General features: G+C 47.8%; 90 protein-coding genes and 1 pseudogene (2 of these 91 only partly in view). 64 read left to right on the forward strand and 27 right to left on the reverse strand.

All coding sequences use genetic code 11. The annotated features are described in order from the left end of the window. The 10 genes from JNUCC31_RS28335 to JNUCC31_RS28380 form a co-directional block, all read left to right on the forward strand. Positions 1 to 211, forward strand: the 3' portion of a protein-coding gene (locus JNUCC31_RS28335; protein ID WP_192266670.1) for a winged helix-turn-helix transcriptional regulator. It extends 149 nt beyond the left edge of the window; only the last 211 of its 360 coding nucleotides appear in the window; the start codon falls outside the window, past its left edge; the stop codon is at positions 209 to 211. Between the two features lie 495 nt (positions 212 to 706). Next, positions 707 to 2,509, forward strand: a complete 1,803-nt coding sequence (gene pepF / locus JNUCC31_RS28340) for an oligoendopeptidase F (protein ID WP_192266671.1) — start codon at positions 707 to 709, stop codon at positions 2,507 to 2,509. Between the two features lie 107 nt (positions 2,510 to 2,616). Further along, the gene (locus JNUCC31_RS28345) at positions 2,617 to 3,132 is read left to right on the forward strand and encodes a DUF2500 domain-containing protein (protein WP_228469285.1); all 516 of its coding nucleotides are present in this window, start codon (positions 2,617 to 2,619) and stop codon (positions 3,130 to 3,132) included. 241 nt (positions 3,133 to 3,373) lie between these two features. Then, positions 3,374 to 4,867, forward strand: a complete 1,494-nt coding sequence (locus JNUCC31_RS28350) for a rhamnulokinase (protein ID WP_192266672.1) — start codon at positions 3,374 to 3,376, stop codon at positions 4,865 to 4,867. Between the two features lies 1 nt (position 4,868). Next, positions 4,869 to 5,630 (forward strand): DeoR/GlpR family DNA-binding transcription regulator, encoded by a 762-nt coding sequence (locus tag JNUCC31_RS28355; RefSeq protein WP_192266673.1) that lies wholly within the window; start codon positions 4,869 to 4,871, stop codon positions 5,628 to 5,630. A gap of 68 nt (positions 5,631 to 5,698) precedes the next feature. Beyond that, positions 5,699 to 6,427 (forward strand): (Fe-S)-binding protein, encoded by a 729-nt coding sequence (locus JNUCC31_RS28360; RefSeq protein WP_192266674.1) that lies wholly within the window; start codon positions 5,699 to 5,701, stop codon positions 6,425 to 6,427. Then, positions 6,424 to 7,938, forward strand: a complete 1,515-nt coding sequence (locus JNUCC31_RS28365; RefSeq protein WP_192266675.1) for a LutB/LldF family L-lactate oxidation iron-sulfur protein — start codon at positions 6,424 to 6,426, stop codon at positions 7,936 to 7,938. Before JNUCC31_RS28360 ends, JNUCC31_RS28365 begins: the two co-directional genes overlap by 4 nt. After that, positions 7,928 to 8,653: a LutC/YkgG family protein gene (locus JNUCC31_RS28370; protein ID WP_192266676.1), complete on the forward strand. Its 726-nt coding sequence runs from the start codon at positions 7,928 to 7,930 to the stop codon at positions 8,651 to 8,653. The genes JNUCC31_RS28365 and JNUCC31_RS28370 overlap by 11 nt, the downstream gene beginning before the upstream one ends. 242 nt (positions 8,654 to 8,895) lie before the next feature. Further along, positions 8,896 to 9,456, forward strand: coding sequence for a glutathione peroxidase (locus JNUCC31_RS28375; RefSeq protein ID WP_192266677.1), 561 nt, complete (start codon positions 8,896 to 8,898; stop codon positions 9,454 to 9,456). A 300-nt stretch (positions 9,457 to 9,756) separates the two neighbouring features. Further along, positions 9,757 to 12,930 carry a bifunctional cytochrome P450/NADPH--P450 reductase gene (locus JNUCC31_RS28380; protein ID WP_192266678.1) on the forward strand — a complete coding sequence of 1,058 codons (3,174 nt, stop codon included), beginning with the start codon at positions 9,757 to 9,759 and terminating at the stop codon, positions 12,928 to 12,930. 183 nt (positions 12,931 to 13,113) lie between these two features. On the opposite strand, the gene JNUCC31_RS28385 is transcribed toward JNUCC31_RS28380, so the two are convergent. Then, a complete protein-coding gene (locus tag JNUCC31_RS28385) occupies positions 13,114 to 13,512 on the reverse strand; it encodes a hypothetical protein (protein ID WP_192266679.1) in 399 nt (132 codons plus the stop codon). Between the two features lie 125 nt (positions 13,513 to 13,637). Here JNUCC31_RS28385 and JNUCC31_RS28390 point away from each other — a divergent pair, with 125 nt between their 5' ends. Then, on the forward strand, positions 13,638 to 13,982 hold the full coding sequence (locus JNUCC31_RS28390; RefSeq protein WP_192266680.1) for a hypothetical protein: 345 nt from the start codon (positions 13,638 to 13,640) through the stop codon (positions 13,980 to 13,982). A gap of 140 nt (positions 13,983 to 14,122) precedes the next feature. On the opposite strand, the gene JNUCC31_RS28395 is transcribed toward JNUCC31_RS28390, so the two are convergent. The 7 genes from JNUCC31_RS28395 to JNUCC31_RS28425 form a co-directional block, all read right to left on the reverse strand. Further along, on the reverse strand, positions 14,123 to 15,769 hold the full coding sequence (locus tag JNUCC31_RS28395) for an MGH1-like glycoside hydrolase domain-containing protein (protein WP_192266681.1): 1,647 nt from the start codon (positions 15,767 to 15,769) through the stop codon (positions 14,123 to 14,125). Positions 15,770 to 15,796: 27 nt separating this feature from the next. After that, on the reverse strand, positions 15,797 to 17,113 hold the full coding sequence (locus JNUCC31_RS28400) for an ABC transporter substrate-binding protein (protein WP_192266682.1): 1,317 nt from the start codon (positions 17,111 to 17,113) through the stop codon (positions 15,797 to 15,799). A gap of 78 nt (positions 17,114 to 17,191) precedes the next feature. Beyond that, positions 17,192 to 18,031, reverse strand: coding sequence for a carbohydrate ABC transporter permease (locus JNUCC31_RS28405; protein WP_192266683.1), 840 nt, complete (start codon positions 18,029 to 18,031; stop codon positions 17,192 to 17,194). A 5-nt stretch (positions 18,032 to 18,036) separates the two neighbouring features. Beyond that, on the reverse strand, positions 18,037 to 18,951 hold the full coding sequence (locus JNUCC31_RS28410; RefSeq protein ID WP_192273388.1) for a carbohydrate ABC transporter permease: 915 nt from the start codon (positions 18,949 to 18,951) through the stop codon (positions 18,037 to 18,039). Positions 18,952 to 19,074: 123 nt separating this feature from the next. Further along, positions 19,075 to 20,640, reverse strand: a complete 1,566-nt coding sequence (locus tag JNUCC31_RS28415) for a response regulator (RefSeq protein ID WP_228469286.1) — start codon at positions 20,638 to 20,640, stop codon at positions 19,075 to 19,077. After that, positions 20,612 to 22,429 (reverse strand): cache domain-containing sensor histidine kinase, encoded by a 1,818-nt coding sequence (locus JNUCC31_RS28420; protein ID WP_192266684.1) that lies wholly within the window; start codon positions 22,427 to 22,429, stop codon positions 20,612 to 20,614. Before JNUCC31_RS28420 ends, JNUCC31_RS28415 begins: the two co-directional genes overlap by 29 nt. A gap of 108 nt (positions 22,430 to 22,537) precedes the next feature. Then, positions 22,538 to 23,827, reverse strand: a complete 1,290-nt coding sequence (locus JNUCC31_RS28425; RefSeq protein WP_192266685.1) for a Gfo/Idh/MocA family oxidoreductase — start codon at positions 23,825 to 23,827, stop codon at positions 22,538 to 22,540. A gap of 124 nt (positions 23,828 to 23,951) precedes the next feature. Here JNUCC31_RS28425 and JNUCC31_RS28430 point away from each other — a divergent pair, with 124 nt between their 5' ends. Continuing rightward, positions 23,952 to 24,836 carry an AraC family transcriptional regulator gene (locus JNUCC31_RS28430; RefSeq protein WP_192266686.1) on the forward strand — a complete coding sequence of 295 codons (885 nt, stop codon included), beginning with the start codon at positions 23,952 to 23,954 and terminating at the stop codon, positions 24,834 to 24,836. A gap of 70 nt (positions 24,837 to 24,906) precedes the next feature. On the opposite strand, the gene JNUCC31_RS28435 is transcribed toward JNUCC31_RS28430, so the two are convergent. Further along, entirely contained in the window at positions 24,907 to 25,341 is a 435-nt protein-coding gene (locus JNUCC31_RS28435) for a hypothetical protein (RefSeq protein WP_192266687.1), read from the reverse strand. A gap of 124 nt (positions 25,342 to 25,465) precedes the next feature. Here JNUCC31_RS28435 and JNUCC31_RS33605 point away from each other — a divergent pair, with 124 nt between their 5' ends. From JNUCC31_RS33605 to JNUCC31_RS28445, 3 genes and pseudogenes are all read left to right on the forward strand, one after another. After that, positions 25,466 to 25,657: a hypothetical protein gene (locus JNUCC31_RS33605; RefSeq protein WP_228469287.1), complete on the forward strand. Its 192-nt coding sequence runs from the start codon at positions 25,466 to 25,468 to the stop codon at positions 25,655 to 25,657. Between the two features lie 73 nt (positions 25,658 to 25,730). Then, positions 25,731 to 26,178: pseudogene (locus JNUCC31_RS28440) on the forward strand (RidA family protein). Between the two features lie 5 nt (positions 26,179 to 26,183). Next, entirely contained in the window at positions 26,184 to 26,774 is a 591-nt protein-coding gene (locus JNUCC31_RS28445; RefSeq protein WP_192266688.1) for a GNAT family N-acetyltransferase, read from the forward strand. 199 nt (positions 26,775 to 26,973) lie between these two features. Here JNUCC31_RS28445 and JNUCC31_RS28450 read toward each other — a convergent pair whose 3' ends face one another. Both JNUCC31_RS28450 and JNUCC31_RS28455 read right to left on the reverse strand, forming a co-directional pair. After that, on the reverse strand, positions 26,974 to 28,821 hold the full coding sequence (locus JNUCC31_RS28450) for an IucA/IucC family protein (RefSeq protein WP_192266689.1): 1,848 nt from the start codon (positions 28,819 to 28,821) through the stop codon (positions 26,974 to 26,976). Between the two features lie 24 nt (positions 28,822 to 28,845). Beyond that, positions 28,846 to 30,147 carry an MFS transporter gene (locus JNUCC31_RS28455; RefSeq protein ID WP_192266690.1) on the reverse strand — a complete coding sequence of 434 codons (1,302 nt, stop codon included), beginning with the start codon at positions 30,145 to 30,147 and terminating at the stop codon, positions 28,846 to 28,848. 232 nt (positions 30,148 to 30,379) lie between these two features. Between JNUCC31_RS28455 and sbnA the strand changes: the two genes are divergently transcribed. From sbnA to JNUCC31_RS28540, 17 genes are all read left to right on the forward strand, one after another. Further along, positions 30,380 to 31,387, forward strand: a complete 1,008-nt coding sequence (gene sbnA / locus JNUCC31_RS28460; protein WP_323374349.1) for a 2,3-diaminopropionate biosynthesis protein SbnA — start codon at positions 30,380 to 30,382, stop codon at positions 31,385 to 31,387. Between the two features lie 26 nt (positions 31,388 to 31,413). Next, entirely contained in the window at positions 31,414 to 32,433 is a 1,020-nt protein-coding gene (gene sbnB / locus JNUCC31_RS28465; RefSeq protein WP_192266691.1) for a 2,3-diaminopropionate biosynthesis protein SbnB, read from the forward strand. After that, positions 32,424 to 33,647, forward strand: coding sequence for a type III PLP-dependent enzyme (locus tag JNUCC31_RS28470; RefSeq protein ID WP_192266692.1), 1,224 nt, complete (start codon positions 32,424 to 32,426; stop codon positions 33,645 to 33,647). Before sbnB ends, JNUCC31_RS28470 begins: the two co-directional genes overlap by 10 nt. A gap of 42 nt (positions 33,648 to 33,689) precedes the next feature. Beyond that, positions 33,690 to 35,582 carry an IucA/IucC family protein gene (locus tag JNUCC31_RS28475; protein WP_192266693.1) on the forward strand — a complete coding sequence of 631 codons (1,893 nt, stop codon included), beginning with the start codon at positions 33,690 to 33,692 and terminating at the stop codon, positions 35,580 to 35,582. After that, positions 35,554 to 37,674 carry an IucA/IucC family protein gene (locus JNUCC31_RS28480; RefSeq protein ID WP_228469288.1) on the forward strand — a complete coding sequence of 707 codons (2,121 nt, stop codon included), beginning with the start codon at positions 35,554 to 35,556 and terminating at the stop codon, positions 37,672 to 37,674. The genes JNUCC31_RS28475 and JNUCC31_RS28480 overlap by 29 nt, the downstream gene beginning before the upstream one ends. 107 nt (positions 37,675 to 37,781) lie before the next feature. After that, a complete protein-coding gene (locus tag JNUCC31_RS28485; RefSeq protein ID WP_192266695.1) occupies positions 37,782 to 38,780 on the forward strand; it encodes an ABC transporter substrate-binding protein in 999 nt (332 codons plus the stop codon). 329 nt (positions 38,781 to 39,109) lie between these two features. Further along, positions 39,110 to 40,111 carry a FecCD family ABC transporter permease gene (locus JNUCC31_RS28490; protein ID WP_192266696.1) on the forward strand — a complete coding sequence of 334 codons (1,002 nt, stop codon included), beginning with the start codon at positions 39,110 to 39,112 and terminating at the stop codon, positions 40,109 to 40,111. Next, complete coding sequence (locus JNUCC31_RS28495; RefSeq protein WP_192266697.1) at positions 40,108 to 41,115, forward strand: FecCD family ABC transporter permease; 1,008 nt, start codon at positions 40,108 to 40,110, stop codon at positions 41,113 to 41,115. The genes JNUCC31_RS28490 and JNUCC31_RS28495 overlap by 4 nt, the downstream gene beginning before the upstream one ends. A 57-nt stretch (positions 41,116 to 41,172) precedes the next feature. Further along, on the forward strand, positions 41,173 to 42,759 hold the full coding sequence (locus JNUCC31_RS28500) for a helix-turn-helix domain-containing protein (protein ID WP_228469289.1): 1,587 nt from the start codon (positions 41,173 to 41,175) through the stop codon (positions 42,757 to 42,759). A gap of 77 nt (positions 42,760 to 42,836) precedes the next feature. Then, entirely contained in the window at positions 42,837 to 43,646 is an 810-nt protein-coding gene (locus JNUCC31_RS28505; RefSeq protein ID WP_192266699.1) for a phosphotransferase family protein, read from the forward strand. Positions 43,647 to 43,693: 47 nt separating this feature from the next. Further along, a complete protein-coding gene (locus JNUCC31_RS28510; protein WP_192266700.1) occupies positions 43,694 to 45,997 on the forward strand; it encodes a class I SAM-dependent methyltransferase in 2,304 nt (767 codons plus the stop codon). Beyond that, positions 45,994 to 46,590 (forward strand): histidine phosphatase family protein, encoded by a 597-nt coding sequence (locus JNUCC31_RS28515; protein WP_192266701.1) that lies wholly within the window; start codon positions 45,994 to 45,996, stop codon positions 46,588 to 46,590. Before JNUCC31_RS28510 ends, JNUCC31_RS28515 begins: the two co-directional genes overlap by 4 nt. A 32-nt stretch (positions 46,591 to 46,622) precedes the next feature. Continuing rightward, entirely contained in the window at positions 46,623 to 47,573 is a 951-nt protein-coding gene (locus JNUCC31_RS28520) for a class I SAM-dependent methyltransferase (RefSeq protein ID WP_192266702.1), read from the forward strand. A 24-nt stretch (positions 47,574 to 47,597) separates the two neighbouring features. Next, positions 47,598 to 48,290: a 3'-5' exonuclease gene (locus JNUCC31_RS28525; RefSeq protein ID WP_192266703.1), complete on the forward strand. Its 693-nt coding sequence runs from the start codon at positions 47,598 to 47,600 to the stop codon at positions 48,288 to 48,290. Next, positions 48,283 to 48,657: a hypothetical protein gene (locus tag JNUCC31_RS28530; protein ID WP_192266704.1), complete on the forward strand. Its 375-nt coding sequence runs from the start codon at positions 48,283 to 48,285 to the stop codon at positions 48,655 to 48,657. Before JNUCC31_RS28525 ends, JNUCC31_RS28530 begins: the two co-directional genes overlap by 8 nt. A 180-nt stretch (positions 48,658 to 48,837) precedes the next feature. Continuing rightward, positions 48,838 to 49,836 carry an ABC transporter substrate-binding protein gene (locus JNUCC31_RS28535; RefSeq protein ID WP_192266705.1) on the forward strand — a complete coding sequence of 333 codons (999 nt, stop codon included), beginning with the start codon at positions 48,838 to 48,840 and terminating at the stop codon, positions 49,834 to 49,836. Positions 49,837 to 50,122: 286 nt separating this feature from the next. Continuing rightward, a complete protein-coding gene (locus JNUCC31_RS28540; RefSeq protein ID WP_192266706.1) occupies positions 50,123 to 51,601 on the forward strand; it encodes an AraC family transcriptional regulator in 1,479 nt (492 codons plus the stop codon). Positions 51,602 to 51,812: 211 nt separating this feature from the next. Here the strand turns inward: JNUCC31_RS28540 and JNUCC31_RS28545 are convergent, their stop codons facing one another. After that, positions 51,813 to 52,244: a hypothetical protein gene (locus tag JNUCC31_RS28545; RefSeq protein ID WP_192266707.1), complete on the reverse strand. Its 432-nt coding sequence runs from the start codon at positions 52,242 to 52,244 to the stop codon at positions 51,813 to 51,815. Positions 52,245 to 52,555: 311 nt separating this feature from the next. After that, entirely contained in the window at positions 52,556 to 52,933 is a 378-nt protein-coding gene (locus JNUCC31_RS28550) for a VOC family protein (protein ID WP_192266708.1), read from the reverse strand. Between the two features lie 252 nt (positions 52,934 to 53,185). On the opposite strand from JNUCC31_RS28550, the gene JNUCC31_RS28555 reads away from it, so the two are divergent. The 6 genes from JNUCC31_RS28555 to infC all read left to right on the forward strand — a co-directional run bounded on the left by JNUCC31_RS28555 (position 53,186) and on the right by infC (position 61,402). Further along, complete coding sequence (locus JNUCC31_RS28555; protein WP_192266709.1) at positions 53,186 to 55,459, forward strand: putative PEP-binding protein; 2,274 nt, start codon at positions 53,186 to 53,188, stop codon at positions 55,457 to 55,459. Positions 55,460 to 55,563: 104 nt separating this feature from the next. Next, on the forward strand, positions 55,564 to 57,501 hold the full coding sequence (locus JNUCC31_RS28560; RefSeq protein WP_192266710.1) for an LTA synthase family protein: 1,938 nt from the start codon (positions 55,564 to 55,566) through the stop codon (positions 57,499 to 57,501). A gap of 182 nt (positions 57,502 to 57,683) precedes the next feature. Next, the gene (locus JNUCC31_RS28565; protein WP_192266711.1) at positions 57,684 to 58,691 is read left to right on the forward strand and encodes an LLM class flavin-dependent oxidoreductase; all 1,008 of its coding nucleotides are present in this window, start codon (positions 57,684 to 57,686) and stop codon (positions 58,689 to 58,691) included. A 113-nt stretch (positions 58,692 to 58,804) separates the two neighbouring features. Then, positions 58,805 to 59,536, forward strand: a complete 732-nt coding sequence (locus JNUCC31_RS28570; RefSeq protein ID WP_323374401.1) for a metallophosphoesterase family protein — start codon at positions 58,805 to 58,807, stop codon at positions 59,534 to 59,536. Between the two features lie 314 nt (positions 59,537 to 59,850). Beyond that, positions 59,851 to 60,783: a manganese-dependent inorganic pyrophosphatase gene (locus JNUCC31_RS28575; protein ID WP_192266712.1), complete on the forward strand. Its 933-nt coding sequence runs from the start codon at positions 59,851 to 59,853 to the stop codon at positions 60,781 to 60,783. A gap of 127 nt (positions 60,784 to 60,910) precedes the next feature. Continuing rightward, the gene (gene infC / locus JNUCC31_RS28580) at positions 60,911 to 61,402 is read left to right on the forward strand and encodes a translation initiation factor IF-3 (RefSeq protein WP_192266713.1); all 492 of its coding nucleotides are present in this window, start codon (positions 60,911 to 60,913) and stop codon (positions 61,400 to 61,402) included. Positions 61,403 to 61,525: 123 nt separating this feature from the next. On the opposite strand, the gene JNUCC31_RS28585 is transcribed toward infC, so the two are convergent. Next, complete coding sequence (locus JNUCC31_RS28585) at positions 61,526 to 62,353, reverse strand: protein-glutamine gamma-glutamyltransferase (RefSeq protein WP_192266714.1); 828 nt, start codon at positions 62,351 to 62,353, stop codon at positions 61,526 to 61,528. 285 nt (positions 62,354 to 62,638) lie between these two features. On the opposite strand from JNUCC31_RS28585, the gene JNUCC31_RS28590 reads away from it, so the two are divergent. Further along, positions 62,639 to 65,386 carry a PAS domain S-box protein gene (locus JNUCC31_RS28590; protein WP_192266715.1) on the forward strand — a complete coding sequence of 916 codons (2,748 nt, stop codon included), beginning with the start codon at positions 62,639 to 62,641 and terminating at the stop codon, positions 65,384 to 65,386. 99 nt (positions 65,387 to 65,485) lie between these two features. Here the strand turns inward: JNUCC31_RS28590 and JNUCC31_RS28595 are convergent, their stop codons facing one another. Beyond that, positions 65,486 to 65,698 (reverse strand): cation:proton antiporter regulatory subunit, encoded by a 213-nt coding sequence (locus JNUCC31_RS28595; RefSeq protein WP_062324587.1) that lies wholly within the window; start codon positions 65,696 to 65,698, stop codon positions 65,486 to 65,488. Between the two features lie 143 nt (positions 65,699 to 65,841). After that, on the reverse strand, positions 65,842 to 66,582 hold the full coding sequence (locus JNUCC31_RS28600; protein WP_192266716.1) for a hypothetical protein: 741 nt from the start codon (positions 66,580 to 66,582) through the stop codon (positions 65,842 to 65,844). 771 nt (positions 66,583 to 67,353) lie between these two features. Between JNUCC31_RS28600 and JNUCC31_RS28605 the strand changes: the two genes are divergently transcribed. The 14 genes from JNUCC31_RS28605 (at position 67,354) to JNUCC31_RS28670 (ending at position 86,721) form a co-directional block, all read left to right on the forward strand. Then, positions 67,354 to 69,048 carry a M3 family oligoendopeptidase gene (locus JNUCC31_RS28605; protein WP_192266717.1) on the forward strand — a complete coding sequence of 565 codons (1,695 nt, stop codon included), beginning with the start codon at positions 67,354 to 67,356 and terminating at the stop codon, positions 69,046 to 69,048. 131 nt (positions 69,049 to 69,179) lie between these two features. Then, positions 69,180 to 70,040: a GNAT family N-acetyltransferase gene (locus tag JNUCC31_RS28610; protein ID WP_192266718.1), complete on the forward strand. Its 861-nt coding sequence runs from the start codon at positions 69,180 to 69,182 to the stop codon at positions 70,038 to 70,040. A 539-nt stretch (positions 70,041 to 70,579) separates the two neighbouring features. Beyond that, on the forward strand, positions 70,580 to 71,731 hold the full coding sequence (locus JNUCC31_RS28615; RefSeq protein ID WP_192266719.1) for an iron-containing alcohol dehydrogenase: 1,152 nt from the start codon (positions 70,580 to 70,582) through the stop codon (positions 71,729 to 71,731). 491 nt (positions 71,732 to 72,222) lie between these two features. Then, positions 72,223 to 73,392, forward strand: a complete 1,170-nt coding sequence (locus tag JNUCC31_RS28620) for a glucose-1-phosphate adenylyltransferase (protein WP_323374402.1) — start codon at positions 72,223 to 72,225, stop codon at positions 73,390 to 73,392. 27 nt (positions 73,393 to 73,419) lie between these two features. Further along, the gene (gene glgD, locus JNUCC31_RS28625) at positions 73,420 to 74,523 is read left to right on the forward strand and encodes a glucose-1-phosphate adenylyltransferase subunit GlgD (protein WP_192266721.1); all 1,104 of its coding nucleotides are present in this window, start codon (positions 73,420 to 73,422) and stop codon (positions 74,521 to 74,523) included. 398 nt (positions 74,524 to 74,921) lie between these two features. Beyond that, positions 74,922 to 77,354 (forward strand): glycogen/starch/alpha-glucan phosphorylase, encoded by a 2,433-nt coding sequence (locus tag JNUCC31_RS28630; protein WP_192266722.1) that lies wholly within the window; start codon positions 74,922 to 74,924, stop codon positions 77,352 to 77,354. A 275-nt stretch (positions 77,355 to 77,629) separates the two neighbouring features. Further along, positions 77,630 to 78,094 (forward strand): VanZ family protein, encoded by a 465-nt coding sequence (locus tag JNUCC31_RS28635; protein ID WP_192266723.1) that lies wholly within the window; start codon positions 77,630 to 77,632, stop codon positions 78,092 to 78,094. 128 nt (positions 78,095 to 78,222) lie between these two features. After that, positions 78,223 to 79,914: a glycoside hydrolase family 13 protein gene (locus tag JNUCC31_RS28640; RefSeq protein ID WP_192266724.1), complete on the forward strand. Its 1,692-nt coding sequence runs from the start codon at positions 78,223 to 78,225 to the stop codon at positions 79,912 to 79,914. Positions 79,915 to 80,000: 86 nt separating this feature from the next. Then, positions 80,001 to 80,693 carry a metal-dependent hydrolase gene (locus tag JNUCC31_RS28645; RefSeq protein ID WP_192266725.1) on the forward strand — a complete coding sequence of 231 codons (693 nt, stop codon included), beginning with the start codon at positions 80,001 to 80,003 and terminating at the stop codon, positions 80,691 to 80,693. Between the two features lie 556 nt (positions 80,694 to 81,249). Then, on the forward strand, positions 81,250 to 82,971 hold the full coding sequence (treC, locus tag JNUCC31_RS28650) for an alpha,alpha-phosphotrehalase (protein ID WP_192266726.1): 1,722 nt from the start codon (positions 81,250 to 81,252) through the stop codon (positions 82,969 to 82,971). Between the two features lie 29 nt (positions 82,972 to 83,000). Beyond that, entirely contained in the window at positions 83,001 to 85,016 is a 2,016-nt protein-coding gene (treP, locus tag JNUCC31_RS28655; RefSeq protein WP_192266727.1) for a PTS system trehalose-specific EIIBC component, read from the forward strand. Positions 85,017 to 85,292: 276 nt separating this feature from the next. Further along, entirely contained in the window at positions 85,293 to 86,147 is an 855-nt protein-coding gene (locus tag JNUCC31_RS28660) for a chemotaxis protein (RefSeq protein ID WP_192266728.1), read from the forward strand. Positions 86,148 to 86,177: 30 nt separating this feature from the next. After that, positions 86,178 to 86,441: a YkgJ family cysteine cluster protein gene (locus tag JNUCC31_RS28665; protein WP_192266729.1), complete on the forward strand. Its 264-nt coding sequence runs from the start codon at positions 86,178 to 86,180 to the stop codon at positions 86,439 to 86,441. A 73-nt stretch (positions 86,442 to 86,514) separates the two neighbouring features. Next, positions 86,515 to 86,721, forward strand: a complete 207-nt coding sequence (locus JNUCC31_RS28670) for a hypothetical protein (protein WP_192266730.1) — start codon at positions 86,515 to 86,517, stop codon at positions 86,719 to 86,721. Between the two features lie 80 nt (positions 86,722 to 86,801). Here JNUCC31_RS28670 and JNUCC31_RS28675 read toward each other — a convergent pair whose 3' ends face one another. After that, positions 86,802 to 88,133: an MFS transporter gene (locus JNUCC31_RS28675; protein ID WP_192266731.1), complete on the reverse strand. Its 1,332-nt coding sequence runs from the start codon at positions 88,131 to 88,133 to the stop codon at positions 86,802 to 86,804. Positions 88,134 to 88,210: 77 nt separating this feature from the next. Then, a complete protein-coding gene (locus JNUCC31_RS28680; RefSeq protein ID WP_192266732.1) occupies positions 88,211 to 88,912 on the reverse strand; it encodes an O-methyltransferase in 702 nt (233 codons plus the stop codon). A 140-nt stretch (positions 88,913 to 89,052) separates the two neighbouring features. Here JNUCC31_RS28680 and JNUCC31_RS28685 point away from each other — a divergent pair, with 140 nt between their 5' ends. Beyond that, positions 89,053 to 89,949, forward strand: coding sequence for a LysR family transcriptional regulator (locus JNUCC31_RS28685; RefSeq protein WP_192266733.1), 897 nt, complete (start codon positions 89,053 to 89,055; stop codon positions 89,947 to 89,949). 21 nt (positions 89,950 to 89,970) lie between these two features. On the opposite strand, the gene JNUCC31_RS28690 is transcribed toward JNUCC31_RS28685, so the two are convergent. Together JNUCC31_RS28690 and JNUCC31_RS28695 are read right to left on the reverse strand one after the other, a co-directional pair. Continuing rightward, complete coding sequence (locus tag JNUCC31_RS28690; protein WP_228469290.1) at positions 89,971 to 90,717, reverse strand: YoaK family protein; 747 nt, start codon at positions 90,715 to 90,717, stop codon at positions 89,971 to 89,973. Positions 90,718 to 90,829: 112 nt separating this feature from the next. After that, positions 90,830 to 91,573, reverse strand: coding sequence for an alpha/beta hydrolase family protein (locus JNUCC31_RS28695; protein WP_228469291.1), 744 nt, complete (start codon positions 91,571 to 91,573; stop codon positions 90,830 to 90,832). 370 nt (positions 91,574 to 91,943) lie between these two features. Here JNUCC31_RS28695 and JNUCC31_RS28700 point away from each other — a divergent pair, with 370 nt between their 5' ends. The 8 genes from JNUCC31_RS28700 (at position 91,944) to JNUCC31_RS28735 (ending at position 102,559) form a co-directional block, all read left to right on the forward strand. Next, a complete protein-coding gene (locus JNUCC31_RS28700) occupies positions 91,944 to 92,690 on the forward strand; it encodes a GTP pyrophosphokinase (RefSeq protein ID WP_192273398.1) in 747 nt (248 codons plus the stop codon). Between the two features lie 5 nt (positions 92,691 to 92,695). Next, entirely contained in the window at positions 92,696 to 93,931 is a 1,236-nt protein-coding gene (locus JNUCC31_RS28705; RefSeq protein ID WP_192266735.1) for a multidrug effflux MFS transporter, read from the forward strand. 562 nt (positions 93,932 to 94,493) lie between these two features. After that, a complete protein-coding gene (locus JNUCC31_RS28710) occupies positions 94,494 to 95,489 on the forward strand; it encodes an iron-hydroxamate ABC transporter substrate-binding protein (RefSeq protein WP_228469292.1) in 996 nt (331 codons plus the stop codon). A gap of 160 nt (positions 95,490 to 95,649) precedes the next feature. Further along, positions 95,650 to 96,270 (forward strand): flavin reductase family protein, encoded by a 621-nt coding sequence (locus JNUCC31_RS28715; RefSeq protein WP_192266736.1) that lies wholly within the window; start codon positions 95,650 to 95,652, stop codon positions 96,268 to 96,270. Between the two features lie 215 nt (positions 96,271 to 96,485). After that, entirely contained in the window at positions 96,486 to 97,640 is a 1,155-nt protein-coding gene (locus tag JNUCC31_RS28720) for a type III polyketide synthase (RefSeq protein ID WP_192266737.1), read from the forward strand. A 53-nt stretch (positions 97,641 to 97,693) separates the two neighbouring features. Next, complete coding sequence (locus JNUCC31_RS28725; protein WP_192266738.1) at positions 97,694 to 99,994, forward strand: MMPL family transporter; 2,301 nt, start codon at positions 97,694 to 97,696, stop codon at positions 99,992 to 99,994. 231 nt (positions 99,995 to 100,225) lie between these two features. Beyond that, positions 100,226 to 101,245, forward strand: coding sequence for an alpha/beta hydrolase family protein (locus tag JNUCC31_RS28730; protein ID WP_192266739.1), 1,020 nt, complete (start codon positions 100,226 to 100,228; stop codon positions 101,243 to 101,245). A 141-nt stretch (positions 101,246 to 101,386) separates the two neighbouring features. Further along, a complete protein-coding gene (locus JNUCC31_RS28735) occupies positions 101,387 to 102,559 on the forward strand; it encodes a rhamnogalacturonan acetylesterase (RefSeq protein WP_192266740.1) in 1,173 nt (390 codons plus the stop codon). Between the two features lie 139 nt (positions 102,560 to 102,698). Here the strand turns inward: JNUCC31_RS28735 and mnhG are convergent, their stop codons facing one another. Genes mnhG through JNUCC31_RS28765 form a run of 6 tightly spaced genes read right to left on the reverse strand, consistent with a single transcriptional unit; the run spans position 102,699 to position 108,607 of the window. Then, the gene (mnhG, locus tag JNUCC31_RS28740) at positions 102,699 to 103,091 is read right to left on the reverse strand and encodes a monovalent cation/H(+) antiporter subunit G (RefSeq protein ID WP_192266741.1); all 393 of its coding nucleotides are present in this window, start codon (positions 103,089 to 103,091) and stop codon (positions 102,699 to 102,701) included. Then, entirely contained in the window at positions 103,075 to 103,359 is a 285-nt protein-coding gene (locus JNUCC31_RS28745; RefSeq protein ID WP_053782045.1) for a Na(+)/H(+) antiporter subunit F1, read from the reverse strand. The genes mnhG and JNUCC31_RS28745 overlap by 17 nt, the downstream gene beginning before the upstream one ends. Beyond that, entirely contained in the window at positions 103,359 to 103,835 is a 477-nt protein-coding gene (locus JNUCC31_RS28750) for a Na+/H+ antiporter subunit E (RefSeq protein WP_192266742.1), read from the reverse strand. The genes JNUCC31_RS28745 and JNUCC31_RS28750 overlap by 1 nt, the downstream gene beginning before the upstream one ends. A 6-nt stretch (positions 103,836 to 103,841) precedes the next feature. Then, positions 103,842 to 105,320, reverse strand: a complete 1,479-nt coding sequence (locus tag JNUCC31_RS28755; protein WP_192266743.1) for a Na+/H+ antiporter subunit D — start codon at positions 105,318 to 105,320, stop codon at positions 103,842 to 103,844. Then, positions 105,313 to 105,651, reverse strand: coding sequence for a Na(+)/H(+) antiporter subunit C (locus JNUCC31_RS28760; protein ID WP_192266744.1), 339 nt, complete (start codon positions 105,649 to 105,651; stop codon positions 105,313 to 105,315). Before JNUCC31_RS28760 ends, JNUCC31_RS28755 begins: the two co-directional genes overlap by 8 nt. 1 nt (position 105,652) lies before the next feature. Continuing rightward, on the reverse strand, positions 105,653 to 108,607 hold the full coding sequence (locus tag JNUCC31_RS28765; RefSeq protein WP_192273401.1) for a Na+/H+ antiporter subunit A: 2,955 nt from the start codon (positions 108,605 to 108,607) through the stop codon (positions 105,653 to 105,655). Between the two features lie 638 nt (positions 108,608 to 109,245). On the opposite strand from JNUCC31_RS28765, the gene JNUCC31_RS28770 reads away from it, so the two are divergent. Continuing rightward, positions 109,246 to 109,767, forward strand: a complete 522-nt coding sequence (locus tag JNUCC31_RS28770) for a hypothetical protein (protein WP_192266745.1) — start codon at positions 109,246 to 109,248, stop codon at positions 109,765 to 109,767. Between the two features lie 90 nt (positions 109,768 to 109,857). On the opposite strand, the gene JNUCC31_RS28775 is transcribed toward JNUCC31_RS28770, so the two are convergent. Next, positions 109,858 to 110,901, reverse strand: a complete 1,044-nt coding sequence (locus JNUCC31_RS28775) for a GGDEF domain-containing protein (RefSeq protein WP_228469293.1) — start codon at positions 110,899 to 110,901, stop codon at positions 109,858 to 109,860. A gap of 306 nt (positions 110,902 to 111,207) precedes the next feature. Between JNUCC31_RS28775 and JNUCC31_RS28780 the strand changes: the two genes are divergently transcribed. Continuing rightward, positions 111,208 to 115,343, forward strand: partial view of a DUF7507 domain-containing protein gene (locus JNUCC31_RS28780; protein ID WP_192266747.1) — the 5' portion only. It continues 2,575 nt past the right edge of the window; the window shows 4,136 of its 6,711 coding nt (coding positions 1-4,136); it begins with the start codon at positions 111,208 to 111,210; its stop codon lies off the right edge, out of view.

A 115,343-nucleotide genomic window follows, 5' to 3' on the forward strand; every position in this document is an offset into this window, starting at 1 on the left:
GCTAATTCCTCATATTACCCAAAAGATGCTGACCAACCAGTTACGCGAGCTGGAGGAAGACAAGCTCATTGAGCGCAAGGTGTATGCAGAAGTACCTCCTCGTGTAGAATATACGTTGACGGATCACGGCCAGAGCCTGATGCCCGTGCTGCATGCGATGTATAACTGGGGTAAAAACTATGGTGAAAATGTGATTTGGAAATCAGAATAAATTTAAGTTAAAACGAACCGCCGGGTAAATGGATATTTCCATCACCCGGCGTTTTTTTATATTTTTAATTTTTGGTCAGTGGATCAACAGTTTACTCCAAACGGAGCGGGCAGAATTAGCTTGAAGAAGTAGATCTAGAAGCTTTCTGAAAGAAGCTACATCAGAAGCATGCGCCTCGCATTTATCCCTAGATTTCCCCCGTTTACTTGGATTGAACTAACGTTCACACGAGAACGTAGAGGACAGAAAGAACCTGAAGAAGCAGAGCGTTCGCCTTTATCACCAGATTTTCACCTTTGTAGAATTGAATCAAAAAATCTGGGGATAACAGCGATCGGAAGGTTGTTCTGTCATCGGAGTGGTAAGTGTGAATATTGTTTAGTTCAATCTATAATCCCTTGAACCAAAAGGCTCATTTTAGAAGATGTAAGGTATAAAAGCTTCGAATATGCTACGATGAGAGATATTGGAAATGTAAGGAGGATGACATGAAAGATGGAAAAAATACGTACACGCGATGAAGTAAGCCAGGAAACCACTTGGGATCTGCGAGATTTGTTTGGAACGGATGCAGAGTGGGAGCAGGAACTCAGATCACTGCCTGAGGCAGCTGCCCATATCGAAACGTTCAAAGGACTTCTGGGCGAAAGCGCCGAGCAATTGCTGGCTTGTCTGGATGCCCGTGAAGCACTTCAGGAACGGATTGGCAAAACAGCTTCGTATGCCCGGCTTAAACAGTCGGAGGACAGTACCAACCCTGTGAATATCGAGAATTCAGCCAAGGCGGGAGACATTCTATCGAATCTGTCGTCGTCCTTGTCTTTTGTCAATTCAGAGATCGTTGATCTTCCGGATGGAACGGTTGAGCGTTATATGGAAGAGCTTCCGGGGTTGCAGCCCTACGCCCGCAGTCTGGAACGTTTGATTCAGGAGAAGGCGCATCGCCTTTCGCCCGAGACGGAGAAAGTACTCGCCTCCCTTGGAGAAGTCCTGGATTCTCCCTATCGCATCTATCTGCGGGGTAAACTGGCAGACATGACATTTGACGATGCACTCGATGGCGATGACAACAATCGACCGCTGTCCTGGTCATTCTATGAAAATAATTATGAAATGTCATCGGATACGAAGCTGCGCCGCTCTGCTTATGCCGCCTTCAGCTCCAAATTGAATGATTACAAAAATACCTTTGCTGAAGGTTACGCAACTGAAGTGAAGAAACAGGTCGTTCTGTCCAGACTGCGTGGATATGATGATGTTACGGACATGCTGCTCAGCCCGCAGCAAGTAAGCAAAGAGATGTACAACAATGTACTGGATATCATCCAGCAGGAACTTGCACCCCACATGCGCAGACTGGCAGCGCTCAAGAAACGTGAGTTGGGTCTGGATAAGCTGATGTTCTGTGATCTGAAAGCCCCACTGGACCCGGAATTCAGTCCTGCTATTACATATGAGGAAGCCTGTACGCTTATTCAGGAAGCCCTTGCCGTGCTGGGACCGGAATATGGTGAAATAGTGGAACGTGCATTTAGTGAGCGATGGGTAGATTACGCTGATAATGCGGGAAAATCGACAGGAGCTTTTTGTTCGTCCATATACGGATCTCATTCCTATATCTTAATCTCGTGGGCGAACAATATGCGAGGAGCATTCACGCTTGCTCATGAAGTAGGGCATGCCGGGCATTTCATGCTTGCTGGAAAGTACCAACGGCTTACGAATACTCGTCCGTCCCTTTATTTCATAGAGGCCCCTTCAACGATGAATGAAATGCTGCTGGCAGATCATTTGTTGAAGCGTTCGGACAATCCGAGAATGCGTCGTTGGGTCATTTTGCAATTGCTGAATACGTATTACCACAACTTTGTTACACATCTGCTTGAAGGTGAGCTGCAGCGGCGGGTATATGCACTCGCAACCAAGGATGAACCTATTACGGCAAAGACGTTGAGTCTGCTTAAGGGAGATATTCTCTCCGAGTTCTGGGGTCCTGATCTGGTCGTCGACGAAGGTGCAAAACTGACCTGGATGAGACAGCCTCATTATTATATGGGACTGTACCCCTACACCTATGCAGCAGGTTTGACGGCATCTACCGCGGCCGCACAGCTGATTCGGAAAGAAGGGCAGCCTGCAGTGGATCGCTGGCTTGAAGCACTCAAATCAGGCGGGAGCCTCACGCCGCAGGAACTGATGAAGCTTGCGGGTGTGGACATGTCCGGACCTGAGCCGATTCGTGCTGCTGTCGCCTATGTTGGCAGTCTGGTTGATGAACTTGAACGTCTGTATTCGTAATCAGGTTCATATAGTATAGGGACAAGGCTTGTTGGTTGTCTGCGTGCACCGTCTCCTTGACAGGGGGCGGTGCATCTTAATTTGCAGGGAGAAGGGAACGATGATGAATGACGTCATTGAGCATATCTTCATCGCTGGGCTGGTTAAGCATGGACGGATTCGGTATTTTTGACGACATGAATGATGTGCCGGGATTCGAGGGCAGTCAGGGTGGTTTTTTTTCCGGATTCAATGAGTTTGGTGCAATGAGTGCGTTTGGTTCGATTTTTATTGGCGGTATTTTTCTCATTATTGCAGGTGTTATTGTGTATGCCATTATTTCAGGGGTACGCACATGGTCATCAAACAATGCAGCAGCGCTGCTGACCTTGCATTCGACGATTGTGGCAAAGCGAACGAGAGTGAGCGGGGGCTCAGGGGACAGCAGTGCATCGACATCCTATTACATCACATTTGAGCTCGACAACGGAGAACGGGTAGAACTGAACGTAGGCGGAAATGACTACGGTATGCTCGTGGAAAATGACCGAGGCATGTTAACGTATCAGGGGACAAGGTTTAAGCATTTTGAAAGAGATGTGCAACCCCAGTCTGGTGCGAGCAATAACAGTTTCTATACGTAAAATAACGGAATGGCGGCTCCTCCCAAGTGGAGAGAGTCGTTTTTGCTCTAGGCAAAATTAAGAAATCACAGGGTATTCAAACGCTTACAATGGTGATATACTCGTAAAATAAAGTAAAACAGTATAAAACAAAAATAAACAAACAACAAAATAAAGAATAAATCACAGACTACCGTAAGATGAAATGAAGAAATGTTCGAGAACAAACTAAAGGTATGAGATGAGAGGCTGGTGAAAAGAAGTGAGTGTGCTGGCGTATGATCTGGGGGCTGGCAGCGGGAGAGCGCTGCTGGGTCATCTGAACGATCGGGGAATGGAAGCGATGGAGATCCATCGGTTCAAGAATGAACCGGTAAAAGTCGGAGATCGAATGCATTGGGATATTTTGCGGCTGCATCATGAATTGCTGGAAGGGCTGAACCTGGTTAAACAAAAAGGAGAACTACCTGAAAGTTTGGGGATTGATTCCTGGGGGGTTGATTTTGGACTATTGGGGAGTAATGGCGAACTGCTGGGCAATCCGTACCATTATCGTGATGTGCAGTTTAACGGCATGATGGATCAGGTCCGCAAGGAATTAACTTCGCAGCGGATTTTCGAACGCACGGGTATTCAATTTCTTAGCTTTAACACCTTGTACCAGTTGGCAACGCTTAAGCGAAGCGCTTCGCCCTTGCTTAACGAAGCAGAGCGTTTTCTAATGATTCCGGATCTGCTTCGTTACTTTCTCACAGGTGAAGCGGTGAATGAGTTTACCAATGCAACTACAACACAGCTGTATAATCCCTCAACTGGTCATTGGGACGGTGAACTGCTCGCACATATCGGCATTTCGGAGAATCTGTTTGGCGAAGCGGTTATGCCAGGTACACGTGTGGGACAGCTACGGAGCAGCATATGCAGGGAAGCCGGTCTGTCTTCCATCCCGGTTATCGCGGTTGCAGAGCATGACACAGGTTCAGCGGTCGTCGCTGTTCCGGCAACAGAGCGTTCATTCGCTTATCTGAGCTGTGGAACCTGGTCACTGATGGGCACGGAGATGGATCATCCTGCCATCAGTTCCGAGAGTCTGGCTCTGAACTTTACGAATGAGGGCGGGGCAGGCGGTACGTTCCGGCTGCTCAAGAACATCATGGGTCTGTGGATTTTGCAGGAAAGCATGCGTGAATGGGAACGGAAGGGGCAGGGGATCAGCTACGCGGAATTATTGGGCAAGGCTGAACTTGCACCTGCGTTTGCGAGTTTGTTTGATCCGGATGATGAGCTGTTTATGCCGGCAGGTGATATGACCGCCCGCATACGTCAGTATTGCCGTGATACCGGGCAGGCTGAGCCGAAGGATCAGGGAGCCATTGCCCGATCCATTCTGGAAAGTCTTGCTCTGAAGTATCGAAGAGTACTGGAGTGGACGGAACAGCTGTCCAGACAGTCTTTCAATGGATTGCACATGGTCGGGGGAGGCATCCAAAATCGTTTGTTATGTCAGTGGACGGCCAATTCCATTGGCAAACCGGTATGGGCTGGACCGGCAGAAGGCAGTGCGATCGGGAACATGGCTGTACAATGGATGACAAGCGGGGATTTTAAGGATATATGGGAAGCTCGCAAGGTCATCCGCGATTCCTTCCCGGTTACTGATTATGAGCCAAAAGACAGACCCGTCTGGGAAGAGGCTTACGGCAGATTTCTAAGGTTGACTGTTTCCTCAACATCACAAGCCAGAAATGAGGTGTAACATGCTGGCAGCAGAACGCTATGACCGGATTGTAGAGATGGTTAATATGAAGGGCAGTATGCGGGTATCCGAACTTAGTGAGCTCTGCCGAGTAACAGAAGAGACCATTCGACGTGATCTGGACCGGCTGGAGCAAGCAGGGCGACTTCGTCGTTCTCATGGTGGAGCGGTCAGCGTGAAGGAAGAGCAGCCAGAGATCCCGTACCGCGTGAGGGAGACAACCCATGCGGAGGAAAAGAAAAGGATTGCTCAATCAGCCCTTTCGATGATCTGCCCGGGGGATCGAATTCTGCTGGATGCCAGCACAACAGCAGGTTATATGGCAGCAAATATGCCGGATATGCCTTTGACGGTATTGACCAATTCCATACAGGTAGCTACCGAACTGAGCAGTAGGGAGAAAATCGAAGTCATCTCGACCGGGGGCCAACTGGCCCCTCGCTCGTTATCTTTTGTTGGACCGCTCGCTGAACGTTCGCTGGAAACGTACCATGTTGATAAGTTGTTTCTCTCGTGTAAAGGTGTGCATCTGGAGGGCGGTGGAATCAGTGAATCCAATGAGCTTCAGGCCAGATTGAAGCAGAAAATGGTCGGCATATCCGACCAGGTCATTTTGCTTGCAGATGCCAGCAAATTCGGTGTTCGTGCATTTGCCCGCGTAACCGGGCTGAATGCCGTTCATGCGGTGATCACGGATCAGCCGCTGGAAGGCGAATTAATGGACCGTTTAAACGGCTATGATATCGAGATCACGACCGTTTAAGACCAATAGGGTATTCGATGCTTATATGTGTTATAACAACAATTCATCAGTTATGGGAGCGTGGAATCATGAAAGTCTCCTTGTTCATTACCTGCCTCAGCGATGCCATCTATCCCCGTGTGGGGGAGGCGATGGTCAGATTGCTCGCCGCTCATGGTGTGCGGCTGGATTTCCCGTCCGTGCAGACCTGCTGCGGACAGCCTTCCTACAATAGCGGGTATTGGGATGAGACACGAGTAGCCGCCAAAACGATTTTGGAGGCCTTTGATGACAGTGATTTTGTCGTCTGTCCTTCGGGCTCCTGTACGTATATGATTCATCATTATCCCGAGCTGTTTGCCGATGAACCCCTATGGCTGGAGAAGGCCAAACGTCTGGAGGCGAAAGCCTATGAATTCACCCAGTTTCTCGTTCAGGTGCTTGGGATCACGGATTTGGGTGCGCATTTTCCACATAAGGTTACCTATCACCCCTCCTGTCACGGAAGCCGTTTGTTAGGCGTGAAGGATGAGCCGATGGCCTTACTGTCCGCTGTGAAGGGCTTGGAGTTCGTCCCGCTTCCTTTTGGAGAGGATTGCTGCGGGTTCGGGGGGACATTTGCCATCAAAATGCCGGATATATCCGGTGCCATGGTCACGGAGAAGGTGGATCACATTAAAGAGACGGAGGCCGAAGTATTGGTAGGATTGGATATGGCCTGTCTGATGAATATTGCGGGCAATCTCCGTTATCGGAATGAACCGGTGCGTGTGATGCATTTGGCGGAACTGCTGTATGAGGGGGTGCAAACCGGATGAGTCAGCCGGGTGTAATGGATGTTACCGTGAAGAAACGTGCAGAACTTGCGTTAAATGATGATTTTCTGCGCAAAGCGGTCAAGTTTACGACAGAACGACTGCGTAATGGCAAAAAATCCGCATCAGAGGAACATGGCAACTGGGAAGAATGGCGGGAGCGTGGACGTCAGATTCGTCTGCATACGATTGCCCATCTGGATTATTATTTGAATGAATTCGTCAACAATGCACGCGCGAACGGTGTGCATATTCATTTTGCCGATACTTCGGTGGAGGCAGCGGCGATTGCATTGGATATTGCGGCTCACAAACAGGCTTCAACCGTGGTGAAATCGAAATCAATGGTGTCCGAGGAAGTGCACCTCAACCATGTGTTGGAGTCCGCAGGCATTGAAGCGATTGAGACCGATCTGGGTGAATATATTATCCAGCTGGCAGGTGAAGCCCCGTCTCATATCGTCATTCCGGCCATTCATAAGAACCGTTATCAGATCGCGGAGCTGTTATCGAAGGAAGCGGGCGAAATTCTGGAACCGGACACCACTGTACTTGCCGGATTTGTACGCAAAAAACTTCGCGAGAAGTTTCTCGAAGCAGATATCGGCATGACGGGCTGCAATTTTGCAATTGCGGAGACAGGTTCCATGGTCCTGTTTGAAAATGAAGGCAATGCCCGGATGGTGTCGACCGTGCCAAAGACGCAGATTACCTTAATGGGCATGGAGCGTATCATTCCGTCTTGGGCTGATCTGGAAGTAATGGCAACCCTGCTGCCACGATCTGCGACAGGTCAGAAATTGACGATGTATATGTCAGGCATAACCGGTCCTCGTCGATCAGAGGACGGTGACGGACCGGAAGAAATGCATATTATTATTGTGGACAATGGGCGTTCGCTTCAATTGGGGGACCCTGAATTTCAGGAGTTGCTGAACTGTATTCGCTGCGGAGCCTGTCTGAATGCTTGTCCAGTGTACCGACATATTGGCGGGCATGCTTACGGTGGAACTTACAGCGGACCTATAGGAGCGGTGCTCACGCCTGCCTTAAATGGAAATATCGAGGAATGGAATGATATCGCGGGTGCTTCGAGCCTGTGCGGAGCCTGTTATGAAGCCTGTCCGGTCAAAATCCCGCTGCATGATATGCTCGTATATTTGCGTAGACGCAAGGTAGAAAAGGGCTATGGAAACAAGCTTGAAAGCGCAGGTATGAAAGGTTTTGCGGCGGTTGTATCCAATTCCAAACGGTTCGGTACAGCTATTCGACTCGGACAGATCGGTCAGAAAGCCGTTGTACGCAATAACGGAATTTCACTGAAACTTGGGCCTCTCAAGGGCTGGAACAGTTATCGGGTTGCACCAAGCCTCGCGAAGCGTTCCTTCCGGCAGCAATGGAACAAGCTGGATGAGGAGCTGAATCAGGGTCAGACAGAGATGGACTCTTCCATTCGGAACCGAATGGAACAGATTCTTCGTGAACGCGAGGGGGGCGGCCAACATGAACACTGAACATCAGGAATGGCTGGAGCAACTGGAGAAGAAGTCTCGTGCGAAACAGGAACACTTTATGAATGACATCGCCTCCAAGTTGAGAAGGCCACGCCAACGCCATGCTCCCACCCAATCTTTTCGGGGTGCACCCGCGTTCTGGAATGAGCTGGAGTGGGACATCGATAAGCGAATACAGGCATTCACCGATAATTTTGTGAGTGTAGGTGCTCACATTGCCCGGGTGCGTGACATTAATGAAGCTTCCGACTTTATCGCAACTAAATCTCACGAATTAAGCGCGAAATACATTATACGCCAGAATGAACAGGCACTGACGGATCTTGGATTGGAAGAGAAACTCCCCGATGTGCAGATTTCTGTTTGGAACAGCCAAGCGGAGGAGAACTGGAAGGCCCGGGCAGCTGAGGCCGATATCGGGGTGGTCATGGCGGACTATGCTACAGCATATACGGGTTCCGTTACGGTACTGTCATCACCGGAGAAGGGACGCTCAGTCAGTCTATTGCCCACCGTACTGATTATTATTATTCCGATGAATAGGCTCTACACCAGACTTGGCGAAACGCTGAACCGATTCGACGAAGCGGGAAGAGAAAATCTCCCGGCAGGCATTCATTTTATTTCAGGTCCCAGTCGTTCTTCTGATATTGAAAATGATTTGACCATTGGGGTACATGGGCCGGGCATTGTATACGGCCTTATTATGGGATGACTGATTTCTCAAAAATGTACAATAATGTCGCTCATACGAACTGCCCGGGAAGCAGCCTCTGTCTGCTGAGGGCAGTTTTCTTTGTGTACGTTTCAGTCTGTATGATCTGTGTACGATATGGACGGTATATAGGCGTTTCCTATAAAAATTATATTTATTATATATTTAACCTATCGCGGAAATGGGCGTATAATCCATTCAGCAGAGATTTTAGATGAAAATGAACAGAGGAGGCGTTACGAATGAGTGTATTTTCTTATCAGGTCCCCTATATGGATGGGCACATGAGCGATTTATCTGTGTTTGAGGGGAAAGCACTGCTTATTGTGAACACAGCGAGTAAGTGCAGTTACGCTCGACAATTCACCGAGCTTCAGCAGCTGTATGAACAGTATCGTGATCAGGGGCTGGAGATATTGGCGTTTCCCTGTGATCAGTTTAACCACAAGGAACCGGGCAGTAATGAAGAAATAGCTCATTATTGCAGGAATCATTTTCATATATCTTTCCCGATGTTTGAAAAGCTTGAGGTCACCGGACAATCCACACATCCTTTGTTTCGGTATCTGGTCGAAGCTGCCCCATTTCAGGGTTATGATATGGAAACGGAAGAAGGCAGATGGATGGAGCAATTTGTCAAGGAGAAACATCCCGAATTATACCGGGGAGACGGGATCAAATGGAATTTCACCAAATTTCTGATGGATCGAACCGGGGAAGTGGTTGGCCGCTATGAGACTACAGTTGCACCGTTAGAGATGGAGTCTGCGATTCAGGATTTGCTGAAGAGGTCCTGGATTTAACGTTTTATTTCGAGAATGCAATTGTTCGTTAAGTTCTAAAAAAACTCGATATCACTGGACCAAGAGGGGGCCATTTTCCCGTGCAAAAACAATGGCTTCCCGATGGTCCTACGACTTTGAGACTGTTGAAGATTAAGACTGGAAATGTTAGGGTAAAAGTGAGGTAACGAAGAAACCCATTTTTTTTATTTAAAATTGACCCATATACTATTATGGTCACTTGGTTCTAGCTTGTTTATTTTTGGTTATCTGGATTAAATGTGAAAATGTGCAGAAAATGAAGGTAGAGGAGTGAGTAGCATGGCGCAAATTTCAGTTCCCCAACCCAAAACGTTTGGTCCTTTAGGCAATTTGCCACAGTTGAATTTTGACGAGCCCGTACAATCTCTGGTTAAACTTGCAGATGAATACGGACCGATTTTTCGAATGGAGCTTCCAGGTCGAAGTGAGCTCTATATTTCAGGCCACAAATTGGTGGCAGAGGTATCTGATGAATCCCGATTTGACAAGCGTGTCTGGGCACCGCTGGAGAAGGTTCGTGCTTTTGCCGGAGATGGCCTGTTTACGAGCTGGACACAAGAACCCAATTGGAAAAAAGCCCATAATGTATTGCTTCCCAGCTTCAGCCAACGTGCAATGCAGGGATATCACAACAAAATGATTGATCTCGCTGTGCAGCTCGTACAGAAATGGTCACGATTGAACCCCGATGAGACGGTGAATGTACCGGATGATATGACCCGACTGACATTGGATACCATTGGATTATGTGGATTCAACTATCGGTTTAACAGCTTCTACCGGGAAGAACCGCATCCTTTCATAACAAGCATGGTACGTGCATTGGACGAATCCATGAGTTCGTTGCAGCGTTTGCGTCTGCAAGACAAGTTGATGATTACCAAAAAGAAACAGTTTGATCAAGATATCCGTTCGATGTTTTCCCTGGTGGATCATATCATTGCGGAGCGCAAAGAACAGCCCCAGGAAGGGGCAGATGATCTGTTGTCCCATATGCTCAGCGGCAAGGACCCGGAAACCGGTGAAACGCTGGACGATGAGAATATTCGATATCAGATCATTACCTTTCTGATTGCAGGACATGAGACGACGAGCGGCTTGTTGTCCTTTGCCATCTATTATCTGATGAAAAATCCGGACAAGCTCGCCAAGGCGCAAGCTGAAGCAGATCAGATTCTGAAAGATCCGGTTCCGACCTACAATCAGGTTCGTAATCTGAAGTATGTGCGGATGGTGCTGAACGAAGCATTGCGATTGTGGCCTACGGCTCCGGCATTTTCCTTATATGCCAAGGAGGACACGGTTCTGGACGGGAAATATCCTTTGAAAAAAGGAGACAGTGTCAGTGTGCTCATTCCCAAGCTGCATCGGGACCGCGAAGCTTGGGGCGAAGATGTGGAGGAATTCCGTCCAGAACGGTTCGAAGATCCGAGCAAGGTTCCGCATGATGCCTATAAACCATTTGGTAATGGCCAGCGGGCATGCATCGGTCAGCAGTTCGCCCTTCAGGAAGCAACACTTGTGCTGGGCATGGTCCTGAAGCATTTTGAATTCATCGATCATGCGGACTATCAGTTGAAAGTGAAAGAAACATTGACACTCAAACCCGATAACTTTACGATCCGTGTTCGTGCACGCGGGGGTCAGCCGGTCATGGCTGTTCCGGGTGTTGCCGTGGAGGAGCCGACTCCAGTTACTAAAAGACAAGAGCCAGATACAGCCAATGCTCATCACACCCCGATGCTTGTCCTGTATGGGTCCAATCTCGGGACTGCGGAAGGCATTGCGCGTGAGATCGCAGATACCGCCAGATATCAGGGCTTCCGCAGCGAGGTAGCTGCCCTGGATGATCGTGTAGGCAAGCTGCCGAAAGAAGGTGGCGTCATCATCGTTAGTGCATCCTACAACGGCCAGCCGCCTAGTAATGCGAAGGATTTTGTGGAATGGATCGAACATGCGGATGCAGGCGAATTCGAAGGCGTACGCTTCTCCGTACTGGGATGCGGGGATCACAACTGGGCCAGCACGTATCAGCGCATTCCCCGTTTGATTGATGAACAGCTGTCTGCCAAAGGAGCAGAGCGGTTATCGCCCATCGGAGAAAGTGATGCCAGCGGAGACTTTGAGAAACAGGTCAGCGATTGGACTGAGCAACTATGGCCGGATTTGGCAAGAACCATGGGAATTAAGCTGAATGAAAGTTCGGGTAGTGAACGCAGTTCCTTGTCTGTGCAGTTTGTCAGCGGACTGGCGGTAACACCGCTCGCGGATACGTATGATGCACATGTTGCTGAAGTGCTTGAGAATCGGGAACTTCACGATGCGGGCAGCGAACGCAGCACACGCCATCTGGAGATCAAACTTCCTGAAGGCATGACATATAGAGAAGGCGATCATTTAGGCATTTTACCGCAAAATCCGCCTGAGCTCGTGGAACGGGTATTAAAACGATACGGATTCACCGGAACGGAGCATTTGGTTCTGGATGCATCCGGTCGCAGCGCAGCTCATCTTCCACTGCATCAACCGGTGAATCTGGTTGATCTGCTCAGTCACAGTGTGGAGCTTCAGGAAGCAGCAACTCGCGCCCAACTGAGGGAACTGGCGGCGTACACCGTATGCCCGCCACATAAGAAGGAGCTTGAAGCACTTCTTGATGAATCGGTTTACATGGAAGAAGTCCGTAATAAGCGCATATCGATGCTGGATTACCTGGTGAAATATGAGGCATGCGAACTGCCATTCGAACGGTTTTTGGAGCTGTTGCCGTCTCTGAAAGCCCGTTATTACTCGGTTTCCAGTTCGCCGCGAGTACAGCCTGAGCAGGCCAGTATTACCGTTAGCGTGGTACGTGCTCCAGCCTGGAGCGGCCAGGGAGAATATAAAGGCATAGCGTCGAACTATTTGGCAAACCTGAAGCCGGGTGAAGAGGTAGTCATGTTCATACGGACACCTGAGTCCGGGTTCGAACTGCCAGAGAAAGCAGAGATTCCGATCATTATGGTTGGTCCAGGTACGGGCGTGGCTCCATTCCGTGGTTTCCTGCAGGCAAGACGGGTAATGAAGCAACAAGGTCAGCAGGTTGGTGAAGCCCATCTGTATTTTGGATGTCGCAACCCGGAACATGATTATTTGTATAAAAATGAACTCGAAACCGCTCAACATGAGGGGCTTGTTCAGCTTCATACCGCCTTCTCCCGTGTGGAGGGGGAAGTGAAGTGTTATGTACAACATCTGATGAGAGATGATGCACGTCAATTGATTCCTATACTTGAGCAGGGCGGACATTTGTATATCTGCGGCGATGGCAGCAAGATGGCACCTGATGTTGAGGCAACACTCAAGAAGGCTTATGCTGACATCAGTGGCAACTCGCTGGATCAAGCCGAAGAATGGCTGGAACGTTTGCAGCAGGATGGTCGTTACGCGAAGGATGTATGGACAGGTATCTAATTAACGATGTAATGCTGATTTCATTAGCAAGTAAAGGCGATGCGGTGAGACACAGAGAAGCTTCTGTATTCTCACCGCTTTTTGTCATAACCACGATAGTTAAGCAGACAGGGGATGTTTGGGGTATAATTCGGAAGGGAAGGGTTTATAAAGGTTTTGGACGGGACCGATGTCTTATCCAAGCTATTTCTTTTTATGGTTCGTTGGGCGATAAATCGATTCGACCCGTGTTAGAGGGAAGAGAATACGGGAGGAGAATTTACCTTTTCCCTGCAATTCAAGGTAATCCACTCCTACACCGACAAGGCGTATATTGTTAAATGCATTCCGGGAAGGGAAAATGGTACGAATGCCCACCCGTATGCCCCGTCGTGTTCGGGGGATATCGAATACACGAATGGAATTTAGACTAAGTGGAACGAATAATTGCCGATTCACTTTGATGAAGTTGCGTGGGTATACTTTGCTGATTATTCCCGGCTCCAAACCGGACAGCGGGGCATTCAATTCGGCCAGATGCCCCTGTAATTCGCTCAGGCGCTGTTGTAGTGTTTTTCCTGTATGAAGCTGGTGCCAGTTCATAAGTACTCCTCCGTTCGCCATTTATACCTACTATATGAATGGACGAGATCAAGAGGTGAGCAAATTGGCGCCCATGTTCATTATGTATAACCCGTTTACAACTTAAGATATGGGGAGTGATCCGTTTGATCGTGGAAATGTATAAAGACCTCGTTCGGGATGAGCGTGGCAATTATTATATCGCAGTACAGATGGAAGGTAATGAGCTTACGCTCGTCAATGCATTTGTTGAAGCTTCGTTTACACCGGAACTTATATATAACGAAGAATTTCGGAATAAACATCAAGAGATGGAAGGCGGCTTCGTAGGCAAAATTGCAATGGACCTGCTTCGGCATGATGTGGTCATGGGGTTGAAACAAATCGATCGAAAGCTGCTGGAACTGTCTGAGGTTGAGCAGAAATACACGGTAAACTATATTGATACGATTGAATTCTATCGCCACCCTGCGTGGGAACGTAAAGCATAGCAGGTGGATTCATTCGGGTCTGCAAAAGGTCGTAGTTGCCAATCAACATGGGTATTCCTTCCTTACTGATAGATCTTCAGGGTATGAAATAAAAAAGCGCAAGTGCAAGGGTTCTTTCCCGGCAGCTTGCGCTTTTTGTGCTAACGATAGGAGGGAAAGATCATACCGATATCCCGCTCTGTTTTTAACACTCCGTCTGAATATCTTTGCATTTCATTTCCTTTGATTCGGATTGGAATGGTCTCTCCCAGATACGTGAGTTCCCCTTCAATGGTGCGTACGCTCATTCCGATGATGCCATTCAAATGTCCGCTCCGATCGGTTATTAGCCGAATTCCTGCTGGCCCTTCCATTAGAACGTTACCACCCTGATATACCATTACCCGTTCTGGTGTGTTCACCAATTCAAAATGCACCCCGTTCACCGTGCGGCTATACGCCGTATGACCTGTGACTTCTTCGCCATGATCCATGTCGATGGGGAGAAGACCGGTAAACCACAGTTGGTCCGACCCAACCGGCATGATCCCACATAACCGTTCCACATAATCCAGCAGGCAAAGAATGGAGGGGGAATAGTTTTCGGTAAAACCCTCCTCCCCGGTCCATGGGCTTAAAGCCTGCGCAAAACGCTTTGCTTTGGAGAAGGAAGACAAGATGGGTTGCAGTACCCAGGTCAATTCCACATAGCGATGGTGATATTCAAAGGCATGCGGTGCACGGATCAGACTCAGGAAGTTGGACGCTCCACCCCAGCTGTTATAAGAAGAAAATGGATCGAACCGTGAATCATCCATCGATATGGAGGTAAACGGGTATTTGGCAAAAAACTTGCTTGTGTTCAGCAAATACCGGCGCAGCATGTTATCAAAACATTCACGGTCGCCCACCTCGCAGGCCATCACACGCAGCAGCACATCGGACTGTACCCTGACCAATTCGTCATTGCGATCCCGATCGTAGAAGAACATGTCTTCTTCGTCATAACAGTAACGGAAAAGACTTTCCAGACTGGTTTCCGCTTTTGCTTTCCACTCTTCACCGGACTCTCCGAGCTCCTCGGCCATACGTGATAAGTACTTGCGCTGGCAATAGATATTGGCGGTTAAGTCTGGTGCCAAAAAAGGCAGAACAGGAGAGTCCGGATGATACGATGCGGCATCATTCTTATATGGTGTATCCGGAACATGCCAGAAGCGGGGGGACAGATCATGCCCAGTATCAAAGGTGCTAAAAGCCTCCACACAGCCGGTCCCTCGGGTATTGCGATACGTTGCAATCCATTCGTCATAGCGTACCATGGCTTTGTACATGGTCTTCAGGAAGGCTCGGTTCTTTCCATGAAGCTGGTAGTGATTCCATACGCTTCGTGCCAAGGGTGTAACGAGCTGAATCTGGCGGAAGGAAGGGGCGTTCTCCGTTAGCTTATAAGGCAGCAACCCATCTTCTCTTTGGTGTTGGGCAAAAGCCAGGTAGGTTGTTTCCGATACAGAAGGAATCAGACGTGACAGCAGCTGGGCATTAATGGTGCCGGTACTCTCCAGCCAGCAGCCCAGATAGATGCCACCTTCCTGAAGAATGGGCTCACTGCCGTCCAAGGGCACAATGCAATTCAGTAACTTCTCCAATGCGGAATAATAAGTCGCTTCCAGTCGTCCGCCGGATGCCGCGAATCGAACACCCGACGCCTGCCATTCCTGTATTAACTTTTGATCTTCCGGTTTACCTGGCTGCACATGATCGTGGATCGAGATCTGACGCAGCTTGTTCAGCAGGGCTTCTGTCATGTCGACCTCCTTATAGCTAGCGGTTATTTATTGATTGGATTCAAAGATTCGCACGGTGCCATTATAGAAGTCCGTCACGGCTTGCTCCACACTTTTTCGGCCAAAGCCGATTTCCTGATTGGTTGTCTGGGCCAACTTGGAGAATTCAGCGAATCCCGGAGGATTATAGCTCACGTCAAAAGGCTCCGTTTTCGTAGCTTCAGATACAAAGCTGGTGTAATTATATACAATCTCCTCAACAGGTCCCGCTTCTTGCTGAAGCAGATTGCGGTTGGCTTCCGTAACGGGCACGCCGCGGTCGTTGCCGAGAATTTTGGCTGCATCCGGATCATTAATCCAGAAATCCATCAGGATCGCGACTTCTTTTGCATGTTTGGTATTCGCATAACCGGACAACCCCTGACTGGATTCAAATACAACCCCAGTTCCTTTTGGACCCCTTGGTACAGGCAAAAGAATTAACTTATCTTCCGTGAGACTCTGGAAAGCAGCCAATTGATTCGAAGGAAGCAGGCTCATAGCCGCCTTGCCCGTAATAAGCAAGGATTTACTCGTATCATCCGGTGGATTGGAAACCTGCAATTCAGGCGTGACCACACCTCCGGATTTGGAAGCCTGCTCCCAGTAAGTGAACCATTCCAAAATGTCTTCTTTTGCAAATCCAAGCGTGCCGTTCTTCATATCATACAGCTGTTTGCCGCGTTGTTTCAAAAAGATGTCCATACCGTCAACCGTGAAATTATAGGTTCCATAATAGCCCTTCCCGAGTTTGTCGGACAGCTCTTTGCTGATTGCAGCATAATCTTCCCAAGTCCAATCCGAAGCGGGCAAAGGGATTCCCGCTTGATCGAACAGCGCCTGATTAACGACAATGCCCCGTGCATTTGCACCAGCGGAAATATGCTGCAGCTTTCCATCAAGACGCCCATACTCAACCATGGTGGCATCCATGCCGTCCAGATTCAGTTCATTACCGACATAAGGGTCCAGGTTCAAAAGCACATCCTTCTTGGCGTAGTCAACCACATTACCCCCAAGGAAGAAAATATCCGGTGCCGTGCCCGATGCCAACTGTGTATTCAACTTGTCAAAATATCCGGAGGAAGGCGCAAACTCACCTACAATTTTAATATTCGGATGTTTCTCCTGAAAAACCTTCAGGGCTTCATTCGTAATATCTGCCCGTTTTTGATCGCCCCACCACATCATGCGCAATTCGACTTGCCCGCCTTCAGCGGTCTTCGTTCCTGTCTGCTTATCAGCACCGGTATGATCCGTTCCAGAGCAGGCAGTCACCAATAACAGGAGTGAAGCTATAACAGTGATCATTAATCGTTTGAACATGAGAAATCCCCCTGACGATGGATAATGAAAAACATAATATCTGTTGTACGTTTATTGCGTCTGTACGTATTTTCGTAATCACTTCAGGCCAGTCGTTGCAATCCCCTCAAGAAAATAACGCTGAAATACCAGAAAGATAATGGTCACAGGCAGCAGAGACAGCGTGGACATGGCGAGCAGTGCGCCCCAATCCGATTGTCCCGATGGATCGAACAACGACCGAATCCCAAGCTGTACGGTAAACAGATCAATTTTGCTCAGGTAGATCATCTGGCTAAAGAAGTCATCCCAGCTCCAGATAAAGGTGAAGATCGCTGTTGTGATCAGGGCAGGAACGAGAAGGGGCACCACGATTCTGAAAAAAATCTGCGATTGCCCGCAACCGTCAATGGTTGCGCTCTCGTCCAGCTCCCGTGGGATACCACGGATGAATTGAACCATGAGCAGAATGAAGAAGGAATCCTGTGCCAGCCACTTGGGTAGAATGAGCGGGAAATACGTATTAATCCAATGCAGCTCGTTATACAGAATGTACTGAGGTACCAAGGTTACATGGTAAGGAAGCATGATGGTGACCAGCATAATGCTGAACCACAGGCCTTTGAACTTGAACTTCAATCTGGAAAAGGCGTAGGCTGCAAGGGAACAAGAAATCACATTTCCCAACACACTCATGACGGAGATCAGTGCCGAGTTGCCGAAGAAGCGGCCAAACGACAACCCTTGCAATCCTTTCCACCCATTCACAAAATGATCAAGAGTGAAGCTGGTTGGAATCAGGCTGCTACTCGTGAAGATGAGATGATTTGGTTTAAACGAACTGAGAATTAACCATAACACCGGATACAACATCAGTAGACCGAAGAGGATAATGGCGGCATGCCTCCCGGCTTGAACCAAACGTCGCTTTAGTGGCATGTGTACTATCTCCCTTCCTGATTGTCGCCGTAGAACACCCAGAATTTCGAGGTGAGAAAGACAATTGCGGTGAATACCCCGATAATGACCAGCATGATCCACGCCAGAGCGGAAGCATAACCCATATCAAAGAACGAGAAGCCTTTCAGATACAGGTACAAGGTATAGAACATGGTGGCGTCGAGCGGGCCTCCGCGTCCATCCCCGATAACATAAGCGGGTGTAAAGGCTTGAAACGAATTGATCATGCTCATGATCAGGTTGAAAAAAATAACAGGAGAGAGCATCGGGAGTGTGATGCCAAAGAATTGGCGTACCTTTCCGGCCCCGTCTACGTCCGAAGCTTCATATAAATCGGCTGGAATTTGCTTTAGGCCAGCCAGGAAAATAACCATGGCCGAACCAAATTGCCATACAGAGAGTGTGATGATCGTATAGACCACATAATCGGGATGGGCAATCCAGGCGGGTCCGGTGATTCCGAACCAGCTCAGAAACTGATTGACCAAGCCGCTTCCTTCGAAAATCTGACGCCAGACGATCGCAATAGCGACGCTGCCTCCCAGTAGGGAAGGGATGTAATACACGGTCCGGTATAAGCCGAGCCCACGAATCCCTTTGTTCAGCGCCATTGCCACTAGCAGGGCAAAGGCAAGCCTAAGCGGAACGGATAGAAATACATAATAAAACGTTAGCCCCAAAGATCTGCGAAAGGTATCGTCTTCGGTAAAAATCTGGACATAGTTGCTGAGCCCCGTCCACGTTGGTGATGATAACAAATTAAATTTTGTCAAGGACAGGTAGAACGACGCAACCATCGGTCCGAGTGTCAGACAGAAAAGTCCGATGAGCCAGGGCAGCAGAAACAAATAGGCTGTTACATTCTGCTGGCCGTATAACGGTTTGGACAGCTTTCTCATCATAGGCCTCCCTTCAGGATTGGATGTGAATTCGTGATCACCCCAAATTTGAATCCGCTTACAATAAATGCGGCGATTCTCTTGGTAAATTCATCATACAGGGGAGGCGGAGAAGCCGGAATCTCATTTCTTCGGATCATGATTATCAATTTTTTCGGAATGCAGCAAACGATAATCTGAAGGACTTATGTTGAACATTTTTTTGAATTTTGAACTGAAATAGCTTGGGGAACGGAAGCCTGTCAGCTCTGTAACATCCCAAACGGTTAGTTGGGTTTCCTTCAGTAAACGTACGGCATGTTTCATTCGCACCTCGGTTACATATTGAATAAATGAGATGCCGGCAGCTTCTTTGAATATCTCTGAAAAATAGGTAGAGTTGTAGTTATATTGCTCAGCTAACGAAGTTAATGTCAGTTCCAGCATGTAATTTTCCTCGATATATTGTTTGGCTGATTCAATGACCGTATGTTCTCCAACCTCGGCTGGCTGCTGTTGCTTCACGAAATCTTCCGCCCAATGCATCAGCAATAGTTCTGCCTGGTCTGGAGTCTTTAGCCAAAGCACCCATTCCGGGGAAATCCACGAGGATTCCTGTTCGAACAATAATGAAATTTGAAAAAGGCTTCGGATCATATGGGAAGTGGATATCCGAAATGAGTCAGCAAGCTCCTTTCGAATCACGCTGCGGAAGGAATCCAGCTCTCCACGAATGAGGCAACGATGCAGCATGCGGTTGGTTTCCTCTGGCAGTAATGGACTATGATCTACAACGGGCACATGATCCTGTGCACCTTTGCGTCCAGCAGAGTTCCATGCCAATAGGGAATGAATATAGCCTTCTTTCCAGCGCTCAAACCCAGACACAGACAATCCCAATCCAACTTGTACATCCATCGTTAAGACAGAGCGGGTCTGTGCTGTGATCTGCTGAGCAAATTCGTGCTGAATACCTTCCAATGTTATGAAATGCATAATTCCAGGGTGGGCTCCGTCATGGAACACTTGCACGTTATCAGGATAGGACTGGGCCATCTCGTAACAAAGCAGCTCGAAGGGAAGGTGGAGCGTTTCGGGAACACGCCCCACTGATGCAGTTTGTATACCGGAGTCTCGTATGCCAGCGGTGATGAAACAGACGCTGTGATCCTGCCAGTATTCCAGATGAAACAGCCGTATTCGCTCTGGCAGTGAAGAAGGTGGGTGGCGATGTCCCCTAACCAGATCAAGCAGGAAACGTTGCTTCATTTCTTTGTAATACTGGGAGAGACGCCATTGTATCCTTTCGGAATCGCCGTGCAGCTGTTTCTTTTTATCCAACTCATCTTTGATTTTATTTAAAGTGGTTTTCAATTCAACCCGGGTTACAGGCTTCAGCAAATAGTCCATGGCCTGGCTGCGCACACCTGCTCTGGCATAGTGGAAATCTTCATATCCAGTGATGATCATAATCTGAATGGAAGGATTAAGACTTCGGCAAATGTCCAGCAATTGCACGCCATCCATGACAGGCATGTTCATGTCTGTAATTAACAAGTCAAAATGTTCAGCTTTCAGAAGCTCTTCGGCTTCGATGCCGTTTGCCGCTTCACCTGAAATGACAAAGCCTAGTTCTTTCCAGTTCACTTTCAATTTCAGTCCTTCTCGAACTTCGATCTCGTCATCTGCGATCAATACGTTGTACATCATATTCCTCCTGTGCGGGTAGAATCAGTTCCATACTTGTGCCGTTTTGTTCTCCGTTCTTGATCTGAATCGCAAACAGGGCACCGTAATGCAAACGGCAGCGTGCAACCACATTTCCGAGTCCAATGTGCCAGCTTTGGCTTCGCAATAAAGGTTCCAGCTGAGATGGTTCAACAGGATCATGAATTTTCTGGATGATTTCGGTTGGAATCCCGGGCCCATTGTCTGAAATGTTGAAATGAAGGCGGTTATTTCGTCTGGAGATCCGGATGTGTACCTCTGCTGTCGTCTTATGCTGGAAGCTGTATTTGACGGCATTCTCAATCAGCGGCTGAAGAATAAATTTGATGATGACCAGGGAATTCATCCTGCCTTCCTGTGTAAGAGTAATGTCCAGCTTATGACCGAAACGGGTTTGCAGAATGGAGATATAGTGGCGGATATAAGTCAGTTCCTCTGTAAGCTCTACTCTGTCGTCACTTGTATTCATGGAGAATCGCATCATTTTGCCCAGGTCCTCAATAACCTGTACCGTATCATCTGTTCGGCGCTGCATAGCGAGACTGCTGACCAGTTCCAGTGTATTAAACATAAAATGGGGATTAATCTGCATGAGCAGCGCTTTATACTCCGCTTGCTGGCGGAGCAGCTTCAACTCGAACTCGTTCTGGATATGCTTACGTAATCGGCTGATCATGTAGCGGAAAGTGGAGATGACGTAACTGACTTCACTTTTTACATTTTTGTCCGGGGGAAGAAGGGACTCTGCCTGATCGAATGCACCGCGCTGTACCTGTCTCATGGCTAGTACCAGTCGAGTTAAAGGTTTGGTGACGCCATAAGAGAGCCATGCAGCGGCCAACAAAGAGACGATAATTAGAACAATGGTGACCACCAGAATGGTACTTTGGAGCTTATGAAGTGAGGAATACAGCTCTTTTTCCGGTGCCAGACCAGCCAGCATCCAGCCCGTACGCCCCAACTTTTTGTATACCAGAATGTCACGCTGTCCTTCATCGTTGTTCAGGTACACCACACCCGATTTGAGCGAGTTGTTTCGAATGTGATCGATTTCTGCTAAAGCTCCGGCACCAAGCTGATTGGTCTGCTGGGAAAGGATAGGGCTTCCTTGTTCGCCCAGTAGAAACATAGTGCTGCTCTCGGCCAGATGGATTCGATTAAGCGGTTCGAGAAAGTAAGATTCGCTGACATTAATTTTCATTACATTCTGGGCTGTAGCATGGTGAAAGGTCCCGAGGGGCATCAGCAGACTGACTACCGGATTGCCGTGATCCCTTATGTTTTCATGTTGATCGGTATGTGCTGGCAGCCAGTGGTTTCCAGAGATGAAGAAGTTTTTGTACCATGATTCTTGCAAAAAGAGAGGGTCAGTCGCTACTTGATTCTCACTGCCAATCCGCAGCCCATTTCGTCGATAGATGGATACATCGGAGATACTGGTGTAGCTGTTCGTAGCCTGGGTTAGAAATCGGCTCATCGCCAGATTGACAAGCATCTTTTCCCCTTCAGGAAGGTTGGGGTCACTCATCGCGTTATCCCAGTTCTTGGCGATATCGCTGTTGAAAACAAGAGAGGCTGCATCATAGATCTGCATTTGAACCATATCGACATAGGAGCCGTATTCCTCCATCTTCTCAAGAGCAGAGGATTCAATGTAAGAGCGGATTACGGTACGTGACTCCTTAAAGAGTAGGAAGGAGAGCGTGCCAAAACAGAGAACGAAGAGCACAACGATAAAGGCAATCAAGCGGCTTTTTAATGAGAAAAACATGGGTACCTCCTTAATCGAATAGGCTTCAAGACCGTTGTTCCAATGGAAAAAAAGACTGCGTAATAAACGCAGCCTTTGAATTATGTGAGGTTGGAGCGGTCTTCGTTCCTAGAAACGGACCAGATTGTTGATGCGAACAGGCAATCCAGTTGCGATGGCGCGATTGGCTGCAATTCCGGTCAGGATAGATCTTGCTCCATCCAATTGGTTGGCAGCGCGGTGGTATGGATCTTCCGCAGGCTCTCCAAACAGATCATTCAGAAGTACAGGATCGCCTCCGCCATGTCCACCTTCTTTTTCCTCGACTTGAACCTCATAGGGGGCATCAAACATCGGAAGGACTCGCAGTGTTTTCCCAATCAATGCACCTTCTAGGTTTTTGTCACCCAGCGAATTAACGTAGGATTGTTCCACAATGTTCATTTCGATCCGGCCTTTGGTACCGTTAATGGCGATGCGATACCCTTCCCACGGCTGGTATGCAACAAGTGAATAGGTCAAAATGGCTTTGTTCTGATACTGGACAAGAACGCCCATCGTATCCTCGATGTTGATGCCATCTCCGAATACGCTTTGATCTCGCTGGTAGCCGTCTTCCGGCTCAGCATCCAGATACATGGCTTTGAGATGTGCATCCGAATCCAGATGCAGGGCAAAAGGGTCCTCTTGCGCAAGCGGGTTGCCGGTTGCACGAGTGTAAAACTGCGTTATGCCTCGTTCCTCCGCGTTCTCTCGACCATAATACATGAGATCACCGAATGCGAAAACGGTCTCAGGCTGCGAACCGATCCAGAAATTGACCAAGTCAAAGTGATGGGTGGATTTGTGTACGAGCAGTCCGCCACTATTGCGCTTGTCCCGGTGCCACCGGCGGAAGTAATCTGCACCGTGACGGGTATTCAGCAGCCATTCGAAGTGGACCGAAGTCACTTTCCCGATGGTGTCATTCTGAATCAGTTCCCGTATCTTGGTATGGTGCGGTGCGTAACGGTAGTTAAAGGTGACGCGTATATTTTGTCCAGTCCGCTTGACAGCATCTAGAATATCCTGACATTTGTGCTCATCGATGGTCATCGGCTTCTCGGTCACAACATCACAACCAAGCTCCATTGCCCGAATGATGTATTTATGGTGGGTGCGGTCAATGCTGGTAACAATGACGAAGTCCGGCTTCTCGTTCTCAATCATCTGGTCGAACTGATCTGCAGTATAGGTAGGGACCTCATTGTATTTATATTTTTCCCTCAGCAGCTGATTGGCGTAATTCATGCGGGTCTGGTTAATATCACAAAAAGCTGCGAGTTCGGATGTTTCTCTGAAATTTTGGGCTAATGCTCCATAGAAAAATTCAGCACGGCCGCCTGTTCCGACCAATACGTAGCGTTTTTTGTTACCCATTCTATCGCCTCCTTGAATATAGATCTAGAGTATAACAAGAGAGAACTTCTTTCGCCGCTTTTTGTGCGTAATCGCTTTCAAATACCGCTTATTTTGCTATAATTCAAGCAAAGGGGGCAGCGGCATGACTCAGACATTTCGGGCAGATTACAATGATCCCACCGGATATTTGAATATTGAATATGATCGTCGCATTGGTTATTTCTCCATGACCGATGACCATCTGCACGACCATTACGAGCTGTACTACCTGCTATCAGGTGAGCGGATATACTTCATAAAGGACCGAACCTACCGGGTCCAAGCCGGAGATTTCGTATTCATCGATCGAAATACCGTTCATAAAACGATGGAGAGTGGTAGACCTGACCATGATCGGATTGTTCTGTATATCAAGCCGGAGCTGTTCACCCAATTGGCCATCTCACCTGAGCTCGCTGAGGGGCTAAAGGAGCCATTCGGCTGGGATAATCCCATTTTGAGCCTTCCTTCACAGGTAAGTGAAACTGCGGGCCGAATGGTCAGTGAAATGATTGATGAGATGGTCCATACCAGAGCTGGAAGCAGTCTGCTGCTGCGTCACCGATCCGTTGAATTACTGCTGTTTGCTTATCGTAATCAACATTTGGGCACTATCCACTCGGCTGATAGTGAGCCGGTTCTGCACCCCAAGGCACAGGCGGTGGTACGTTATCTCAACGATAACTATCAGCAGGCTATATCGTTGTCTAAGGTTGCTGCATTGTTTCGAATCAGCCCTCATTATCTCAGTCGTTTGTTCAGACAAACCACTGGTTTCACGTTCAGCGATTACCTCAACCTGCTTCGGGTGAAGGAGGCGCAGCGCTTGCTGCGTGAAACCGAGGATTCCGTAACGGAGATCGCCCTGCGAGCGGGATTCAGCAATTTTTCACATTTCGGGAAAATGTTCAAGCGGACGGTTCAGGTGTCACCGCGGACATATCGGCAGGAGTATAGAGAAACAGGCTCGATGGGAGTGCTGAAATAGGGTGGGCTGCTATATAGAAATAGGTATAGTTATAGGTATAAAAATGGATATGGAACAAGCCTTATCATGTTTATTTTAATCGCTGGAGTTCCTTAATAATGATGTTTGTTTTGTCACTTACCTTTTGGAGTTCTTTCAATGATAGTTTTGCATAGTCTGGAGGAACCATGTACCAGTACTGATGGAAGAGATCACTTCTCTCCAGATATAACCTTTCTGCCGTGCCATCGACCATATTCGTAATGAGCCCATAATAATCGAAAGCGTTCTTGATATTGTTCGTATAAACACTCAGATTTGTTTCATCTGTTGTTTTGTTGCTTTTGATATATCGATCCAGCTCTTTTTTATAATGGATACTTTCCAGGATTACACTGCGGTAAGAGAAGTCAGCAGAAGACTCGATGCGATGTTTGAGTTCACGATACTTGTGGAAAAAGATAGATGCAATAATCAGAATGATCGTGAATAAAATCAGAATAATATGTCGTGTTTTTGTACTCATGTTGTGTCCTTTTTATGTATTAGTCATTTCCAATTTGAGAATGGAGTTCTATATAGTAACATACAAGGGTGCTCTACATCTATATCCAAATACAGGAAGAAAGGGGGTTCTTACGTCATGGACCATGTTGTTTAAACCGGGTTATCTCATCATCCTTCCGTTTCCCCGGCTGATCAAGGATCAGACGATTTCCTTTCCAATTGCTCCAGATCATTCGCTATGTAAACGGCTTGTCAGCTGCAATAGAAGGGAAATCCCGATTCAAGCGATTTTGCATCTTGCGGTTCAAGAGGAACGGGAGTATATTGAGATTTAACCAAATTGGGAATAAATTCATAGATTTATAATCTTAGCTTGTAAGGACATTTTTCTACATAAGGGGGAAGCCGATGATACAGACCAGATTAGACAAATTGGGCATTGTGTTACCTCAGGCAAGTGCGCCTGCGGCGAAGTATGCCAATGCGGTGATTGTTAACGGAATCATGTATGTGTCCGGTAAAGGGCCCGATACGCGAGAGCGTGGCAAACTCGGGGAGGAGTTTACAACAGAGCAGGGATATGATTTTGCCCGAAATGCTGCCATTCGAGGTATTGGCTGTCGTTCAGGAAGTGCTAGGTTCGCTGGATCGGGTGAAGCGGGTGGTCAAGGTGCAGGGGTTCATCAATGCTACGGCCTCGTATGAGGAGCACCATAAAGTGTTAAACGGTTTCTCAGATCTGATGCTGGATGTGTTCGGAGAACAGGGTGTGCACGCCCGCTCGGTATTTGGTGCTGTATCCGTGAGGGATAACTTGCCGCTTATCATTGACTCCATATTCCAGGTGGAGGAGTAGATTGCATGACCAATTCGGCTTCAATTAATCCGTTAATGCTGTCCTTTCCCGAAAGCTTTGATACACCGCGATTGACCATTCGTGCCCCGAGGTGGGGAGATGGAGCGGCAGTGAATGAAGCAATCCGGGAAAGTGCGGAACAATTGCGTTTGTGGCTGCCTTTTGCCGAGAACATACCTTCATTGGAGGAATCGGAAGCGACTGTTCGCAAAGCCAGACTGCAATTTCTGGAGCGTACCGACATGATGCTTCATTTACGTGACAGATTTACGGATGAATTCGTAGGTAGCAGCGGACTGCATCGAATAGACTGGAATGCACGCTGTTTCGAGATCGGTTACTGGATTAGAACTTCGCGTGCTGGTGAGGGTCTCATGACAGAAGCAGTCAGAGGCATTGAGCACTTTGCAATAACTTATCTGGAGGCAAACCGGCTGGAAATTCGCTGCGATGCACGCAATGTACGAAGTGCCAAGGTGGCTGAGCGGGCAGGGTATACGCTGGAAGGAATATTGCGGAAGATGCGTCGTGACAGTACAGGTACGCTGGTGGATCTGATGGTGTTTGCCAAGGTAAGAGGCGATGAGTTCGAATGAAAAAACAGTTTTGATTAGAAGTGAAACAAAGAATGAATCGGGAAATGGCCCGAAACATGAATAGAGAGAAGGAAACGGCTCTTGAAGAACAAGCGTATGTTGTTCTCCAAGGCCGTTTTTTGGTATGCGAATAATTGGAGACTTGGGAGTAATGCTGAATGAACTCCTGAATGAACTTGCACAGATAAGAGAAATCTCCTTACCTCATTGGATTGGGAATGTTAACGTATAACGGCGTTTCACCACGCTGATGGAACCGGCTGAGAAAGTTGGCTTTGGCGGGTAAAGTCTCCGCGTTCAACAGATCGCAAATGACGTCGTTAATGTGCGAGGATTCGGTTGTCTTTTTTTGAAGCTCCTCTAATGTATGTCTCACCACTTTCCAGTAAGGTTGCTCCATTTGACCTGTATAATATGCCAGGCGCTGCACCACATGACTGAGGTGATTGACAAAAAAATAATATTTCAACCGATAACGTGATTCTTCCTCGGTATACAGGACAGGACTGTTGGCAGCAACTACCTGATCGATCCAACCTTGCTGTTCTGCTAAGGTTCGATTGACACTGATGCCCTCCAGATCCCTAACCACAAAAGCGGCAGGCATGCCATCTTCAAGACGCAGCATGGAATTCTGTACATGAGCTTCCAGACTAATGCCTGTTTGGGCATACAATTCCACAAGTGGCACCATGGACAACTCCAGATATTGACGAAGCCATGCATACCAGTCTGTTTGCACCCGCACATCATGTACACGATCATCTGGCGACGAAGATGATTGGAGGCTTTCCTGGACAGCCCGGAATAACAGCGGTTCGGTTTCTCCGGGAAGCACTTCCATGAGAGAGGCCACGACATAAGGCGCCCCTGAAGCAGAGCGGCTTGACTCGGGTGCTTCACGCAGAATCATGGAAAATCCCGAGATCAGCGCGTCCTGAGTGGACGAAGGTATCTCCGGTACCTTTAAGCTCCGGTAGCCTTTTTCCAGCAAAATTTGAAATTTCTCTGACGTCCAGCGATCCTGAATCTGTTGTACAATCCTGGATGCATCCAGCGTGCGCAGCAACTGTTCTTCATTATTCTCACGAATAAAGTTTGTAATTCGAATATGAAGAGACAGCTTGTAAAAACAGCTATCCTTCGGATTCCAAACCGTGCGGACCGATGAGGTAGGATACACGGCAGGTCCGGTAGATCCCAGATCAATTAAATTGCCTTGCTGTAATAAGGACTTTACAGGTTCAAGTGTCCGCAAATAAGCGGCCTGCCAGGGATGACAAGGGAGGAGGACGTAATGTCTGCATTCTGGAGGGAGGTGCGTCAAGGCCGCTTCGCTCATCTCAGCAGGGACCCAGGGTGCTTCGCTGCCATAATCCACGGTATCCAGCCAATCCTCCAACACAAGTTCAGGTGCTGCGGCAAAACAATTAAGAGCAAAGTTAACACCAAATTCTGGGGAATAGGCGTGCGAATCCGAAAAACTGAAACCCTCCAGACTTTTCGGAGTGGGATGAAACGGATGACCGCATAATAGTGTCTGTTCCAGATAGCGAAAATCCAATGTTACAGGAGATGGTGAATTCAGCGCATGCTCCAGATAGGAGGTCATATGCTCCAAACTGTTGTAAACCATTTGTTCCAGCTCTGTTCGTTTCAACATGCGGACATCAAGATTGGGTTCCACGGATGATATTTCATCGAGTAACAGCGTCGTTATTTGTTCAAAAGAAAGCTCTCTCCAGCCATCGGGCTGTGCCTCTTCTGATTCTGCGATGTGAAACTTGTCGCCATAAACATGATGTCCAGCGGCGGAACGATGAAGCAGATTGCCAAATATCCTCTGATTTGTTCGCGGAAGCTTAATAACCAGCGAAAGATCTGGATTGGTGGCAAGCCGAATATAAGGATCATGCTGCTCGGTCTCTCGCAGATAGGCGTTCAACATACGGCTTAGCGTTTCCTGATGGGCAAGCCGGCTTGGGGAAATTGCAGAAGGATACGAAGTCTGCCGGGATCGATCGATGGTGACATTATCCTTGGTCATGATTGATTATCATCCTTTCACAATTTATTGGAGCGGCAGTTGTACGGGAGCTTTCCGCTTATGAATCGCTGGGCGGCGCACAGCAAGCGAAGCGATAAGCATGACTGTTCCCATGACAAGGAATACGGCTGGAATTCCCCAGATCCCCCCGATCAGGACTCCGATGGACGGTCCGGCAATCTGACCAGCCATTAACATGCTGTTGGTCGCTCCGATGCGCACCCCACGATTCTGATCGGTGGAGGATTTCAGCACATTGAGCATAACCGTCTGCAATAGGGCACTGTAGAAGAACCCTTGCAGAAAACGTACAACGAGCAGCCAGGCCACCCCGAATGGCAGCGTATGTGCAAGCAAGCACAAACCACATAACAAGCCAGCCAGTCGGAGATTGCGTTCGGGAGCGTATCGGTCGTTTCGCTTACCCCACCACGATGCGCCAGCCATTTCCCCAACCGATGACATTGCGAGCAGAACCCCGACCGTAAGCGCAGCAGCACCAGACGAAGGGACGATTTCACGAATAAAAGGGGTGAACATCGTAAACGTTGCAAAATCCACGAGCTTGAAAATAATGCCTGCGATAACTAACCTTCTTGCAATGGGATGGGTAATCAGCGAAACGAAGGCATGCATAATTCCGCTTTTGTCCCTGTTTTTTTCATGGTTATTCAACATAGCCACCGAAGGCTGGTGCTGTTCCACAGGAGATACTTGATTATTGTTCTTGGCCGTACGAGTCCGATGCGTCGTCGCGCCCGTTAATACCAACGAGGCTAGCACAGCAAAACTCAACGTCAACGAGGCTGTAATGAACAATAGCGGACGACTTCCCCATGCGTTTACACATATGCTTCCAAGCAGTGGTCCAACGAGCAGGCCTGCTGCCGATGCCCGCTCTAACTGTCCAAGCGCAGATCCCTGCTTTTGGTCAGGGGCATGGGTTCCCACAAATGCACTGCTCGCATCGGATATGCCACCGAAAGCCCCCTGACAGAGACGGAACAAAAAGAATTGAAAGGGCGTCTGGGCCATGCCCATTAGAAACATGCTAAGGGCCAGTCCAACCAGCGCTCTGACAACCATCCATTTACGACTCCAGCGATCTCCGATCTTACCCCAAAAAGGGGTCAGAAGAGCATAGGATAAAGCAGGCGCAGATACAGACAGACCTGTCCACATTAGCACTTCTTCCGGCGTTCCTGCGTTCAGATGCTCCATGTAGTACGGTATAAAAGGGCTGATTCCTGTCAGCCCGGCACTGGAAAGAAAGCGTCCACCCCACAAAATGCGGACGCTCTGTTTCCATGCCATTTGAGACAGCATATATTCACTTCACCCCCTTGATTTTGGCAATTTGAAACCAATTGCTGATCAGATTATCAAGAATGATTCTCAATGTCAATCTTAATTTATTCAAAAACTTTCCAAAAATTTTAGTGTTGACAGGAAAAAAAAGGATATGCATAATAGGCCCTGTGTCCAATTTTGAAAATGATAATCATTATCAACAAGGCGCTAGTGGACAACAATATGCCCAGAAAGCTGGTGTAAACACGTGGAACAAAGTACCCTGCAAATCAAGGATCGCTCGCTTAAAGTTGCGGATTCCATTATCGATTGTATCGGTCAAACCCCACTGGTTCGCTTGAATTCCCTGTTCGGATCTTCAGGAGCATCGGTGTATGCCAAGCTGGAAATGATGAACCCCGGCGGCAGCATGAAAGACCGACCTGCACGATATATTATCGAGCAGGGGCTGCGAGACGGAACGATCAAACCGGATACACATCTCATCGAGAGCACTTCGGGAAATCTGGGAATTGGTCTTGCATTAACCGCCAAACGATATGGACTGAAATTCACCTGTGTGGTTGATCCGAAAATCACATCGACGAATCTGAGGATGATAACCTTCCTCGGGGCACAGGTTGACATGGTGACTGAACCTGACGAACACGGAAGTTATTTGCAATCCCGCATTCGCAGGGTCAAGGAACTGGCCAGTCAGGACCCGGCAGGTTACTGGATCAACCAGTATGCCAACCCTTTGAACTGGCAGGCTCACTATCATGGGGCAGGTCAGGAGATTGTGGAGCAAATGGATGGACAGATTGACGTACTGGTGTGTGCAGTGAGTACGACAGGAAGCATTCTGGGCATATCCCGCCGCGTGAAAGAAGCAAATCCGCATGCGCGGATCGTGGCCGTTGATGCCGTCGGCTCGATCATTTTTGGCACACCATCCCGTCAGCGTGAATTGCCAGGCATCGGCGCCAATCGGGTCCCTGAGTTATTCAGCCCGAACGAGATTGACCAGGTGATTCATGTGGATGATCGGGAATCCGTGCTGGGCTGTCAGAAGCTGCTGGAACGGGAAGGCATTTTTGCAGGAGGTTCTTCCGGATCACTGGTTGCTGCACTGGAGAAGCTGGTTCCGACTTTGCGGCCTTCAACCAAGGTAGTCACAGTCTTTGCAGATCGTGGAGAACGTTATCTGGATAGTGTGTATGACGAGCAATGGGTCAATCAATTACCGCCAAGCCAATTGATCAAGAATATATAAAATTTATCTCGGAGGAGCGATCAGATATGAGTACCGTTCAGGATCACAGCCTTTTGTATATGAGTAAACAGGATATTATAGATCTGGGAGGGCTGCATTCAGAGCCCTATGTCAAAGCGGTAACCCGAGCACTGGAGCTTCATGCCAAGCGGGATATCGTGCAGCCGTTGAAGCCTTATCTGCGGATTAACGAGGAAAGTGGCCATATTGCCGATCGCATTATTGCGATGCCTGCGTATGTGGGTGGCGATGTAGCGATCAGTGGTCTCAAGTGGATTGGGAGCAAACATGATAATCCGGTCAAGCGTCATAAGGAACGTGCGAGCGCTCTTATTATCCTCAATGATCCGGAAAGCAACTATCCGCTGGCGGTGATGGAAGGCAGCGTAATTAGCGGAATGCGCACGGCTGCGGTCACAGCCATCGGGGCAAGATATTTAGCCAAAGAAGGCTTCCGTACGGTGAGCGTGATCGGCTGCGGGGTAATCGCCAGAATGCAGATTACCTCGCTTCTTGAACAATTTGACTCCATTCGCACCATCCATCTGTATGACCTGAATGCCGATACGGCCCGCAAGCTTGCCGATGAAATTGGTTCGCGTTTTGATCAGGTTGAAGTGCTGGTGGAAGATTCGTCAGAACAAGCGGTACGACAAGCGGAAGTACTTGTAACGGCTACGGTAGCCTCATCCCCGCATATTCCGTATGAATGGATTGCCAAAGGTACATTTGTCAGCAACATCTCGATCATGGATTTGCACAAGGATGTATTTACGCAAGCAGACAAAGTGGTCGTGGACGATTGGGATCAATCCAACCGGGAGAAAAAAATTATTCATCAGCTGGTGCTGGAAGGCAAGTTCTCCCGTGAGCAGCTTCACGCTGAACTCGGCGAGATCCTGATTGGGGAAAAGCCAGGACGTGAACATGAGGATGAAATTATTGTGCTGAACCCGATGGGGATGGCGATTGAGGATATTTCCAGTGCGGCAGAGATGTATGCAAGAGCCGTTGAGCAAGGAAAGGGTACACGCTTATGGCTGTAGAGTTGAAAACAGGGCATATCCCTCAAGCTGCAAGAGTGCGTGAGCACCTAATGGCACTAAAAGAACAGCTGACAGAACCAGTATGTGCCTACATCCGGGATGTACCAGCACTCGTGGCTCATGTGCGTCAGCGTGTACAATCCATGCCGGAATCCAGTGAGTTGTTCTACGCCATCAAAGCCAACTCGGAAGAAGAGGTACTTCGAGCACTGGCACCTGTAGTTCATGGCTTTGAAGTGGCATCTCTGGGCGAGATCGTAAAGGTGAGACAAGTCTCTGCCGATATTCCGATTCTGTTTGGTGGACCAGGCAAGACGGAAGCCGAGCTCCGGGGAGCGATAGAGCATAAAGTGCAGCTTATTCATGTGGAGAGCATGCATGAGCTGAACAAGCTGAACGAGATTGCCAGTCAAAATGACGTTCGGGTATCCGTATTACTGCGGATGAACCTGAAGGGTCCACTGCCGCAAGCGACACTGGCGATGGGTGGTCGTCCGACCCAGTTCGGAATCGATGAGGTCGTGCTGCCACAAGTCATGAATCAGCTCCGGCATTTGCCACATATTCAGGTCGAAGGGTTTCATTTTCACTCCCTTTCGAACAATCTGGATGCGGAGCAGCATGTGAAACTGGTGGAGTATTATTGCACAATCGCACGGGATTGGGCGAGGCAATATGGGTTCACGTTGCGATATTTGAATGCCGGTGGAGGAATTGGCGTGAATTATGCCCACCTGGAGCAACAGTTTGACTGGAACACATTTGTGAATGGGATCGCACCGGTATTGCAAAAGGAACTTTCTTCGGAAACGACATTGTTGTTCGAATGCGGGCGTTATCTCACTGCATCGAGCGGGTATTATGCAGCCGAGGTGCTGGACGTTAAAGTCAACCACGGCAAAACATATGTCATCGTGCGCGGAGGTACGCATCAATTCCGCCTGCCCGTTTCCTGGCAGCACAGTCATCCGTTCGAAGTGATTGAGGTGGAGAGCTGGGCGCATCCGTATGACAGACCTGAGGTGAGAGGAGAAGCTTTTACAGTGGCAGGCCAGTTATGTACTCCGAAAGATATTTTGGCAAGTGATGTTACATCAGGCAGGGTTCGGGCAGGAGACATCTTGCTGTTCCAATATGCGGGCGCTTACGGGTGGGCGATCTCACATCATGACTTCTTGAGTCATCCGCATCCACAGCACATTTATTTGCAGTAACACATGAACGTTCCGAGGCAGTGCAATCATGGGAGGTGTCGTATGAACGGTCTAACAGCATCGTTGGTCAGGTCCGAAGAGTGGATATGGGTGCGGCGACGTATTTTCAGGCAATTGGTGGAGTCATTTCTGTATGAGCAAATCTTGAGTGAACCGGTGATCAAGCATCATGCGGAGGCAGAGTATACACTGCGAGGGGAGACGGAGACAGGGGAGAAGGTGGAATACATTTTTTGGGCTGTACGAAAAGAGAGCTTTGGCCGCATCCGGTTGTCAGATAAACCGATTATACGGATAACTTCGGGAAAACGAGCGGAAGCCGACTCCATTCCCCTTTTTTTACTGGAGATTGCAGCGTATATTCCCACATCCGAAGCCCAGCTGGGTCAATTCATGGATGAGCTTCAGCAAACTCATCTGAAGGACACGCTGTCCGTGCGATGGCGTGCTGGTCAGACCGAACCTCAGGTATCGGAATATGACGAGTGGGAGTCTGCCCTGATTGAAGGGCATCCGTATCATCCTTGTTACAAATCCAGAGTTGGTTTTACGCTCTCTGACAATCAAGCCTATGGACCAGAGTTCGGACCCGAATTCAAGCTGGTCTGGATTGCAATGAAACAGGATGCAGCCCAAATATCCATCTCGTCCTCACTGGATACCTATGCGGAGTTTATCCATAATGAGCTGGGACAGGAAATGCAGACATTCAAGTCGATTTTGCAGGAAGTTGTCACGGATGTGAATTTGAATGTGAAATTGAAGTTGAAGTTGGATTTCAAAGCCGGTATCGAGGAGCAGGAGAATACGAATGGGTATGCAAGTGTGGATGAATATGTATTCGTCCCCGTGCACCCCTGGCAGTGGGAGCGAATAATATCGGTGGCGTGTGCGGAGCAACTCCGAACAGGGGAGATGGTGTATCTGGGCCAGGCAGGTGACACGTACCGTCCCCAGCAATCCATTCGCACATTGACAAATGTGAGTCATCACGATAAACCGTATGTCAAACTGCCGCTGAATATGGTGAATACGTCATCTGGACGAATTCTGGCACAGCATACGATCATGAATGCAGCCCGGATCTCGGACTGGCTGGGTCGTGTGGTGGAGGAAGATTCATTTCTGCAGAATGAGCTTGGTCTGATCGTGCTGAAGGAGATTGCGGGGGTGTCGTACCATCACCAGAAACTGCCCAATGTGCTTGAGCAAAAAATATACGGATCACTTGGAGCCATCTGGCGCGAAAGTTTGCATCCGCGCTTGCGGACGGGAGAAGAGGCCCTGCCATTCAATGCTTTGTTGCATCTTGATCCGCAGGGCATACCGGTTATTCAACCTTGGGTAAGCGAATACGGACTGGAGCGCTGGTCACGGCAATTGCTGAATGTTGCGGTGATACCGCTGATCCATTTGCTGTACGCACATGGGGCGGCGCTGGAATCGCATGCACAGAATATGATTATTGTGCTGAAACAGGGCTGGCCTAGCCGAATCGCGCTTAAGGATTTCCATGACGGTATCCGGTACTGTCCATCCATTCCTCACCCGCATGGATACCCGGATATTGAATACCCGCCTGCCAACCATCAGCGGGTGAATCGCAATTCGTTTGTGGAGAAGAAAGATCCTTCCGAGGTGAAGGACTTTATGTTGGATGCATTACTGTTTATCAATCTGACCGAAGTGGCATTTTTCTTGGAGAAGCACTTTGGTCTGGGCGAAAAGCAATGGTGGCGAATGGCTGCCGAAGTGATTTTGAATTACCAGAAGCGTTTTCCGGAGTTACAGGCACGATTTGAACAGTTTGACGTTTTTGCACCCGAGATCGAAGTGGAACAACTGACCAGAAGGCGAATTCATGAAGGGCCTGGGGATTGTGTGCACCGGGTAAGTAATCCACTGCATGTCTACAGGCCAGTACGGCAGAATTAATCAGGAAGGGAGAGAGCGTATGCGCACGGAAAGCACGAGAATATCTGAATATCAGAGCCATGACGAGGAACAGGATAGGCAACCGTTGTGCTTAAAGGAATCCTCTAACCACTCAGGAAATGGTGTTGCAAGTTCTAGACTTGCAGTGGAGAAGGAGCATTGGCAAGAGCAGCAAAGAGAGCTGTACACCGCAGCCCTTTCTTCACAGCACTATACCGATGCACGCAGACGCATATTCAGGCAGTTGGTTGAATCCTTGATGTACGAAGGTGTTATAGAATATAGCTCAAGGGAGGAGCAGGGGTTCAACGTTTGGGAAATGGAGGGTGTTGGTCTGAACGGCGAACGGGTCATCTACACATGCAAGGGAACAAAACATCTCACCTTTGGTCGTCTGAGGCTGAACCATGAACCGATGATAAGACGTGTCTGTGTGAATGGGACTCCAGCTTCGGAATGTAGCAGCATCCCAAAGGGAGAACGAATTCAGCCCGGAACTACGGCCGGACAAGAAGCGGAGTCGATTTTACTATTTTTGCTGGAAGTAGGGTCAGCTATAGGCGCGGATGAAGGGAAACTGCTGCATTTTGTTAAAGAACTGGAGCAGACGCTGATCAATGACACGATGGCGCGATATGTACGAGCTGAGCGGCAGACCGATCTCCATGCTCTTCCCGATGAGGATTGGGAAAGCGGAATTATCGAAGGTCATCCGTACCATCCGAGTTATAAATCCCGTATCGGTTTTCGAATCGAAGATCAGCTTGAATATGGACCCGAGTTTGGCGGATGGATTAGACCGATATGGGTCGGAGTTCATAAGCAAAACGCACGTATAAGTCATGGCGCGAATGAACATGGACCGACTACAAGGGATTGGCTTCAGGATCAACTTGGCGAACAAGTGTTGGAGCGCTTCCTCACCACTTTACGGGAAATGGGTGCTGATCCGGCAGAGTATGTGCTGTTGCCAGTCCATCCGTGGCAATGGCGAACCACGATCAGTTCTGTTCTTGCGGAGGATATTCATAACAGGAGCATCGTACTGCTTGGCAGCAGCGAAGACCGATATACTGCTCAACAGTCGATCCGCACTCTGGCTAACCGATCACGTCCGAATTCACCCTGCTTGAAGCTGTCGCTTAGTATGATCAACACATCAACAGGGAGGGTGATCGCCCCGCATACGGTGGAGAATGCCCCTCTCATTACCGACTGGCTGCAGGGAATTAACAAGCAAGATCCTTACATGAGGGATGAGCTGCGTGTCATTCTTCTGGGAGAGATTGCAGGCGTTGCATACGACAATCATCAGATACCGGATGCGTTGAAGCCCCTTTCGTATGGTGTGCTGTCCTGCATTTGGAGGGCAAGTGTACATTCCCGGTTGGAACCGGGAGAATCAGCGATTCCGTTTAATGCATTGGCTACACTGGACCATGCAGGGCGACCGGTGATTGATCCTTGGGTAAAAAGGCTGGGTGCTGATGAATGGCTGTCCGAGCTGTTGAAGACTTCGGTACGACCGCTCATTCACTGGTTATTCGCTCATGGAATTGCGTTGGAGTCTCATGCACAGAATATGCTGCTTATTCACCGGGAAGGACGGCCTTCGCGCATTGCACTAAAGGATTTTCACGATGGAATTCGATTTACAAGAGAGGCACTTGCCGATCCAAAGCTTTGTCCAACGCTTGTCGAGGTGCCCGAATATCATCGTCGTGTGAACCGCAATTCATTCCTGGAAACGGACAAACCGGCAGAAGTGCGGGATTTTATACACGATGCCTTTTTCTTTATCAATCTTGGAGAACTGGCTTTGTTCATGCAGGAGCATTACCAGATCAGAGAGCAGACGTTCTGGCACAGTGCGCGTAAGATCATTACCGACTACCAACAGCGATTCCCTGAATTTCACGAACGTTATGAGCTGTATTCCTTGTTTGATTCTGAGATCGGAGTAGAACAATTGACGAAGCGTCGCTTGTTTCTGGATGATGAATTGCGGATTCATCAGGTTACCAATCCACTGTCTCATACGTTTATGGATAATTATGGGCCAGATGAGGATGAATTAAAAAATAGTATATGAGATCAAAAGAATATTGCATGGACAAAAACTGGAATTGTGGGATATTGTTTTAATAATGATAATCATTATTGATTAGATAGTTAAAAAGAATCAGGGGGTTGGATGGAATGCAAACAGAGAGAAAGAGCATTGGACTTAAACCATGGATACATTTGGTTATGCTGGCAGTTCTGATGCTGGTGCTTGCGGGGTGCGGAAATTCCGGATCGGGTGCCGCTAACGGTTCAGCAGCGGAAACAGATCCGACGGAACCAAAGCAGGAAGAAACCGCAGCCAATACTGGAGATACACGTACCGTCAAGGATGCATATGGTGAGGTTCAGGTTCCGGCAAATGCGAGTCGAATTGTTGTACTGGACATCGGGGCCTTGGATAATTTGCTGGAGTTGGGCATTAAACCTGTAGGCGCACCTTCCATCCTGGCAGCAGGCGATCCTTACCCGGCCTATCTGAAAGGCACTGAAGGAATTGAGAATATCGGATCGGTGAATGAACCAAGCCTGGAGGCTATCGATGCACTGAAGCCGGACTTGATCATTGGTAATAAAGATACACATGATGCCATCCATGATCAGTTAAAACAAATCGCACCTACGGTGTTTGTAGAAACACTCGGGGTTACCTGGAAAGACAATCTGCAGCTTCATGCCGATGCGGTAAACAAGTCGGAAGAGGGCAAGAAGCTGTTGGATACATATCAGCAGCGCATTGAGGAATTGAAGTCCACGCTTGGAGGCAAGGATGCCAAGGAAGTATCGCTGTTCCGCCCCCGTGAAGACAAAATTCAGGTCTATCTGAAAGAGACCTTTGCAGGTACGATTATGGAAGATGCCGGAATTGTTCGTCCCGCAGCACAGCAGGATGCAGGCTTCTCCAAGGATATTACGGAAGAACAGATTGCTGATCTCGATGGTGACGTAATCTTCTGGTTTAACCGTGAGCCGGATGCGTTCGCCAAGCTGGAGAAAAGTAAATTGTGGGCGACGTTAAAAGGAGTCCAAAATCAAGCTCTGTACCCGGTAGACTGGGAGTACTGGATGAGCGGACTGGGCATTCAGGCTGTAAACAAGGTCGTGGATGACCTGAACACGTATGTAGCCAGCTAAAGGCAAAACATGCTGCATTTTCTCGGAAAGAATGGAATGGGAAATTAGAACATTAACCATTGCCATGATGCTTTCATGTGGTTATAGCTTAACTGTAAAATTGGGTCGTCGAATGTGACGATCCAATTTTTCTGATTTTTCTACATATAGCTCGTACCACGTTGTATTCGTGCCCCTATTCGTTACCTATTTATAATAGAAGGAAAAATTTCTACAGAATCGAAATACTTCTGTACGTCTACATTTTGTACCCAGGGCGAGTTGAATGGGGAATTATTAAACATGCTGAAGTACATCAATCAAGCAGTATGCAGGTCGGAGGCGTAAAAATGAACACAAACACCAGGTTTAAATTCACTGGTTTGGCAATAATCATCGTGTTAACAATTCTCGCGTTTCTATTCAGCATCATGTATGGCATCGTACAGATTCCACTGCGTTCTGTTGTCGATACGTTCTATGCCTTTGACGGATCGCGTGAACACCTTATTATTCAAACCGTCAGGCTGCCAAGAGCGGTTATTGCCACTGTGGTCGGCAGTTCGCTAGCTGTGGCAGGGTGTCTGATGCAGGCGATTAGCCGCAACGCCCTGGCAGGTCCTGAACTGTTCGGCATTAATTATGGCGCTGCACTTACGGCGGTGCTGGCTTCCTTTTGGCTGGGAACGACATCTCTGCAATTATTTGCATGGTCTGCTCTGTTAGGGGCGGCGGTAGCAGGCGTACTGGTTTTTCTTCTCAGTTCCACGGGCAGACACCCCTTATCTTCAGTCAAATTGGTCCTGGCAGGAGCTACATTAAATTTGCTGTTTGCATCATTGACACAAGGTATTCTCATATTGAACGAGCAATCTCTGGATACGATGCGCTTCTGGTTGGCGGGTTCATTAACAGGCAGGGATCTGGAACTGTTTATTCAAATCCTGCCTTATCTGCTCATTGGAATCATCTGTGCGTTTGCAGTAAGCAGCCAGTTGAACATTTTTGGCTTAGGAGATGAAGTCGCTCAGGGGTTGGGTCAGCGCATGATGATGATCAGGATCATCTGTATTATTGCCATTGTACTGCTGGCTGGCAGTGCAGTGGCGCTTGCCGGACCGATTGGATTTATCGGCTTGGCCGTTCCGCATATTGCGAGGTTAATAACAGGCAGTGACTATCGCTGGGTAGTTCCGTATTCTGCTGTTCTCGGGGCACTACTACTGCTCACAGCAGATATTGGGGCGAGATTTGTGCTGCCTGGGCAGGAGATTCCTGTTGGGGTGGTTACAGCCTTCTTCGGTGCGCCGTTCCTCATCTATTTGGCCCAAAGAAAGGAGAGATCGATATGATTTCTTCTATTATAAAGAGACGTGCATTCACCATTATTTTAATCCTTTTGCTGCTGAATGTGGGGGCGCTTGTGCTTAATGTGATGTTGGGAGATCGCTCCATCCCTCCTGGAGAAGTATTGCGCAGTCTGGTGGGCAGGGGAGACCCGGAATATCACTTCACCATTCATCAGTTAAGGCTGCCCCGGGTACTGACCGGTTTTCTGGTCGGGTGCGGTCTGGCATTAGCGGGTACAATCCTGCAAGTCATTACGAGGAATCCTCTGGCGTCACCAGGTGTGATCGGGCTAAATTCGGGTGCGGCTGCGGCGGTGGTTGCCGTCATGGTGCTGGTTCCTGCTTTTCCGATGCGGCATATGCCTTGGATTGCCTTCATGGGAGCCTTTCTCGCAGCCACAGTAATCTATGGATTGTCATGGAGAAAAGGAGAGGCGAGTTCCACGGTTCGCATGCTGTTGATTGGAGTGGGCATATCTGCAATGGCAGGTGCGTTAATCACGTATTTGCTAACGGTGGGCAAAATATTTCGGGTCTCCCAAGCTTCCGTGTGGATGGCAGGCAGTCTATATGGGCGAACTTGGGAACACTTCTGGCCTCTATTACCGTGGTTGTTCATCCTGTTTCTACTATTAATTTGGATGTCCAGAAGGCTGGATATGTTCTTGCTGGATGTCCAGTCGGCCGCTGGTTTGGGCCTGCGGGTAGAGACCATGCGGATTCTGTTCATTTTAATGAGTGTAGGACTTGCCGGGTCTGCGGTATCGATGGCTGGCACGATTGGGTTTGTTGGCTTAATGGCTCCGCACATGGCTAAACACCTGGTAGGCACCCGGAATCTGGTTCGCTTGCCGGTAGCGGCGCTGCTTGGAGGGCTGATCGTCATGCTTGCAGATCTTGCCGGACGGACATGGTTCGCTCCTTATGAGATCCCAGCGGGATTAATAACGGCAATGATCGGGGCTCCATATATGATGTATTTGCTGTTGCGACGCAGAGAGATATAATGAAGAGAAGGATTCAGAATGGAAGAAGGGCTGGTGCATCTTTTCATGCCATCATATGTGAATGAAGCCAATCTAATCTATCTTTTATCTTCAGTTCGCAAACGAAAGTTTCCAATGACCCGACAAGCCAAACATGTTCGGGTTCCTGTATACATATTATGCTTTATTACAGAGGGCGAAGGTGTTGTTGTACTGGATGGTACGCTGCAGAAGGCTCGTCCCCTACAGTTATATTTGCTTGTACCCGGCATGATTGTGGAATTCCCGGAACAAGGCAGTACATTTGAATATTATGGCATATGGTTTGAACCGATCCGGCTAACCAAAACCAGAGGTAGATATGAAGCATTGCCATCCCTGTCCTTATCCGGTGCACTTTCACCAGGGCCTATTCCCGTGCATCATCCGCAACAGATCCTTCAACAGATCATGCAGCTGTATCATCACAGTCGGAAGGAACGAAATCGGGATTCGCTGAAGTTGAGAATTCAATTGGAGGAATTAATTCAGGTTATTGTGCAAAATGAACCGGAACAGCCAGCAACAATAATGGATGAACGGGTTGAACGGAGCATCCAATATATGGAGCAGCGCTATATGGATAAAGTAAGCATTGAACAGCTGGCTGAAGCAGCAGGTGGCATGCCGCCGGTTGCTTTTTCACGTTTGTTCCGAAATGAAACAGGTCTGCCGCCAGTGGAGTATCTGAGCAATGTGCGGATGAACCGGGCGAAGCAAATGCTGAACATGAAAAATAGTCGGGTGAAGGAAGTGGCCGCTGCGGTCGGTTTTCGGAGTGAATTTTACTTTAGCCGCATGTTTCAGCGCATGGTGGGCGTATCCCCTACATTATATATGAAGCGAGGCAAATTAAAGGTGGCTGTAGCATCCTCGCTGGGATTCGACGACCATCTAAAATCAGTTGGAATTGAGCCAGTCTGTGTAGTGGATTTGTTCCAGTACCCAGGTCAGAGTAATGGGCAGTATGCAGAACAATTGCACAGCCAACTGCTCGAATTGGAGCAGTCTAACCCGGATATGATTATCGCCGACCATTATCATACAGCGTTCAGAGAGCAGTTCAAACAAACGGCTGCGCCTGTATTTCTGGATTTCTCTGTGTGGGATTGGAAAGGGAACTTTGAGAAAATTGCCGAGTTGGTGAACCGGGAACGTGAAGCATCGGAGATGCTGGCGCGCCTGGCAGTGCAGATTGAGACCACAGGACAGACATTGCGCCGCATACTGGGTCAGGAACGAATCACCATCATGCAAGTGAGCCACCGGACGATTGGCATTCAGGGCACGGTGAATCACCCGCTCAATGAGCTGGTGTACGGTGAACTCGGTTTGCGCCCGGGCAATCAGTCTCCAGCAGAACTGTGGCGGATGGAGCTGCAACCGGAGGCCATGCCTGTATTGGAGACGGAACATTTGTTAATTCATCATCATCATGTTATCGCCGGTAGTGACAACATGTATGACGAGTTGACGAGAACACCCATATGGTCACAGATTCCAGCGGTAAAGGATGGGAAAGTTAAGCGCATTCCCAATTGGTTTGTGATGAGCTGGACTCCGCTCGGCAGACAGCGGATTATGAATGAATTGATGGCAGCCGTGGGTGAACATCAGCAGCGCTAACCAGCGCTGAGCTGCAGCGTTTCAACAAGGGATTGCACATTAATTAGGAAGTGTACTCATATCAGGGGGAATGAACAATGACACGGATTGGGCAAGGAAGAACGGCTGAGATCTATGAGTACCCATCGAAACAGATTATGAAGTTATACCATGCGGATTTTCCAGCCGAAGCTGTTCAGAATGAGTTTCGAATTACCGAAGTGGTTTACCGGAAGGGCCTGCCTGTGCCGCAGGCAAGGTTGTTTATGGATGATGTAACGCGCAAAGGGATCATATTTGAACGGATTGAAGGCAACACAATGTTATCCCTCATGATTCAGGAACCCGTGCTAATCGAAGAACTATCGCGTCAAATGGCAGTCTGTCATCATAGGCTTCACGCCCAGCAGGATGATGAAGGAGCACTCCCCTTACAAAAGCAGATTCTTAATGGAGCCATTCGGAATACCTCTCTATTGTCGGAAGAGGATAAAGCACTGGTAATTGCATATTTGTCGACTCTTCCAGAGCGAAAGCAAATTTGTCACGGTGACTTTCATCCCGATAATGTCATGTTGAATGAAACAAAAGATCAATATTGGGTTATAGACTGGATGACAGGCATGTCGGGTGATCCGGCGGGTGATGTGGCACGCAGCTGGGTAATTTTAATGAGCGGCACGTTGCCAGAGGATACGGACCCGGCTGTTCACAGGGGATTTGAATTGGCTCGCAATGTAATGTTGGATCATTATATCCAGCATTATATACAGATTTCCGGGATATCCCGTCAGGAGTTGGATGCCTGGATTCTACCTGTTGCTGCGGCACGTCTTGACGAAAGGTTACCTGCAAGAGAAGCGGATCAGTTAATTAAGCTTGTGCAGGATCGTATTCGACTACTGTAATGACATATTTTAACTTAACTAACAAGGATAACGAGGTGAAGAATTCCATGTTGCACTCATTAAAGGCCATACAATCTTACAAGTCAGGCCATCTCAAGGAGGCGGAGCAGCCCGTTTGGTTGCAGCTACTGACAGCTGCGGAGCAGCCGAATATTAACCTGGAGCGCATTCATTCCATAGCAGAGCTGGAAGGAACGAATCCGGTACTGGATTATGTAGAACGCACACTTCAGGTGCTGGAGCAGCTTCAAGTTTCTTTTTGGGTGCGAGAAATTCTGGAGGACGTGCTGGTCTGGTCGGAAACGGCAAAGGCTGGATCACTGAAACAGCGGCGAATATGGCAGAAACAGGGGGTAAACCTGTTTGTGCACAATGTGGGTTCAGCACAGCTATACGAGATGTATGGAAGTGTTGGGAATTTGCACGGCAATCAAGTCAATCTTGACGAGATACATTCATCTCGATCGGAATCTCTTTGTGACTTTTCAAGTGAGCATGCAAGTTCAAGTATTAGTAGACCAACTACGTACACTGTATCTGGATCACCCACACCTCGGCAAGAGATCGTTCGAACGCTAGTTGCTACACACGGACTTATCGGTCAGTACATCAGAGGAGAAATCCCATTTGCTGAAAATGCCCCGCTGTATTCGTTTATAACGCTAGGGTGGCTGACCGCAGATGAATTGCAGGCCATCCTGATGGCGCTGAATGAATGCATCATTGCTGGCGTAGATTCAGCGCTATGGAAGCAGGTTCAGGCTGAAGTGCAGCATATCGTAGGCTGGATCATCACAGAACCGAATCATACGGACTGGACTGTGAGAGAACGGCTTTCCCGTTTGCGGAGTTCGTCCATTCGTCAAGGAGAGGCGTTGAATGAATCATATACCAAACTTCAAGCCGAGCTAGAGCTGGAAAGGGCACTCGGTCCTCTGTCTCATCGGACGTTATGGTATGTGGAGTCAGCGATGCACGACTTTTCGTTGCAGGAGATGGTTAAGATCTTCCTGTTAACACTGAATAGCGAAGCATTGAAGCAGGCGGTTGATGATTCGATGACGGAGATCACAGGCAGAGTAACCGAAGAAGCGGACCGGAAATCGGCTTCGCAGGAGCAACAAATGGATGTGGTGAGACATATCAGCTTCGAGCCCTTAATGAACACGATGTATTATGACTACAAAGGTGTCAAGAAACTGAATATTTACAAGAAACGAATGATTGAAAAGTATTTGGAGCAATATTCATGGGTGCAGATTGAAGAAGGTGAGTCGATCACATACCCCCATCTGACACATCGGATTGAACGGCATCCGGATTTGCAGGATACGGTATTTGTGACATTTGAATTTTCCCCGGCCGCGGAGAAGCTGATTGCGTTCTGTATTGAGGCAGAAAAGTCTCCATTATACGAGAAGGCTGTGCTGTTGTTATTTGACTTGTTTGGATTGCGCCGGGATGCCTATGATCGGTTCCATAATGAAGAGACGTATCTGGCCGATATGAACAGTTCAGGTGACTACAAAAAAGTGCTGCTGGATTATATGGTTGGCAAACGTGTGCTGGATATCGGTCCCGGTGGCGGGATCTTGCTCGATCTCATTGAGCAGGAACGGCCTGATATGGAGCCAATTGGTATTGATATCTCAGCAAATGTCATTGAGGCGCTGGAGCGCAAAAAGCAGCGGGAGGCACATCGCTGGCAAGTATTGAAGGGAGATGCTCTTCAATTGGATCAATACGTACAGCCGGACACGGTGGATACGGTTATTTTTTCATCCATTCTACATGAACTGTATTCGTATATTGAACGTGACGGACGGAGATTTAACAGGGATACCGTCGTTGCTGCGCTGAGAAGTTCGTTTAATGTGTTGTCCCCCGGTGGCCGAATTCTGATCCGGGATGGCATTATGACTGAACCCGAAGCACAGAAGCGCCGAATTCGTTTCCTTGAACCAGATGGGATGCTTTGGCTGGAGCGGTACGCACAGGACTTCCAGGGACGCAGCATTGAATTCGAGCGGATTTCTGAGAATGAGGCGGTGCTGGATATCAACGATGCCATGGAATTTCTGTACACCTATACGTGGGGCGAAGAAGCATATGTACATGAGATTCAGGAGCAATTCGGCATATTTACCCCGTCGGCATATGAGGACTGTATTCACGAAGCGCTGGGAGATCGGGCCGAGATTTTAACGTTTCAGCACTTTCTTCAGGAAGGATATACGGAGGCGCTTGGAGAACGAATACTATTTATGGAGGAACATGGTCAACCTGCACCTTTGCCAGACAGCACCTGCCTGATTGTGATTGAAAAAAAGAAAGGAATGGCGGACAGATGACGAATGAAGCCAATACGGCTTTATATTTTGTAAGACACGCGGAGTCTGAATATATGGAAGGACGGGAACGCGAGAGAGGTCTGACGGAACAAGGCAAAAGGGATGCAGCAACCGTTGCGGGCCTGCTCCATCGGGAGCAAATCCAGTTGTTCTATTCCAGCCCCTACAGACGGGCCGTGGATACCATTCATGGATTGGCCGAAGTGTCAGGCGGCATTGTGGTCACTGAAGAAGATCTGCGTGAGCGGGAGCTGTCAGGTTCTGAAGTGAAGCATGGACATTTTCGGGAAGCCAAACAAAGGCTTTATGATGATCCTGCATTTGCCTATTCAGGTGGAGAATCTGGCGAAGTAGCTGGGGCACGGGCAATCGCTGTTATACAGCGAATTCTGGATAGGCATGAGGGACAAAAAATAGTGATTGGCACCCATGGAGATATCATGACCCTGATTTTCAATTACTATGATCCATCCTATGGTTATGACTTCTGGGCAAATACAACGATGCCGGACATCTACAAGCTGGAGTTTGATCGTGAAGGCAGGCTGGTTCAGATAACACGATTGTGGGATGAACACGGGGAGTTTCTGTGAGATATGCGTTCTACCGACGATAGGAGGCGATCATGTTGAACCTCAAGTTGATAGGGTCCGTTTTGGAGCAACAAATCCGTTTTAATGACAATAAAAGTTTATTTTATAATGGGGGCAAGTCTACATTAGGGCCATCTCCGCGAACGTTGTGCTGGCTAATGAAATATCGCGCTCAAGTTGCAAAAGCATTAGAACGTATTTTTACAGATGGATTATTAAATCATTTTACAATTAAACTAGCAGAGCAAGGAATCCGTCATTTTCTCCAGGTGAACCAGTTTATGCAGTTTACGAGCAAAGACAAGCTGCAATTGGCGGCATTATATAAAGATCAATTTATGCGGATCTGGTCTCTTTTGCAGAATGAGAGGGCAGGGGAAGAGGTATTACAGCAATTTTTCCAGAAGCATTATCAACAGTTAAAAACATTTCTAATACAGACTAACGGCGAGGGCTTGTTTAAAAAATATACAATGGATCCACATCTGTTCTGGGTGCCGTGTGAGGAGTATTCGGCGAATCTGCAGGTAGCCTGGCTCGGCTTGGACATAGAGCACCTGCATCAACCGGTGCTTGATCTTGGCTGCGGTCCGCAGGCCAATTTGGTCCATTTTTTACGTAATAAAAAAATAGAAGCTTATGGGATGGACAGACAGGTGGAGGAATCGGAAGAGTGGCCGTTTTTACGACGCATGGGTTGGATGGAAGCTTCATTTGAACAGGGACAGTGGGGGACGATAATATCCCATTTGGCATTCTCCAACCATTTTACACATCATCATCTCAAGGCAGACGGCGAACCGGAAGCATACGCTCAGAAATATATGGAGTTATTGAGATCGCTAAAACCAGGAGGTTCATTCTTCTATGCGCCGAGTGTTCCTTTCATAGAGTCATTCGTAGATCAACTGCCGCAGTACTTTGTATGTCGAACTTGGATAACACCAACACAGCAAATGACGCGAATTACGCGACTGGACTAGATGAAAAAGGGGACACGCCGTGAAATGAAGATTACGTTTATGCCTAATACGTACACTGTTGAAGAGCTAAAAGTCTCTCACTTGCAAGATAGGATGTACTGCATATTTGATCTTGAGGGCACAGGGATTAATCCGGCAGAGGAGAGTGTGACCCAATTCGGTGCAATGAACTACAAAAAAGGAGAATCATTAGATTCATCGTTCACTTCACTTGCATGTGCCTTTAAACCGATTCCGGAAGCGGTCGCGAAGTTAACGGGCATTTCAAATGAAGATATGATCCAGGCCCCCTCATTTGCAGAAGCATACCAGGCTTTTCTGGAATTCATCGGGGATAAGGTGTTAGTAACACAGGCGGGTTATGAGTATGATTTGCCCATGTTGAAACGTCACTGTGATATGAATGGGCTGCTTATGTTTACCAATCCGGTTTTGGATACAAAAGCGATGTTTACTTATATTCATCCTGAAATCTCCGAGATCATCTCTACCGATTTCCTGATCCGTTATTACGACTTGAACACAGAAGGGGTTCACAGGCACAATGCCTTGGCCGATTGTGGTGTCATTGCTCGTATTTTTGAACATGTTCTGAATGAATATCAGGCACTTTCATTGAATCATTTTACGGCGGATGGGGGAAGCGTGATGAAGCGTTTTGTGATTCCTGAGATGTATTTGACAGCACCGATTGTAGGAGAGAAGCCAGATGAGTAGAGTGGATGCGGATAAATTGCTGGCTGATTTGAATGAGGGGCGGATTCTTAATCAGCAGACATTCGAAGGACTGGATGTAGAAGCCTATCTGAATCAACGGGATGGTTCCGAATTTGCCGATGAGTGGATGCAGGCATTTGAACGATTTGTTCAGAAGTCTGACGTCGTGGAAGAAGAAGTACTTCGTGCGTGCAGGGAACTGGCTTTCAAACGAACGATTGCTCTTGCGGATGATCCTGAACTGGCGGGCTATGTCAGTGATGATATTGGTTTGATTGGTGCCGCTTTGTTACAGGACGAAATGCAGGATTCATTTGTTATGCAATTGCTTGAATGTTATCGACTAGGAACATTGCCCCTGCGTTAAGCGGGGGTGACCGTTGTATATTCTTTTCGTTTGTATAAAAAAATAGCCTCGAATGTGTATTGTGGATTTTACACAGCATAAGGTACAATTCATCTAAGCATTGAGTGAGAATGATAATCATTATTTATAAAGGGAGTTCTCACCAATACAACAACAGATTACATAGGGGTGAAGGGTACCATGGTAAGATTCAGTAAAGGGTTTAAAGGGTGGACGATCATATTGTTACTCATGGTTGTAGTTATAACGGGCTGTAGTGCAAGTTCGGAGTCGAAGGTAGAGCAGGATCCTGCATCCGGGGCTGGAGCTTCAGGTGAAAATACATCTGAAACAACAGAAAAAGAAGCAGAGACGCGTGTTGTTCAGGATGAATTCGGCGATGTGACGATCCCGGTGCATCCGCAGCGGATTGCTGGTATCTATGTGGAAGATTATCTCAAGGCTCTTGATATCACGCCTGTAGTACAGTGGTATAATCCGATGTGGGGCGTACAGGAATATCTGGATCTGGATGTGCCACGGTTCGATTTGACCGGGAGTATTGAAGCGTTGCTTCAATATGATCCGGATCTAATCATTGTGGATGGAGTGGATGCAGGGACATATGAGATGTACTCCAAGGTAGCACCGACGTATCGTTTGCCTGAGGAAATTTTGCAGGATTCCAATCAGATCTTGACAACCATTGCCGATGTTGTCGGTAAACCGGAAAAGGGTGCAGAAGTTGTGGCTGAATTTGAAGGCAAGATTGCAGATGCCAAGTCAAAGCTACAAGAAGCGATTGGAAATGAGACAGTAGCTGTTGTACGCCTGAATGTGACTGAGAAGACGTTAGCTTTGTTTGGCGTGAAGAATCGTCTTGCAGGATTTATCTATTCAGATGTTGGATTAACACCTCATCCGTTGGCAGCTAACATGAAGGAATATCAGGAGTTACTGTCAGAAGAGGCGATTCCGGAGCTGGATGCAGACCACATTATTGTGTTCCCTTCCAATGGAAATTGGTCTTCCAAAGAGAACGAGGCGGCCATCAAAGTATTGGACGGAAAGTTGTGGCAGTCGCTTCCGGCCGTTAAAAACAAACATGTGTACATGATGGAAAGATCACACTGGCAATCGGGAGCCGTCATAGCGAATTCAATGAAGATTGATGATCTCTTGCAAAAAATGACTCCATAAGATAATCCTATAAGAAAGTTCTTCCCATAGGGTTGAAGAGCTTTCTTTTTTCGTTTACACTATTTTAAATGATAATAATTCTCAATTAAGGAAGATGAACATGTGGCCCACGATAAAACAATGGATTCCCAAGCCTTGGTTATGCTCACTTCGACATATAGAATATGTAGATCGAAATAAGCCCAATGTAGCGAAACGGCTCGCATACCCGATGTCTGACTCACAATCCCTATTCGTTGTGACGTGTGGAAATGGTTCAATGGCCTGCTCGGACAGGGAAATCCGTATGGAAAAAGGAATGATTATATTTGTTCCCGTTGGAAAATCCATTGTAATTGAAGATTCTACTGGAACAGAAAATGAATTGCAATTTTATAAACTGGATCTGACGGTGGCTGAGGTGAAAGAGGATACTTCGAACTGTATGAATAGGAGAGACACGACTGAGCACCATAGATTTCTTAAAGGGATAGATATCCAAGGATCATTATCTCTTATCGAGCTAAATTACAGTCCGTGGAGTTCCTGTTTGGAACCCTTGGCACAGATATTACGCCAACAGACAGCTTGTGATTGGCTGGAACAGTGGGAGGTACAACTACGCTTCCAGGAATGGTTCAGGATCTTGCTTCGGCAAAGTGATCCCGAGACCGAGGAACCGAATGACCGCGTACGGCTTCAAAGTTCCATTCGTTATATTCACGAATACTATAATCAGGCCATAACGGTTGACGATTTAGCGGCTGATATCCGGCTAACCAGGGCCAGTTATACTCGGCAATTCAAAGAAAGTACGGGTAAGCTTCCGCTTGACTATGTGAATGCTGTTCGATTGGAACGCTCCAAACAGCTATTGCAACTAACGGATGATCGTCTGCATGATATTGCTCAGAATGTGGGATTTAATAACGAGTATTATTTCGGCCGTCGCTTTAAGCAGTATGCTGGCATTTCACCAGGATTGTATCGGCGTCATCATCGTCAAGACGCGCGTGTATTTGCACCTTATCTGGAAGACTTCGTACTGGCCCTTGGAGTAAGGCCGATGTTGCAATATTCCCATCGTTCCTGGGGCAGACAACACTATTTGGGATTGGAAGATGTTCCTGAATTCGATGTTACTCAGTTGGATGCAGGGTTTAATGAGACGAATGTCCCCGAGTTTATTATGCTGAACGGCGGATACGAACGCTGGAACTTGGAGCGGTTTGAACAAGTAGCACCTACGTTTTATGTGGATCATCAGGGTGAGGACTGGCGTTCTATTTTGAAATCCACAGCGGATGTGCTGGGTAAAGTAAGCCGGGTGCAGGATGTAATAGGTGACTATGAGGAAAAGGCGCAGGAAGCCAAGAAACGATTGGCCCGTGTTATGCGTGGACAAACGGTTGCTTTTTTGCGAATTTCAGCATCGGAAATTATACTTTACGGAAACCAATATGGTTACGTGGGGCCAGTACTTTATCAGGATCTCGGATTAACCCCGCATGTTCGAGTTCAGCAATGGGTGAGTCAAAACCGAAGAGTCGGCATTGGGCTAAAGCAGTTATGTCAGCTTGAGGCGGATCATCTCTTTATTACATTTGACAAGGCGGATTCTGGCCATCCCGGAGAAGAGCGAAAGCTCTTGCAAAGAGATGAGTGGAAACGGATTCCAGCCGTGAAAAGCGGTCACGTATATGAGGTGGATTTTATGACTTGGATGAACTATGGTGTCCTATCTCATGGGAAAAAGATCGACGATATACTGCGGTTTATGGCTTGAAGGATGAAAAGTTAAGAGTCATTCATTTTTATTAAAAATTACATTACCTGCAAAGGTACAATGAGATGATGTCTGAGAAATGTATTTTATTTTTTCATTTGCGTGTTTTTCATCAGCGGTGGCGTAATCCCTCAGCATGACAAAACCCCCCGGTAAAACTCGGCCGGGGTGATTAGCTGTACGCTTCAAACTTTGATTTTACGATGGTCCCTTAATCTGAGTATGCAACAGCATTAAAGCTCTCAATACCTATTCGAGTCGCATCTGCTGTAGAAAAAAGATATAAGGTATAAACCAATTCATTTGATGGTGGAAGTGGGACATTAAAATCGGATGCATTAATGGTGACAACTTGTACAGCGTTCGGGTTTGCTTCAGAGACACTCACCGAATAGAGGGCGTAGGCAACAAGCGAATCAGCACCTCGTACAATAGAAAATGCAATCACGGAGTCAAATGGAGGAGTGGTAGGGAACGCGAGCTCAGCTATCCCTGATAATTGTACACGTATGTTTCCATTTGCGTCAGTTGCATCAAGGCCAACCTCCCCGATTGCAACAGGGGTATTAGCGGGCAAGGGAATTGAGATTGTGTTACCATAGCTTGCATTTTGAGAGGTTCGAGCATCCAGCAGTTTTGCCATAAAGAGCATACCCCCAATAGTTTTTGTGATATGGTATGCAGTTTTTTTGTAAGGTTCGTCCGCAGAATGGCAATTCATTTGATTGACTGGCACTTACTCCACGTATCGAATCCGGCTGCCGCATCGACAACATCAAATTAGTCGGTTGCTGAAAGGAACCATGCTTGTGGAGCAAGGATCTGTTCAGACGGGACTTTGAACATGAAGAGTGGAACTAGGCAAGCATATTAACATGAAATATATAGAAAAAAGCCTGTTCACTACTGAACAGGCTTTTTAGAGTGGTATTAAGCTCAGCTGAACAAGAAGTTTTACTTTTTCTCCATGACAGCGAAGTAATTGTTCTCAGGATCTGCAAAGTTAAATACTCTTCCGCCAGGCATCGTTACAATCTCGCCGACGGTGACTTCTTTATCCGATAAGTGAGTGTAAAGTTGATCCAGGTTATCTGTGAAAAGCATAAGAGAAGGTGTGCCCAGATTCAATTCAGGGGACATTTTGGCGACAAATTCCTTGTCGTGCAGGATGATAGTGGTTTGGGCACCCTTCACAGGAGCAATCTCGATCCAGCGCATGCCATCCCCATTGACTTCGGAAACAACATGAAAACCTGCTTTTTCCGTCCAAAATTGAAGAGCCTTGTCCTGATCGTTTACATACAACATAATTTGGCCGACTTGAGTAAACATTGATTTACACTCCTTATATACGTAATTGATCGTGGTTGAAGCAGTTATGGCTTTGGATGTAGCTTTTTAGATGGAGTCAAGCTATATATTACCATATATGAGCACCCGCCATACAACTTCAATTCAAGCACAAAAAGAGGGAAGCAAATGTCCTTGACTGCCGCATTGCGACATACCATTAGATAAAGGACAATTCAAGCGATCGAATTGCCTTTTAAGCACAGCCATGTAATGGCAGATGGGAGCGCTGTAATGACAAAACGGGTAGTTCTATTGGAAGAAGGTACGGCAGAGATGAAAGGGCTGATAGGTAGTAAAGGGGCTGGACTTGCAGCGTTGCTACAGGCGGGTTGGCCCGTTCCGGCCGGGTTCATTGTAACAAAGGAAGGCTGTCGCGGCTTCTGTACCCGTCTTGCACATCTTTCAACTGAAGGAGCCCAAGAGATTAACAGCGCAATTCAGCATCTTGAGAAGCAATCCGGCAAATGTTTCGGCGATTCTTTAGAACCACTGCTGCTTTCCGTCCGGTCAAGTGAAACGTGTTCCCGTGATATGGCTTCCCATGCTTTGCTTCATGTTGGACTGAATGATGTAACGGTGGAGGGACTCGCCAGGCAAACGAATGATCGTCCGTATGCCCTTAATTGTTATCGAATGTTATTGGAGGATTATGGTCAGCTGGTACACGACATTCCGTATGCCCTGTTTGAAGAAAAATGGGGAGACATCTCGATACTGGATGAAGCGAAGCTAGAATTCGCCATCGCGGAATATAAACACTTAATAGAAGAAAGAGGACATTATCCTTTCCCCCAGGATGTGCAGTTACAGTTAAAAGAAGCGATGCGAGTAGTTTCTGAGTCACAGCGTGTCCTACGCGCCAACTCCCAACAAGAGCTTCTTCGCAAATCTTCTCATTTCTCCGAAGAAACTCAAGGAGCAGCTGTTCTTATACAGGTGATGGTTAATGGCGAGCGTGGTGAACACAGCGGGATCGGCACTGTATATTCCCGTCATCCGGGTACCGGGGAACGAGGCATGACAGGTGATTATATTTCATCTGCTATTTCCGGGGGTTCGAATGAAGGACTGGATCGGTTGCGGAGAGGAGACCCTAAACTGTATGGTCTTCTGCAGGATGCTTGCAGTGATCTGGAGTCCCGCACGAAAGAGGTACAGGAAATCCAGTTTGTTGTGAATTCAGGGACCCTGTATCTTGTTGAAATCAGTCAAACGAGATTAACCTCACAGGCGACGCTGAGGAGTACTGTAGATCTCGTGGATGAAGGGGTCCTCACCAAAGAGGATGCAATATTGCGTATACAGCCTTTTCATGTGAAGGAAATGCTGCAGGCCTCTTCAACTTTATCACCGGAGCTGCAGCTTCTGCTCGAATGGGCTGATGAAATGAAGGGGCTTACAATCCTGTCGAATGTAGATCATCCCAAGGACGCCATGAAGGCACGCTTATTCGGGGCCGAGGGCATTGGATTGTGTCGGACAGAACAGCTGTTGTTGTCTGCTTCAAGATTTCCTTTTGTACAGAAAATGATTCTGGCAGACAGTGAAGCTGAGCGCAAACGAGGACTGGAACGTCTGCTGCCGATGCAACAGGCTGATTTTGAACAACTCTTCGAATCGATGGATGGTTATCCGGTAACAATTCGATTGCTCGATCCACCGCTCCATGAGCTGCTGCCAGATATTGAAAGATTAAGAGAACAGCGTGAACAGTGGTCTCTCAGGAATGGGGAGGAGGAGAACACCGCCGAAGTGCAGGAGCTTGATCGTGTAATCCGCAGAGTGCTGGAATTGCATGAACAATATCCGTTGCTAGGACAACGGGATTGTCGACTGGGAACCGTGTTCCCGGAAGTATATGATATGCAGCTTGAAGCAATCTTCCGTGCAGCGGTGAAGGGCATTCGCCAAGGGCTGTGGGTGCGGCCCGAGATTATGATTCCTTTGGTGGGGCATGCCAATGAACTTCAGGATATGAGAGAGCTGGTGGATCATGTAGCGGACCAGGTACTTGGAGAGGAGAAGCGTCACTGTCTTTACAGAGTGGGTGCGCGAATAGAAGTTCCACGAGCAGCACTGACCGCAGCGCAGATCGCCCGTCATGCCGACTTCTTCTCATTTGGCACCGATGACCTGACACAGATGACGTTTGGTTACAGTCGTCACAATACGGAGAAGTCATCCCTTCATTTTGCCGAGCAGCAACGCTTACTGCCCAGCAATCCATTTCAGGTACTGGATATTGACGGAGTGGGGCAATTAGTGGAGATGGCCCTCGTTCAGGGCCGAGTTCGGAAACCGCATCTAAAAGCAGGCATCTGTGGTGAGAATGCAGCCGATCTGGCTTCCATTGCTTTTTGCCACCGTATTGGTCTGGATTATGTAAGCTGTCTGCCAGAACAAGTGCCGCTTGCCCGTATCGCTGCCGCACAGGCGGCAATCCTCGCCCAGAAGCAGGATCACTACAAAAACAGACAGGGCAGAAATATATCGACGATTGCGTAACATTTCCATCTCCCCTCATGGAATAGAAACCTTAAAACTGTTATACTGAAATATGCGTTTTGTAAAAGGAACGTAAAAATTTCAGATAAGGGTTGAAAGCGACCATGTTTAATTCCAGAAATGAGCGGACCTCATCACGAACCTTGTTTGTCGTGTTATTCATTCTTATGCTGCTGAAGCTGTCGCTTTTGCGGTATTTCTTTTTCCAGGGTCTGTCCGGCATAGGTTTTGTTACTGACGCATTGGGGGCCCTGACAGTGGTATGCATCCTCGATCTGATCGTGCCAAAAGGCTGGAAGCGTCCAGTGTATGCAGGTTTTAATGTGTTGTTCTCCCTGGTATTGTTCGCGGCGACACTCTATAACGTACATTTCAGTTCGGTTCCCACATATACGGCACTCAGTGAACTGGGCCAAGTCGCCCAAGTGAGGGGTAGTATCGGACCATTGGTAAGACCTGAGCACTTCCTGTTTTTTGTGGATATCGTACTGGCTCTGCCGATATGGTTTATCTTGCGCAGTCGTCGTGCCTCAGCTCGTAACAGCAGCTATAGCGACACTGGACTTCATTTTGGCAAAAGTCGGAGACGATATTGGGGGAAGTTGGGTGTAGCCCTTACGGCTGCATTTTGCATCGTGCTGTCAGGCAGCTTCATTGTCAAAGGGGAAACGATTGATAATGAACTCGTTCGCGCCGAAAATCTCGGTTTCCTGAATTATCAGGTGTCATCGGCGATTCTGACGAGTAAAGAGAATGAAGCCATTGCGAATGGCAATATTAACGAAACCATCGACAAGATTAATCAACTGGTTAGCAAGTATCCGTATCAGGATAAATCGAGTCAGGGCACGTCTATCAAAACCAAATATTTTGGTCAGGCCAAAGGAAGCAATTTGATTGTCCTCCAACTGGAGTCATTTCAAAACTTCCCGATGAATGCTTCACTCGACGGTCAGGTATTAACCCCGGTTCTGAATGATCTGGCAAAAGAAAGCTATTATTTCTCTCATTTTTTCCAACAGATCGGACAGGGAAACACGTCGGATGCCGAGTTTATGTCGAACACATCCATCTATCCAACCGGCGTTGTGCCAATGTCAGCAGGGTATAGTGACCGTGATTTGCCAAGTCTTCCAAAATTGCTTGGGAAAGAAGGCTATGAGTCAGAAACGTTCCACGTCAATGACGTCACCTTCTGGAACCGGAACAAAATGTATCCGGCGCTTGGATTCAACCGGTACTTCGACAAGCCTAGCTTCGAGAATGATAAGTTCAATGATTTTGGACCATCGGATGAGGAATTATATCGTGTAGGTGTGGAAAAAATGGTCGCGCATCAGGCTGCGAATCAGCCGTTCTATGCTCAGTTCATTACGGCATCCAGCCATTCTCCGTTTACGGTTCCTGCGGACCGCGCGAGAATCACCATACCGGCCACAATCACCAACACGTTGCTGCATGATTATCTGCAAGCGATCAATTATACAGATTATGCGGTAGGTCAGCTGATCAATGAACTCAAGGCAAACGGGTTATGGGATAACACAACACTCGTTATATATGGTGACCATTTCGGTCTGCCGGCAAACGATGAGATTACTCAGCAGATCCAAACCAACCTCAATGTTCCTTATGACGGTAATGTTAGTCGTTTCAACATCCCGCTGTTGATTCACACGCCGAAACAGACGAAAGGTCAAGTCATTGAACAGCCTGGAGGTCAGTTGGATATTCTGCCAACGGTGATGAACCTGATGGGGGTATCTTTGAAGGAAGAGAAATTCACAGCGTTTGGACACGATTTGCTTAACATGGACCACAATGCATTCGGTATTCGGTATTACTTGCCGACAGGCTCATTTGTGAATAATGACATTATGTTTATTCCGGGTGCAGGCTTTGATGATGGAACAGCCTACTCGTTAAAAACGTATGAACCCGTCACGGATTTGGAGCCGTACCGTTCCGATTACGAGCACGTGCTCAGCTTGATGAAGCTGTCTGACGAGTATGTAAAGCTCCTGCCCAAGCGAGCACCATAATTGAATTTTAATATGTATGAAACACCATAACGTCACTGGCTCAGGAGCTGGTGGCGTTATTTGTTTATTCATCGTACATCTTTACGTGTACTGAAAAGGAGATAACCTTTGAAACTGTAATTAATAATGTTACAATGGAAGGTGCAGCCAATAACGCAGGATGACGAAAGGAATGAATATAGATGAAACTTAGTGTACTTGAACATGGACATATTAATGAAGGGCGGACGGTACAGGATACTCTTCAGGAGACTGTAACTCTCGCTAAACATGCAGATGAGCTGGGCTTCTCCCGCTTCTGGATGTCGGAGCATCACGGCAGCGGGGCACTGTCATTTTCCAGTCCGGAAGTTATGATAGCACACGTTGCAGCACATACAGATCGGATTCGGGTAGGTTCAGGTGGCGTGATGCTGCCTCATTACAGTGCATATAAAGTCGCCGAGAATTTCCGTTTGCTGGAGGCGCTGCACCCTGGACGGATTGACCTTGGAATTGGCAGAGCACCAGGTGGTATGCCAATTGCCAGCAGGGCTCTGAATGAAGGAAAGTCATCGAATGTGCAATTTTTCCCGCAGCAAATTGCCGATTTGGGTGGGTATTTTCATGAACAGCTGCCGGAGGATCATCGGTTTGCTTCCCTGGTCGCGGGACCATCCGTACCCACCGTTCCGGAAGTTTGGCTGCTCGGTTCCAGTTCCGAAGGTGCGCGAATTGCGGCGGCACAAGGGACCGCTTATGCGTTTGCCCAATTTTTCGGAACGCCGGGTGGGGAGGAAGCGATGAAGCATTATCGCAGACATTTCAAGCCATCCATCCTGAATGATAAACCTCATTCCATGATTGCGGTGTCGGCATTCTGTGCAGAGACCGAGGAGGCGGCCACTGAACTGGCTCGCAGCAATGAGTTATTCTTCCTGCGGCTTGGCCGGGGGCTGGAGCAGAACTCATTCCCATCCCTGGAAACGGTGAACAACTATCCATTTACGGCCATGGAGATGGAACAGATCCGTCAACGCCGTTCTTTTTCCATCGTGGGTACACCGGATCAGGTGAAGGACAAAATTACGGCAATGGCTGAACGCTATGAAGCGGATGAAGTTATTATTGCATCAGCAATTCACTCCTTTGATGATCGTTTGCGTTCATTCAGTCTGATCGCGGAAGCCTTTGGTTTAAAGCAGGATTAATCGATATTAAACTGGAATTAGTATACTGAAATGGCTGGAGCCTTGCCTTGCAAGGTTCCGATTATACTCTTGCGTGATCAGGGAGAGGAGAGATTCACATCCGCAGATGTGTCATTAGTGATATTCATGGCTGTTACGACGAATTCAATGCTCTGCTTGAGCAGGCAGGATACGATCCGAAGCAAGACGAGCTGATTTTGTTAGGTGATTATGTCGACCGCGGGCCGAAGAGCAAAGAGGTCGTGGAACAGATTATGCAGATGCATGAGCAGTACAACATTATTGTGATCAAAGGAAATCATGATGCGATGATGGTCAACGCGCTGAACCATGATGTCGAGGAATATGACAAACACTGGATTCGTAATGGAGGCTTACAGACGCTGGCCAGCTATGTAGAGGTCTCTTTGGACGATGAGCAGTTGGACTGGGATGTTTATACTGAAGCCAAACAGTGGCTCCGCACACACTATGAGCATCATCTTCGTTTTTTGGGACAACTTCCTCTTGTATATGAAATTCCTGGTTATATCTTTGTACATGCCGGGATTAATCCGGATGTGGAGGATTGGCGGACCCAGTCAGAGCGTGACTTCATTTGGATTCGGGAGCCGTTCTATTCAAGACCAACTTCGCTCAAAGAGACGGTGGTATTTGGTCATACGCCAGTCAAAAATTTGCATCACGAGCCAGGTGTCTGGTTTGACCCAAGTGGGGACAAGATTGGTATCGATGGTGGATGTGCTTATGGTGCTCGATTGAACTTGCTGGAAATTAGCGAAGATGGAAGGCTTCAGGCCTTTTTTGTAAAAAGGGGAGAGACCCGCGAGGGTCCCGAGGTTTAATCCACGCGGCGAATTTCAAATAAATCCCTTTAAACAAAAGTATAAATTAAATCCGATTGAAGCTCTAACCTTTTACTTTCTGGAGAATGTGGATTGGTTTACATACCGGCAATGGATCGAAGCTGGGGGAACAGCAGAATTGTGCATTCGTTTACGGAGTATAAAGGCAAGATCCTGACACCCTGACATGATATTGTAATTAATTCGCTGTAAAGGGATTGGAATTAAGCCTTATTAACGCTATAATCAGTAAGGGTATGATTGAAATAGTACATTTTATTCATCTAAATCAGAATTGACGGAGGGCTATTAATATGGAAAAAGCATTAATCTTCGGTCACAAAAATCCCGATACGGATACGATTTGCTCGGCTATTGCCTATGCAGACTTGAAAACAAAATTGGGTCAGGACGTTGAAGCTGTTCGTCTCGGCGAAGTTAACGGCGAAACTCAATTTGCACTGGACCAATTCAAAGTGGCAGCGCCACGTCTGATCAAAACAGCAGCCAACGAAGTGAACAAGGTCATTCTGGTTGACCACAACGAGCGTCAGCAAAGTGTCAGCGATATTGAGGACGTGACGGTTGTTGAAGTCATCGACCACCACCGGATCGCAAACTTTGAGACAAGCCAGCCGCTGTATTTCCGTGCAGAACCTGTTGGTTGTACAGCAACCATTTTGAATAAATTGTACAAAGAAAACGGCGTGGAAATCAGCGCACCGATTGCTGGTCTGATGCTGTCCGCGATTATCTCCGATTCCCTGTTGTTCAAATCTCCAACATGCACAGAGCAGGATGTAGCAGCAGCACGTGAACTGGCTGCCATTGCTGGTGTGGATGCAGACAGCTATGGTTTGGATATGCTGAAAGCAGGCGCGGATTTGAGCCAGAAAACGATTGCTGAACTGATTTCCCTGGATGCGAAAGAATTCGCAATGGGCCAAGCGAAAGTGGAGATTGCACAAGTGAACGCGGTTGACGTGAATGATGTACTTGTGAAGCAACCTGAGCTTGAAGCAGCGATTGAAGCGATCATTTCCAGCAAAGGTCTCGATCTGTTCGTATTTGTCGTAACCGACATCCTGAACAACGATTCCGTTGCACTGGCTTACGGTGCCTCCACCAAGGCTGTTGAAAAAGCATACAATGTGACATTGACCGATAGCAGAGCGCTGCTCAAAGGTGTAGTATCCCGCAAATCGCAGATTGTTCCGGTTCTGACCGAAGCGTTCAACTCATTGTAGGATGCTGTAAACGGACGTATAACCATTACGTTCGGATATACGATGAATATTCAGTGACAACATCAAGCCTGCTCTGATCTGTTTATAGGTCAGGACAGGCTTTTGTTGTGAAGGAGGAGGACACACGATGATCAAAAATGAAAAGATTAAGGCAACCGAGGTCGAGCTAACGGGTCTGAACGGTGAAGATCTGGGCATCATGTCCACACGTGAAGCACTTGCTCTTGCCAAGAAGTACAAAGTGGATCTGGTATGCATGTCTCTGATGACCAGCCCGCCGCCATGTAAACTGATTGGAGCTGGAGCAGCCAGAGAGGAAAAGCAGCAAGAGAAGAAGAAGGCCGCAAAATCACCGGATAAACGTAAAGTGAAGGAGATTCGACTGAACCTCCAGATGGAAGATCATGACCGGGAGACGAAGCAATCTCAGGCAGAGCGTATTCTGACGAAGGGTGACTCGGTGAAGCTCGTCATTCAGGTGCATGGAGCCAAGGAAGGAACAGCGGGCAAGGAATGGGCAGAGCAGCTATGTAAATCTCTTGCTGAGTATGGCAGTAAAACGACCGGTATTCAGGTAAGCGGCAAACAGGTCGTTGTACAGCTGGACCCTATTGGATAATAACATAACGATAGAACGAAATTAGCCCTGTGAAGCAACATTTATTTGCTGCTCTACGGGGCTTTTGGCATCGAGACTGTTTAATGTATTTTCCAACTTTCGATCTGGGTCCACCTCACCGGTTCATGTCCGCAAATAGCGGCTGCCTCCAATACGTACATATAACTGTCCTGGCAAGACCGGAGTGGAAGAAGCAGTATGTGTGTTGATGTTACTGTTCTTGGCGTAGCGGGAGAGATATAAAAAGTCTGGATAAATGACCGTATCCATTAAATAAGCCGATACGGTACTTCCGGGAATGCGGTTCTGATTCAGTGAACGAATCATTTCTTCTCCGCTTGCAATGCCGATCCCATGTCCATAATATAAGTTCTCACGCAGCATTATGGTGTTTTCTCCTTGCCACTCTGGTGTTTCTGGTGATACGTCTGGATTTTTGAAGTATAATACATCTCCTGGGAGAGCAGAGTTGCTTCCATTCTTTTCCGTTAATCGCAAATCGCTGTCATAATGCCAGTCATAGAGCAGCAGGTTGTAGAATAGTGAGTTGAAGTCATCCTCACGGATGCTCCCCAATACGCCACCATATAGCACGATTACTGTAGCAGTGGCACATTCAAATGCATACAAATGACCGTTCTTCCAGATGTCCCGAATTCCATTTGCAGGGGTCACATCGGATCTTAATTCAAAGCCTCCTTCAGCATTTCGATTCCAAAAATCCGGATTACATCTGGATTTCTCGAATGAGGCAAAGCTGACCCCGCTTCGATCCAATGCTTCCGCTGCATCAACAAGCGATTTTCGCAAAGCCCATTCAAAGTGAAGATGATCCATGGATTGATACGTATAAACGGTTGAACCTGGTTGCAGCTGCTGCAACCAGTGCCATTCAAATGCAGACCAATCCGAGCTCACCAGTTCAATGGGCTGATTCGCAACAATGATCATAATCCATTACCTCCAGTACTATTTGGATGTTCAGCCTTGTTTAAAAGGGTATGCACGCGTATTCTGTAGTATATGACCCCAGTTGTGCGGTTTTGTTTATATTTGTTTATATACAAAAGGAGCAAGCATGGGCATACGGTAAAACGTGTCGATTATTGTCCGGAATTTCGCTGATATCGTTTATACCTCATCACATTTGGGGTAGTACTCTTATAGATGAAGTTATGTTCAGGTCGATCTGTTCATACGGAATATATTCAGATTCCCGGTAAAGGAGGATATGCGGTGTCGAATTCACTTGCAGAGAATCGTTCTCTGTTCGAACAATTATACACACATGCACCGATCGGCATTGCTGTAGCGTCGCATGTGAGCGGACGTTGGCTTCAGCTTAACCCTGCATTTTGCGAGATGTTGGGGTCCAGTGAAGATGAATTAAAGGATTCTCCGATTGTACATATGATCTATGAGGAAGATCTGGACATGGAGGAATTTCGATCCGGGTTATTGGATATGACTAATGGGCTAAGTCTGATGTATGAAACCGAGTTGCGGCTTAAGCGCAAGGATGATTCTTTATTGTGGGCGACGGTAAGAGCCTGCATTGTTAGGGATGAGGTCAGCGGTGAGCCCCTTTACTTACTAGTACAGGCAAAGGAAATTACGAAGCAGAAGGATGCTGAAAATCGACTGATTATCCAGCGTAAACAGCTGGAGGAGAGCAGCCAAATCTCCAGATTGCTGGCCGAATCTTCGCTTGACCTAATTGCCATACATCATGCTGATCCGGAGCGGACGTTCAAGTATGTATCTCCAGCCAGCAAAAGCATGTTGGGCTATGAGCCGGAAGAAATGATTGGTCAATCTGGCTTGTTCTGCATTTATCCCGACGATTTGCCTCTCGTTGAGGCTTACGTGGCTGGTCAAATTCAGGGTCTTGCTCCTGATCGTATGAGCTATCGGCTCCAGCATAAGGACGGTTCTGTTGTGTGGGCGGATACCATCTCTCATTATGTTTATGACAAACAGGGGAATCTTCAGGAAATGATCGCAGTGACACGTGATATTACAGCGAGCAAGCAGCAGCAGTTAAGTCTTCAGGAATATACTTCGTTGTTTGACTGTAACCCGCTGGGAGTGGCTTCACTCGATCTGGAGGGGAACTTGTTGAAGGCTAATGCAGGCCAGGAACAATTAACAGGTCATACCAAAGATGAGCTGCTTAGCAGGCCCTTTGATCACCTCATTGATCCGGTAGATCTGGATAAGACGAGGTATCATTTTGAACAAACCGTGAAGGGAAAGTCACAGAGCTATGAGATCGGACTGATTCACAAAGACGGACAGCGTATTGAAACGAGTGTCATTAATGTTCCGATTTTGCTTGAAGATCGAGTCGTCGGCGTTTATGGAATAACCAGTGATATTACAGAGTCGAAAAGATATGTAGAGGAAATTGAAAATCTCAGTTACGAAAGAGCGTTGATCCTTAATGCTATGTCAGAGGGGGTCATTGGCCTCGATCAAAATGGAAACGTGATATTTGCCAATCCCATTGCAGCGGAGATGATGAGTTTCTGCCCATCTGAAATAAATGGCAAGCCGCTTGATCAGATTATGTTACAAATGCAAAGCGAAGGTATTCCTTATCCGTCGAATGGCAATCCAATTCTTCAAGCGGTACGTGAGGGGCGAACCCTGCCGCGATCAGAGTCCGTATTTTGGAGGCAGGATGGCTCCAGCTTTCTGGCGGAGTTCCAGTTGAAACCGATGATGGATCTGGGTCACAACCGTGGTGCTGTACTCGTTTTCCGCGATATGACATCAGTGAATGACATCATTCGTGCCAAGGAATTAGCAGAACATGCGGACCGAGCGAAATCCGAGTTCCTGGCGATTATGAGCCACGAGCTTCGTACACCTCTCAATGGTATTATGGGAATGGCACATTTGTTAAAGGAAACAGAGCTGGATGAGGAGCAGAATGGCTTCGCTGATATCATCATTGACAGTGGTGAATCACTGTTGTATATCCTGAACGAAATCCTGGATTTCAGCAAGATTGAGGCAGGGAAAATGGACCTGGAACGACAGCCCGTTGACATCCAAGCCGTTCTTGGCGGGGTCATGGAACTGTTTGCGCTTAAAGCTTCGGAAAAAAATATTGAACTATACTGCGAGATGTCAGAACAAATTCCTGAACGTGTAAGGGGCGATGAAACACGGATTCGCCAGATTCTTATAAATCTGGTGGGCAATGCTGTGAAATTCACGGAAAAGGGAAGCATTCAGGTTCAGGTAAACGTCGAACCTGCGGAGTCTTATGATGAGAATCACCTTATCATGTCATTTTCGGTCAAAGATACGGGGATTGGCATTCCATTCAATAAGCAGCATCAACTGTTCCAGTCCTTTTCACAGCTTGACCCGGCTATTAATCGCAAATACGGAGGCACAGGTCTGGGGCTCGCCATCAGCAAGAAATTGGTAGAACTCATGGGCGGTGCCATTGGTGTAGAAAGTGAGACTGGAGAAGGGGCAGATTTTCACTTCACTCTGCTACTTGAACGATGGCAAGATGAATCCACTGATCCGATTGAGAAGGTTCCTGACAACGACCTGAATCTGGATCGAACAAGCCTGGCATCAGGCATCAAAATTCTTGTGGCGGAGGATCAGTCACTGAACAGTCATTTGCTTGAGGAAATGCTACGTAAACTTGGTGGTGTATGTGACATTGTGGAGAACGGGGAAGAAGCGGTCAAAGCCGTGGAAAGGGAGACATACGATCTAATATTTATGGATATTAAAATGCCTATTATGGACGGGATAGAAGCAACAGGCGAAATCAGGAAAACCCACCCTGAGATCCCCGTCATTGCTGCCATAACAGCCTTTGCAGGTCCGAATGACCGTGAAGCCTGTCTGAAATGCGGAATGCAGGATTTTATCAGCAAACCGTTCAGTTCCACGGAAATAAGTCGTGTACTCAACACCTGGGTCCCCTATATTCGATCCCATCATAATCCATGAAAGATTTTATGCGCCAACGTATCAATAAAAAATAACCTGTCCATGGAATTCAGGGGCAGGTTATTTTGACATACCATTCGTATTTGACCCTGACAGATGTCAGGACCATCCACCAATTAACCCCGAAAGGGTTACACACTCGTCATCTTCCAGTTCTGCAATCAGAGTGAGTTCTTCGTTATCACTCGGGTCCACGGAAAATAGTTCCCGACGTCCGTCTTCATGCACAATAATGACCAGTTGATTACCGCTTTTTGTATCAAACTGGTACTTTACTCCGATACCAGGCAATGGGCATTCCCGGATATTCATGAAACCTGTCACCTCTTTAGCTTTTCCATAATTAAATTTAACCGTTCACACAGTACGGATGTATTCTACTATCCATTACACCATTTGGCAAGTCGGAAAAGAAAGAGCAGTTCTCTTATCCAAACTTGTTGAGCTGTGGATAGTTATATATTCCGACCCTGTAAGGTTCGTCTGCGACGGACGATGAACCAGATAAGTAATGCAATGATCAGCGCCAAGGCAATGCCCCCCGTAATAATGATGTTCCGAATATTCGGGACCTGTACGGTCAAATTCAGTTTATTCGGATTCATTGGGGAGACGTGCCAAATTAGCGTTTTTCCATGATCTTCGACCAGATCTGCGTTAGAATCCTGCGCTTTGATCGGCAGGGTCAGCTTGAAGTCAAAGTTTACATCTTTGAGTAACAGGTTTTTGAGAAAACGAGGCACATTGTTAATCTGGTCCTTGACCTCGCCATCAGGTATGGTTTCCATCAGGTCTGCTTCCGCTGCAATATGCAATTTGGATGTGAAGAAGCCGGGTGTAGTCGACTGCTCCACTTGAATTCCATCGGGTAAATCCAGCGTGCTAAAGGTAGAGACCGTGTTACTTTTCTCATAATGGGTTGTTGCTTTCAGCTGCTTCCGGTCGCCCTGATCCAAGACTTCGGCCTGGAAATGGTTACGTTGTAACGTATCTGCAAGCAGGGTCATGAGATTATCTTGTCCAATCTTGCCCAGAGCCGAGTCGGTTACGCTGAGATTCAGATCCAGATCGGATGATCCGTCCATATTAACCGTAACATGGGCCTCTCCATCTGCGCAGGCGGAAAGTATGGACAGCATAACAGTTAGTAAAATGGCAAGTAATAGCTGACGATAATAGGGTATTCGAGTCGACATTCAGTTCAACCTTTCTGCGTATAATCCAATTCCATTTCATAGAAGTATAGTATACACCCTAAGTATGACGGATGAAACTTTGCTCATTCAAGAGCGGATGAATCTTATGCTATGATTATGGACACAATTTGTAGTGTAAATTTGAAGATTTCGTATTTTTGTCAATGTTCAGTCAATTCAAAAGGGGCTTCACCGTGTAAACTGGTAGTAGTGTGAAGAAATACGGAGCAGGGGGGTTACATTCATGACATATATTATTATTATGGCTATCATCATGGTTGTGGGAATGGTCGGAATGGGCTGGTTCTACAAGATTATGGACAACGATCAACATTAGGGTGTATTGAAAAGAAACGTGAAAAGACAAGCCTATAAGCTGGCTTCGCGATAGATGCGAGGCGAGCTTATTTGTATAGAGCTTCCAAAAAAAAAATGGAACCGAAATTACCAAAGGCAGTGGCCAGATTAATTACTCCAATGGGTACGTGAAATGTGCAGTAGCTGCTTTATTGATCACGAATACAACTGATTCTGATCCAGTGAGATGCTGCTTGGAGGGAAACCCGTTCCCTGCTGATGCAGCATCTTTTTACTTGCATGTTGTATCTAACATTATTACGTAACAAATGTAACGAGCAATGTTGGCTCCATTTGACCGATGGACAAATATTTTTCGTAAAGTTGGGATTTTTAGGCTGCTCTTTTGTATAATAGGGTTTAGTTCAACTCGGGGAATCCCGAAATATGCCTAACAGGAAAGGGTGTACATAAATGAAATTTAGTGAGTATACGTATACACGTCCCGATCTGGAACATATCAAAACGTCATTTCGTCAGCTTCTGAGTGGTTTTGAAGATGCGGCTACAGTTGAAGAGCAAAGCGGTTACATGGATAAAATTAACGCTTTGCGCAGTGATTTTGAGACGCAGGCACAATTGGTTTACATCCGTCATTCCATTGACACCAATGATACATTTTACAAGACAGAAAACGAATTTTTGGATGAAAGCTCCCCGATCATTCAAGAATACATCACCGATTATTATCGGGCTTTGGTGAACTCCAAATTCCGTGCTGAACTGGAACAAAAATGGGGTTCACAGCTGTTCCAGCTGGCGGATCTGTCCCTGAAAACATTCAGCCCTGAAATTATCGAGGACCTTCAGAAAGAGAACAAACTTTCCACGGAATACAACCAGCTCATTGCTTCGGCCAAAATTCCGTTTGAAGGTGAAGAACGCACGTTGCCGCAGCTGCATCCTTTTGAGTTGTCCACGGATCGCTCCATGCGGGAGCGCGCCTCAGAAGCAAGATATACGTTCATGGCTGAACATGAGGCCGAATTCGATCGTATTTACGACGAGCTGGTTAAAGTGCGTACACAAATCGCGAAGAAGCTGGGATATCCTTCATACGTTGAACTTGGTTATGATCGCATGAACCGTACGGATTATAACGCAGAGATGGTATCGAATTTCAGAGCACAAGTTCGTGATTATATCGTGCCTGTAGCAACGAAGCTTAGAGAACGTCAACGCAGCCGGATTGATGTGGATACCCTCTATTATTACGATCAGGGTTTCAGCTTCAAAACGGGTAACCCGACACCGAAGGGTGACGCGGAGTGGATTATTGACAATGGTAAAAAAATGTACGCTGAATTGTCACCGGAAACGGATACGTTTTTCCAGATGATGACCGACAATGAACTGATGGATCTGGTGAGCAAAAAAGGCAAGCAGGGCGGAGGGTATTGCACCTTCCTGAATGATTACAAAGTGCCTTTTATTTTCTCCAACTTCAACGGTACATCCGGCGATATCGATGTATTAACTCATGAAGCAGGCCATGCTTTCCAGGTATATGAGAGCCGTGACTTTGCAGTGCCTGAGTATAACTGGCCTACGTATGAATCCGCGGAGATCCATTCCATGAGTATGGAGTTCTTCACATGGCCGTGGATGGAATTGTTCTTCAAGGAAGACACGGACAAATACAAGTTTGATCACCTGTCTTCCGGGCTGCTCTTTATTCCTTACGGTGTAGCAGTCGATGAATTCCAGCATTTCGTCTATGCCAACCCGGATGCAACACCAGCGGAACGCAAGCAGGCATGGCGCAACATTGAGAAGACGTATCTGCCACACATCAACTACAAGGATAACGCCTATCTGGAGCAGGGCGGATTCTGGCATAAACAGGGTCATATTTTCTCCTCGCCATTCTATTATATTGACTATACGCTTGCACAAATCTGTGCATTCCAGTTCTGGAAACGCAGCAATCAGGATATGAAGTCTGCATGGGCTGACTATCTGGCATTGTGCAAAGCCGGTGGAAGCTTGTCCTTCACGGGATTGGTCGAACTGGCAGGTCTGAATTCTCCGTTTGAAGACGGCTGCGTGTCCTCTGTCATCGGCGATATCGAAGCATGGCTGGACGGAGTAGACGATAAGGCGCTATAAGCCAAAAATAAATTAAAGGTCGAAGAGGTGAAGGGGAGCGAGGAATACACCTGATGTTACCGCATTCTGAGGCAGGGCGGATTTGAATGTATTCATTTACCTACCCTGTACAAAGAATGTGAGGTTATACCATGTTGGTTTTACTGCATCAACTTTCCCAAAGGAAACAATTGGCACCCTTTATCTCGGGAACTAACGGGCATGTGGTCATGGGTGGTGTGCTTGCAGGACTTCAATGCGGACGTGTCTATGCAGACCGGCTTCAAGCTCCGGCAAGCGCACTGATCTGGGCACAAAACGAAATGTTTTATCTGATCGGAAGTTCCGATAATGATCAGTTCAACAGGCGTGTCAGAGAAGTGCTTGTTCAGGAGCTTTTACCTGAAGCGTTAGATGCTGGCGAAGGCATGCTGAATCTTGAGGTTTATCCTGAGCCAGGCTCGGACTGGTCTCCAGTCCTGCATCACATGTTCAATGGACGTCTGCGCGAAGGGTTGCGAGTTCCTTTTCAATTCAATCTTGCGAAGTATGAAAAGTGGCTGGAACGAAGTACCGGCTCTCTGTTCGTTCCTTCTGAATATCATCTTCATGTCATCGACCGAGCTACAATAGAGGTGGACAGAAATGGTATTATTCAGAAAGAAATTTTGAAGTTTTGGCATTCGGTGGACGACTTCATCCAATACGGAGCAGGCACTTGCATGGTTCATCAAGGAAAAGTCGTAGCTACATGTATCTCAGTGTTTGTTAGTGGCACTCACCATGAAACAGGCATTCATACCTACGATCCAATACATCGTGGCAAGGGCCTGGCTACCGCTATGGCAAGCACTTATATCCAATTGGTACTGGAAAAGGGTGGTACTCCACATTGGACGACAGAGGATTTCCGTCATGATTCCATTGTGATTGCGGGTAAGCTTGGTTTTGAACAAGGCAGAGCCTATCCCGTCAATTATATGCCGATTCAGGAGCTTCTGGATTGTAAATGATATTGTAAAAGGGAATAACGAGGCGAGGCTTCCCGATTGTTGTTCTCTCCTTGGTTCCGGTGCGTTGTCCAGACGCTAACGAATCGATGTCATCTTATAGCAGGGAATAGCGCGGGATGATAAGGCTAATGAACTCCAGACGCGTTATTCCGCTGGTAACCTGCCATAGGATAGGCAAATTGAGCAAATAGCGTGTCTGCGATTCGTTAAACCAGCGGCGTCATGAAAATGTTCCGAATAACGCGTGCCAGGTTCGTTAAACGATCTCGAGACGCTGAAGATCTGCAGGGGCTGTCCCGGAAGTCATGAGAATGACCAGGGACAGCCCTTTTTTCGATTCGATTTGTGAATCCCAGATCAACTTGTCTTGTTTAATTTACGCACAGATAAGCGAGTCGGTGAAAAGGAGTCATAATCGTTGGGTAAATCCGTCCCAATGAAACATTTATCAACTCCATTGTGATTTATTTCACTATATCTGAAAACGGATTCAGGTACAATAAAGATAGTAAATCAGGGGTTACAGGAGGCTGGTTCAAATGGCAACACATGCTTATTATGTTCCGCCCGTGAACTTGATGGGTAGAGGATGTTTGCAGGAAGCAGGCAAGATGATTCAGGACATGGGGATTCGCAAAGCGCTAGTTGTAAGCGATCGTCGATTGATTTCTTCCGGCGTTGCTGAACAAGTGCTGTCTATACTAAGAAAATCAGGGTTAGACTATGTGGTATATGATGAGGTTCAGCCCAATCCAACCTGTCAGAACGTACATGACGGACTTCAAGTATTTCAGGATCATGGCTGTGACGCCATTATATCGATAGGCGGAGGTTCACCTCAGGATGCTGCCAAAGGCATTGGCATTGTGGCAACTAATGGTGGACATATCCGTGATTATGAAGGATTGCACCAATCGAAACACAAGTCCGTGCCACTTGTTGCGATTAACACAACGGCGGGCACATCAAGTGAGGTGACCATGAACTACGTGATTACAGATGAGGAACGCAAGGTGAAAATGGTGATGGTGGATCGAAACAGTCTTGTTGACCTGTCGGTGAATGATCCGGAACTGATGCTGAGCAAGCCTGCGAGTCTAACTGCGGCCACAGGCATGGATGCTTTGACCCATGCGGTGGAAGCGATGGTGACGCCTGGCGGGTTTACTGTGACAAGTGCGACAGCGGCTGCTGCCGTGGAATTGATCTTTGAATACTTGCCCAGAGCCGTCAAGGATGGAAGTGATCTGGAAGCAAGAGAGCATATGACCTATGCATGTTTCCTTGGTGGAATTGCTTTTAATAATGCGGGTTTGGGGTATGTCCATGCGATGGCTCACCAACTTGGCGGGGTCTATGATTTGCCGCATGGGGTATGTAACGCGATGCTTCTTCCTTATGTAGAAGAAATGAATGCCAGACATGTACCCGGTAAATTCCGGCATATTGCCAAAGCGATTGGTATGAACGTGAAGGGCAGAAGTGATAAGGAGTGCTCCGAATATGTAATTGAAGCCATTCGTCAGCTTTCCAAGGAAGTTGGTATTCCTGAGAAGCTGTCTGAATTGGGTGTGAAAGATCCTGATGTTGAGTTGCTGGCGGATAACGCCATGAAAGATGCCTGTACACCAGGCAATCCCTATCAGCCATCCAAAGATGAAGTGATGGAGCTGTTCCGTAAAATTATATAGATATTCTTTGGCCGGGAGCAATCTCGGCTTTTTTCTGTGAACATCTAACGAGCAATTTAATCGCTTATTTTTCCATTTAATGATTAGGGTTAAAACAAAAGGATTTTGAAGGCCTATTATCGAATACAATATTTAATAACAGCGGCATGAAGAAGGGAGTGGGTTCCACTTAAACTTTTGTCGAAGTTTTCCAGCAAGATTCCTCAACCCGTTTCGTGTTTAATGTTATATAGGAATTGTGTATTGCATTTTTCACGGGGTGCGCCTTAATTTTCTACATCCACCTATTCACCTCTGCACGAAAAGTTCGGGCAATTCTGCACGTATCATCTACTTTCAGACATGACAATGAATGACGTTCGGCTGCAATTTCGATGAAACAAGTCTGTACAGCATGCTCCTAATCAACACAAAAGTGTTCACACAACAGCATATCGGATTATGGGCTCTGAAATGAATTAGAACGAATGCACATGGAGGAGGCTGTAATGATGGCAAAAAAGGAAGTTGTAGCGATGTTGCTCGCTGGAGGGCAAGGCAAACGGTTAAAGGGATTGACGAAATCACTGGCCAAGCCCGCTGTTTATTTTGGCGGTACCTACCGTATCATAGATTTTCCTCTTAGCAATTGCTCCAATTCAGGCATCGACACAGTCGGTGTGTTAACTCAGTACGAACCTCTGGTGCTACACTCCTATATCGGCATTGGCAGTGATTGGGATCTGGATCGCAAAAATGGCGGTGTATATGTACTTCCTCCTCATGAACGTGAAGACGGCAGTAACTGGTATCGAGGCACGGCGGATGCAATCTACCGTAACCTGAATTTTATTGAACAATTCGATCCTGAGCATGTGCTCATTTTGTCAGGGGATCATATCTATAAAATGGATTACGAGAAAATGCTTCAATACCATAAAGAAAAGGATGCAGATTGCACCATATCGGTCATTGACGTTCCGCTGGAAGAAGCCAGCCGGTTCGGGTTGCTCAACACCCACGATGATTATCGCATCTATGAATTCGAAGAAAAACCTCCTGAACCCAAGAGCACACTCGCTTCCATGGGTATCTATCTATTCAAGTGGGATGTGCTGAAACGCTTCCTGATTCAGGACGAACAGCAGGCATCCACCTCCTATGATTTTGGCAAAGACATCATTCCCTTGCTGCTTGAAAATGAAAAATCATTATATGCTTATCCGTTTGAAGGCTATTGGAAGGACGTCGGTACGATCCGCAGTCTGTGGGAATCCAATATGGACCTGCTGGATGAGGATACGCCGTTTAATCTGAACGACCCGGACTGGCGTATTTACACCCGAAATCCGAATCAGCCTGCGCAATATATTTCACCATCAGCGAAGGTGCGGAATTGCATCATCAGTGAAGGCAGTGTTGTACATGGCGAGGTTAAGCATTCGGTGTTGTTCTACGGAATCGAGGTAGGGGAGAACAGTTCCGTAACCGATTCAGTAATCATGCCAAAAGTGAAGATCGGACAAAATGTACGCATTCACAAAGCTATTATTGCCGAAGGATTGGTGATCCCGGATGGAGTACATCTGTCACCCGCCCCTGAGGATGAAAGTGATATATTACTGGTCGATCAGGAAGAACTGGAACGTCAGCTTCATGAGGGAATGACAAGCAAAGCCTAATCTAAACCCCAAAGGACGGTGCATGCGATGAAACCATTGATCGGAGTTATTAACCTTGACCATGAGCTTGAAGAATTAAAGGAATTGACGTACTTTCGCTGCGGAGCCGCGGTGCCTTATGCCGGGCGTTACCGTCTGATTGATTTTGTATTATCCAATATGATGAATGCTGGCATTGAAAGTATCGGTGTATTTGTCCGTCGCAAGTACCGTTCACTTATGGATCATCTGGGAGACGGCAAGCCATGGGATTTGGATCGCAAGCATGGGGGCATGTTTATTTTGCCACCGGACTGGAATGATCCGACGGATACGTCCCAGGGGGACCTGCAGCATTTTCACAATAATCTCGATTTTTTCCGCCGGGGTTCCGGACAATATGTCGTTCATGCGGGAAGTCGGCACGTGACCAAAGCGGATTTGCAAGACGTGTACAGGTACCATATAAGCAAGGGAGCGGATGTAACACTGGTCTGCAAAAAAGTGGATCAACTGCTGCCTGAACATGACGCCTGTGTCAAAGTTGAAGATGACGGGAGCGGTAATGTGGTGGACATTCACCAAAGTGCCGATCACCCGAATATATATACAGAAATTTTCATCATGGAAAAAGAACTGTTCCTGCGCCAGGTACAGCGCTGCATCGATCATGGGGAAAGCCATTTCTTCCGTGATGTGATTCAGAAAAACCCGGATGGGTTGAACATTGCTGCATATGCCTACGATGGTTATCATGCTGTAATCAATTCGGTCGACAGCTATTACCGCAACAGCCTTGAACTGCTGAATACGGGACTGTATGAACAATTGTTCAAGGAACAGCCTGTTCAGACCAAGATCAAGTACGAAGCCCCGGCCAAATATCTGGACACCGCCGAGGTGAAACATTCCCTGCTTGCGAACGGCTGCATCGTGGGCGGAGAAGTGGAAGATAGTATCCTCTTCCGGGGTGTGACTGTGGAAAAAGGCGCCAAAATCAAGGGCTCCATCATCATGCAAAAGTGCTACATCGGAGAGGGCGCCGTCCTTGAAAATGTCATTCTCGACAAGGATGTGAAACTGAGCGGTGGCCAGACGCTGATTGGCGATCCATCGAACCCGTATATTCTGGCGAAGAGTACTATTATCTAATATCGACCCTTAACCGATATCATCTATAAATATATAAAATAAAAATCCTGTAGGATGGATTTAAGGTTTGTACATGTTCTAAGCATGGGCTGCCACTGCTCAAGCTCCTCATACGTGCAAACGTAGTGAAGGGGACGAAATCGATTCTGAAGAAGCGTCAGCGTTCGCCTAAAAGCTTTCTGCAAGAAAGCTACTTCGAAAGCATATGCTGTCTTCAAATTTCAACCTTGTAAAAGGTTAATCGAGGAAATTTGGAGACAACAGCGATCGGAAGAACGATTCGTAACCGGAACGGGCTCTTAGCTGGAAGTGCAGCTTTGAAAGTTGTAGCACTCATGTGTAGGAAACAAGTATGAACCGCCACGATCCTACAGGATTTCACCGGGAGGAACCTTCTTTTGTTTGACAACAAGGAAACGTTCAAGAGTATTTTTAGGCGGAATCTGGTTAGCAAATTAGGCAAACCACTTGAAGAGGCTACGCAGGAAGATGTCTATCACGTACTTGGTAGCATGATCCGCGAATATGCGGGTCAGGATTGGGCGACGTCGAATCAGGGATTTAAGCAGCGCCAGGATAAACAGGTTTATTACTTCTCGCTGGAATTCCTGATTGGACGTCTGCTCGGCAACAATCTGCTGAATGTGAATGAATTGGAACTCGTTCGTGAAAGTCTGGCTGAATTGGGCTTCTCTTTGGAAGAAGTGGAGGAACAGGAGGCGGATGCAGGTCTCGGTAACGGAGGTCTGGGACGACTCGCAGCCTGTTTTCTGGATTCATTGGCATCCCTGGGTTACGCGGGACATGGGTGCGGTATTCGATATAAATATGGTTTGTTTGAGCAAAAAATTATCAACGGCAATCAGGTGGAATTACCCGATAATTGGCTTGATAAGGGTAATGAATGGGAAGTGCGCCGTCCGGAAAAAAAGGTGGAAGTGCAATTCTGGGGCCATGTTGAGGCCTATGAACAGGATGGACAGTACCAATTTGTCACAAAGGATGCCGAATCGGTTGTAGCTGTGCCTTATGATGTGCCTGTTATTGGTTATGGTCAGCCGCATGTGAACACATTGCGATTGTGGAGCGCGGAGCCCAAGCGGGGGACCTCGCTGGATACCCCCTCAAACTATTACGGATATCTGGATTACGGTCGTTCCGTAGAATCGATCTCAGAGTTCTTGTACCCGGATGATTCCCAATACGAGGGCAAGCTGCTCCGTCTGAAACAGCAATACTTTATGTGTTCTGCTGGCGTACAGAGTGCTTTGCGTACATTTAATAAACTAGAGCTCCCCTATGATCGATTGCCGGATAAGGTAGCGTTTCATATCAATGATACGCACCCAACACTGGTCATTCCCGAACTGATGCGGATTCTGATTGATGTCAAAGGATACGGATGGGATGAAGCTTGGGATATCACAACCCGCACCGTATCCTATACCAACCATACAACGTTAAGCGAGGCGCTTGAAAAGTGGCCTGTAGCCATGATCAGCAAGCTGCTGCCACGCATTTACATGATTATTGAAGAGATCAACAAACGATTCTGCGGCATGCTGCTCGAGCGTTATCCCGGAGACCCGGATCGAATTCAGCATCTGGCGATTATTGCATACGATCAGGTGCGGATGGCGAATCTGGCTATTGTGGGCAGTCATAGCGTGAATGGTGTCGCGGCATTGCATACTGAAATATTGAAAGAACGGGAAATGGCACCGTTCTATGCGCTCTATCCGGAACGCTTTAATAACAAAACCAATGGCATCACTCATCGCCGCTGGCTGATGCATGCCAACCCGAAGCTGTCAAATCTGATTACAGATACGATTGGAAGGGATTGGATTACGGAGCCGGGCAGACTGAATGAGCTGGTAGGTGCTGCGGATGATGCTTCATTCCAGCAGCAATTCCATTCCATCAAACGCCACAATAAAGAGCGGCTGGCTGCGTATATCCTGGATCATACCGGAACAGCCGTCAACCCGGACTCCATTTTTGACGTACAGGTGAAAAGGCTGCATGGCTACAAACGGCAGTTGCTCAACATTCTGCATGTCATGCATCTGTATAACCGACTCAAAAGCGACGCTTCGTTTGATATCGTGCCACGCACGTTCATTTTTGGAGCAAAGGCGGCGCCGAGTTATTATTTTGCCAAGAAAATCATCAAGCTGATTAACACGGTGGCAGATAGGGTGAATCGCGATGCGGCCGTGAAAGATCGCCTGCAGGTATTTTTCCTGGAAAACTATTCAGTCTCTCTTGCCGAGAAAATTATTCCGGCCGCAGACGTCAGCGAACAGATTTCAACTGCAGGCAAGGAAGCCTCAGGTACGGGTAACATGAAGTTCATGATGAACGGTGCGTTAACCATAGGTACAATGGATGGCGCGAATGTGGAGATGGCTGAGCAGGTCGGTCAGGACAATATGTTCATCTTTGGTCTGAGCGCAGACGAAGTAATGGATTATTACCGCTCCGGCAGTTATCGGCCGAGTGAGATTGTGCAGCAGGATGAACGGATTCGCGAGGTAGTAGAGCAACTGGTACATCCGGGAGCGTTCTGTGAGCGTGATGGTGAATTCTGGGACATCTATGATTCCTTGCTGGCTCATGGTGACGAATACTTTGTGTTACGTGACTTTGCTGGCTATGCGGATGCCCATGCTGCCATCGATTTGGCTTATCGTGATATACCGGGATGGACGCGTAAGGCTGTACTGAATACGGCTCATTCCGGTATTTTCTCCAGTGATCGCACTATCAGTGAATATGCAACAGATATCTGGGGCATTCATCCGGTGTCCGGAAACTGGAAGGGCTAGAACTCTTTTGATTGATTTATAAAACAAAATTGCCTTGTGCACAGGGATAATTTCTGCGAAGTTAACAATCCTTCAAGCGGAGATTTGTCCTTGTTGCGCAAGGTTTTTTTGCATATAGGGACATGTACAAAGGAACGATGAACGAAGGGAGAAACCGTATTTCGAGGAGAAATATGTAGGGGGATCCAAGCCTGAACAGCTGGACATAAAGATCTATATCCCTATAAAATAGACCTTACCGCTCGGCGGAAATAAAGGTCGGAGGATTTCAATATATGAATAAAGGATCGTGGCTGCGCTCCAGATGGGTCCTGGCCATTGTCGCCTGTATGGCGGCACTATATATGCTGTTCATGGGCAACTTGCTCTTCGTCAGTGGTAGAACGCCTGGCATGAACTATCAATATAATTTGGTACCCTTGGAGACAATCAAGCCGCTTCTTTTTGAAAGGTATCGATATCATACAGAATCCTGGGTGAAGAATCTGTTTGGCAATATTGTCTTGTTTATTCCGCTTGGCATATGGATACCCTGGTTATTTCGCCGATGCCGAAAGTTTTTCACATTCACAGGCACAGTCGTTGTGCTTCTGTTTGCAGTCGAGTTCACACAATTCATTACTCGTGTTGGTTCGTTTGATGTCGATGACATTATTTTAAATACGCTGGGAGCCTGGATGGGGTACATAGCGTTTACTTTACTCAAGTTCAAGTACTCACAGAGAGAGGCTCGATATTAGACTGCGATGGGCGGTTAATAGAGGGCCTTTTTTGTGTTCCGTCTTGATTCCGTGTGTTTATAAGGGGACCTTTTCGGATAAAACATATTAACGGGTAATATAGTAAGGTGTAATGTGATGAAAGCGAGGTGGGCAATATCGTCTGGTGGAAAGAGAGTGTAGTGTATCAGATTTACCCCAACAGCTTCAAAGATTCGGATGGGGATGGTCAGGGTGACTTGCAAGGCATATATGACAAACTTGATTATTTGAGTCAACTGGGTGTGGATGTCATCTGGATCTGTCCGATCTATGATTCCCCCGGACATGATAACGGGTATGACATCCGGGATTACTACGCTATTTTACGCAAGTATGGCACAATGGAGGATTTCGACCGTCTGCTCGACGAGGCACACAAGCGGGGTCTCAAGATCATGATGGATCTGGTTTTGAATCATACGTCCGATGAACATCCATGGTTTGTCGAATCACGATCATCGCTGGTGAATCCAAAACGGGATTACTACATTTGGCGTTCAGGCAAGAACGGTCAGGTTCCAAACAACTGGGAATCTTACTTCGGGGGCTCCGTATGGAAACATGATCCAGAAACGAATGAATATTATATGCATTTGTATTCCGAGCATCAGCCGGATCTCAACTGGAACAATTCACAGATGGCTGAAGAGATGTATGAGATGGTACATTGGTGGCTGCAAAAAGGTGTTGATGGTTTCCGACTCGATGCGGTAGCGCATATCGCCAAGGCGGAGGGGCTGCCGAGTGCTCACAATCCGGACAATTTGCCTGTCGTTCCGGCGTACCAGCTTTTTTCCAACCTGGAGCAGGTACATTCCATCCTGAGCAAACTGAACAATTTGATCCTGAAGCCATATGGTCCAATGACGGTTGGAGAGACTTCAGGACTTGGCCCCGAGCAGGCGCTGGCCTATGTTGGGACAGATCGGAATGAGCTGAACATGGTGTTCCAGTTTGAGCATATGTTTGTGGATGCCAAATCCGCTGGAATCGGCAAATGGAACTATCGGGAGTGGAAGCTTCCTGAGCTGAAAGAAATCATGAGCCGCTGGCAAACCGTGCTGCATGGCAGGGGCTGGAATGCCAACTATATGGGCAATCATGATCAACCGCGTCCGGTATCCCGCTTCGGTGATGATGGCAAGTACAGAGTTCGCTCTGCCCAGATGCTGGCTACCTGGATGCTCACCCTGGAAGGCACACCGTACATTTACCAAGGGGAAGAGATTGGCATGACCAATGTTGCTTTTCCTAATATTGAGGATTATCGGGATATTGAGACGATGAATTATTATCGACAGCACATTGGTCAGGGGCGTTCAAAACCTGAAGTGATGCAGGCGATTTGGCGTAAGAGTCGTGATAATGCCCGTACGCCGATGCAGTGGGATGATACGAAACATGCAGGATTTACCGAGGGTGAGCCTTGGATTCAGGTGAACGAGAATTATACTGAGATTAATGTGGCTGATGCCGAACGTGATCCCCAGTCCATTCTGCATTATTACCGCAAACTGATTGCACTTCGCAAACAACATAAAGTACTCATCTACGGGGCCTATGAGCTGCTTTTGCCGGATGATCCTGACATCTATGTTTATACCCGTACGTTGGACGATGAACAAATGCTGGTTATAATGAACTTTCGTGAGCATGAGCCCGAGATGCAATGGCCGGAAGGATGGAGCTCGAAACAGGCCAAGCTGCTCATTAGCAACGTAAGCAAACGTTATTCCACTGATGAGGGCGCAATTCTTCTTCAGCCTTATGAAGCAAGGGTTTATCAAATGCGTCAGTAAGAGCGTTATTTTTGCTTTGGTAAAGAGATTTGAATTATAATATAGGTTGAAAATGAAAATAATGCATAGGTCAGGAGGATGCCAATTTGCTGAATATTACCTACCATGGTCACTCTAGTGTACAACTGGGCACAGAAAATAAATCTTTGATTATTGATCCTTTTCTTCGTGGGAATGAACTTGCTGTCACCAAACCGGAAGACATTAAGACGGATGCCGTTTTACTGACACATGCACATATGGATCACATTTTGGATGCTGAACCCATTGCCAAGGTCAATCATGCCAAGGTGGTCGCTATTGTGGAACTGGCTACATATATGTCATGGAAGGGGCTGGATACCCTTGGCATGAACATGGGTGGAACGGTAGATCTTGGCTTTGCCCAAGCCAAAATGATCCAGGCTTTCCATACGTCCGGGATCGTGCTGGAAGAGGAGCAACGGATCATGTACGCAGGTTTGCCAGCAGGATATATCATTCACATTGGCGGTAAAACCATTTTGCATGCCGGAGATACGAGCCTGTTCGGTGATATGAAAATGATCGGTGATCGCCATGATATCGATGTAGCTTTCCTGCCTATTGGCGGTCATTACACCATGGGGCCGGAAGATGCTCTGCAAGCGGCGGAATGGTTCAATGCCAAGCTGACGATCCCCGTTCATTATGATACATTCCCGATGATTCGTCAGGACGCCGAGAAGTTTGTGGAGCAGCTTGCTTCCAAAGGACTGGAGGGTCGTGTACTGGCACCGGGAGAGTCTCTTACGCTATAATGTTCTCTTAACCATTGTTTAATCACAAAAGCAATGTGAAGCTAAAGACGAATACCACGTCAATATAACTGACGTGGTATTCGTCTTTTTGCGGTTTTAAGTTCAATTTTGAACCACCCAGTTGGTAAAAATGACAAAAAATTTCGCAATGCCTTTGTTGAAGCTCAGCTCGGAGCGGATCGATTCATGGATACCATGCGTGCGTGTATTCACCAATCTGACGGGCAAACTGTGTTGCGACATGTGTAGTGGCCTAATGGGAAGGGCTGCTGGACCAAACAAGATCAACCATAGAAATTAAACCGTCTGTTCTTCCGAATCAACGTATCGGGTGTCAGGCGGTTTTTTTCGTCCAAGCTACTTCTATCATGGAGTTATCGAACGCATAAATTGAAAAAAGTGTTACAGAGGTGGCACTTATGGGGAATGTGTAGAAGAGGTAAATTATAGTCATATTGAAGTTTCAACTTGTATATACATGTTTAGTTATGTAATATAGAAATGAAGTTAGTTCGAGATTACCACTTAGGCAATACAATTTATTGGAGGCGTTAACATGAGTTCTACGAATACAACTTCCTCATCGTGGTGGAGAACCTCCACGGTGTATCAGGTATATCCCAAGAGCTTCAATGATACGACCGGTTCGGGCACCGGAGATATCCGAGGTTTGACCGAAAAGCTGGACTACTTGCAGCATCTGGGTATTGATATTGTTTGGCTGCAGCCAGTATATGTATCGCCGCAGCATGATAATGGATATGACGTTGCGGACTATTATCGGATTAATCCTGATTTTGGAACCATGGAGGATTTTGACGAATTGCTCAAAGGGCTAAAGGCTCGTGGTATGAAGCTGATGATTGATGTCGTGGTGAATCACTCGTCTATTGATCATGAGTGGTTCCAGCAATCTCGCTCTTCCAAGGATAATCCGTATCGTGATTATTATATTTGGAGAGATCCTGCTCCAGATGGCGGTGTGCCGAATAACTGGCAGTCCAAGTTTGGTGGACCGGCATGGCAGTATGATGAGCAGACAGGGCAGTACTTTCTGACGCTGTTTGACAAGACGCAAGCCGATCTGAATTGGGAGAACGAGCAGGTGCGCAAGGAAATACGTGACATGATCAAGTTCTGGGCGGAAAAAGGTGTCGACGGTTTCCGTATGGACGTCATTAATCTGATCTCGAAGGATCAGCGCTTTCCGGACGATGATGGCAGTGTGTTACCCGGTGATGGACGCAAGTTCTACACCGACGGACCACGTGTGCATGAGTACATTACCGAGATGTATGAAGAGGTCTTTGGGCCACATAATATGGTAACCGTAGGGGAGATGTCCTCCACGACGCTGGAGCATTGCATCCGATACTCCAATCCTGCCTCCCGCGAATTCTCAATGACCTTCAACTTTCATCATCTGAAAGTGGATTATCCGAACGGACAGAAATGGGAACTGATGCCATATGATTTTGAAGCGCTGAAACAGCTGTTCAGCCAGTGGCAGACAGGTATGCAGGCAGGTGGAGGCTGGAACGCCCTGTTCCTGAACAACCATGATCAGCCGCGGGCATTATCCCGTTTTGCGGATGATGGAGATTACCGTACCGAGAGTGCCAAAATGCTGGCAACTACGATCCATGGCATGCAAGGCACACCTTACGTTTATCAGGGCGAAGAGATTGGGATGCCTAATCCGGTCTGGAACGATGTAAGCGAATTCCGCGACATTGAGTCGACGAATATGTATCGGTTGCTCCAGGAAGAGCGAGGCAAATCCGCCGAGGAAGCATTCCGTATTGTAAAGGAACGCTCCCGTGACAATTCCCGCACACCCATGCAATGGGATGGAAGTGAAAATGCCGGATTTACAACGGGTACGCCTTGGATCAAAGTGGATGAACGTTATCCGTCGATTCATGTGGCCCAGCAGCTGGCTGACCCGGATTCGATCTACTATCATTACCGCAAACTGATTGCACTTCGCAAACAGCTTAAAGTGCTGACGGACGGACTATATGAACGTCTGGACGACGCACATCCGGATGTATTTGCTTATGCGCGGTCGAATGGAAGCGAAACGCTGCTTGTCGTTTCCAACTTCAGCAAGAGAGACGTGACGTTTACTCTTCCAGGTGCTGTATGGAATGACCACATTGCTGGCAAATCAGCAGATTTGCTGGTAGCCAATACGAAGGCAACGCCTGCTCTGGATCAAGAAATATCCCTTAGCCCGTATGCATCCTATATGTGGCTTATACCGCAACAGGACTAATTCACATTATATAAGTGGGAAGTGAAAATATGGCGATCGATAAAAAACAGGTTGAGGAAATTGTACGCGCGGTCGGCGGCAAAGAAAACATTGAAGCTGCAACGCATTGTGTGACACGCCTACGGTTTGCCTTGTACGACGAGAGCAAAGTGGATGCGCAAAGTCTGGATCAGAACGATCTGGTTAAAGGACAGTTCTCCTCCCAGGGACAATTCCAGGTGGTCATCGGACCTGGACTTGTAGACAAAGTCTATGATGAGATGATTGAGATCACTGGAGGTGACCGCGCTTCCAAGGATGACGTAAAAGCAGTGGCTGGTAAAAAGCAAAATCCAATCCAGCGAGCGATCAAGACACTCTCGGATATCTTTATCCCTATTCTGCCAGCCATCATCACGGCCGGTCTCTTGCTAGGTATTAATAACATCCTGACGGGTCCAGGCATATTCTTTGATGGAAAATCACTGGTGGATGTCTATCCGGCATGGAAGGACCTCGCATCCATTATCAATACGATTGCGAGTACCGCCTTTACCTTCCTGCCTGCGTTAATTGGTTGGGCTGCTGTAACCCGGTTCGGCGGCAGTCCGCTGCTCGGGATTGTGCTCGGTCTTATTCTGGTTCATCCAGATCTGCTGAGTGCCTATGGTTACGCCAACGCAGTCAACGAAGGAACTGTGCCTACGTGGAATCTGTTCGGCTGGCATATTGAGAAGATCGGTTATCAGGGGCAAGTTTTGCCGGTACTGGTATCAGCCTATCTGCTCGCCAAGCTGGAGATTTTCCTGAACAAAAGGGTGCATGATTCGATCAAACTGCTGGTTGTTGCACCTGTCACGTTATTGATTACCGGATTCCTGGCTTTTACGATCATTGGTCCGGTGACATTTGCCATTGCGAATGGAATTACATCCGGCTTGATCTATATCTATGATTCATACGCTGCTCTGGGCGGTCTGATCTACGGTGGACTATACGCATTGCTTGTTATTACAGGAATGCATCATACGTTCCTGGCGGTAGACGTACAGCTGATTGGTAGTCAGGGCGGAACATTCCTGTGGCCGATGCTGGCACTGTCCAATATCGCTCAAGGTTCTGCCGCCCTTGCCATGATGCTCGTGCTGCGTGAGAAGAAGATGAGAGGACTTGCGGCAACTTCATCCGTCTCGGCCTTCCTCGGAGTAACGGAGCCGGCCATCTTCGGGGTGAATATCCGTTATCGTTATCCGTTTATCTTCGGTATGGTTGGTTCTGCCATCGGCGGTGTGCTACTGACCATGAACAATGTGCAGGCAACCTCCATCGGTGTAGGCGGGGTACCTGGGTTCCTGTCCATCTTCCCGAACAAATGGGGAGTGTTCTTCATCGGTATGGCGATTGTATTGATTGTACCTTTCGTGCTGACAGTTATTTTTGGTAAAGCAAAATTGAAAAAAGAAGACCGAAGCGCAGATCGCACAGTTGTCACTGGAGGCCACTCGGCAGCAAACGAATCTGACGCAGACACTACTGCGGCAGCTGATGCAGATCTGAATCAGCGCTCGCGCAGCGCAGCTCAGGTGGGAAATGACCCTATTAACACGCTGGAAGTATTGGCACCATTAACAGGTACAGCGGTTCCGCTGGAACAGGTGCCTGATCCGGCGTTTGCAGAGAAGCAAATGGGAGAAGGGGTTGCCATTGAACCTTCGGGCAATCAGGTTATGGCCCCGTTTGATGCCCAAGTAGCCCATGTGATTAAGAGCAAACATGCTGTCATTCTTGAACACGCGAGTGGCTTGCAGATTCTGATTCATGTTGGAATCAATACGGTTTCACTCAAAGGCGAAGGCTTCAACATGTTTGTGGAAGCTGGAGATAAGGTAAGAGCCGGGCAAACGCTGCTTGAATTCGACCGCAAAGTCATTGAAGCTGCGGGATATCCGCTTATTACGCCAATTATCATTCCGGACGGTCAGGATATGGTTGATCGGGTAGAGGTCACGACAGGTGATGTTACATCCAATCAGAACGGTGTGCTTAAGGTTCATTTGAAAGGCTAGGTATAAAAGTAAAGGAATTCATGTGGGGCTGCGATCATCGCAGCTCCTTTTTCATGCCGAAACCGGGATAAGCTGAAGGCATATCCCACTTGTAAGGGTGACTCTATATGCAGTTCGTTTTTTTCGTTAGTATCATGGTAAAATGTACAATAGAAGAATCTACAGAGGCTTATTTCACAGCAATCGGAAAGCAGCATCAGGTCCAGGCATGTTCGGCTGGAGATGTTCATATGGTTCAAAAGAGAGTTCCTAGTCGAAGGACGGAGGAGGAGAGCCATGACTCGTGTTGCGGTGATGGTCATTCATGGTCTGGGTATGCAAAAGGAAGATTATGCCGATACGCTCATTTCTCGTTTGCATAAGGAATTCGATCAGGTTATGGTGTGGCCGGGAGCAGCCAAGCAGGTGCTGGATATCGAGCCGGTATATTGGGCTGACGTATTTGAGGAGCGCGAAGAGGCACTGTTTCAGCAGCTGGTCAGCTCTCAGGGATTAAATTATCAGGTGCTGCGACGTTTTGTTATCCATTATCTGGCGGACGCCGTGGCTTATCAGCCCGTGGAACATCAGGGCCATAACTACGATGCAGTTCATCGTACACTGAACCGTGCGATGCATGCACTTGCACAACGGAACGGGCCGGAAGCTCCGCTCTGCATCATTGCTCACAGCCTTGGCGCGGTGATTGCAAGTAATTTTTTCTATGATCTGCAATATCCGTCCAGTCGCATACCCTCCATCGTGGATGTTACGTCCGCCTTGGAACGGGGGGATACCTTAACGAACTTTTATTCCTTTGGTACGACGTTGCCGCTGTGGAGCTTGCGTTATCACGACTTCAGTCGTCCGATTCAGGTCCCTTCGCCACTGGCAGGGCAGTATTTCCCTGGGCTGGAAGGGGAATGGGTTAACTTTTATGATCGGGATGATATTCTGGGTTACCCGCTGCGTCCCATTGATCCGGCATATGAGGCGGCGGTCAAGGAAGACATGGAAATTAACTCCGGTGGGTTGATCGGGAGCTGGAATCCGTTAAGCCATGGGGGTTATTTCTCGAATGGAACCATGAATCGGAGAATTGCACAGGGATTGGCTCGAACGTGGACGTGGGTGAATCGTGATTTATACTAAATGTTATATGTGGGGAGGAGGATTATCATTATGGAATGCAGGACAGGCTGTGCCGCATGTTGTATCGCGATTTCCATCTCATCGCCCATACCAGGCATGCCTGAGGGAAAGCCCGCAGGTGTGCGCTGTGTACAGCTGACGGAAGACAATCGCTGCGGAATTTTTGGTCAGAAGGAGCGTCCGGCGGTATGCAGCGGATTGCAGGCTTCGGAGGAGATGTGCGGCAGTACGGACCAGGAGGCCTTTGAACGATTAAGCTGGCTGGAGCAGGAGACTGCACCAAGTTCAGCGTAACAGATCGTGTTGGGTTAAAAGATAATTATACTGCATATGGAAGGTGATTGAAGTGAGAAAGGGGAGGTTGTGGATGATGGGACTTGCCAAACGGTTTGTCACGGTGGTCGTGAATATGGTTGGGGAGTTATGGATGGGATTCTACAGGCGAAACTCGGACTTCTACGATAAGCAGACAACAGGGTCAAAGGGCAAACTGGGGTATTTTTCATTTATTATAGCGGCTGCTGCTGTAACCGTAGGCATCGTAAGCTGGATGTACAGTCGGATGTATTCATAATTCAAGCCAGAACATAGAAGAGAGTATCCGCAGTGTGAAAATCAGGCGGATACTCTCTTTGCTGAGTTCATCTACTTCACTTATCTGTTCGCCACGAGAACACGGGCAGAAGGCTTCGGTTCTTTGAACATCATATAGTACATCAGAGATGATATCACGTAAAGGCTGCCTGTGATGCTGAAGGTGACTGCATAACCCCAATACGTGCCATAAGTGGTCACAAGGTAAGATTGTACAGGGCCCATGGTAGCCCATCCAATCATAAAGGCGGTCTGCATTAGTGAATTGGCGATTCCACGACGTTTGTCCGATACTCGGTCCACCAGAATGGCGGATTGAACCGGATTGGCTGCATTCATCAAGGCTTGCCTGAACAGGAAACTCACCGAAGCGATGAGCAGCATATTCGTGAAGCCGGTTAACAGCAGGAAGGGCAGGGACATGACCTGGAAAATGACAACTGCCCGAACACTTCCCACCTTGGCCGCGAGTGTTGGTCCGATCAGCATCGATACAATGGTCATGATCTGACCCAATGAAATCAGCAGACTCATGGCGCTCAAGGATACCGAAAATCGGTTGGTAAAGTACAGATTCAGATAAGGGACAACCAGACCCGAACCAAATCCGATTAATAATTGGGTCACTACAAATTGACCGATCAATCGGGAATCTTTCTTTTGACTGTAGGTGTCGTTCTTTCTGCCTTGTTCCGGGGAGTGATTGACCCCCTGTTCGCCGTCTGTTGCTGATGCCGCAGATTTAGAAGCGGATGGCACCGGAGTATCAACTTGAGGTGCCTTCTTATCCTCGGACACAAACAACATCGGGATAAATGCGACAAGTGTAGCAGCGCCGCCCACGAACAATACGGTCTGCAGCCCTGTGACTTGGGCAAGGCCTGCTGTATGAAGCAGGTCTGCAAACACTCCGCCACCCAAGCTGCCAAGTACCTGAGAAGCAAGCACGAGGGAGGAGTAATAGCTGAACATCTTTAGCCGGTGACTTTTCTTCACATTCTCAGCGAGGAACGGAATGGCCAGCACCTGAAATACACCAGCGAAAAGTCCTGAAAATACAGCGAACCAGATCAGTCCGCTGGCAGAATAATCGAAAGAACGGCCAATCAGGAAGATCCCACTGAACAACGCGCCGGTAATCAGCAGTCGCTTGCGACTGAAGAAATCACCGCAAAGTCCAATGGGAACAAACATAATCGCTGTCGCTAATGATTGAATACTTACAATCTGGCCGTTCATTGTATCATTATAGCCCAGACCCTGAATGTACAGATTGTACAAGACAGAGAACATGCCATTTCCGATCTGATACAAGATGCTTGCCAGAAAAAACAATTGAATATTGCGGGACCAGCCCCGAATTTCAGCATGAATCTGTTGTAGAAGTCTCAAGTGGTTTCCCCCAGTCTGCCTGTACAGTAATTTTAGTTTAACAGGAATGGGGGATTTGCGGAAGAATTGACCACTGTTTATTTTGTGGCGGGGGTTTCCAGCACTCGGGCAATCACGAATCCGTCGTAGCCTTTACTGCCTACAGTTTGCAGTGCCGTAGCTTCAAGGCGAGGATTGTCAGCAATTAATTTCAAGAAAGAGCGAACGCCTTGAACCCTGGAGTCTGTGCTTTCTTTATTTATAACTTCACCGTCCCTGACGATGTTGTCACCAATAATAAGACTTCCCGGACGAGCCAGACGAAGTGCCCATCTCAGATAATCAGGATTACTCGGTTTGTCTGCATCGATGAAGATAAAATCAAAGGGTTCCCTGTACTCTTTCTGAACGTCGGGAAGGGTGGTCAATGCAGGGCCAACTCGAAGATCAACCTTGTGAATTAGTCCTGCACGCGTAAGGTTGGTTCGTGCCATGTCTGCATGATGTGGTTCAGCCTCCAACGTGACGATATGTCCATGTTCGGGAAGGGCTCTAGCCATCCAGATTGTGCTGTATCCGCCAAGCGTACCGATTTCCAGCACACGTGTTGCGCCCTGTATTTGAAGCAGGAGTTGCAGCAGTCTCCCTTGATTAGCTGCAACATCATGAGCAGGCAAACCGGCCTCGGCATTGGTACGCAGAGTTTGCTCCAGCAGGGAGTCGGAGGGAATCAGCAGATCATTCAGGTAATCGTCAACTTGACTCCAGGTATGTTGGTTAGAAGCATTTACACTTTTCATAGTCACATGTTCCTTTCCAATTGCATGTATTGGATTTCATGCTTCAACTATAAGATGAACAAATATATAAATAAAATATATATTATGTATGTTAATATAACTTTAGATTATGTATTTGTGATATGAAGGAGGCGTAACGGGTGAATTTGCACGGATTACGATTGTTTCATGCCATTGTGAGATATGGAGGAGTCACGCGTGCAGCAGAGGAACTCAACATTAGTCAGCCTGCGGTATCCTCCCAGGTGAAGAAATTTGAACGTGAACTGGGCATTCCATTATTCGCTGCGGAGGGCAGGAGACTGGTTTTAACGGATGCTGGGGTACAGTTAACGGGCTATGCGGAACGTTTGTTCATGCTGGAGCAGGATGTCGAGAACTTTGTGCAGGATTTTCGGGCGGGCAAAAAAGGACTGATTCGTCTTACTGCAACCTATTTGCCCTCGAATTTTTTGCTGCCTGGGTGGATTGCCCGTTTCAAGCAAATGCATGAGGATGTGGAACTGGTCGTGAGCACAACCAACACCCGGATGGCTTTTGACCAGTTGCTGCGTTATGAGGCAGAGATCGCAGTTTATGGTGGAAGTGGAATAACACATCAGGGCGTCCATTGGGACGAATTGTTTGAAGATGAAATGTGGTTTGTGGTCCATCCCGATCATCCTTATGCGGGAAAGGAGATTGAGCTGCATGAGATGGTTGCGGAGCCCTTCATTATGCGCGAAGAAGGCAGCGCTACACGTGAGCGTCTGGTCTCTCTTTGCACAACCAATAACCTGGCTGCTCCCCGCATTGCACTTCAGTTCAATGGGCTGAATGAGACGATCAGTGCGGTGAAAGCAGGTTATGGGGCGAACTTTATTTCTTCTCTGGTCGTGAAGGAAGATGTACAGCAAGGCAGGCTTGCACGAGTATTCGTTCGAGGTGTACAGCTGAAAAACACGGTTGCTGTATGTACACGAGCAGGGGAAGTATTGTCTCCTGCCGCACAGCATCTGGTCGAACTTATCAGACAGGAAGCATCATTGATCAGATAATTTAGTTTAATTTTAATAGGACTAGCTCCCCGTGTTGTTCGTCCCTTCTCTGGCTGCTCCCCAGGAGTATAATCGGGCGTACAGGGTTACTGCACCTATGATCAGGACAGGTATCCAGACTGCCATCATTGGCACATGATGGAACAGCAGTGCAGCTAGAATAACGCCGGTCAGATAGATCACAACAGCACCTGCACGGAGGTAGGCATCTGCTGACAGCTCTTTGGCCAGCGAGCGGATTTTGGCGTGACGCAGTCGCTGTAGGATGCTAACGGCATCCTCAACCACGGCCGCCAGATTATTAGTGAGCACGGTTGTTGATATGCCGGCAATACCTATTCTGCGTGCGGCTGTCGTCTGCATCCCCATGGCTGCGGCCAGCATGGCAATTAGCAAATAGGATAATTGTTCCGAATATGGACTGATCATGGCAATGGCAAAGAGCAGAAGCAATATGCTTTCTACAGTGAACACGGTTGTGACCCGGGAAGACCAGCCATTTTTCGTTTGCACATGACCAATCATGTGTGCCGCGATCGCATTTCCGGCAATAAAACCAATGAGGGCAAGGAGCGAACGCAGAACGACAAATTGCTGGGCACGGGCAACCGCAATTCCCAGCAACACAATATTGCCCGTCATATTGGCTGTAAGCACATGTCCGAGTCCAAGATATCCGATCACATCGACCATACCGGCAGACATACAGAGCAGCAGCATGGCATATTTTTGGAGGGTGTATTGGTTCATAATGATCTGTCCTTTCAAAAAAAGTAACCCCTCAAGTATACAGCCATAACGCTAGTTCCTTCAAAATGAAGTTCATGTGGAATATGAACTTCATTATAGTAGAACTTTGTTCAATTCACCCAAGTCTGAACTAAGGTCCGGCGAGCCAGTCAAACATATTGTCCACTGCTGCCCTATGCATCCTCTCATGAAAACGATGATCCTGTCCTCCATAAGCGTGAAACGTTACGTTAGCGCCTCTGCGCTTCAACCAATGGTACATCCGGGTTCCATGACTGTAATCCACCTGCGTGTCAGACGTGCCGTGCATGATCAGCACCGGGCAGCGAAGTTTATGTGCACTCGACAGGGGGGAACGTGCAAGATAAGCTTCGGGAACTGCATGTGGGGAACCACCGAGCACTCGTTTCAATGTGCGTCTCAGGTCAGTTCGTTCATGATAGGTGCGCTCCACATCGGCGACACCGCTCCAAAGCACGAGCTTATGCACTTGGTCCGGCCCCTCATTGTAGGTGGTTGCTGTATGTACGGCATTAATAGCTCCTCGGGAGAATCCCATTAGAGATATCCGTGTTGGATCGGCAAAAGGCCACCCTTGCACAAGCCGATAAGCGGCATGCACATCCTCGGCATCACTTCCTCCGTACTCGTCACGTCCTTCACCGCCCTCGTTGCCACGATAGGATGGAGCGAACACGATATAACCCTTCTGGACAAATTGCTCAAGCCAAGCCGTATTTACCCCTCCATAGTTACCCAGTCCGCCTCGGCAATAGATCAGAACAGGCCATCGTCTATGACGATCGCCCACTGTTTGTTTCGTTACAGCAGGATAACGGCTTGCGAGCAGTTGCAGCTGCATGCGTTCTGACAAGAAAGGCGAGTCAGGGAAAGAAGAGGAGGCATGAGAGCTATCATATGCCGGGAAGGTGGATAAGGAGCATCCGTCAGGGAGGCATAAATAGCCTTTTACCCGAAGCGAATCGGACGAATACGTCACTAGATAGAGCAGGGCTATCGACCTCTTTTCTCAGTGATGGCGTGGTAAACGACGGTGGTACTTCTTTAGGATGCGCGTAAAACAAGTTCCCATACTCTCCAGGCCGCAACGTCTGTTACGGGTGAGAAATTCGTTTATTGGCTCCATATGATTTATAATGGTTCAGAAGACATGTGGATTGCTCCGCAGTACTCTTTACTTATAAAACAATTTTAGTGTGCACGAAGAAAGGAAGAAAACCATGATGAACGCTCCACATCCGATTGATCAATTCAAGAAATTCAAATATGAAATTACGAGATTTATGATGATCTATAAATTTGCGTTGGATCAAATGGAGACCAAAATCGAGGTGCTGAAGGAAGAGTTTCAGTCCCTGCATGATTACAGCCCGATTGAACATACCAAATCCAGGTTGAAATCACCTGAAAGTATTATGAACAAGATGTTCCGCAAAAATCATGAGTTAACCTTTGACAGCATCAAGAAAAATATTAAGGATATCGCCGGCGTTCGTATTACCTGCTCGTTTATCTCCGATATCTATCGGATTAAGGATATGTTGTGCAACCAAAGTGACCTGCGTGTACTTGAAGTAAAAGATTATATCGAGAATCCGAAGCCCAACGGCTACCAAAGTCTTCACCTTCTGGTGGAGGTGCCAGTCTACATGTCCAATGGGGAGGAACGGGCATGTGTGGAGATTCAGATTCGTACAATCGCGATGGATTTCTGGGCAAGTCTGGAGCATAAGATCTTTTATAAATATAATAAAGATGTTCCCGAACGTTTGACCAGGGAACTGAAAAGTGCGGCAGATTCTGCCAACGCACTGGATCAACAAATGGAGAGACTTCACCGGGAGATTCAGGAGATCAAGGACGCCGAGAATGAGCGGGACGAAGAAGAACTGCGCCGTATTATTATTAACAATCAACAGTTCACCTTGCCATCCAACCTGCTCAAGCTGTTGGGAGACGGGGAACACTAGTTCATATGAAAAGTACACCAGATTCTTTAAGTACCCATTCTACATCCCGCGTTCGTATGGCATTAATTCTGGGGACACTGTCAGCCTTCGGGCCGCTGTCCCTGGATATGTACTTGCCAGCATTGCCTACACTGGCTGATGAATTCCAGTCATCCACTTCCTATGCCCAGCTTAGTCTTACGGCATGTATGGTCGGACTGGCGGTAGGACAACTGCTTGCCGGACCTTTAAGTGATGTGCGTGGCCGCCGTACGCCGCTTATTGCAGGTCTTGTACTTTATACGATCGCTTCCATACTCTGCCTGGTCAGTCCGACGATGGGTTCTTTTGTAGCCCTGCGCTTTATTCAGGGGGCAGCGGGGGCTGCCGGAATTGTCATCTCGCGTGCGGTTGTAAGGGACGTATATTCCGGGCCGGAGCTGACACGCTTCTTCTCCCTGCTCATGCTGATTAATGGAGTCGCTCCGATCGCTGCACCCATTATTGGTGGACAATTGCTTGTGTATACGTCATGGCGTGGCGTATTTATTTTGCTGAGTATTATCGGCATATTGACTTTGGTAGCCGTGGTGCTTGGTCTTGGAGAGACGTTGCCTTCAGAACGCAGATCCAGCGGAGGACTCAAGCAGACTCTGACTACATTCCGCAAAATTGCGGGGGATCGTTTATTTATGGGATATGCTTTAACCCAGGGGTTCGTAGCAGCTGGCATGTTTGCCTACATATCGGGTTCACCCTTCGTTTTGCAGAAAATATATGGCATCTCCCCGCAAATGTTCAGTGTCTGCTTTGCCATTAACGGGCTGGGCATCATTCTGGCAAGCCAGATCGCCGGGAGACTTGCAGGTAAAGTATCTGAGACCCGGTTGTTAATCGCCGGGCTGTTAACTGCTGCCCTGGGAGGAACATCACTGCTTGTTGCGATTTTGGCTGGAGGCAATCTGATCTCGGTTCTGATCCCTTTATTCCTGGTCGTATCCAGTGTAGGGTTGGTCAATACAGCTTCTTTTGCACTGGCGATGGCCAATCAGGAGAAATCGGCAGGCAGCGCTTCTGCACTTATTGGGGTCATGACGTTTCTGTTCGGTGGCATTGTCGCTCCACTCGTAGGTCTGGGAGGAGAAGGAACGGCTGTGCCGATGGGAATGGTTATCGCCTGTGCTGATCTGGGCGCATTGCTGCTGTATGTAGTTATGGTGGGCAAGAGTGGTAGACTTCAAAATAAACAGCGTCTGAATTGAAATGTTGGTGCGTTAATGTTCTGGCTAACCCATTAACTCGCTCTTATAAAAAATATCATGAAAAAGCGCTCCAGATGAAGGCTCGTTCCTTCAACTGGGGCGCTTGTTCTATGTCCGATCAGGTTTAGCAGAGAGCAAACAGAATTTGGGTGTTGAGCAGGATACTTGGAGTTAGGAATGGATAGAAGTATCCCACCACAAACCCGAACCAATTAACGGCTGGCCACATCAGGTAAACATCATTGTACGTAAATACAAGAGATTATCGGTTGTAACAGAAATTTTGCAATACACGCTGCTCTGGATTACGTGGCGTTGCAACACCCGATTGGGCAAATTGAATGGCGGCATTCGCCCAAATGTGAATCATAGGAATGAAGAGCCCGTTTAATTTTAAACGCCACAACTCCATTGACAATTTCATTGATAACAATTATCATTGTCAATGGAATTGGACAAAAGTACATACAGGTATTAAATAGGCATGAGTAATGTATAAACGTCTACATTTGTCATAACAACTCAATGTATTGAGATGTTCATCTTGAAAGGGGACAGTCACGTGTTTAAGAAAAACAAAAAAATGATCTTGCTTATGATTACCGTAATGGTCATGTCCATTTGGCTGGCAGCATGCGGGTCGAAGTCAGCAGACAACGGTACGGCAGCAGGAGAGACTAAAACAGGATCGGAGACTGGGACACAGACAGAGGCTCCGACAGAACGTACATTGACCGATGCGATGGGTCACGAAGTGAAAATCCCTGCAAATCCCGAGCGTATCATCGCTTCGTATCTGGAAGATCATCTCGTTACACTTGGCGTTAAGCCAGTTGCCCAATGGTCTGTAGCTAGTGGAATCCAGGAGTATCTGCAAAAAGATCTGGACGGTATACCCGGCATTGCAAGTGATCTTCCGTTCGAAGCAGTGGCAAGTTTCTCGCCGGATCTGATTATTATGGGTAGCGAGAGTACAGTTGAGGGTGAAAAGTATGAACAATATAACAAAATTGCTCCAACTTATGTACTTGGTGATGACATAAACAAGGATTGGCGTCAAGCTCTTTTGAAGATAGGAGAGATTCTGAACAAATCAGATGAAGCACAGAAAGCTCTTGCTGATTACGATGCAAAAACAAAAGAAATTAAGGAGAAAGTTGCAGCAGCAACAGGTGGCACGAAGTCTGCAGCGGCATTGTGGCTGTTCAACAACAAGTTCTATGTTGTAAGTGACAATGTCTCCAGTGGTGAAGTCATGTACAACGAACTGGGGCTGTTAGAGCCTGAAGTTGTAAAGGAAGCATCTGTAAAGGCAACGGGTAACTGGTCCGAGATTTCTTTGGAAAGAATCGCAGAAATAGATGCTGACTATCTATTCCTGGTTAACAGTGATAAGGGAACAGGAGCAGAAGCATTGAAAGATTCGGTATGGCAAAGCATCCCGGCTGTGAAAAATGGTAACATATTTGAATTTACCCGTTCCAGCAGCTGGTTGTATAGCGGAGTTCAGGCGAACCTTCAAATTATGAAAGACATTCAGAGCAGCATCGTTAAATAGGACATAGCCAATACGTAGTGCATGTTCAAACTCCTTGGTGCAATGGGTGCCAGGGAGTTTTTTGTCTGTCCAGCCTTTTACGATATATAATATAGAAGCATTGTAGTGTCATGAAGAAAGGCGTTACTTACTTCACGATCAGGAAAGGGGATAGTTGGAAATGTTCACGTTGGATCCGCGGGAATTAACAGGCAGAGATAATTACAAACTGATGAGTGGAGCGGTGGTACCACGCCCGATCGCTTTTGTTACAACACATTCTCAAGATGGTAACGTCATTAATGCAGCGCCATTCAGTTTCTTTAATGTGGTCAGCTCTGATCCGCCGCTGTTATCCATTTCGATTGCTCGCAAGGACGGCATTATGAAAGACACAGCGCGCAATGTGCTTGCCGGGAAGGAACTGGTTGTACATATCTGTGATGAATCGATTGCTCTTGATATGAACGAGACAGCGGCTATGCTGGAGCCTCACGAAAGTGAACTGGAACGGACAAAACTGACGACGGTTCCAAGCACTGTGGTCTCTGTACCGGGTATTCAGGAAGCGCTGATTCGGATGGAGTGCAAGCTGTATCAACATATTTCGATATCGAACGATGAGGGACAACCTGTCAGTGATCTGATTCTGGTTCGTATTGTACAGTATCATTTCAGTGAGAAAGTATATGATCCTGCTACCAAATATATATTAATGGATCAGCTCAAACCGATCAGTAGGCTGGCCGGGAATGACTATGCCAAATTGGGCGAGAGGTTTACGGTGATCCGACCTGTGTAGATTTTTGGACAGGTCCCATGGCCATTGAGGCGTCTGGATCAAAACATACATAGGATTCTTCGTTTAGTAAAGGCGGGCAATATGTGCGTATATTCGCATGTGTTGTCCGTCTTTGCTTGTGTGGTGAACATAAACGGGACTAGCCATGAATAGACTTGTACTATATATCCTGCACATGTGACATGAACCTATTTTATATAAGGAGGTTGGAGCCGATGAACCATCTTGATGGAACAGCAGCGGCAAGTATCATGGGAATAGGAACGGCATTGCCTGTTCATCGCATTGATCAAAAGGATGTGTCTGCCCGGCTTGCACAAGCGCTGGAGCATGAGCCGGATTCCAGACGGTGGGCCAAGCGAATCTTCAATCAGTGCGGGGTGGAGACGCGTTATACGTGTGAACCGAACCTGTTAGAGCCTGTAGATTCCTGCCGTTATCTGCCCTTTACCCAGACGGAGAACGTTCCGACCACTGCCGAACGTATGGCTAAATATAAGGAAGCTGCCGTTCCGCTTGGAATGAAGGCCGCACGTCAGGCGCTTGACGACGCCGCGTTGACGACTTCAGAGATTACACATCTCATTACGGTCAGTTGTACAGGACAATTCCTGCCCGGTCTCGATGTTCGGCTGATTCAGCAGCTTGAACTGTCACCACGTGTAAACCGGATTCCGCTTGTATTTCAAGGTTGTGCTGCCGGTCTGAAAGCAATTCAGTTGGCGAATTCGATGGTAACAAGTGATGAATCCGCCAAGGTTCTTATCGTATGTGTGGAACTGTGCACCCTTCATTTCCAGCCATCGGCCGAGCGGGACGATCTGTTTGCAGCGTCCTTTTTTGGGGATGGTGCATCTGCCTGTGTAGTCGGGCTGGCCGAAATGGGACTGAAAGAACTATTCCGACTGGGGAGTGGACATTCGGTGTTGCTACCAGACTGTGCGGAAGAGATGATCTGGGAAGTGGGCAATACCGGCTTCGATCTGTATCTCTCACCACAGATTCCGAAGCTGCTCGGCCTTCATCTGGGTCCAGAGGTTGAACGATTGCTGGGTAGCCGTGATTTACCGGAAATCTGGGCCATCCACCCTGGAGGCAGAGGTATCGTTGATGCAGTGCAGAAGCTGTACCAACTCTCGGATGAGCAGGTCGCTTACAGTCGAAACATTTTAAGGGATTATGGCAATCTGTCTTCTGTGACAATTCTGTTTGTCTTACAAGCGATCCGGGATGATTACTGCCAGATGGAAGTGGCATCCAGCGGAATTGCACTTGCATTTGGACCAGGTCTGACCGCGGAATTGCTTCCTTTTACGTACGTTCCAGAATTCGTTAAGAAAAGAGAACCTGTGAATTATGGCACGATTTAAGCCGATTCGCCAATAAAACTTCATTTACCATTCTGATACAGAGGAGCTTGGGTATGGGATATCGCAGCCTTGTTGTCCTCATTAGCCGATATCCGCGATTCATCATTCTCTGCTGGGTATTTATCATCGGGATGTCAGCCATCTGGGCGTGGAAATTGCCTGGTATTGTTCAGGACCATGGACTGAACTTGAACCAAGGAGAGGCTCATGCTGTTGAGCTTATTCTTGAGAGAGAGTTTCATGTGCCTACTGATCCGGTAATTCTTTTATTTGAAAAAAAGACAGGTACTACCCTCGCTGAATTCCGAGGCTGGATGAAAGAACGTCTGCAACAGGTTCGCACGATATCAGGTGTAACGGCCATAATCTCTCCACTTGAAGCAGGTGGAAGCCATATGCTGCGTGGGGATGTGGCCTATGCTCTCCTGAGGTTTGATGTACCCTCTCACCAAATGGGCCCGCCGCTGGCACAGCTGCGTTCCATGTTTGCAACACCAGAGGGTCCGGGAACGGTCCAAATCACGGGCAAATCGGTTGTACAGCAGGATGTAAACCGTTTGAGTTTTCGCGATTTGGAGCAGGCAGAGATAGTGGGCTTGCCGCTTGCCTTCGTCATTTTGTGTTTTGCATTCAGAGGCCTATATGCGGCACTGATTGCAGTCATTATGGGAGTATCTGGCGTCATAACGGCAATGGGAGTTACATCCCTGATGGGTTACCATCTGGCGCTCTCCAACTTTGTTATCAACGTGATTCCCATGGTGGGAATGGCGCTCAGCATAGATTTTGCACTTATTATTTTGAGTAGGTACAGGGAGGAGCTTCAGCGAGTTCAGAAAAGGGAAGAAGCAGGTGCAGAAGAAGAGGAAGTCTTGCAAAGAACGCTGCGTACAGCAGGAAGAGCCGTATTCTTTTCTGCTGCGTGTGTTCTGCTGGGATTGCTCGGTCTGCTCTGGATCAGGCTGCCCATGTTCCTGAGCGTATCTTTGGCAGCCATTATCGTTCTCGTAATATCGGTACTGCTGAATATAACCCTGCTGCCAGCGATTCTATCGCTATATTCTGTACGGATCTTTAGACAAAAGTCAGGGTATTCATCCCCTTTCAGGCGGGAGCCGCTTGAGCAAACGTTGCCGTCACGTTCGTTCTGGTCACGCTGGTCAGGCATCATTATGAAACGGCCGATTCGCATGACATTGCTTGGAACGGGTGCATTGCTTCTTTTGGTCCTACCAGTTACCCGATTAGAGCTGGCCATCCCGGATGCTGCTTCCCTGCCTGTCCGCTTGGAGTCTCGCCAGGCGACCGAGCAGTTACAGCGCATCTTTGGACAAAAGAATGTCTCCGCTGTAGAAATTGTGATTGGTGGAACGACAGAGCCGCTAACTGCCTCCCACTGGCGGATTGCGCTGAATAAAATGCGAGAGCTTGAGCAGGATTCGAATGTAGTGAGTGTTGAATCCGCATGGGGAATCATGCTGCCGGACAAGCTCTCCGACCAAGCTCCATCACAAAATAAATTTATAATTCAATCTCAAATTCAATCTCAAATTCAATCTCAAATGAACATTTTATCACCATCTTTGCGTGAAGTACTGAAAGAAACCAAATCTCAGCCCCCTGCATGGCTGCGTTCATATATGTCTGACCACTCCATTCGTATTGTGGCGACCATTCACGGAACATCGGGTTCAGATGAGACTGCATCCTGGCTCGAGCAGATGAGGGCGAAGGACGCCGCTGACTCCTCATCCTTCATACCGCTGCGTTATGGCGGGGAAGCAGTCAAGCAGCATGAAATTATGGAAGAGGTTTCAGGGCAGCTGCCTAAGGTGCTGGCGTTTGTTGTGATATCCAATTATCTGGTGTTGCTCGCAGCATTCCGTTCACTGCTTATCCCCATAAAGGCCATTCTGATGAACTTGCTCAGCTTGGCGGCTTCATTCGGTGTGCTGGTCCTGGTCTTCAATCAGGGACACTTTGGTATGGAGCCATCTGCCATTGCCATCATGATTCCCGTATTCATCGCCGGGCTGGTCTTCGGCATTTCGATGGATTATGGTGTTTTCATGCTAACCCGCATTCAGGAAGTATACAGAAGAACTGGCAACAGCGATCTGGCTGTACAGCAAGGACTGGCTACAACCGGGCGATTGATTACCTCTGCGGCTGCGATCCTGCTGGCAGTGACAGTGCCATTTGCCTTTGCTGACGTAGCGGGTGTGAAGCAGCTGGGGATCGGGATTACATCGGCGGTACTGATTGATGTTACAATCATCCGTCTCGTGCTGGTGCCTGCGCTGATGAAACTGATGGGCAGATGGAACTGGTGGCTCCCGGGGCAGAGGGAATGAAGAGGATAACCATCAGGGGTGTCAGGATAAAGAAGGGTATTCACGTAACCTGAAATTCAGGTAGGCGGAGAATATCCTTTTTTCATCAAAATAGATTGAGTTCAGGCCAAAACAGGCAATAATATTCAATTCACGCCCTGTATGCTGTTTTATAATAGATTGGACAAGCCTAACATTCTTTTTTTTATTACATACGACTATCATTTGAACCAACTGGAGGGAGGAACAGTAATGTCGGATATTGAATCCTATCTGCAAAAGCAGACAAGCCCGCGTGGACGCTCCGCGTATCAAAAGGGTCAATCCCTTGAGCAATGGCGCAGCCAGTTGCGAACACGGATTAAAGAGCGGCTGGGCGGTTTCCCAAGTGTAGCGGCCGAGCTAAATCCCGTATTGCTCGAACGCTTCTCATGTGACGGCTACATCCGGGAGCGGGTTGAAATTACGACGTATGCGGGATTGCGCATGCCCATTTATGTTTTGATCCCTAATGAAGTAAGCGTTACCAATGAGCTGCGACCAGCTATTGTAGCCTGTCATGGACACGGGTACGGCAGCCGGGAGATATCCGGTATGGAGCCCGACGGTTCACCGCGCAGGGGAGAACCCGGCTTGCATAAAGACTTCGCGGTCGCCCTTGTACAGCGTGGATATGTGGTTGCAGCTCCTGAATTACTTGGATTTGGTGACCGAAGATTGCAGGAAGATCGGGATGCACCCCCTGGCACAAGCTCCTGTACCAAAATTGCCGCCCATCTGCTCATGACAGGACAGACCCTTGCCGGACATCGAATCTATGAGACGATTCGTGTGATGGATTACGTAATCACTCGTCCCGAAGCTGATCCGTCGCGTATCGGCAGCATGGGCATTTCGGGTGGCGGGCTGGTGACGGCATTCACTGCTGCGCTGGATGAACGGTGTCGTGCGGCTGTGGTGAGTGGCTATGCAAGTACGTTCCATGGCAGCATACTGGATCGGAATCATTGTCTGGACAATTATATCCCGGGTATTCTTCGGGAAGCGGAGCTGCCGGATATCATCGGACTGATTGCACCTAGGCCACTATTGATTGAAGCGGGAAGTGAAGATCAGGTCTTTCCGCTACAAACTGCCAAAGAGGCGTTTGCACGACTGACAGAAATCTATGAAGAGGCGGGAGCACGGGGATCGCTGGATGCGGACTTTTTTATCGGTGCACATGAGATCAGCGGAGCAAAGGCCTATGATTGGCTTAAGAACGTTCTGTAGGTACGATTTGACATACTGAGAGGCTTAGGATATGAAAATCTGCAAGGGAATATAAGCGGGTTGCATCATTTCATTCGGATTGTTGTTTGCATACATGCACCATGTTTGGTCAAATCAATGGAATGAAAGGAGTGTTTAGTTATGAAATGGTCAAAGTCCGTGCGATATTTGCTCTGTCTCATTTTGTTCACAAGCCTGATTGGAGGTGCTCTGGCAGCTAATGGCGGACCAGTCGCCGAAGCTGCAGCAAATGAGTACAAATTTGATTTTGGTGCGGGTGCAGTTCAGAGCGGTTACACAGGTGTTCAGGCAACGGATGCCTATACTTCAGCGAAAGGCTATGGATTCAATACACCTGCCAATATGCGTAATGTAACGGCCTCTGGAACGGGCGTTGCAAGCGATGCCGTACAATTTGTGGCCTTTGGCACGAAGAGCACAAATACGTTTAATGTGGACTTGTCCAACGGTCTCTATGAAGTCAAAGTGGTCCTGGGCAATACAGCCAGATCCAGTGTGGCAGCAGAGGGCGTATACCAGATTATCAATATGACAGGTAACGCGGCTACGGATCAGTTTCAAATTCCGGTAACGGATGGGCAGTTAAATCTACTGGTTACGGAAGGTAAGGCAGGCACTGCATTTACACTTAGCGCACTTGAAATCCGGAAAATATCGAATCAGACGGTGACGAACCGTACAATCTATATTGGCGGCGATTCGACGGTCTGCAATTATTATCCGCTCAGCAGCAGTGTACAGGGTGGATGGGGGCAGCTGCTTCCTTCCTACGTGAATACCAGTACATTTCAGGTACGCAATATGGCCTCAAGCGGTCAAATTGCAAGAGGCTTCCGTGATGATGGTCAGATGGAAGCGATTTTGAAGTATATTAAGCCAGGGGATTATTTTATTTTGCAATTAGGGATTAATGATACGAATGCCAAGAACAATACAACCGAAGCGGAGTTCAAGGAGATCATGCGTGATATGGTCCGTCAAGCCAAAAATAAAGGAGCCACCGTGATTCTGTCGACGCCTCAGGGCCGGGCAACCGATTTCAATTCAGCGAATGTACACTCGGCGGAGAATCGCTGGTACAATGCATCCACACGCGCGTTGGCTCAGGAAGAGGGAGTGACGCTGGTAGAACTGAACAAACTCAGTTCGGCCTATTTCACTTCCATTGGGCCGGCTGCAACACTGGCGTTGTACATGACAGGAGACACGCTGCATCCGAATCGGGATGGTGCTGTCCAGCTTGCACGAATCGTTGCTGCGGATCTGAGAAGACAGGGATTGGATGGATTCTGATCCGGTTAAAATAGAGCGTATCTCCACTTCTTCTCGAAGCAAGATTGGACGGAGACAAATCGTAAAAACCAAAGAATACCCCTGGGACGGCCACGTAATGGCGGCGTATCCCGGGGGTATTTAATGATGGACCAAGTGACTACTCCATCATGTCCTTGGCCTCATGGTTGACCTTTTTACCTTTCAGCAGCGGTTCAAGTTCATCCTGGACACTCTGTTCCCACAGGGGGACGTCTGTGCGATAGGCTGCCCGTCCGTTCAGGTGCCCGGCAACCGGTGCCGTGATAAAGACAAACACAATGCCAAGCAGTACCCGAGCGCTGATATAGTTGTCGTAATACCAGAAGAAGAGAAACGTTCCGCTTAGCACACACATTACACCGAGCGTAGTACTTTTGGTAGCGGCATGTGCACGCAAATATACATCTGGCAGTCGAATCAGCCCAAACGCACTGAATGCGCTCAGTAGTGCTCCCAGCAGGACAATGAGTCCGATGACAATGCCGGCGGTTCCATCAACGATCTCCTTCATTTTTGAATACCGCCCCTCGTTCAATGTATCTTGCGAATGCAACTGTACTTAGAAAAGCGAGAATGCCGATCAGCAGAATAATATCCAGATAAGCTTGTGTATGAAGCATCATGGATAGCACAGCAACAATGGCAATCACATTAATACCTATCGTATCCAATGCCGTTATTCGATCCGCCATGGAGGGGCCCCGCAGCACTCGATACAGACAACCCAGGATCGCCAGGGACAGAATTAGCAAGGAAATGAATAACAGTGAGGATAACATTACCGCGTCACCTCCATAATGGCTTTTTCGAACGTATTTTTGATATCATCACTCATTTTCTGTTCGTCTTTGATATCCAGCGCGTGTATATACAATTTGCGTTGATTACCCGAAACTTCAAGTGGCAGGGAACCTGGTGTGAGTGAGATCATCAGACAGAGGAGTGTTACTTCCCAGTCAGAGGACAGCTGTGTCTGATAGGAAAATATGCCTGGACGAATATCAAGCTTGGGCTTCACAATCTGGCGAATAACCTCAATACTGGCCCGCACCAGTTCCTTGAGCAGCAAGGCAATCAACTTGATGATCGCCCAGACACGGACGATGTAAAAACGTTCTGGAAAGAATCGCCGCATGCCTCCGATCAACAGCAGTCCCAGTAGATAACCTGTTATAAAGCCAACGCCATTCCACGCATTATTCAGAAACATCCATACAAAGGCAATGATAAGATTAAGCACAATCTGAAAAGCCATACGTATCTACTCCTTCAATACTGCATCAATGTAAAGATTGGGATGCAGCAGAATGTCGCCTGCGCGGGAGGTCAGTTGGAACATGCCCTCAGCCCCCACACCCATCACGATGATGAACACAAACAGAATTCCCGCAGGGATGAGCAGACCGTTCACGGCATAGGGTCTTCTCACTGTGCCTGCTGGTGGTTCACCCCAGAATGCTTGAATGAAGATGCGCAGAACCGAATATAACATCAGCAGGCTGGACAGGACGGCAATGCCCGTCAGACCATACAACCCTGCCTGAAACCCGCCTTCGAACAGCAGCAATTTCCCAGGAAATCCACTGAATGGGGGGATACCGGCCAAGGCAAGTGCGCTAATGAAGAACATCCAGCCGAGCAGTGGATAGCGATGGATCAGCCCGCCCATATTGTCAAGTTTGGAGGTTCCTGCGACCGCGATCAGAGCACCCCCGAGCAGGAAGAGCAGTGTTTTGATCAACATATCATGCAGCATGTAGAAGAGTAGACCTTCCAGTGACGGACGGCTGGCAGCAGCCATGCCGAAGGCTACAAATCCCACTCCCGCGATAACGTTGTAGATGAGAATTTTATTAACGTCACGATAGGACATGGCCCCGATTACCCCGAGTACCATAGTCGCTCCAGCCATCCAGCCGATTAGTGCATGGAAGAAATCCGGATCATGATAGAAGATCAGTGTGAATGTTCGCACAATAGCGTACAGGCCAACTTTGGTCAGCAAACCAGCGAATAGGGCGGTGACCACTGCCGGAGGGGCCGCGTAAGAGCCGGATAACCAGAAGAAAAGGAACAATCCGGCCTTGATGCTGAACACGATCAGGAAGAGGACGGCGATCAGGGTGATGACTCCACTCTGTCCGACTTCAGCGATCCGATTGGACAAGTCGGCCATGTTTAGAGTGCCGGTAATCGAGTAAAGAAAGCCAATAGAGGCTACAAACAGTGCAGAAGAGACAATGTTAATCAATACATATTTAATCGTTTCCCGCAGTTGTCTCTCCGTACCTCCCAGTACAATCAGCGCATAAGAAGAGATGAGCATCAATTCAAAGCAGACAAACAGGTTAAACAGGTCCCCTGTAAGAAACGAACCATTTACACCCGCAATCAGAAAATGAAAGAACGGGTAAAAATGATGCTCTTCCCGCTCCCTGTTTACGCTTCGGAAGGCGTAGAGCAGGCAGGCCAGCGCGATGATGGATGCAGCCACTACGAGCAAGGCCGATACCATATCGGCAACAAGCACAATGCCGTAGGGAGGTGCCCAACCTCCCATGTTAAGCGTCTGAATCCCCGACTGTGCCACTTGGGTAATCAGTACGGTTGAAGCCGCTGCTGTTAGCAAAAGGCCAATAACGCTCACCATTCGTTGAATATCTGTCCGTCGAAAGAACAGGAGAGCAATAACTCCGGTAATCAGTGGCAGCAGAATGGGCAACACAACGAGATTATTCATATGGGCGCCTCCTAACCTCTTCCATATCATCTGTTTTCAGCTTCAGATAGGAACGATAGGAGAGAACAAAGAAGAAAGCAGTTAATCCAAAATTGATGACGATGGACGTTAATATCAGCGCTTGGGGAAGCGGGTCGACATATCGCTCGGCCTGCTCCCCAAGCAGTGGTGGTGCACCTGTTTTGAGACGAGACATCGTGATCAGCAGCAGATGCACCCCATGAGTGAGTATGGACATGCCGAGCACGATCCGGAGCAGGCTCCGCGATAAGATTAAAAAGACGGCGACCGCAAACAATATGCCAACAGCCACGCACATCAATATTTCCATATCAGCGATCCTCCCCGATCTGTAGAATGATATTCATGGTGACTCCCAGGACAGCCAAATACACGCCCAGGTCAAACAGCATCGCGGTTGCCAGCTCTGTTTTTCCAAGTACAGGAAGTTCGAAGTAACCAAAGGTTTGACTCAGGAAGGGTACACCGAACAAAAAGGAGCCCGCTCCGGTTAACAAGGCAATGCCCAGTCCGATGGCTGTCAGGGTTCGGAAATCAATAGGTAATGCTTTGCGTACGGTATCTGTACTGAACGCCAGTGCAATTAGAACCAGTCCGGCAGCCGTTACGAGACCGCCGATAAATCCCCCACCCGGATTATGGTGTCCAGCAAAGAATAGATGTAGGGCAAAGGTCAAGATGATAAAGACGACAACTTTGGTCGTCGTTTGCAACAACACATCGTTGCTTTGGAGGGGTACGGTATCCCAGGTTGAAGAACTGCGTTCCCGGTTGCCGTACTTTTTCGTATTGTCTGCTTCGTCATCCGACCCAGGATCCTGATCTTCAGTCTGTTCTTTCTTGCGGAATTTCAGTCTGGCGCCTAGGTCCCTTGCTTCGAGATTCAGATTAATCATGGAGTAGATGGACAAGGAAGCTACCCCAAGTACCATTATCTCCAGTAAGGTGTCGAAACCACGGAAGTCCACCAGCAGTACATTAACGACATTTTTGCCGCCAGCCAGATGGTAGCTTTCCTGAATGAAAAAGTCGGAAATGCTCTCCAGTGATGCGGTTCCACTCGCGGCTAATGCAACAAAAGTCATAACCACTCCGACAGCAATGGCAACAACCATATTCACAGTGAGATACCGTTGGCTTGATCTGCCTCGTTGCAGCTCAGGCAGGTGGTAGAAGCAGAGCAGGAACAAGGCAACCGATACCGTTTCGACAATCATTTGGGTCAATGCCAAATCCGGGGCTCTGAACAGAACGAATAACAACGTGACGAGATAACCAACTGCGCCTGTCATAATGACTGCAGATAGCCTGTTCTTGGCAAATGGGATCGAAATCGCTGCCGCGATCAGCGCGACAAGCAGCACTGCCTCATAGAATGAAAAGGGGGCATTACCCTTGAAATTCCAGGTGATATTTTCCCCTGAGCGGAAAAAGGCATAGACCAGCAATGCAACGGTGAACGAGAAAATGTATACCAGATAATTACGAACTGAACCGTTCATATAGGCTTCGGTCCATTTGCGTGCATAATGCTGAAGATTATCCAGCACGACGTGGTACATATTGTTTATCGTCAGCCCTTGTGGGTAGTGTTCATATATATTTTTCCAGCGGGGCAGCAATTTGTATAAGGTTACCCCCAAGGCCATTACACCGACGGTCATGATCAATTCCGGTGTGATGCCATGCCATAACGAGAAATGAACATCAAAGTGCTCATTTCCGCTTAGCAGAGAAGGAAGCACTCCTGCCATCGCCGGTTCAATTAATGATCCAGCCAGCAGATTCGGGAATAGCCCGAATGTAATCACGAGTATGCCGAGAATGACTGGAGGAATCAGCATGCCAACAGGAGCTTCATGGAGCTTCTCGGCAGGAATCTCACTGCGAGTGTGACCGAGGAACGTTTTGAACACAATAATGAGCGCATAGATCAGAGTGAATACACTTGCGAGCCAGGCGAACACAGGCAAGAGTACACTCCATGACCCGAGTCCAAAGATACGGAAGTGTGTCACTTCCACCATGGCCTGGAAGAACAGTTCCTTGCTCAGAAATCCGTTAAACGGCGGAATTCCGGCCATGGCGAGTGCTCCGACGAGTGCTACCGTAAAGGTCACAGGCATAAATGAAGCAAGTCCGCCGAGTTTCCTTATATCCCGCGTACCTGTCTCATGATCCACAATACCAACGACCATAAACAAAGCGGCCTTGAAGGTAGCGTGGTTGAACAGATGAAGCAGAGCTGCCGTAATGGCAACGGTGTACATCGCGGAGGATTCGCCATATCCGAAATAGAGGGCTGCTGAGCCAACGCCGAGCAGAGACATGATTAGACCAAGCTGTGAGATGGTAGAATAGGCCAGAATGGCCTTAAGATCATTTTTTTTCACGGCAAGGAAAGATCCATAACAAAGGGTGAACAGCCCAACCCCGGTGACGAGCCAGAACCATACTCCCTGTCCACCAAAGATCGGTGTGAACCGGGCTATGACATACAGTCCTGCCTTGACCATCGTAGCCGAATGCAGATAGGCGCTGACGGGCGTGGGGGCTTCCATCGCGTCTGGCAGCCAGATGTGGAACGGGAACTGTGCCGATTTGGTAAAAGCACCGACCAGAATGAGCACAAGAGCAGGCAAGAAGAGTGCACTTTCCTGAATCTGTCCCCATTCTGTAATCGTTGCGCGGATGCTGAACGTACCCGTCATGAGGTACATCAGCATGAACCCGGCAAGCATGGCAAAACCACCAAAAACAGTAATGAGGAACGACTTCTGTGCGCCCGAAGTGGACGCTTGGCGTTTGTAGTGAAAAGCGATCAAGAGAAAGGACGTAATACTGGTCAATTCCCAGAATCCATACAATACAATCATATTATCTGATAGCACCACGCCGAGCATGGCTCCCATAAACATCAACAGATACAGGTAGAAGCGATTCAAGGCTTCTTTGGTATCCATATAGAAAATGGAATAAAGGACCACCAAGGTTCCTATTCCCGTGATTAATAGTGTCAACAGCAGACTTAGACCATCCAGATATAGATTAAATCCAATGTCCAGTGAAGGAATCCATGGAATATATCCGGATACCGTATTCCGCTGGGACACGGCGGGTATGAGGCTCGCAAAATAGACAAATAACAGGGCCGGGACAAGCAAGACCGGCCATCCCATATGTATTTTACGGAAAAATTGATGCAGCATGGCAAGAATAATACCAGCGGCAAAAGGCAGAATCACAGCAACATGAAGCAGGCTCAACATTACACCCCCAATGACTGAATTTCTAATGCTTTCTGTTATAACGAACAAGTCATCATTACCGATATGGCATGCTTGCTCTATATATTCATAACCCAAGTATGTATATACAGAATCGTGACTATTCTTTGAATGGGAGAAACACGATGCCGATCATGTCCTCCTATTGCAGGACATATAGTTTGAACCAGCCGGGGTCCAACTGCTGCTGAATCAGCTTCACCATAGCTTTCCCACGTTCTCGTGGGTTAGATTCATGGCGAGGTGAAAACGTATCGGGAAGACCTGTGTAACCGGAGGGGATTAAGGGTAAATTTATCGTAGATGTCCATGATGCAGTCCTGTGGATATGGACTCAAGAGGAGAAGTGCATGCTAATGCAGAAGATATAATATAGCTTGAATTAACCGTTTATTATCGATTATGAGCGGTTGCCTATTGGTTGCAATATTGGCAGCGCGGAGATCCAGGTTACAGCTGCCACCCGAGTGAAATGATGCACATATCTGATGAGGTGCTGTATGAATCGAAACGTGCGGGCAAAAATAGAATAACCTTCTATCACGAGATAAAGAACAACGATTGAAACCATAACGGAATACGAATCGTGGATGTGGGTTCGTACAAGGAGAGATGAAATGTCAGGAAAATACACAACCGTACCGTACGGTTACGAGCCGCCTGCGGCCACCCGTAAAGGCACGCTTACTTTTTATGATTCTTTCGAGCATGTGACCGATGAACAACTTGAACGTGCTGCTGCAACGGCGGATACACGTTCTTTCGTGCAACTTGTGCTATATCCATTGCATGAGAATACGGTTAAGCGAATGAGCCGGGATACCGTACAGGCTTATTACAAAAGAGAAGATCGTCTTCATGAGTGGCGGAGGGATCATCCTGGGTCCCGAATAAGGGTGGAGTCATTAGAGGGCAAAAGGAAGAAATATACACCGATCGACTCAGCTTTGCGCCACATTACGGCGGAATACCCTTCCCCTCACTTTTTGTATATGACTTCCGAGATGGCGAATTTGTTCGCGTCGTTCGACTCCTTTAACGACTGGATTAAAGAATTGCGTCTGATTATTGATGGACAGTCTGCACAGCTTCACCCGAAGCTGGAGCAAAATTCACATCGTTGGGAATGGGCAGAGTGAAAAATGGGAGTAAAGGATCCAAATCAAAAAAAGTAGTGCTGTGTAACCGGCTTCCCGGTGAGCAGCACTACTTTTTTTTGGGGGGGACGACTAAACCAGATCAAGGGATGTTATTGTTTTATTTTTGCCCGTTCGTTTGGCGGCATACAGACAGGCATCCACTTCTTCAAACAATTTGTCCTTGGTCAGATGGGGACTGTAGCTTTTGAGGCCGACAGACACCGTAATATAAGTCCCTTCGAGTTCTTTGTGAACGCTACGGGCAATTTTTTTACGGATCTGCTCCACCACGGCATAAGCCTGTTCGAAAGATTGCTCAAACATTAACAGTGCGAATTCTTCTCCGCCATAACGTGCGGCGATATCGCCCGATGTGATGTTCTCCTGAATGACCAGAGAGACTCTTTCCAGAATAGCGTCTCCCACCTGATGTCCATATGTATCATTAATGGATTTGAAATTGTCAATATCCATTAGAGCCAGGTGAAGACTCATGCCATTGGTGGCATACTCAAACGCTTTTTCATAATAGTCCTTAAAGGAGCTTTGATTATACAGTTTGGTTAGCCCGTCCGTCTTGGATTGCTTGCTCATAATCGCGTTTCGCACAATCAGATCCTGTTTGGCAAGCATACTGGCCTGAAGATCATCCAGCACCTCGACGCCGCTCGTAACAATCAGTTGTGCAACGTATGTACCTACAATGAGAAAAGCCGGAATGGAAATCATATCAAACGAGGACAAGTAGAGCCGATAGGCTGGGTCGCAGAGAACGATGAGATAGCCAATGATCTGCATGAGGCATACCATCCATACCTTTTTCTTGCTGAAGAACAGAACCGAAGCGAAGATCGGCAACAGACAAATGGCTAGTATGATCCGAATATCGTAATTAACATGAATGATGGCCCAGGCTATGATCGTGCTGGCGATGGACATGGAATAGAAGGAAAATGAACTGAAATGGCGTTCCACCCAATTGGCGATCAGAATAGCTAGAGTGCTGGCTAATGTAGGCCAAAATAAAACATGGATCATAAAATCTTCCGGAGTGCGATCATAATCCAGAAACTGAAAGCAGCCTATTTGAATGACAACATGCGTTAAAACGACAACCCAGTATGCACGAAGCATTTTTTTGATCCATTTGGAATGCTTGAATTCGTAACCGGTTGGAATATGGTTGTTATGTAAGTTGGGAATCTTCAAATTATCACCGCTGACTGCATCATAATGATACGACAGACACCGCTCTCGTATAATCTGATTATAAAACACAATGAACGAAACGCAAATCATTTAATTAGGAGAATGGAAACTAAGAATACATAAGTCAAAGAGTACTAAGTAATTATCAGGGACAAACAAAAAAACAAATTAGGCTCATAGACTGAATATGAAAGCTCCAATTCATATGACTGCAATTATGATGAAGGGGAGGTGAGATCAATTCCTCTTATCGTTCGTTCAACCGTTAATGCTACGGGAGCCATTACATTTACCGGCAATACGCTTGGACTGAGCCGTTCGGAAACCGCAGGGGTGCCGGGAACGCAGGACAGTATTGGAGCTTTTACTACAACTAACGCCAGCGTCCAGTACGGCTCCTATCCCCTCGGAACCACAAGCTTGTATCAGAGCAACAGTTCAGCGGCTATACTCGTCCTTCCTGCTGGCAGCACCGTCTTGTATGCAGAATTGATCTGGGGCGGCAGTTACATCAATGGAACAATCAATCTAAGTGCTGCAATCAACAATCCGGTTACGTTTATTACACCCGCAGGAACGTTCAGTATTACCCCTGATCCACTTACCTACAATCAGTTCGATCTGGGGAATAATGCTGCTGGATATGTCCGTTCAGCCAATGTAACGACATTGGTTCAGAATGGCGGGGCGGGTACGTACATAACAGGGGCAGTGGTAGGGACTATTGTTATTCCTAGTGACTCCACGGCTAATCATGCGGGATGGACGCTTGGTGTCATTTACCAGAACCCCAGTCTGCCCTTTCGCAACATGTCCTTGCGTGCTGGTGGGGTACTGGTTCAATCCACCTCTGCGCCAGTTGTTACTACACTGACTGGATTTGCCACTCCGCTTTCGGGTGCATTGGGAGGGAGAGCCCTGTTCAGTGCGCAGGAGGGGGACGCGAACCGGACCGGGGACCAGGCATTATTCGGGCCGACTTCAGCAACATCGGTTGCGTTATCCGGACCCAATAATCTGGCTGCGAATTTTTTTGCTTCTCAAATCAACGGAGATACCGGAGCACTTAATACCACAGGGACTTTCGGAACGCGAAACCAGACGAACGGGGCCCCAGGCACCAATATTATCGGTGGGCGTCAAGGCTGGGATATTACCAATGTGGATGTGTCAGCGAGACTGATTAACAACCAATCTTCTGCAGTGTTAACACTGACGACCTCCGGGGATGCCTACATTGTTAATGCCAATGCGATTCAGGTTGATATTAATGCGCCCAAAATTACAGTGGCCAAGGCATCGGTTGCCTCCGGTGCGGTAGCGGGCGATAGTATTCTCTATACCGTGACCGTCAGCAATGCAGGTACAGCCAGTGCGGCCAGCGTGGTGTTATCTGATTCACTTCCTGCAGGGCTTACCTTCATTCCAGGGAGTGTAACGGTCGCTGGTGTGTCGCGCTCAACTCTCGACGTGACGGCCGGCATTCCGCTGGGCTCATTAAACCTGTCCAGCAGCATCGTAATAACTTATCGTGCGCTCATTAGCCAGGATGCAAGCATATTGCAGCTGGTGAATTCAGCGAATGCCGCTTTTACGTTTCAAAGTGTGGCAGGCGGGTCAGTGATTACGGGAGTTATTCCGTCCAATAACTCTACACTTTCTGTTTATTCGCCAAACCTGTCCATTGTGAAGTCGGCGAGTACAACCAATGCCACGGTGGGTAACCAGGTCACGTATACGCTTCAGGTGAACAACGGAGGGAATGTTGCTGCCAACGTAACATTAACGGATAACATCCCGAGTGGAAGCTCGTATGTTACAGGCAGCTTCCGACTGAATGGAAATGTGATTGCAGGCGCCAATCCCGCAACTGGTGTTAATCTCGGGAGTCTCGCGGCTGGAAGTACAAATACCGTAACTTTCCAGGTACTTGTAACAAGCTTGCCTTCGCCTCCAACCCTTGTGGATCAAGCTACGGGTTCCTATTCCTTCAACTCCCCTGACGGTCGGACCATTACTGGCACAGTAGCCTCGAACACGTTGACGGTTCCGGTGAGTTTACCGAATGTTACAACGGTAAAATCGGCGTCAGTCACTGATGTTGTAGTGGGAGAGACGTTTACTTACACCGTGATAACAAACAACGGTGGCATCGAGGCGATTAATAATGCGATACTCACGGATTCTCTGCCGGTTGGTATAAGCTTTGTACCCGGCAGTGTGACCGTTAGAGGAACTGTCGTATCATCGGCCAATCCGAGCAGTGGAGTTTCCCTAGGAACGCTGGCAGCCGGGAGTTCTGCAACGGTGACGTTTCAGGTTGTGGTGCAGTCCCTGCCTGCATCAGGTTCGTTGGTCAACCGAGCCGTAGTGTCTTATAGCTCGGGTTCGTTCACGGGGATATCCAACTCCAATTCCATTACAACCCCTGTATACCAGGCAGTAATCGGCATCAACAAGTCCGCGAGCCAAACCAACGCGACATTGGGCGATCAGCTTGCATATACACTTGTAGTAACGAACAGCGGGAACATAGCGACTCAAGTGACGGTGACTGATACGATTCCCGCAGGCCTGACGTTTATCCCGGATTCGGTAACAGTGAATGGTACTGCGCGTCCTGGAACCAGCCCTTTGACCGGGATAACATTGGGCAGTATTCTGCCGGGAGCTGCGGCCACGGTGGTGTTTCGCGCTACACTCAGCACACTCCCGTCTCCGCCAACGCTGGAAAATCAGGGGACTGCAAGTTATACGTACCAGCTTCCGAGTGGGCGTAATCTCTCAGGCAGCAGCATATCCAATGTCGTTCGCATACCTGCATCGAGTCCCAATATATCCATTAGTAAAACAGTAAATACGTCGGACGCCACGGTAGGCGATGTGCTTACGTACACGGTCGTTGCAACAAATGCAGGGAGCAGTGCGGTACAAAATCTGGTGATCTCGGATACGCCAACCGGTTCGGAATTCGTCTCCGGTAGCGTCACAATTAATGGAGCTGCTGCAAGGAATGCAAGTCCACTTTCGGGCATTGCTGTCGGTGCATTGAACAGCTCGAGCAGCGTTACGGTGACCTATCAAACAAGAGTGACATCCGTTCCGTCCACAGGCTCAGTCAGCAACCGGGCAAGTGCAGCATTTACGTCAGGCAGTTTTAATGGCGTTTCTTCGTCTGTCACGGTGAATACACCCATATATCAACCAGTGATGCAAGTAGCAAAAACAGCTAGCACCTCTAATTTGACGGTAGGGGATTCCTTTAACTACTCCATTCAAGTCAACAATTCAGGCAACATTGCCGCAACGGTTACCTTGACGGATCCCATTCCTGCGGGAGCTGTGTTCAGTACGAACAGCGTCATTATTAATGGTGTACCTACACCAGGTGTAAGCCCGACAGCGGGAATCAATTTGGGGGCGATCGCTGCAGGCTCAAGCGTAACGGTCACTTTTGTTGCCACGGTCACAAGTTTGCCTGATTCAAGGCAGTTGACTAACCAAGCGATTGCATCATTCACCTATACCCTTCCAAGTGGGAGAACGGTAGCTGGTTCCTTGTTATCGAACACGATTACCATTCCCGTATCTCTGCCCAATGTAACCATTGTAAACAGTGATAATGTAGAGTATGGCGTAGTCGGGGATGTCATTCAATACACATCTGTTATTCGAAATAACGGTACTGAAGCTGTAAACAATGTGATATATGTCAACCCTCTTCCTCCGAATACCCCATATGTACCCGGAAGCGTCATTGTGAACGGGACTTCATTCCCGCTCTCCAATCCGACCGCCGGCATTCCAATCGGTACGTTGGCTCCAGGAGCCGAGGTTACCGTAACTTTTGAGGTGACGATTACTATGCCGATTCCTTCACAGATTAACAATCAGTCGACGGTCAGCTTCACATCCGGTTCATTTTCCGGGTCATCATCTTCCAATACAACACAGACTCCGGTCTTACAACCGCAAATATCTCTCGTCAAAACAGCAAATACCGTAAATGCGACCGTAGGTGATACGGTTGTATACACGGTAACCGTAAGCAACGCAGGCAATCTGGAGGCAAATGTTACGGTGACGGATACCATTCCTGCTGCGACTACTTTAGTAGCCAACAGTGTTGTGGTATCGGGTGTGCCGCAGCCTGGAGCGACGCCAGGAACAGGCATTCCGGTAGGTATTGTGGCAGCGGGAGCGACGGCTGTAGTCACATTTGCTGTTGTTGTGGATTCACTTCCATCTCCGCAGCAGCTTAGCAATGTTGCTACGTCCTCCTTTACATTTACACCTCCTGACGGACGTACGTTAACTGGCTCCGCCACTTCGAATACGCTCACGTTTCCGGTCTCGTCACCAAACGT

Origin of the sequence: Paenibacillus sp. JNUCC-31, from assembly GCF_014844075.1 — a bacterium.
Classification (GTDB): Bacteria; Bacillota; Bacilli; order Paenibacillales; family Paenibacillaceae; genus Paenibacillus.

Coding starts and splice junctions, on each gene's coding strand:
- JNUCC31_RS28700 (WP_192273398.1), top strand. CDS start 91,944: ATGAACGCTCCACATCCGATTGATCAATTCAAGAAATTCAAATATGAA.
- JNUCC31_RS28635 (WP_192266723.1), top strand. CDS start 77,630: ATGAATAAAGGATCGTGGCTGCGCTCCAGATGGGTCCTGGCCATTGTC.
- JNUCC31_RS28365 (WP_192266675.1), top strand. CDS start 6,424: ATGAGTCAGCCGGGTGTAATGGATGTTACCGTGAAGAAACGTGCAGAA.
- JNUCC31_RS28565 (WP_192266711.1), top strand. CDS start 57,684: ATGAAACTTAGTGTACTTGAACATGGACATATTAATGAAGGGCGGACG.
- JNUCC31_RS28380 (WP_192266678.1), top strand. CDS start 9,757: ATGGCGCAAATTTCAGTTCCCCAACCCAAAACGTTTGGTCCTTTAGGC.
- JNUCC31_RS28750 (WP_192266742.1), bottom strand. CDS start 103,835: ATGGCTTTTCAGATTGTGCTTAATCTTATCATTGCCTTTGTATGGATG.
- treC (WP_192266726.1), top strand. CDS start 81,250: ATGAGTTCTACGAATACAACTTCCTCATCGTGGTGGAGAACCTCCACG.
- JNUCC31_RS28505 (WP_192266699.1), top strand. CDS start 42,837: ATGACACGGATTGGGCAAGGAAGAACGGCTGAGATCTATGAGTACCCA.
- JNUCC31_RS28660 (WP_192266728.1), top strand. CDS start 85,293: ATGACTCGTGTTGCGGTGATGGTCATTCATGGTCTGGGTATGCAAAAG.
- JNUCC31_RS28760 (WP_192266744.1), bottom strand. CDS start 105,651: ATGGAAATATTGATGTGCGTGGCTGTTGGCATATTGTTTGCGGTCGCC.
- JNUCC31_RS28400 (WP_192266682.1), bottom strand. CDS start 17,113: ATGTTCAAACGATTAATGATCACTGTTATAGCTTCACTCCTGTTATTG.
- treP (WP_192266727.1), top strand. CDS start 83,001: ATGGCGATCGATAAAAAACAGGTTGAGGAAATTGTACGCGCGGTCGGC.
- JNUCC31_RS28480 (WP_228469288.1), top strand. CDS start 35,554: ATGTCTACAGGCCAGTACGGCAGAATTAATCAGGAAGGGAGAGAGCGT.
- JNUCC31_RS28535 (WP_192266705.1), top strand. CDS start 48,838: ATGGTAAGATTCAGTAAAGGGTTTAAAGGGTGGACGATCATATTGTTA.
- JNUCC31_RS28735 (WP_192266740.1), top strand. CDS start 101,387: ATGAAATGGTCAAAGTCCGTGCGATATTTGCTCTGTCTCATTTTGTTC.
- JNUCC31_RS28355 (WP_192266673.1), top strand. CDS start 4,869: ATGCTGGCAGCAGAACGCTATGACCGGATTGTAGAGATGGTTAATATG.
- pepF (WP_192266671.1), top strand. CDS start 707: ATGGAAAAAATACGTACACGCGATGAAGTAAGCCAGGAAACCACTTGG.
- JNUCC31_RS28545 (WP_192266707.1), bottom strand. CDS start 52,244: ATGGCAAAACTGCTGGATGCTCGAACCTCTCAAAATGCAAGCTATGGT.
- JNUCC31_RS28730 (WP_192266739.1), top strand. CDS start 100,226: ATGTCGGATATTGAATCCTATCTGCAAAAGCAGACAAGCCCGCGTGGA.
- JNUCC31_RS28485 (WP_192266695.1), top strand. CDS start 37,782: ATGCAAACAGAGAGAAAGAGCATTGGACTTAAACCATGGATACATTTG.
- infC (WP_192266713.1), top strand. CDS start 60,911: ATGATCAAAAATGAAAAGATTAAGGCAACCGAGGTCGAGCTAACGGGT.
- JNUCC31_RS28600 (WP_192266716.1), bottom strand. CDS start 66,582: ATGTCGACTCGAATACCCTATTATCGTCAGCTATTACTTGCCATTTTA.
- JNUCC31_RS28745 (WP_053782045.1), bottom strand. CDS start 103,359: ATGTTATCCTCACTGTTATTCATTTCCTTGCTAATTCTGTCCCTGGCG.
- JNUCC31_RS28530 (WP_192266704.1), top strand. CDS start 48,283: ATGAGTAGAGTGGATGCGGATAAATTGCTGGCTGATTTGAATGAGGGG.
- JNUCC31_RS28680 (WP_192266732.1), bottom strand. CDS start 88,912: ATGAAAAGTGTAAATGCTTCTAACCAACATACCTGGAGTCAAGTTGAC.
- glgD (WP_192266721.1), top strand. CDS start 73,420: ATGAAACCATTGATCGGAGTTATTAACCTTGACCATGAGCTTGAAGAA.
- JNUCC31_RS28455 (WP_192266690.1), bottom strand. CDS start 30,147: ATGCTGTCTCAAATGGCATGGAAACAGAGCGTCCGCATTTTGTGGGGT.
- JNUCC31_RS28775 (WP_228469293.1), bottom strand. CDS start 110,901: ATGCTTCGTGCATACTGGGTTGTCGTTTTAACGCATGTTGTCATTCAA.
- JNUCC31_RS28495 (WP_192266697.1), top strand. CDS start 40,108: ATGATTTCTTCTATTATAAAGAGACGTGCATTCACCATTATTTTAATC.
- JNUCC31_RS28445 (WP_192266688.1), top strand. CDS start 26,184: ATGACCAATTCGGCTTCAATTAATCCGTTAATGCTGTCCTTTCCCGAA.
- JNUCC31_RS33605 (WP_228469287.1), top strand. CDS start 25,466: ATGTTGTTTAAACCGGGTTATCTCATCATCCTTCCGTTTCCCCGGCTG.
- JNUCC31_RS28620 (WP_323374402.1), top strand. CDS start 72,223: ATGGCAAAAAAGGAAGTTGTAGCGATGTTGCTCGCTGGAGGGCAAGGC.
- JNUCC31_RS28610 (WP_192266718.1), top strand. CDS start 69,180: ATGTTGGTTTTACTGCATCAACTTTCCCAAAGGAAACAATTGGCACCC.
- JNUCC31_RS28720 (WP_192266737.1), top strand. CDS start 96,486: ATGAACCATCTTGATGGAACAGCAGCGGCAAGTATCATGGGAATAGGA.
- JNUCC31_RS28385 (WP_192266679.1), bottom strand. CDS start 13,512: ATGAACTGGCACCAGCTTCATACAGGAAAAACACTACAACAGCGCCTG.
- JNUCC31_RS28670 (WP_192266730.1), top strand. CDS start 86,515: ATGATGGGACTTGCCAAACGGTTTGTCACGGTGGTCGTGAATATGGTT.
- JNUCC31_RS28520 (WP_192266702.1), top strand. CDS start 46,623: ATGTTGAACCTCAAGTTGATAGGGTCCGTTTTGGAGCAACAAATCCGT.
- JNUCC31_RS28575 (WP_192266712.1), top strand. CDS start 59,851: ATGGAAAAAGCATTAATCTTCGGTCACAAAAATCCCGATACGGATACG.
- JNUCC31_RS28665 (WP_192266729.1), top strand. CDS start 86,178: ATGGAATGCAGGACAGGCTGTGCCGCATGTTGTATCGCGATTTCCATC.
- JNUCC31_RS28475 (WP_192266693.1), top strand. CDS start 33,690: ATGAACGGTCTAACAGCATCGTTGGTCAGGTCCGAAGAGTGGATATGG.
- JNUCC31_RS28510 (WP_192266700.1), top strand. CDS start 43,694: ATGTTGCACTCATTAAAGGCCATACAATCTTACAAGTCAGGCCATCTC.
- mnhG (WP_192266741.1), bottom strand. CDS start 103,091: ATGAAGGAGATCGTTGATGGAACCGCCGGCATTGTCATCGGACTCATT.
- JNUCC31_RS28345 (WP_228469285.1), top strand. CDS start 2,617: ATGACGTCATTGAGCATATCTTCATCGCTGGGCTGGTTAAGCATGGAC.
- JNUCC31_RS28430 (WP_192266686.1), top strand. CDS start 23,952: ATGACTCAGACATTTCGGGCAGATTACAATGATCCCACCGGATATTTG.
- JNUCC31_RS28370 (WP_192266676.1), top strand. CDS start 7,928: ATGAACACTGAACATCAGGAATGGCTGGAGCAACTGGAGAAGAAGTCT.
- JNUCC31_RS28705 (WP_192266735.1), top strand. CDS start 92,696: ATGAAAAGTACACCAGATTCTTTAAGTACCCATTCTACATCCCGCGTT.
- JNUCC31_RS28715 (WP_192266736.1), top strand. CDS start 95,650: ATGTTCACGTTGGATCCGCGGGAATTAACAGGCAGAGATAATTACAAA.
- JNUCC31_RS28540 (WP_192266706.1), top strand. CDS start 50,123: ATGGAAAAAGGAATGATTATATTTGTTCCCGTTGGAAAATCCATTGTA.
- JNUCC31_RS28770 (WP_192266745.1), top strand. CDS start 109,246: ATGTCAGGAAAATACACAACCGTACCGTACGGTTACGAGCCGCCTGCG.
- JNUCC31_RS28605 (WP_192266717.1), top strand. CDS start 67,354: ATGAAATTTAGTGAGTATACGTATACACGTCCCGATCTGGAACATATC.
- sbnB (WP_192266691.1), top strand. CDS start 31,414: ATGAGTACCGTTCAGGATCACAGCCTTTTGTATATGAGTAAACAGGAT.
- JNUCC31_RS28555 (WP_192266709.1), top strand. CDS start 53,186: ATGACAAAACGGGTAGTTCTATTGGAAGAAGGTACGGCAGAGATGAAA.
- JNUCC31_RS28450 (WP_192266689.1), bottom strand. CDS start 28,821: ATGACCAAGGATAATGTCACCATCGATCGATCCCGGCAGACTTCGTAT.
- JNUCC31_RS28470 (WP_192266692.1), top strand. CDS start 32,424: ATGGCTGTAGAGTTGAAAACAGGGCATATCCCTCAAGCTGCAAGAGTG.
- JNUCC31_RS28725 (WP_192266738.1), top strand. CDS start 97,694: ATGGGATATCGCAGCCTTGTTGTCCTCATTAGCCGATATCCGCGATTC.
- JNUCC31_RS28615 (WP_192266719.1), top strand. CDS start 70,580: ATGGCAACACATGCTTATTATGTTCCGCCCGTGAACTTGATGGGTAGA.
- JNUCC31_RS28755 (WP_192266743.1), bottom strand. CDS start 105,320: ATGAATAATCTCGTTGTGTTGCCCATTCTGCTGCCACTGATTACCGGA.
- JNUCC31_RS28550 (WP_192266708.1), bottom strand. CDS start 52,933: ATGTTTACTCAAGTCGGCCAAATTATGTTGTATGTAAACGATCAGGAC.
- JNUCC31_RS28360 (WP_192266674.1), top strand. CDS start 5,699: ATGAAAGTCTCCTTGTTCATTACCTGCCTCAGCGATGCCATCTATCCC.
- JNUCC31_RS28490 (WP_192266696.1), top strand. CDS start 39,110: ATGAACACAAACACCAGGTTTAAATTCACTGGTTTGGCAATAATCATC.
- JNUCC31_RS28410 (WP_192273388.1), bottom strand. CDS start 18,951: ATGAGAAAGCTGTCCAAACCGTTATACGGCCAGCAGAATGTAACAGCC.
- JNUCC31_RS28415 (WP_228469286.1), bottom strand. CDS start 20,640: ATGATGTACAACGTATTGATCGCAGATGACGAGATCGAAGTTCGAGAA.
- JNUCC31_RS28375 (WP_192266677.1), top strand. CDS start 8,896: ATGAGTGTATTTTCTTATCAGGTCCCCTATATGGATGGGCACATGAGC.
- JNUCC31_RS28525 (WP_192266703.1), top strand. CDS start 47,598: ATGAAGATTACGTTTATGCCTAATACGTACACTGTTGAAGAGCTAAAA.
- JNUCC31_RS28515 (WP_192266701.1), top strand. CDS start 45,994: ATGACGAATGAAGCCAATACGGCTTTATATTTTGTAAGACACGCGGAG.
- JNUCC31_RS28560 (WP_192266710.1), top strand. CDS start 55,564: ATGTTTAATTCCAGAAATGAGCGGACCTCATCACGAACCTTGTTTGTC.
- JNUCC31_RS28420 (WP_192266684.1), bottom strand. CDS start 22,429: ATGTTTTTCTCATTAAAAAGCCGCTTGATTGCCTTTATCGTTGTGCTC.
- JNUCC31_RS28405 (WP_192266683.1), bottom strand. CDS start 18,031: ATGCCACTAAAGCGACGTTTGGTTCAAGCCGGGAGGCATGCCGCCATT.
- JNUCC31_RS28395 (WP_192266681.1), bottom strand. CDS start 15,769: ATGACAGAAGCCCTGCTGAACAAGCTGCGTCAGATCTCGATCCACGAT.
- JNUCC31_RS28425 (WP_192266685.1), bottom strand. CDS start 23,827: ATGGGTAACAAAAAACGCTACGTATTGGTCGGAACAGGCGGCCGTGCT.
- JNUCC31_RS28585 (WP_192266714.1), bottom strand. CDS start 62,353: ATGATCATTGTTGCGAATCAGCCCATTGAACTGGTGAGCTCGGATTGG.
- JNUCC31_RS28435 (WP_192266687.1), bottom strand. CDS start 25,341: ATGAGTACAAAAACACGACATATTATTCTGATTTTATTCACGATCATT.
- JNUCC31_RS28595 (WP_062324587.1), bottom strand. CDS start 65,698: ATGAATATCCGGGAATGCCCATTGCCTGGTATCGGAGTAAAGTACCAG.